This window comes from Rhodococcus sp. NPDC056960, assembly GCF_042674125.1.
Taxonomy (GTDB): Bacteria; Actinomycetota; Actinomycetes; order Mycobacteriales; family Mycobacteriaceae; genus Rhodococcus_F.
The window spans coordinates 1-96,324 of sequence record NZ_JBHURF010000010.1 but is presented as its reverse complement, the minus strand read 5'-3'; the positions used below and the strand labels follow the sequence as shown (position 1 = coordinate 96,324).

Below are 96,324 nucleotides of genomic sequence, written 5' to 3'. Positions count from 1 at the left end.
CGCCGGGCGGGGGGGGGGCGGGGGGGGCCGCCCCGGCCCCGCCCCCGCCCCCCCCCCCCCCCACCCCCCACCCCCCCCCCCCCCCCCCGGGGGGGGGGGGGGGGGGCCCCCCCCCCCCCCCCCCGCGACGGGGTCAACGTCTCTCGGCCGTGCTCGCGTCAGGACCGCGAATACTCGGAGGCTCGGCGGATCTCGTCGGGGGACGGGCGCACGCCGGTGTAGAGGACGAACTGTTCCGCGGCCTGCAGTGCGATGACCTCGGCACCGGTGATGACCGTCTTGTGGCGCTCCGCCGCGGCGCGGATCAGCGGCGTTGCGGCGGGCATCGCGACCACGTCGAACACCGCCTCCGCCGCGTCGATCGCGTCGAGTGCGAACGCCAGGTCCTCCTCCTCGGGACCGCCCGCCATGCCCACCGGAGTGGCATTGATCAGCAGGCCCGGCCGCGCCGCACCGAGCTCGGGTTGCCACCCGAATCCGTACTGCTGCGCGACCGCCCGGCCCGTGTTCTCGTTGCGCGCGATCACGGTGACGTCGGTGAATCCGTAGTCGCGCACGGCGGCGGCCACGGCTTTGGCCATGCCGCCGCTCCCGGCCACGGCTACCGACAGCGAGTGCGGTAACGCGTTGTCACGCAACAGGTTCGCGATCGCCTGGTAATCGGTGTTGTAGGCGTGCAGCACGCCGTCCTCGTTGACCACCGTGTTGACGGACTCGATCACCGACGCCGACTCATGCATCACGTCGACGTACTCGATGATCTGTTCCTTGAACGGCATCGACACACCGGCGCCGCGAATTCCGAGCGCGCGGATACCGCCGACCGCGGCCTCGAGGTCGGTGGTGGTGAACGCTTTGTAGACGTAATTGAGGCCCAGCTCGCTGTACAGGAAATTGTGAAATCGGGTGCCGATGTTGCTCGGCCGGCCGGAGAGCGAGATGCAGAGAAGGGTGTCTTTGTCGAGCTGGTTCATCCGTTGAATACTAGTGGTGGGCTCCCATCCGTGCGCGTTCTCAGCTTCGAATACACGGTGACGACGGCAAAGGAGCAGGGCTGCGATGACAACGACGATCGATGACCGGCACGACGCGGCGCGGACGCCCAGGAGGCGGCGGCACCTGTTTTCCCGTGCGCTCGCCGGAGTGATCGCCGCCGGCGTGGTGCTCGGGGTGGGCGAACTGCTGTCGGCGCTGATCGACCCGAACTCGTCGCCGTTCTACGCGGTCGGATCGACGACGGTGGACCGCAGTCCCGCCTGGGCCCGCGAGTTCGCGATCCACACGTTCGGCACCAACGACAAACCCGCTCTGTTCGTCGGCATGACGACCCTCATCGTGCTCCTCGCCGCGATCGCGGGCATCGTCGAGCGTCCCCGCGCCCCGTTCGGCAGCGCGATTCTGGCGGCCCTCGGTCTGGTGGGGGTCTTCGCCGCGACGCAGCGGCCGAGCGCCACGTGGCTGTACGCCCTGCCGACCGTGGTGGGTGTGGTCGCCGGGATCGCCGTTCTGCGGGTGCTGACCGCCACCGCGCAGGCGCCCGAGGATTCCGACGCCGAGGATTCGTGGTTGCCGCGCCGCACGTTCCTGCTGATTGCCGCCGCCGCGGCCGCAGCCGCCGCGGCGGCGGGAGCGGCCGGGCGATACCTCGGGCAGCAGGCGGCGGAGGCCCTGGACAACCGTCGCGCGTTCGCGGTTCCCGACGTCACCGACAAGGCGACCCCGATCGCGGCGGGCACCGACATCGCGGTGCCGGGAGCCACCCCCTTCATCACGTCGAACGACGACTTCTACCGGATCGACACCGCACTGCGGGTTCCGCGGTTGACCACCGGCGACTGGCAACTGCGCATCCACGGCATGGTGGACCGCGAGCTCACGCTGAACTGGAATGACCTGATCGCGAGGACGCCGATCGAACGGGTGATCACGATGACGTGCGTGTCCAACGAGGTCGGCGGAAACCTCGCCGGAAACGCCACGTGGATCGGCTACCCGATCAAGGACATTCTCGACGAAATCGGGGTCCACCCCGACGCCGACATGCTGCTGTCCACGAGCAGCGACGGCTTCACGGCAGGCACCCCGGTCGAGGTCCTGCGGGACGGCCGCGACGCGATTCTCGCGGTGGCGATGAACGGTCAGCCGTTGCCGTTCGAGCACGGCTACCCGGTGCGGCAGGTCGTCCCGGGTCTGTACGGCTATGTGTCGGCCACCAAGTGGGTGGTCGATTGGGAATTCACACGATTCGACAAGGCGGAGGCCTACTGGACGAAGCGGGGATGGTCCGCGCGGGGGCCGATCAAGACGGCCTCCCGGATCGACGTGCCCGCCCCGTTCGCGCCGACCGCCCCCGGGTCCGTCCTCGTCGCGGGAACCGCCTGGGCGCAGCATCGTGGAATCGGGAAGGTGGAGGTGCGGGCCGACAACGGGCAGTGGCAGATCGCGACCCTCGCCCCGCAGTACACCGTCGACACCTGGCGGCAGTGGACCTGGGAGTGGCAGGCCACGTCCGGTCTGCACACCCTCCAGGTGCGGGCCACGGATCTGGACGGCAACGTGCAGGTCGAGGAGCGGACGCCGCCGATCCCGGGCGGCGCCACCGGCTGGCACACCCGTTCCTTCACCGTCGCCTGACGCAGTCATGGACACCGCTCCGCCACCTCGGCGAGCGCGTCGCGGTCGGCGAGCGTCACCGGAAGTTCGTACTCCACCGCCACCGACAGGTACTTGCCCGCGTAGAAGCAGTGGTACGCGCGATTCGGTGGCAGCCAGTCCTGCGGGGTCTGGTCGCCCTTGTCCTGATTGTCGGCACCGTTGACGGCCAGCAGATTGAACGTGACGTCGTTGGCGAACCGGAGACGGCGAGCGGCCGGCCACGTCGACGCGCCCATGTCCCACGCCGCCGCCAGCGGGTAGACGTGGTCGATCTGAACGGCTTTCGCATCGGCCCGGTCAAACGGGAGCACGTCGCCGGAGTACGGGTCGGCGAGGACCCCGCTCAGCACCACACAGTCGCGGGTGCCCTCGCGGAATGCCACCGAACGGAGATCGAGCGCGAGGACGTTGTTGCGGGTGTCGCACCCGTCGCGGCCGCCCGCCGCGTCCTGATCATCGGTCCAGGCCGGACCGAACACACACGACTCGCTGCCGGAGCACCCGCGCTCGTACCCGCCGGGGTGCGGCCGGGATGCGACCGTCGCGACCCGGCCGAGCAACTCCTCGACGACCGCGCGGGACGGGCTTCCCGGCGCCGGACCGGGGCCGCTCAGGTCGAGCAGCGACACCCCGCAACCGCAGAGCGACAACACCGTGGCCAGCACCACGGTCACGTTCAGAATTCTCATGCGTCCCCCCCGGGCGCCCGGCAACTCGTCCCCCTACCGCGACGAGTATGCACCGCGACCCCGACAGGTCAGCTGAACGGCAGCCGGACCGCGGCGATCGACGACACGTGCGTGCCGTCGTGGCCGATGACCCAGGAGCCTCCGCTCTGCCTGCATTCCGCGAGCAGGTCGAGGGTGCGGAGGAGGAAGAAGATGGCCTCGCTGGCGACGGGGGTGACCGCAAGCCGGTGTGCCTCACCGTGTTTCATCCCGTCGAGCCACACACCCGACTGGCCGTCGAGTCGTATGGTGACGATGTGCGTGGCATCGACGAAGGCGTACTTCCGTTGCTCCCACGGGGTGGTGAGCGCGTACCCCTGTTCGAGAACCTGGATGAGGATGCTCATGACCGACTCCCGACTCTTCCGGCGGCAGCTACGTCTTTCCAGCATCTACCTCGGAACGGGTGAAATCCAGACCCGCTAACCGATCTCGATCACGACCTTGCCGCTCGTGTGACCCGACTCGACCATGGCGAGGGCGTCGGCGGCGTGCGCGAACGGGAACCGGTGGGCCACCCGCGGGTCGAGGGTCCCGTCGGCCACCAGTGCGGCCACCTGCGTGAACACCGCCGTCGTCCGGCGGCGCTCCACTCCCGAGCCGCCGAGGTCCCGTGCGGCGAGCGGGTCGCCGACGCTGATGATCGCCGCCGGGTCGGTGACCACCCGCGCCGCATCGGCCAGTGCGTCGCCGCCGACGAGATCGAAGACGGCGTCGACGGGGCCGGGTACCCGGTCGACCAGCCCGGGGCCGGACGCCACCCAGGTGGCGCCGAGGGCTTCGACGACCTCCCGTTTGCTGTCGCTCGCGACGCCGATCACCGCGACGTTCCGCGCCGCGGCCAACTGCAGTGCCGCCACCCCGACGCCGCCGCCCGCGCCGACGACGAGCAATCGGCTGCCGGGAGGCAGGTCCAGCGTGGTCAGCGCGTCGTACGCCGTGCCCGCCGCGACGGGCAGCGTGGCCGCGTCGGCGAACGAGACGGCGTCCGGCTTGTGCGCTGCGGAGGCCGCGTTGACCAGGGTGTGCCCGGTGTAGCCGCCGAACCCGGTCGCCGTGGCGCCGAACACCGCATCGCCGACCGCGAAATCGGTCACCCGGGGCCCGACCTCCGCGACCACACCGGACACCTCCCGGCCGAGGACCGCGGGCAGGGTGACGGGCACGGTGTCCTTGCGCGTTCCGGCGCGCACCTTCCAGTCGGCGGGATTGACGCCCGCCGCGTGGACGGCGACGAGCAGCTGTCCGGGGCCGGGGGAGGGGACGGGGACGTCGAAGAACTGCTGCGTCTCGGGGCCGCCGTATTCGCTGAAGCCGTATGCCATGCTCACGCCCACAGTCCTATCACGGACGGCACCGGGATTCGGGCACGAAGAAGGCCCGCCGAACCGGTGTCGGCGGGCCTTCTTCGTGCGAACTCAGGAGCCGAACAGGCTGCCCAGGGAGCCTGTGCCGCCGCCGCCTCCGCCGCCACCCATCAACGGTCCGAGAACCTGGATGAGTTGAACGAGAACCTGCAACATCTGTGTCGCGTCCATTTTGTCTTCCTCCGATCACTGCGATCAACTTCGGCAGCGATCCCGGTGAGTACCGGCGTGGACAGCCGCCACCTCGTTCATCGGCGGAATATCGTCGAGGGTTACAGTCTCGAGCAGGGATTTCCCGGACTGTCGGTCGAGCCTGATTGGATGGGTGGATGCTGCACGGCCTCTGGACACCCGGTTCGGGTCTCATGCTGTGGGTCGACGACCGCAATCCGGCCGAACCGGAGCCGACGGATGCGGTCGGGCGGGTGCTGGCGCGGAGGTTCCGGCACCACGTCAAGGTCCCGATGCCGACGCCGTCGGGGCCGGAGATGCTCGAGTGGGCCGCGGTCGCGCTCGCGCCGCCGGACGCGACCGACTTCCTGCTGTCGGTGTCGGCCCGCGACCCGCGGATCGCCGGCGACCTGCGCTACCTCGCGCACGTGGCGCGGGGAATCGAGCGGTGGGCTCGTGCGGGACGGGTGGTCCCGGAGGTGCACCGGGCGGAGGGCAGTTGGTGGCCGCGGTGGCGGCTCCTCGGCGGCGAACGACAGCGTGCGTGGCTGACGGAACTGTCGGTCGCGATGCCGCCGGTCCAGCGTCACGGCTCGGCTCCCCGCGCCGTGCTCGACGACATGGTCACCGAGCTGACCGACCCGGTGGTCCGGCGGGTCCTCGACGGCAGGCACCCCGACGATTCCGGTGCCGGCGCCGAGCACCCGCTGATCGATGCGCTGGTTCGCGGTGAACACTTCGCCGAGGGCACCGCCCAGCTGGCCGGCGCGCTCGACGGGTGGCGGGACAGCCTCAAGGTGGACGAGCCCGAACTGGTGCTGAGACTCCTCGAACCCGAAGACGTGGACGTCGAGGGGGAGTGGGACCCGGACACGGTGCTGTGGCGGCTGCAGGTGTGCCTCCGTCCGGAAGGCGAAGCGCCGGTGCCGATTCCGCTGCACCGCACGGAGGCGAGCCGGCTGCAGACCGGTGTGCGCAAGCTGACCGAGGCCGTCGCCGCCTACCCGCGACTGCAGGACGTCCCCGGTGATCCCGACAGTCTGGACCTGATGCTGCCCACCGCGGTGGTCATCGACCTCGTCGGGCACGGTGCGGCCGCGTTGAAGGAGAAGGGCATCAGCCTGCTGCTGCCGCGGGCGTGGAGTGTGGCGTCGCCGTCGATGCGGCTGCGGGTGAGCTCGCCGAGCACCCCGGCGAGCGCGGAGAACCGGGCTGTCGGCAAAGACCAGTTGGTGCAGTACAACTGGGAACTGGCCCTCGGCGACACGGTTCTCACCGCCGCGGAAATGAATCGACTGGTCAATGCCAAGAGCGACCTCGTGCGCCTGCGCGGCGAGTGGGTCCGGGCGGATCAGGAGGTGCTCTCCCGCGCCGCGCGCTACGTGGCGGAACGGCACGGCAGCGGCGACCGCGCGATCGTGGACCTGCTGAAAGACCTCATAGCGGACGATCTGTCCGATCTCCCCGTCGAGGAGGTGACCGCGACCGGGTGGGCGGCCGCGCTGCTGGACGGCGACACGAAACCGGAGGACGTGCCGACGCCGGAGGGGCTGGACGCCACGCTGCGGCCGTATCAGAAGCGTGGGCTCGACTGGCTGGTGTTCATGAGCCGCCTCGGCCTCGGGGCTGTCCTGGCCGACGACATGGGCCTCGGCAAGACGCTGCAGTTGCTCGCGCTGCTGGCGCACGAGAAGTCGGCCTCGCCCACACTGCTGGTGTGCCCGATGTCCGTGGTCGGGAACTGGCAGCGGGAGGCGGCCCGCTTCGTTCCCACCCTGCGGGTCCTCGTCCATCACGGACCGCAGCGGCGCAGCGGTGACGACCTGACTTCCGCTGTGCAGCAGAGTGATCTGGTGATCACCACGTACGCACTGCTCGCGCGCGACGTCGCACACCTGAAGGAGCAGGACTGGCGGCGGGTCGTTCTGGACGAGGCGCAGCACATCAAGAACGCGAAGACCGGGCAGGCGAGGGCGGCCCGCAGCATTCCGGCGGCGCACCGCGTCGCGCTGACGGGAACGCCGGTCGAGAACCGCTTGGACGAGCTGCGCTCGATCCTCGATTTCGCGAACTCGGGAATCCTGGGCTCGGAGGCGATGTTCCGCAAGCGTTTCGTGGTGCCGATCGAACGGGAGCAGGACGAGACTGCGGTGGCCCGGCTCCGCGCCGTCACCTCCCCGTTCGTGTTGCGCCGCGTCAAGACCGATCCGGCGGTCATCGCCGATCTCCCGGACAAGTTCGAGATGACGGTCCGCGCCAACCTCACGGCGGAACAGGCCGCGCTGTACCGGGCGGTGGTCGACGACATGATGGCGCAGATCAAGGACAAGAAGGGCATGAAACGTAAGGGCGCCGTGCTCGCGGCGCTGACGAAACTCAAGCAGGTGTGCAACCATCCGGCGCACTTCCTGCGGGACGGTTCGGCGGTGATGCGGCGCGGGCAGCACCGCTCCGGCAAGCTGGGGCTGGTCGAGGACATCCTGGACTCCGTGGTCGCGGACGGCGAGAAAGCGTTGCTGTTCACCCAGTTCCGTGAATTCGGCGACCTCGTCACGCCGTACCTCGCAGAGCGTTTCGGTACCCCCGTACCTTTCCTGCACGGGGGCGTGTCCAAGCAGAAGCGCGACGACATGGTGGCGTCGTTCCAGGGCGACGACGGGCCACCGATCATGATGCTCTCGCTGAAGGCAGGCGGAACCGGGCTGAACCTCACCGCGGCCAATCACGTCGTCCACCTCGATCGGTGGTGGAACCCGGCGGTCGAGAACCAGGCCACGGACCGCGCCTTTCGGATCGGTCAGCGGCGTGACGTGCAGGTGCGCAAACTCGTGTGCGTCGGCACGCTGGAGGAGCGGATCGACGCGATGATCGCCACCAAGCAGGAACTCGCCGACCTCGCGGTGGGAACGGGCGAGAACTGGGTGACGGAGATGAGCACCGAACAACTCGGCGAACTGCTGCGGCTCGGCGACGAGGCGGTGGGCGAATGACGAATCGGCGACCCGGGCCGTACTTCGGTCAGTACGGCAAGCGCCGGCCGGTGGCCGGCGGGCTCGAGGCGCGGTCCCAGCGGGGATCGTTCGGGCGCACGTGGTGGGGCCGTGAATTCGTCGAGATCATCGAGTTCGTCGCAGAGAAGGGGCGGATGAGCCGTGGGCGGAGCTACGCACGCAGCGGTCAGGTGATCTCGCTCGAAATCGCCGGTGGAATGGTGACGGGGGAGGTCCAGGGAAGTCAGCTGCAGCCGTTCGTCGCGACGGTGTCGATCGATCGTCTCGACGAGACGGAGATCGGCGAACTCGTCGCCCTGGTGCGGCGACAACCCGGCAGCCTCGCGATGCTGGCGGGCGGTGGAGTGCCCGAGATCCTGGGCCCGCTGCTGCTGCCGGCCGGGGCGTCCGCGATGAATTACGACTGCACCTGCCCGGACGACGGCTGGCCGTGCAAGCATGCGGCGGCGGTCGCGTACCTCACCGCCGAACGCATCGACGAGAACCCTCTCGAGATCCTGACGCTGCGCGGCGTCGACCTGGACATGCTGATCGACGGTGTCGGCGGCGACTCCTCCGACGCGGATGTCGACGACTGGTTCGGTGACGAGGCACAGCTTCCCGCTCTGCCCGACGCCGACTTCCGGTCGGCGGTCGACGACCTCGACCCGCTGCAGCTGCGGAAGGCGATCCGATCGGTCAGTGCGGACGAGCGCGACGTGGACGCGGCGATCCGGGAGCTGAAAGCGCTCTACCAGCACTTCCGCTGACCGTGCGAAGATGAGGAAGCGGGCGCTCACCTCGTCCCGCGACCGGGAGCTGGTCAGTCATGTTGACGGTCTACCTGCTCGGCGAACAGCGCGTGTCGGACCCGGCGGATACCCGGGGCGGTCCGATCTCGTCACGGGCGATCGCGCTGCTGGCCTATCTCGTGCTGCACGCCGGACTCGCGCAGTCCCGGACGCGCCTCGCCGGGCTGTTCTGGCCCGAATCGAGCGAGCAGCAGGCCCGCACCAACCTGAGGCGGGAACTCCACAATCTACGCGGCGTACTCGGGGCGGACGGGGCGCTCGCCGCCGAGGGACCGACGCTGACGTGGACCGGCTCGCCGTCGTGCCGGGTGGACGTCGACACCTTCCGGAACGAGCGATCGGCCGCGCTCGCGGCGCTCGCCGATTCGGACCCCCGCACGTTTCTCGATCACGCGGACCGTGCGATCGACGTGTACCGCGGAGAGCTCATGCCCGGAACGTACGAGGACTGGGTTCTCGAGCACCGCGACGTGCTGCGCCGGCAGTGCGTCGAACTCTGCGAGACCACGGTCCGGGTGCTGCGGGAATCGGGGGATGTCGAGACGGCGACGGCGTGCGCGCGCCGACGCATCCAACTCGACCCCCTCGAGGAGGTGGGCTACCGGACACTGATGGAACTGCAGGCCGCATCGGGCGACCGGGCCGCGGCGATGACCACCTACCACCGGTGTGCGGCGGTGCTCGAAGCCGAGCTCGGGGTCGCGCCGAGCCCCGCGACCGCCGGGCTCTTCGACCACCTGGTGGGGGACCGTCCGACGGTGGGGGCCGCCGGGGCCGGCCGGCCCGAACGGGTGCGGAACGCGGTGCCCGCGCTGATCGGGCGGGAGCGCGAACGCGCGGAGCTGCACCGGCGGTGGCGGCAGGCGCAGGGCGGCAAGCAGGGACTGCTGCTCGTCTCGGGTGACGCCGGGGTCGGCAAGACCCGGCTGACCACGGAACTCGCGGAGATCGCCCGCGCGGACGGCGCGGTCGTCGCCACCGCCCGCTGTTTCGGACTGCCGGGGCGCGTTGCGCTGGCTCCCGTCGCCGAATGGCTCCGCAGCCCGGAACTGCAGTCCGCGGTCGCGTCCCTGAACCCGTTGTGGCGGGTGGAGGTGGAACGGCTGGTGCCGAGCGCCGAGTCCTGGCCGCGGCCGACGACGTCCCGGGCGATGGTCGACGCCTGGCAGCGGCACCGCTTCTTCGAAGGAACGGCGCGAGCGGTGCTGGCGTCCGGCAGGCCCGTGCTGCTCGTCCTCGACGATCTGCAGTGGTGCGACACGGACACGACCGCATGGCTGGCCTTCCTCCTCTCCCTCCAGACGCACATGCGGGTTCTGGTGGCGGCGACCGCCCGCACGGACGAGGCGCAGTCACGCCACGACGTGCGGGAGGCGCTGCGGGCCCTCCGATCGGCGCGGCTGGTGACGGACGTCGAGGTCGACCCCCTGACGGCGGACGGGATGGCGGAACTGGCACGGTCCCTGGGTGGCCGGACGCTGGACCCCTCGGAGGAGGCCGTTCTGTACGCCGCCACCGGGGGCTACCCGCTGTACGTCGTCGAGGCTGCCCGGATGGTGCCGGACCCGGACGCGACCGGGTTCGGCGGAGGCGCCGACGACCTCGGGGCGGTGCTGCAGCGGCGGCTCGAACAGTGCTCGGAACCCGCGCGGGAGGTCGCCGGCCTGGCCGCGGCGCTCGGCACCGATTTCGACCTGGACCTGCTCAGCGAGGCGAGCGACCTGGATGCCGATCCTCTCGTGCAGGCGGTCGACGAACTGTGGCGGCGGAGAATCGTCCGGCCGGCGGGCACCGGCTACGATTTCGTGCACGATCTGGTGCGGGAGGCCGCGTACCGCTCGGTGGGTCCGCCGCGGCGCTGGCTCCTGCATCGCCGCCTGGCGCAGGGCCTCGAACTCCTCCACACCGGCCGCACCGACGACGTGGCGCTGCAGCTCGCCGAGCAGTACCGGCGGGGCGGGCGCCCCGACCGCGCGCTCCACTATCTGCAGCGCGCCGCCGAGGGGGCGGCAGGAGTGTTCGCGAACGCGGAGGCCCTGCGACACTTCCGGCACTGCCTGGACCTCCTCGAGGCGATGCCCGCCGGGCGCAACCGTGATGCTCACGAGGTGGAGGTGCGGCAGGCCATGTCTGCGCCGCTGACCACGCTGTACGGGTACTCCTCGGCCGAGCTCGAGCAGACGCTGGACCGCACCGCGGAGCTGGGGCAGCAACTGCGTCGGCCGACGGTGGTACTCGCGGCCCTGATCGGGTTGTTCGCCGTGCACTTCGTGCAGGGGCACACCGCGCAGGCGCACGGCATCGGTGTGCGCGCCCTCGAACTGTCCGCGGCCGAACCCCAATTCGAGGGTCAGGCGCAGTTCTCCGTGGCGGGCGCTGCTCTGGGCCTGGGCCGCCCGGCGGAGGCGATCGAACATTTCGACCTGGCGCGGGCTGCGTTCTCCGACGACTATTCGTTCATCCTCGGTACCCGGCTCGAGGTTCATGCCCGCGCGTGGGAGTCGCACGCGTACTGGATGATCGGCGACGACGAGGCGGCCGTGCAGTCGTGTGCGGAGGCTCTCGCGCTGGGCCGGACCTGTGGTCATCCCTACAGTCTCGCGGTCGCGTTGGGATACGCGTCGGTGCTCGATCAGATACGCGGCGACGACGTCGCGCTGCTCGCCTCGCTCACCGAGTTGCGGGAGCTGTGTGAGCGCTACCGCTTCGCGTACTACAGCCAGTGGGCGCAGATCCTCGAAGGCAGGCTCCTCGGCGGCGAACCGGGAATCGCGAAGATCCGCGAGGGACTCGACCTGTTGCGGCGACAGCGGGCGTTCGCGCGCATGCCGTACTGGCTCTCGCTGCTGGCGGAGGTACAGATCGAGGTCGGGGACACGGACTCGGCACGCGCGACCCTCGACGCCGCCCGGATCGCCGCCGAGCAACGCGACGACCGCTGGTGGTTGCCGCAGGTGCTGCGACTCCGCGCGGATCTCGGAGCGTTCGCGGGAGGTGTTCCGGCGCGAACGGTACGCGAACGCCGACTTCCTACGGTGTGAATTACCAGGTACGGCCCGTTTCGGGGCCCGCCGATTCGAGGAGAAGGTCATGAGCACCACCATCACGAATTCGACCCCGTCGACGACGACACCGCCGCCCTTCGCGGAACTGGCGGCGTCTCTGCGCGGCCAGCTGATCACTCCCGACGACGCCGGTTACGACGACGCGCGTGCGGTGTACAACGCGATGATCGACCGTCGACCGGCGGCCATTGCGCGATGCACCAACGCCGCGGATGTCGTCGCATGTGTGCGGTTCGCGCGGGAGCAGGGCGTCGAACTCGCGGTGCGCGGCGGGGGACACAACGCGGGCGGTCTCGGGGTGTGGGACGACGCCCTCGTGATCGATCTGTCGGGGATGCGCGCCACCACCGTCTCGCCCGCCGACCGGACCGTCCGGGTCGACGGCGGATGCACCTGGAGCGACGTCGACCACGCCACCGTGCCGTTCGGCATGGCCACCCCGTCCGGGTTCATCGCCTCCACCGGTGTCGGCGGACTGACGCTGGGCGGCGGAATCGGCTATCTGACCCGCCGTTTCGGGCTCACCGTGGACAACCTGCTCAGCGCCGACGTCGTCCTCGCGGACGGCACACTGGTGACGGCGAGCGAACGATCGCACCCGGACCTGTTCTGGGCGCTGCGGGGCGGAGGCGGCAACTTCGGCGTGGTCACGTCGTTCCAGTTCGCGTGCCACGACATCGGCGACCACGGCACCGTCGTCGGCGGTCCGGTGCTGTACGACCTGGAAGACACCCCCGACGTGATGCGGTGGTATCGCGAACTGTTGCCGTCGCTGCCCGAGGAACTCAACGGCTGGATCGGTCTCCTCACCATCCCGCCGGCGCCGCCGTTCCCCGAAGAACTGTGGGGACGGAAGGCGTGCGGGGTCGTCTGGTGCTACACCGGCCACCCGGACAAGGCCGACGCGGTCTTCGAACCGATCCGGAGCTTCGGAAATCCGCTGCTGGTCGGTCTCGGCGAAATGCCCTTCACGGCATTGCAATCCGCTTTCGACGGACTGTACCCGGCCGGGTTGCAGTGGTACTGGCGCGCGGACTTCGTCCGGGAGATCTCCGACGACGCCATCGACATCCATCTGGAGTTCGGCCGTCAGCTGCCGACCGGGCATTCGACGATGCACATGTATCCCATCGACGGCTCGGCGACGCGGGTCGCCGAGGACGCCACGGCGTTCGCGTACCGGGACGGCGGCTGGGCCGCGGTGATCGTCGGTGTCGACCCCGATCCGGCGAACGCCGAGGTCATCACGGATTGGGCCAAGGGGTACTGGGAGGCCCTCCACCCGACGACCGCGGGCGGGGCGTACGTCAACTTCATGATGTCCGAAGGCGAGGACCGCGTGCGTGCCTCCTACCTCGGCAACTACGACCGGCTCGCGCAGGTCAAGGCGAAGTACGATCCCGACAACCTCTTCCACGTGAACCAGAACATCCGTCCCGCGGTCCGGTCGGAGCAGTAGGCGCCGCCGGATGGATACGGGGCAGGTGTGGGCGGCGGCGGGGCCCGTCCTGATCGGTGCAGCAGCGGGTCTGTCGGCCGTCTGGGTCGTGCTGGCGCTCGTGCTGTGGCGTTCGTCCCCTGACAGCACCCGGATCGGGGAGGCGATCCGGGTGCTGCCGGACCTGCTTCGGCTCCTGCGCCGACTGGCAGCCGACCGGGACCTGCCCCGGGGCGTGCGCATCCGGCTCGTGCTGCTGCTGGTGTACCTCGCGGTTCCGGTCGATCTGATCCCCGATTTCGTCCCGGTCATCGGATACGCCGACGACGTGATCATCATCGGCCTCACGCTTCGCTCGGTGATTCGCCGGGCGGGTCCGGAGGTCGTGGCTCGGCACTGGCCGGGAACGCCTGAAGGCCTCGAGACGGTGCGCGGGGTAACGTGCTTCCCACCTGCTCGTGACGCCCGGACCGAGAGGATCGACCGCCATCAGTAATTCCCGAGAAGACCTGCCCGCGTTCACGTACCCGGAGGTGGGCGCGAGCCGCGACGGCCACTTCCCCGCGGGGTACCACCATGTGCGCGAGCAGAAGGTGATCGGTTACGGGGCAGAGGCATTCGATGCCGTGGCCGTCCACCTCTGCTCCTGGGGGATGCATCGCGACGCCGGGCTGGACGTGCGGGCCGACTCGCCGACGGCCGTGCCCGGAGCGTCGGTCGAACTCGGCTGGGGCATCGGGCGGCTGCGGCTGCGGTTCTCCTGCCGGGTGGTCTACGTGGTCGACGAGCCGCATCGCAGGGGATTCGCCTACGGGACGTTGCCGGGGCATCCGGAGCGCGGCGAGGAGAGTTTCGTCGTCGAACAGAAGGCCGACGGCAGAGTGGTCGCGACCATCGCGGCGTTCTCGAACCCGGGTCGGTGGTTCACCCGGCTCGGCGGACCCGCGGGCCGGGTCGTCCAGCGGGTGATGACGCGCAGGTATCTCGAGGCGCTGGAGGGGGCAACACGGTAGGCCGGAGCGTCCGGATCACGTATTCTCGGGTTTGGACCGGACCGGACGGGACCTTTGGGTACGACTGACTGATCCGATGTGTCCCACCCCTGACTGAGCTGGAGCCGCCGGAATGATGCCCGTACATCTACGCGACAGCGTGATTCCGAAGCACGAACAACTCCGTGCCATCCTCCTGCACAAGTGCACGAAGGAACTCCAGCCCGGCGATCTGATGACGAGCGAACGAAAACTGATGCAGGACTACGGCGTCAGCCGCATCACGGTTCGTGAGGCGATCGGGCAACTCGTCAACGAGGGTCACCTGGTCCGGGTGCGCGGCAAGGGGACCTTCGTGGCGCACCGGCCGGTGCAGTCGAAACTCCACCTCGCCTCGTTCACGGAGGAGATGCGGGCTCAGGGGCACAAGCCGACGACGGTGGTGCTGCAGAGCGAGGAGGACGCGGCGCCGGAGGCCACCGCGAAAGCCCTGCGGATCGCACCCGACACCAGCGCGTATCACATCAAGCGGCTGCGCCTGGCTGATGGCGAACCGGTGAGCGTCGACGACGGCTGGTTCAACGCGGCACTGTTTCCCGGCCTGCTGGATCTCGACCTCACCGGCTCGATCTACCGGGCCACCGCCGACACGTACGGCATGCCGATCGACCGGGCGGAGCAAACCGTGAGCGCCGACGGGGCGAGTCAGGAGATCGCGATCCTCCTCGGTATCAAGAAGGGTGCCCCGGTGATGTACTTCGACCGGGTGTCGTTCAGCGGCCCCACTCCGGTCGAGCACACCCGCAGCTGGTACCGGTCCGATCGCTACCAACTGCAGATGGAAGTTCAAGGGGAGCGGGCTCAGCGCAGCGGCTGAACCCGGCCGCCCCCTGTCTACGGTGCCGTCCAGCCGAACAGGGCGTCGCCGGTGCTCACGTCGGAACCGATGCTGTTGGTGGACACCGAATCCGGCTTGGAGTCCATCACCACCACGGGGCACACGGCGGAGTACCCGGTGCCGTCGATCTCGGTCGGATCGAATCGCACCACGGGGTTCCCCGCGTCGACGTCGTCGCCTTCGGTCGCCAGCAGGGTGAATCCCTCGCCCTTCAACTTCACGGTGTCGATTCCCAGGTGGACCAACACTCCCGCACCGGTGGAGCCGAGGATGACGAACGCGTGCGGGTGCAGTTTGAGGATCTTGCCCGAGATCGGGGCGAGCACGTCGAGGGCGCCCCGGTCGCGCGCCGGGTCGATCGCGACCCCCGAACCCACCATCTGTCCGGCGAACACGGGGTCGGGCACGTCGGCCAGGGCGAGCACGCGCCCGGGGAGCGGGGCCTGTACGGTCACGCTCACAGGATGTCCTCGATGTCCTCGGCCAGCGTGTCCGCCTCGGGGCCGACGATGACCTGGACGACGCTGCCCGCCTTCAGGACGCCGTGGGCGCCCGCGGCCTTGAGCGCGGCCTCGTCGACCTTGGCGCCGTCCTTCACCTCGGTGCGTAGCCGGGTGATGCAGGCCTCGATCTCGACGATGTTGTCGGCGCCGCCGAGGCCGCTGATGATTGCGTCCGCTTTGGACATCGGTTCTCCCTCGTAGTTCGTGTTCGAGCCGCAGGTGATGGTGCCGAATGGGTTAGCTGGATCACATTTACCTGTTGACATCCTGTGCTCACCTGGTCAAACTGGCAACTGGTTATGACCGGACAGTACCCGTTGGGGGTGCGGGTCCACAATAGTTTTCCCGAAGCCGGACGACGCGCTCGCCGCCGCCGGATTCGGGACTCACCAGACGCCGATTCGGCGACCGACGCGCACAGAGAAGGCCGATATGACTGTCGTAGACAGCCCGAAAAAGGAATCAGCGGTGTTTGCCGGGTTACAGCGCCTCGGGCGAAGCCTGATGCTGCCGATCGCGGTGCTCCCTGCGGCCGGCATCCTGCTGCGACTCGGCCAGGACGACCTCCTCGGCCGATTCGACTCGATGCACACCGCCGCGTCCGTCATCTCCGCGGCCGGCCAGGCCGTGTTCACCTGGCTGCCCCTCATCTTCGCGGTGGGCATCGCCATCGGCTGGGCCAAGAAGGCGGACGGTTCCACCGCGCTGGCCGCGGTGGTCGGGTACATGGTCATCAACGGCGTGTTCGAGGCCATGTCACCGGTCGTCCTCGAAGGCAAGACCGATCCGAACGGCGACCAGGCACTGATCAACTACGGTGTGCTCGCGGGCATCGTGATGGGTCTGCTGTCCGCCATCCTGTGGCAGCGGTTCTACCGCACGAAACTGCCCGACTATCTCGGATTCTTCAACGGACGCAGGCTCGTTCCCATCCTCACCGCGGTCACCGGTCTCCTCGTCGGCGTCCTCATGGCGTTCCTGTACCCGGCCTTCAACTCCGCCCTCACGTGGGTCGGCGAGACCGTTGCCGAGAACTCGGTGATCGGCGGCGGCGTCTACGGCATGGCCAACCGCCTGCTCATCCCGACCGGTCTGCACCACATCCTGAACTCCACCGTCTGGTTCCTCGTCGGCGACTATCAGAACGCGAGCGGAGAACTCGTCCGCGGCGACCTCAACCGGTTCTTCGCCGGCGACCCGAGCGCCGGCATCTTCATGACCGGCTTCTTCCCGATCATGATGTTCGCCCTTCCCGCTGCCGCACTGGCGATCTGGCGCAACGCCCGGCCGTCGCAGAAGAAGGTCGTGGGCGGCATCATGCTCTCCACCGCACTCACGGCGTTCCTCACCGGCATCACCGAGCCCCTCGAATTCGCGTTCATGTTCGTGGCCTGGCCGCTGTACCTGATCCACGCGTTCCTCACCGGAACGTCGATGGCACTCGTCAACGCACTCGGCATCCACGATGGATTCACTTTCTCCGCAGGCTTTTTCGACTACGTGCTCAACTTCGGCAAGGCCACCAACGCGTGGATGCTGATCCCGATCGGGCTCGGGTACGCCGTCATCTACTACGTCCTGTTCAGCTTCGTCATCAAGAAGTGGAACCTGCGCACTCCCGGCCGGGAGGACGACCCGGAAACGGAAACGAACGCAGACACGGAAAAGGCAGGTCGGTGACCATGACAGCACGAACAGTTCTCATCGGCTCGAAGGTGGGGTTGCACGCCCGCCCCGCCGCGAAGTTCACCCAGGCCGCCGCATCGGAACCGGTCGCGGTACGGATCGCGGTGGGCGAGTCCGCCCCGGTGGACGCCGGCAGCATGCTCGCGGTGATGACCCTCGGCGCCGAATTCGGTACCGAGGTGACGATCTCCGCGGAAGGGGAGGGCAGCGAGGAGGCCCTCGACCGTCTCGCCGACCTGCTCGCCGCCGACCTCGACGTCGCCTGATGCCGACGACGACGGAACAGTTTGTCCACGGCCTCGGTGTGAGTCCGGGGCTGGTCTGCGCACCCTGGCTCGCGTTCGGGACGCCGGTCACGACGTCGGCCGAAGACCCGGTCGGCGAATCGGTCACCGCGGAGGCCGCCCGGGTGAAGGACGCCCTCGCGACCGTGGCCGCCGACCTCGGGACCCGCGCCGCGCAGGTCGACGGAGTCGCGTCCGAGATCCCGCTCGTGTCGGCCGCCCTGGCCCGCGATCCGGGAATCCTCTCCGCCGCCGAGGAGAACCTCGTCGCCGGGATGCCGACGGCACACGCTGTGGGCGTCGCGTTCGACGGCTACTGCGCCACACTCGCGGCCCTCGGTGGGTACCTGGCCGAGCGGGTCGCGGACCTGCGCGACCTGCGGAACCGCACGGTCGCGGTGCTGCTCGGCGTGCCGATGCCCGGCACACCCGATCCCGGATACCCGTTCGTGCTCGTCGCCCGGGACCTGCCACCCGCGGACACCGCGATGCTCGGCGGCAGCGACGTGGTCGGCCTGCTCACCGCGGAGGGCGGACCGACGAGCCATACCGCCATCCTGGCGAAGTCGCTCGGCCTGCCCGCGGTCGTGAACTGCGCCGACGTCGACCGGTTGGTCGAGGGACGGCCGGTGGTGCTCGACGGCTCCACGGGCGCGGTCGTCGTCGAAGCCGTGCGTACGGCCACCGCGGACTCGGAGGGCGTCGGGCTGTTCCGCACCGAATTCCTGTACCTCGGCAGGCGGGTCGCGCCCACACTCGACGAGCAGACCGCCACCTACACCGCCGTCTACCCGCACGTCCTGGCCACCCAGCTGGAGGCACTCGCCGCCGCCGCGGCCGCCACCGGCGCGGACCTGTGGGTGATGGCACCGATGGTCGCCACCGCCGAGGAGGCGGCGCAATTCGCCGCGCTCGCCCGTTCCCGCGGAATCGCAACGGTCGGGGCGATGATCGAGATCCCCTCTGCCGGACTGTGCGCCCGCGACCTGCTCGAACACGTCGATTTCGTCAGAATCGGCACCAACGACCTGAGCCAGTACACCTGCGCCGCGGACCGGATGGCCGGCGGTCTCGCCACCCTGCTCGACCCGTGGCAGCCCGCGGTGCTCGACCTGATCGGCGCCGTCGGTGCCGCCGGTGCGGAGGCGGGCACCCCCGTCGGCATCTGCGGTGAGGCCGCGTCCGATCCCGCGCTCGCGCCCGTCCTCGTCGGACTGGGCGTCACGAGCCTGTCCATGGTGGCGCCCTCCCTCGGCGCCGTGCGTGCCGGTCTCGCGGCCACCGACCTCGACCGGTGCCGGGAGATGGCGATCGCCGCGCGCGGCGCGCCGTCTCCGCAGGCCGCACGATCGGCCGTCGCGGCTCTCGCGTCCGGAGCACCCCGATGATCCTGCGCGGCACGGTCGTCGCGGACGACGGCGTCATCGACGACGGCGTGGTGGTCACCGACGACGACCGAATCTCCTGGGTCGGACCGGCCCCGGAGTACCGCGGGCAGGCGCCCCTGCCCGAACCCGATTCGTCGATACTGCTGCCCGGTCTGATCGACCTGCACTGCCACGGCGGCGCCGGCGCGGGATTCCCCAACACCGACGCCGACGGCGCGAGGCGGGCCGCGGATCATCACCGCCGGCACGGCACCACCGGACTGCTCGGCAGCCTCGTCTCGGCAGGGGAGCAGGATCTGCTCCGGCAGGCCGAGATCCTCGCAGGCCTGGTGGAACGCGGTGAGCTCCTCGGAATCCACCTGGAGGGCCCGTTCATCTCCGGTGCCCGGTGCGGTGCGCAGGATCCCGCCTCCGTGATCCCCGGAGATCCCGGCCTGTTCGAGAGGATCTGCGACGCCGCGCGCGGCACCGTCCGGTCGATGACCCTCGCGCCGGAGACGGCGCACTTCGGGGAACTCCTCGACGCGATGCACCGGCGGGGTGTGCTGCCGAGCCTCGGCCACACCGACACCGACGCGGCAACCACGGCGGCGCGGATCGCCGACGCCGCCGGCCGGCCGCTGACCGCCACCCACCTGTTCAACGCGATGCCGCCGCTGCACCACCGCGCACCGGGACCGGTGGCCGCGTTCCTGGCCGCGGCCGGTCGAGGAGACATCGTCGTCGAATTGATCGCGGACGGAGTGCATCTCGCGCCCGAGACCGTATCGATGGTGTTCGACACCGTCGGGCCCGAGCAGATCGTCCTCGTCAGTGACGCCATGGCCGCCGCCGGCGTCTCGGACGGCAACTACCAGCTCGGACCCCTGGACGTCCGGGTCTCGCAGGGTGTGGCCCGGCTCGCGACCGCCGACGGGTCCGCGGGTGCCATCGCCGGCGGCACCGCACGACTGCTGGACGTGGTGCGCACCGCCGTCGTCGACAGCGGCATCGGTCTCGCCGACGCCGTCACGTCTGCCACCAGGACCCCGGCCCGGCTGCTCGGTCTGGAGTCCGAACGCGGCAGCCTGGCCCCGGGTCGCCGCGCCGACATCGTCGTCACCGATCACCACCTGCGCCCCCGCGGCGTGTTCGTCGGCGGAATCCCCGCCGGACCGAAAGGATTGGCATGGAAATCGTAATCCGGCAGACGCCGTCGGAGGTCAGCACGACCGTCGCGGACATCGTCGAGGGGTACGTACGGCGCGGTTCGGCGACACTGGGCCTCGCCACCGGATCGTCCCCGCTCGGCAGCTACCGGGAACTCGCACGACGACACCGCGAGTCGGGACTCGACTTCTCCGATGCCCGCGCCTTCCTGCTGGACGAGTACGTGGGACTCCCGAAAAGTCATGATCAGTCGTACTTCTCGGTGATCCGGTCGGAATTCGTCGACCACGTGAACCTCGACCCGGGGCACGTGCTCAGCCCCGACGGAGAATCGTCCGACATCGCCGAGGAGGGGGCGCGATACGACGCCGCCATCGCCGCTGCAGGTGGCGTCGACGTGCAACTTCTCGGCATCGGAACCGACGGCCACATCGGATTCAACGAGCCGGGTTCCGCGTTGACCTCACGCACCCGGGTCAAGACGCTCACCGAGCAGACCCGCCTCGACAACGCGCGGTTCTTCGACAGTGTGGACGACGTACCGCACCACGTCCTGACCCAGGGGCTCGGCACCATCAGCGAAGCCCGGCACCTCGTGATGATCGCGTTCGGCAAGGGCAAGGCGGAGGCGATCGCCGCCGCCGCGGAGGGACCGCTGTCCGCGTTCTGTCCGGCGTCGGTGATGCAGCTGCACCCGCACGTCACGGTCGTGATCGACGAGGCTGCGGCCGGCAAGCTGCAACTTGCCGACTACTACCGGTATGCGCTGGAACACAAGCCTTCCTGGCAGTCGTTCTAGATGACGCCCGTACTCGAATTGGCGGTCCAGGACGTCGCGGGTGCCCGGATCGCGCGACGCGCCGGTGCGTCGCGCGTCGAGTTGTGCACCGCACTCGGCGCGACCGGCGGGTTGACGCCGAGCGTCGGCACGATCGAAGCGGTCGCGGCCCAGGGGATCGCGGTGCACCCCCTGATCCGGTGCCGACCCGGCGGATTCGTCTACGACGCCGACGAGATCGCGGTGATGGCGCGGGACATCCGGGCCGCGCTGGGGGCGGGTGCCTCCGGCGTCGTGCTCGGTGCGCTGACCCCTGACCGAAGCGTTGACCGTTCCGCCCTCGCGCGTCTGCTCGACGGTATCGACGTGACCTCCGTCGACGTGACCTTCCACCGTGCGATGGACGTCGTGGACGACCGGGCGACCGCACTCGACACCCTCGCCGACGCCGGCATCACCCGAGTCCTCACCTCGGGCGGAGTGCCACGCTGCATCGACGGACTGAACGCTCTGACGGCCATGGTCGCCCACCCATGCGGGCGGATCCAGGTGATGGCAGGAGGCGGAATCCGCGTCGACGACATCGCTGCCGTCGCGGGCACCGGTGTCGACGCGATACACCTCTCCGCCCGCCGCACCGTCGCCGACAGCGGCGGCCCCGGTGGCGGGTCGGGCGGATATGACGCGGTCGACGAAACCCTCGCCCTCGCAGCGGCTGCGGCACTGGGGATCTGAATTTCTCGGCCATTGCGTGTGATCCAGTCCGCCTGCTAGGGTCGAACAAAGTTTCGAATGACCTTGGGGGAGGTTGGTCGTGGGGGAAGTAGCGCCACCGGATCTGGAGGAGTTGCGGGCGTTCACCACGCGGTTGCGGTGTGTCGAGCCGTGTGGGGATGCCGGGTTGGGGATCGAGTGGATCGACGCGGTGGAATCGTTGAAGTCGGTGGGGTGTGCGGTGCAGGCGGTGGTCACCGACGATGTCGCCACCTGCATGCGAGAGGACCGCAAGGTCCGTCGGTTGCCGCGGGCGGAGTGGGACCGCGGTATCGCAGCACAGATTACGTTGGCGCGCAGGGAGTCTCCGAATCGTGGTCGCCGGCATCTGGGTTTCGCGCGGGCGGTGGTGCACGAGATGCCGCACACCCTGGCGTTGTTGCGGTCGGGCCGGTTGAACGAGTGGCGCGCCACCCTGTTGGTGCGGGAGACGGCGTGTCTGTCGGCGGCGGACCGGAAGATCGTCGACCACCGGTTGTGTTCGGACCCGGACATTCTCGACGGGGTCGGCGACCGTGGCCTGGTCGCGAAGGCGAAGGCGAAGGCGCTGGCGGTGGAACTCGACGCCGCCGCGGTCGTCGCGCGGTATCGCAAGGCGGTGTCGGAGCGGCGGGTGACGACGCGTCCGGCACCGGATTCGATGGCGTACCTGAGTGTGCTGATGCCGATGGAACAGGCGGTCTGTTTGCGGGCCACGCTCGGTCGGGATGCGGACAGCCTGATCGCGACCGGGGACAGTGGTGGCCGAACACGGAATCAGTTGATGGCGGATCTGTTGTTCGAGCGTGGTTCCGGGGCATCGGTGGCCTCGGGTGTGCCGGTGGCGGTGAACTTGGTGCTCTCCGACGAAACGCTCCTGGCAGGTGGGGATGAGGCGGCGGACCTGGCGGGGTTCGGGCCCGTGCCGGCGGCGATAGCACGGCAGTTGGTGGCGGACGCCCTCGATGGTGACACCGCGGTGACCCTGCGAAACGTCTACTCGTGTCCGCTGTCGGGTTCGTTGACCGCGATGGAGTCGCAGGCGAGGGCATTCCCGAAAGGCTTACGGAAGCTGATCGACCTCCGGGACCGTACCTGCCGCACGCCGTGGTGTGATGCGCCGATCCGCCATCACGATCACATTCGCTCCCGTCGAAAAGAGGGTGCCACCACGGCGCGCAACGGGGCCGGTTTGTGCGAGGCCTGCAACTACGCCAAAGAAGGCGACGGCTGGACCGCCCGTCCCGTGAGCAGGCCCGGCCGCACCCACCTCTTCGATCTCGGTACCCCGACCGGGCACCACTACCGGTCGGCTGCCCCACGATTGCCTTCTGCGGCGCGATGGTCGGAAGTCGAGGCCATTCTGATCGCACATTTGTGTGCATCTTGATCATTCGGCCGCGGTATCCGTCGTAGGGTCGTGTGCATGGTCGGCTGGAATGAGTTCGCCGAAGCTGCACCGCGGATTGCCGCTATCTTCTCGCGCAGGCATGCGGCGACCGGAAACCTGTGCATGCTCGGCACGCTCCGCTCCGACGGTTTTCCGCGGATCAGTCCGGTCGAGCCGAGATTCTTCGAAAACCAGCTGTGGATCGCCGGAATGCCGAACACCACGAAGTTCCGGGACCTGGCACGCGATCCGCGATTCTGCCTGCACACGGCGACCGTCGACACCGAGGTGAAGGAGGGCGACGCGAAACTGTGGGGAGTCGTCGACGATGTCCAGGACAAGGCCCTGCATCAGCGCTTCGCGCAGGCACTGTTCGACGAGACCGGGTTCGATATCCGCGGCCAGGAATTCGATCACTGCTACCGAGCCGACCTGACCGGCGGCTCGGCTGTCGAGGTCGGCGACGGCCACATGGACATCACCATCTGGAAACCGGGGGAGCCCGAGCGCGTCGTACGAAAACACTGACTGCTCACTCGGACCACGGTGTACCGAGCGTCGGACTTTCCTCCACCCTGGACATACATGGACATCCAACTATAGGATGAGCTACATATTCGGAACTCCCTCATCATCGAGTAAGGAACGGGTTCGCACAATGGTTCAAGAGCTATCCCACTTCGTCGGCGGCAAGCGCGTCCCCGGTGCCTCCAACAAGTTCGGCGACGTCTACGACCCCAACACCGGTGAGGTTCAATCGCGCGTGCCGCTCGCCGACAAGGCCGAGACCGAGGCGATCATCGCGAACGCGGTGGAGGCTCAGCGGGAATGGGCGCTGTTCAACCCGCAGAAGCGCGCTCGCGTCCTGATGAAGTTCCTCCAGCTCGTGCAGGAGGAAATGGATTCGCTGGCGCGGCTGCTGTCGTCGGAGCACGGCAAGACGATCCCCGATGCGAAGGGCGACATCCAGCGCGGCCTCGAGGTCATCGAATTCGCCCTCGGTGCGCCCCACCTGCTCAAGGGTGAGTACACGGAATCCGCCGGTACCGGCATCGACGTCTACTCGATGCGGCAGCCGCTCGGTGTCGTCGCCGGCATCACGCCCTTCAACTTCCCGGCCATGATTCCGCTGTGGAAGGCCGGCCCCGCGCTGGCCGCCGGTAACGCGTTCATCCTGAAGCCGTCCGAGCGCGACCCGTCGGTGCCGCTGCGTCTGGCCGAGTTGTTCCTCGAGGCCGGTCTGCCCGCGGGTGTGTTCAACGTGGTCAACGGCGACAAGGAAGTGGTGGACGTCCTGCTCACCGACGACCGCGTCAAGGCTGTCGGGTTCGTCGGGTCCACACCGATCGCGCAGTACATCTACGAGACCGCCGCGGCCCACGGCAAGCGCGCGCAGTGCTTCGGCGGCGCGAAGAACCACGCGATCGTCATGCCCGACGCCGACCTCGACGAGGTCGCGGACGCACTCATCGGCGCAGGGTACGGCTCCGCGGGCGAACGCTGCATGGCGATCTCGGTGGCCGTCCCGGTGGGCGAGGAGACCGCGGACGCCCTCGTCGCGAAGCTGACCGAACGGGTCGGCAAGCTGAAGATCGGGCGCAGCGACGACGAAGGCGCCGATTTCGGCCCGCTGGTCGGTAAGGACGCCCTCGAGCGCGTGAACAACTACATCCAGATCGGCCTCGACGAGGGCGCCGAGGCAGTGGTCGACGGCCGCGGATTCACCCTCGAAGGCCACGAGGGCGGCTTCTTCACCGGTGCGACCCTGTTCGACAAGGTCACCACCGATATGCGCATCTACAAGGAGGAAATCTTCGGACCGGTCCTGCTCGTCGCCCGCGCCGCGGACTACGAGGAGGCGCTGCGGCTGCCCACCGAGCACGAGTACGGCAACGGCGTCGCGATCTTCACCCGCGACGGCGACACCGCCCGCGACTTCACCAACCGCGTCAACGTCGGCATGGTCGGCGTCAACGTCCCGATCCCGGTGCCGATCGCGTACCACACGTTCGGCGGCTGGAAGCGCTCCGGATTCGGTGACCTCAACCAGCACGGTCCCGACTCCTTCCGCTTCTACACCAAGACGAAGACCGTGACGCAGCGCTGGCCCTCCGGCAAGAAGGAAGAGACCAACCACTTCGTCATCCCCACGATGAACTGATCGGGACCCGTATGTTCACGTTGTCCGATGACGAGCGGGCGATTCGCGATACTGCCCGTGATTTCGCGGTCGAGCATCTCGCGCCGCATGCGGTGGAGTGGGATCAGAAGAAGCATTTCCCGGTGGATGTGTTGCGGAAGGCGGCGTCGCTGGGGATGGGTGGGATCTACATCCGGGAGGATGTGGGTGGGTCGGAGCTGACCCGGGTCGATGCGGCCCGCATCTTCGAGCAGTTGGCGACGGGGTGCCCGTCGATCGCGGCGTACATTTCCATCCACAACATGGTGACGTGGATGATCGACCGGTTCGGCACCGACGAGCAACGGCATGCCTGGGTGCCGGGGTTGTGTGCGATGGATCAGCTGGGCAGTTACTGCCTGACCGAACCGGGGGCGGGGTCGGATGCGGCGGCGCTGAGCACGAAGGCGGTCCGCGACGGCGATCACTTCGTGCTGACCGGGGTCAAGCAGTTCATCTCCGGGGCCGGCACCTCGGATGTGTATGTGGTGATGGCCCGCACCGGCGAGGGTGGTCCGCGGGGGATCTCGGCGTTCATCGTGCCGAAGGACTCGGCGGGGCTCTCGTTCGGGCCGAACGAGGTGAAGATGGGCTGGAACGCCCAACCGACTAGGCAGGTGATCTTCGACGGTGTCCGGGTGCCGGCGGCGAACCTGCTCGGCACCGAGGGTGGCGGGTTCCGGATCGCGATGGCCGGCCTGAACGGGGGCCGGCTGAACATCGCGGCGTGCTCGGTCGGCGGCGGGCAGGCGGCGCTGGACAAGGCGGTCGGGTATCTGGCGGACCGGAAGGCGTTCGGGGCGCCGCTGCTCGAGTCGCAGGCGTTGCAGTTCCAGCTGGCGGACATGCGCACCGAGCTCGAGGCCGCGCGGACGTTGTTGTGGCGGGCGGCGGCGGCGCTGGAGGAGGGCGCCCCGGATGTGGTGGAGTTGTGTGCGATGGCGAAGCGGTTCGCCACCGACACCGGGTTCGAGGTCGCGAACCGGGCGCTGCAGCTGCACGGCGGGTACGGCTATCTTGCCGAGTACGGAATCGAGAAGATCGTCCGGGACCTGCGGGTGCACCAGATCCTCGAAGGCAGCAACGAGATCATGCGGGTGGTCATCGCCCGCAGCGTCGTCGCCGGACATGGAAAGGGAGCGGCATGACCGACACCACCACCACCACCACCGACACCACCACCACCACCACCGCGCAGCCGGAGGTGCTGATCGAACGCCACGGCGGGCTGGGCCGGATCGTGTTGAACCGGCCGAGGGCGATCAACGCCCTCAACCATGCGATGGTCCGGCAGATCGCGGCGGCGCTGGATCGGTGGGCCGGCGATGACGGGGTGCGGGCGGTGCTGATCACCGGCGCCGGGGACCGCGGGTTGTGCGCGGGCGGGGACATCGTGTCGATCTACCACGACGCGAGGGAGGGCGGCACCGGGTCGCGGGAGTTCTGGCGGGACGAGTACGTCCTCAACGCGGTGATCGCGAACTATCCGAAACCGTATGTGGCGATCATGGACGGCATCGTGATGGGCGGCGGGGTCGGGGTGTCGGCGCACGGCAGCGTCCGGGTCGTCACCGAGCGGTCGATGATCGGGATGCCGGAGACCGGGATCGGGTTCGTCCCCGACGTCGGCGGCACCTTCCTGCTGGCCCGCACCCCCGGTGAGCTGGGCACCCATATCGCGTTGACGACGGCGCGGCTGAGCGCCGGGGACGCGATCGCGTGCGGGTTCGCCGACCACTTCATGCCCTCCGGGAAGATCGACCAGTTCATCGCAGCCCTAGAGACCATGTCGGTGGACGAGGCGCTGACCGCGCACGCCGAACCGGCACCGGCGTCGGAGTTGCTGGGCCAGCAGGGCTGGATCGACGCCGCCTACTCCGCCGACACGGTTGCGGAGATCGTCGCCCGGCTCGAGGACAGTGGGGTGCCGGAGGCGGTGAAGGCGGCCGGGCAGGTGCGGTCGAAGTCGCCGACCGCGTGCGCGGTGACCCTGACGTCGTTGCGGCGGGCCCGTGCCGCGGGCAGCCTCGAGGAGGTCCTCAACGACGAGTTCCGGGTGTCGGTGGCCTGCCTGAACTCCCCCGACCTGGTCGAGGGTATCCGGGCGCAGGTCGTCGACAAGGACCGCAACCCGCAGTGGTCACCCCCGTCGATCGACGACGTCCACGACGACGACGTCGCACGGTTCTTCACACCCCTCGGAGATCTCGAACTCGGCCTGACGGCTCCGCAGCCGCAGCACTGACCAACAGCACACGCGTCCAGGAGGGACTGCTATGAGCACTACCGTCGGATTTCTGGGACTCGGTCACATGGGTGGTCCCATGGCGGCCAATCTCGTCAAGGCGGGGCACACGGTGGTCGGCTTCGACCTCGCGCCCGCCGCGCTCGAGCAGGCGGTGAAAGACGGTGTCACCGTCGCTGATTCGGCCGTCGAGGCCGTACGCGAGGTGGAGGTCGTCATCACGATGCTGCCGAGCGGCAAGCATGTTCTCGGGCTCTATGCGGAGATCCTGCCGGCCGCGAAGCCGGGCACTCTGTTCATCGATTCGTCGACCATCGACGTCGCGGATGCCCGCGCGGCGCACGACGAGGCCGTCAAGGCGGGTCACCGTTCGGTGGACGCACCCGTTTCCGGTGGCGTCGTGGGCGCCACCGCGGGAACGTTGGCGTTCATGGTCGGTGGCACGGCGGAGGACTTCGAGTCCGCGAAGCCGCTGCTCGACGTGATGGGCAAGAAGGTCGTCCACTGCGGCGACCCGGGCAACGGGCAGGCCGCGAAGATCTGCAACAACATGATTCTCGGCGTGTCGATGATCGCGGTCAGCGAGGCGTTCGTCCTCGGCGAGAAGTTGGGGCTGAGCAACCAGGCGCTGTTCGACGTCGCATCCAACGCGTCGGGTCAGTGCTGGGCGCTCACCACCAACTGTCCTGTGCCCGGACCGGTTCCGACGAGCCCCGCCAACAACGACTACCAGCCGGGCTTCGCGGCGGCGTTGATGGACAAGGATCTCGGTCTCGCCGCGAATGCGCTGAAGACCAACGGCGTCGAGGCGGAACTCGGACTGCGCGCGGCCGAGCTGTACAGCAGGTTCCATGCCGCCGGTGGTGGTGGCCAGGACTTCTCGGCCATCATCAACGACATCCGTGAGCGTTCCGGAGGAGACAAGTGACCGACTTCGAGACCATTCTGCTCGACCGCAAGGGGCGGGTCGGGATCATCACGCTCAACCGCCCGAAGGCCCTCAACGCATTGAACTCCCAGCTGATGCGCGAGGTCGTATCGGCGGTGGACGAGTTGGAGAACGATTCTGAGATCGGCGCCATCCTGATCACCGGTTCCGACCGGGCATTCGCGGCTGGCGCCGACATCAAGGAGATGCAACCCAAGTCGTACATGGACGTGTACCTGGACGACTTCTTCTCGGCGTGGGACCGCCTCGCCGCGGCGCGTAAGCCGACCATCGCCGCGGTCGCCGGGTACGCCCTCGGCGGCGGATGCGAACTGGCGATGCTCTGCGACATCCTGATCGCCGCCGACACCGCCAAGTTCGGTCAGCCGGAGATCAAGCTCGGTGTCATCCCCGGTATCGGTGGGTCGCAGCGGCTGACCCGCGCCGTCGGCAAGGCGAAGGCCATGGAATTGTGCCTGACCGGCCGGAACATGGACGCCGAGGAAGCCGAACGCGCCGGACTGGTGTCGCGGATCGTACCCGCCGCCGACTTGCTCGACGACGCGCTACAGACGGCCACCACCATCGCCGAGATGTCTCTTCCGGTCGCGATGATGGCGAAGGAAGCGGTGAACCGCTCCTTCGAGACCACGCTCACCGAGGGCGTCCGGTTCGAGCGGCGGGTGTTCCATTCGACGTTCGCCACCGAGGACCAGAAGGAGGGGATGGCGGCGTTCGTCGAGAAGCGCGCGCCGGTGTTCAGGCACCGCTAGAGCGCGTGTTTCTCACCACTTGGTGGGCGCGTCCCCGGTGTCGAAATCGCCCGCCTCGCGGCGCAGTTCGGCGAGGATGGTGACGAGCTGCTCCAGCTTGTCACCCGACACTCCGGGGCGCGAGAACACCTGGGCGTTGAGCCGTTCGGTGGACTCGACGGCCAGTTTCCTTCCCGCTTCGGTGATTTCGATCAGGGTGGCACGACGGTCGCTCGGATGCGGAACGCGCCGGACGAGGTTCGCGGTCTCGAGCCGATCCACGGCGTTGGTGACGCTGGTGGGGTGAACCTGCAGGCGGGCGCTGGCCTTCGCCATCGGGAGGGCGCCCGTCCGGGTGAACGTCAGCAGGGTCAGCAATTCGTACCGGGCGAACGTGAGTCCCGACGGCTTGAGCACCTCTTCCACTCGCGCGATCATGATCTGATGGGCGCGCATCACCGACGTCACCGCGGCCATGCCGTCGGCGACGTCACCCCAGCCGTGCTTGGTCCACTGCCGGTGGGCCTCTTCGATGGGGTCGAGATGAAGTGGTGACGGTGGTGGCATGCGTCGATCATCCCATGTCGGGTGTTGCGCCGCGAAAGTCCGGCCAGCGTGTCCCTATCGCGCTTCGGCACGCGCGGCGGCCGCCAGCGCCACCAACCCGAATCCCACGCACGCCGTCATCGTCACCGCGAGGGCGACGCCGGTGTTGCCGAGCACGCCCACGAGGGGAGCGATCAGGGCGCCGACACCGAATTGCAGGGCGCCGAGCAGCGCGGCTGCGGTGCCGGCGGCCTCCCCGTGCCTGCCGAGTGCCAGTGCGGGGGCGTTGGGCAGGACGAAGCCGACACCACCGAGAAGGAACCACAGCGGAACGACGAACCCGGCGAGCCCGCCGAACTCGAAATGCGCTGTGGTGATCAGCGCGAGCCCGGCCACCGTGGCGAATCCGAGGGCCGCCACCGTGATCTGCAGCGGCGACCACCGTGCGAGGGCGCGCACATTGAGCTGTGATGCGCCGATCAGGGCGATCGCGCCGGAGCTGAACAGCAGCGCGAACTGCTGCTCGTCGAGGCCGTACTGGTCCTGGAACACGAACGACGCGCCGGAGACGTACGAGAACAACGATCCCATCGCCACGCTCGACACCAGGGCGAGCACCATGAACGCTCGGTCGCCGAGCAGACCGGTGTAGGTGGCCAGTACCGCACGCAAGTTGCTCCTGCGACGCCGCTCCGCGGGCAGCGTCTCCGTCAGACCCCACACCCCGATCAACGCCGTCAGCGTGCCGATGACGGCGAGGACGACGAAGATCCCACGCCAGTCGACGGCGATGAGGAGCGCGCCACCGATGCTCGGCGCGAGCACGGGGGCGACGCCGAGCACGAGCATCAGCCGGGACATCACGACGGCCACGGTGTTCCCGGAGAACAGGTCGCGGACCACGGCGAGTGCGACCACTGCGGCGGCGGCGGCCCCGATGCCCTGGAACACCCGGAGCACGCCCAGTACGGCCACGGTCGGGGCGAACACCGCGAGCACGGATGCCACGACGTGGACACCGATACCGGCGATGAGGGGGCGCCTCCGTCCGAGGCTGTCCGACAGCGGTCCGACGATCAACTGCCCGAGCGCGAGGCCGAGCAGGGTGCCGGTGATGGTCAGCTGCACCGCGGACGACGACGCGCCGAGGTCGGTTCCGATGTCCGGAAGTGCCGGAAGATACATGTCGATGGTGAAGGGGCCGAGGGCCACCATCGCGCCGAGTACCAGGATCACCCGAAGGCTGGGACGAGTAGTTGTCCGGTCGGGGGTCACTACGGCGCGTTCGTCGGTGTCGGTCATGAAGCAACACAGCAACGAGGGCACGTGGTTTGTTCCCGCTCCGGCGGGTCGCCTCAGAATCACCGTGAGCACAACTCTCGCGCCGTCGGCCCCCGCCGGGCACAGTAGTCATCGATGCGGGTGTGACTGAGTGGTTGAGGTACCGGCCTGCAAAGCCGTTCACACGGGTTCGAATCCCGTCACTCGCTCGACGAGAACCGGCAGGTGATGCACCTGCCGGTTCTCTGCGTGTGTCCACCGTGTCGGTGGAACTATCCGGTGTAGCCGGTCAGGTCGTACACGGTGGTCCCGCCCACCGTGACGGCCGTGAAGTGGGCGGCCACCCAGTCCTGGATCGCCCCGGACGTGCCGTCGCCGCCGCGACCGCCTCCGCCGCCACCTCCCGGGATGTAGTAGTGCACCTGGCCGTTCTCGACGTACGAGATGAACTGGTCGAGGGTCGGGGCGGGGTCGGAACTCCATCCACCGATGGCCATCACTGCGGTGTCGGTGGCCAGTTCGTAGGTGGCCGCGCTCTGCGAACCGTTCGTCGCGGCAGACCACGTGGTGCCTGCTTCGGCGAGCAACGTGGTGAGTTCGGAATTCGTCCCACCCTCGCTGCCGCCCATCCCGCCGCCAGGTGCCTGACCGGCGCCGGGTGCCTGATCGCCGGGCGCCTCGCCGCCGGGTGCCTGACCGTCCGGACCGCCCCGCATGCCGCCGGCGCCTCCCATGCCGGAATCGGTCACCGCCCCGGACGGTCCGGCGGAGGGGATCGACCCGTTGTGAGCCGTGGCTGCAGTGGCGATGGCATAGGACGCGGAGCCCCCGATCCCGGCAAGTGCGCCCAGCAGCAGTCCGGTCACGGCAAGCTTCCGGAAGCGGTCCTCCCCACCGAGCACGATCAGGGCCGCGCCGAGTACGCTCCCGGCGAGCAGGACCCACTTCAGGTCGGGCATCCACTCGGTGTTGCGGTGCAACAGCACCCAGCTCCACGCTCCTGCGGCCACCATCACGAGCGCGAGTCCGGACCGCCCGAGGACGCTGCTGCGCTGCTGCCACAGCGCGTACCCACCGGTGCCGATCATTCCGGCGATCGCGGGGGCGAGCGCCACCGTGTAATACGGGTGAATGGTGCCGGACATGTAGCTGAAGATCAGGCCGGTGACGAGAAACCATCCGCCCCACACGATCAGCGATGCACGCACGCCGTCCGTGCGGGGCGCGCGTCCGCGGGCGAGCAGTCCGAAGACCAGGGCGACAAGCGCCGCCGGGATCAGCCAGGAGATCTCGATGCTCATCTCGCTGCCGAACAGGCGATCCAGCCCGGTACTCCCACCGAAGCTCGATCCGGCACTGCCGCCGGTCATTCCTCCGCCGCCCCCACCGGTGTTCCCGAAGATCCGGCCGAGTCCGTTATAGCCGAGCACCAGATCCATGACGCTGTTGTCGGTCGAGCCACCGATGTAGGGGCGAGAATCCGCGGGCCACAGCCGCACGGCGAGCACCCACCACCCGGCCGCGGCCACGACGGCGGCGACGCCACCGGCCAGGTGCAGCAGGCGAGCCCGCAATCGAGCATGTCCGGCAATCAGATACGCCAGGCCGAACGCGGGCAGCACCATCAGGCCCTGCAGCATCTTGGTGAGAAACGCGAAGCCGAGCGCGATTCCGGTGAGGGCGATCCACATCGCGGCGCGGCGGCCGGTCTCCGTCTCGATCGCCCGGACCACGAAGTATCCGGCGGCGGTCATCAGGAGGACGAGAAGCGCGTCGGGGTTGTCGAAGCGAAACATCAGGGCGGCCGCCGGGGTTGCGGCGAGAACCGCGCCGGCGAGCAGTCCGGCACCCCTGTTCGTGACACGGGTGACGGCTGCGTAGACCAACGCGACCGAGCCGACCCCCATCAGCGCCTGCGGGACGAGCAGACTGGCGCTGGAGAACCCGAAGATCCGTCCCGACAGTCCCATTACCCACAGCGACGCGGGCGGTTTGTCGACCGTGATGAAGTTGGAGGCATCGAGTGAGCCGAAGAACCACGCTTTCCAGCTCTGCGAACCGGCTTGTGCCGCAGCAGCATAGAAACTGTTGGCGTAGCTGTTGGCGGTGAGATCCCACAGGTACAGCGTCGCGGTGGCGGCGAGGAGTGCGGCGAGAGCGAGTGCGGAACCGCGTCGGCGGATCCACGAATCCGTCTCGGCGCGGTGGCCGTGCGGTCCTGTTCGCCGTGGCGGCGCCGGAGTGAGGACGGAAGTCATCAGGTGGTCCCTTCGCGAGTTGCTGTCCTGACCACGTTCTCGCGCGGGGGCGTCACCGGGCTGGGAGGCGGCTGGAAGGTTCCTGTGAACCCGGCCCCCTCCAGTTCAGCGTGTCGTCTCGAGTGCCCCGACGTCGACACCCGCGGCGGGAAGGAGATGGTAGAAGGCGCGTTCGCAGAGGTCGATCATCTCGGTGCGGTCCATGGTCGGCTCGTCGAGCCACGACAGCACGATCTCCTCCATGAATGCCTGCCAGCCCGAGATCGCGGCCTCGAGTGCGGGTGTCGCCGGAACGCCGAACTCGGCCAGTGACGTGCCGATCCAGTGGGTGAACGTTCGTCGCATGCCGCGGTAGATCTGCCGCATCCTCTCGTCACCGCTACCGGCCATCCGCATGACCGCCAGGTAGATGGTGGGGTGCTCGATCACCGCGTCCGCGAATGTCTCGACGCCGGCCCGGAGTTGTCCGGGCAGCGGGAGTGCGGCGTCGGGCGTCATTCGGCGCTCGAGTTCCGAGGCCGAGGCCTCGAGTACCGCGGTGCGAAAACCCTGCTTGTTCTTGAAGTAGTGGAACAGCAGTGGCGACGAGACGCCTGCCTCGGCGGCCACCTGGTCCATCGACAGGTCGTCGAACGGCACGGTCTGCAGGAGCCGGACGGCCACGTCGAGGATCTGCGCGCGCCGATCTTCGGGAGAGCGGGGTGCGGCGGCCACCCCTGCACTCTAGGGAGGAACCTTCGAGCCGTCCATTGACTTCTACTCAACGGAAAACGTAACCTCGGGTAACACGTACCGAGTGTGAGGAGTGCAACAATGTCGGATTTCGATGTGGTCGTCAGCGGTGGGCTGTGGTTCGACGGAACCGGATCCGCGCCGCAGCGCCGCAATCTCGGTATCCGCGACGGGGTCGTCGTCACGACATCGAGTAGTCCGCTGCCCGCCGGGCCGGACACCGAGATCATCGACGCCGCGGGCAAATGGGTGCTCCCCGGTTTCGTGGACGTCCACACCCACTACGACGCCGAAGTGCTCGTCAGCCCCGGTCTGCCCGAGTCGGTGCGACACGGCGTGACCACCGTGGTTCTCGGAAACTGCTCCCTGTCCACCGTCTACTCGACACCCCGCGAGTGCGCCGACCTGTTCAGCCGGGTCGAGGCCGTGCCGCACGACTCCGTGCTCCGGATCCTGGAGGAGAACAAGACCTGGCAGAGCCCGGCGGAGTACGTCGAGGCACTCGAGTCGTTGCCGCTCGGTCCCAACGTCGCCGGCTTCCTCGGACACTCCGACATCCGCACCCACGTGCTCGGCCTCGGCCGCGGCACCGACAGGCGGACGAAGCCGAGCACACGTGAGCTCGAGCGGATGGGCGAGATGCTCACCGAGGCCGTCGACGCCGGTTTCCTCGGTCTCTCCTCGATGACCAACGCGCTCGACAAGATCGACGGCGACGAATACCGTTCGCGCTCCCTGCCGTCCACGTATGCGCGGTGGAAGGAGTTCCGCTTCCTCAACCGCATCCTGCGCGAGCGCGGCAGAATCCTGCAGAGCGCGCCGACGATCAACCTGCATCCCAACATCGCGGGATTCTTCGCGGAGAGTTCGGGTTTGGGGCGGCGCAAACCCCTCAAGACGTCGCTGCTGTCGGCTGCGGACTCGAAGGCGTACCCGGCGATCGTGTACTTCATGCTCGCCGCGGCGCCGCTGCTGAACCGGTTCGCGAAGACCGATTTCAAGTGGCAGCACCTGCCGGTGCCGTTCACCGTCTACGCGGACGGTATCGACCTCGTGGTGTTCGAGGAGTTCGGTGCCGGCGCCGCCGCCCTGCATCTCGAGGATCAGGTGGAGCGAAACGCGTTGTTGCAGGACGAGTCCTACCGACGCCGGTTCCGCAAGGACTATGACAACAAGTTCAGCCCCCGCATCTGGCACCGCAACTTCTACGACGCCGTGATCGTCGGGTGCCCCGACGAGACGCTGATCGGCAGGACGTTCGGCGCCGTCGGCGATCTGCGGGGTGTGCACCCGGTCGACGCGTACCTCGATCTCGTCGTGCAGTACGGCACGGACCTGCGGTGGCGGACCACCATCGCGAATCATCGCCCCAAGTTCGCGAAGAAGCTCGCCGCCAGCTCCGGGGTGCAGATGGGTTTCGGCGACGCCGGTGCGCACCTGCGGAACATGGCGTTCTACAACTATCCGATCCGGCTGCTGAAGAAGGTCAAGGATGCGCAGTTCGACCGCAAGCCGTTCCTCACCGTCGAGCGGGCCGTCCACCGGCTGACGGGCGAGCTGGCCGACTGGTACGGCATCGACGCCGGGCACCTGCGTGAAGGCGACCGCGCCGACCTCGTCGTCGTCGATCCGGCGGGTCTCGACGCCACCGTGGACGGATTGTTCGAGGCCGAGGTCCCCGAGTACGGCGGCCTGCGCCGGATGGTGAACCGCAGCGACGGAGCCGCGGTCGCGACGGTGATCAACGGCCGGCTCGTCTACCGGGACGGCGAATTCACCGGCGGTTTCGGTGCCGGCAGGACCGGGCGGTTCCTCCGCGCGGGGGCCGCCGTCGCGGACCGCAGCGACTCCGTGACCGCGGCCCGATGAGTAGGACCGAACGGATCGGCACGTTCAGCCGTGCCGGGCTGGTGTTCGACGTCCGCGACGAGGGCCCGATCGACGGGGTGCCGGTGGTGCTGCTGCACGGCTTTCCGCAGGACTCGCGGTCGTGGGACGCGCTGGCGCCACTGCTGCACCGGCGGGGCTTCCGCACCCTCGCGCTGGACCAGCGCGGGTGTTCGCCCGGCGCCCGGCCCCGCGCCCGCTGGGCGTACCGCAGCTCGGAACTGGTGGCGGACGTCGTGGCACTCATCGATCAGGCCGGCCTCGGTCCGGCGCATGTCGTCGGACACGACTGGGGAGCGGCGGTGGCGTGGGGGATCGCGGCGGAACGACCCGACCGGGTCCGCACGCTCACCGCGCTGTCGGTGCCGCACCCGGCGGCGTTCGTGCGGGCGATGCTCACCAGCCGGCAGATCCTGAAGTCGTGGTACATGTTCGTGTTCCAGCTGCCGTGGCTTCCGGAGCGGGTGATCACCCCGGACGGGTACGGCTACCGGGCGCTGCTCGCCAGCGGGCAGACCGCGGACCGGGCGAGGCGTGACCTCGAGCCCATGCGCGACCGGACACGCGCCCGGGGCGCCCTGAACTGGTATCGGGCAATGCCTTTCACCGCGCCCCGATCTGCCTCCCGAAAGGTGAAGGTGCCGACGCTCTTCGTGTGGAGCGACGGCGACACGGCGATCGGACCCGTTGGGCCGGAATTGACGTCGCGATTCGTCGACGCCCCGTACGCCTACGAGATTCTCCGCGGAGTGAGTCACTGGATCCCGGACGAGGCCGCCGCGCGCGTCGACGCCCTACTGGGCGAGCACCTGCTCGATCGGCCGTGACGCCGTTGTCCGCTGTCGGCGAACTGTGCGGTGCCGGCTCCGTGGTTCTGGAATACTCCGGAGTATGGACGCGCAGCGCAGACTGACGCTGGTGGCAGCGGCTCCCGAGGACTCGGGGGAGGAGCCGCTGGTGCGTGAGCTCTACGGACGGGTGCTCCGCGACGCGCGCCTCGACCAGGACCGCAGCCTCGAAGACGTCGCCGGCGCCGTCGGAATGTCGAAGCAGTACCTCTCCGAGATCGAGCGCGGCAAGAAGGAGCCGTCCTCGGAGATGCTCCGCGCGGTGTGCGGTGCACTCGGTATGTCGGTGGAACATTTGCTGTTCCGGTCCGGACGCCGGCTCGGTGCAGCGCATCGCACGTCGGTGACCCGGACCGTGAACCGGCAGGTGCCCACCCTGCTCGCCGCCTGACGTCGCGGTCAGTCCACGACGAGCGTGTCGGCGAGGCCGTAGTCGATGGCCTCCTGGGCGGTGAAGATGCGGTCCCGGTCGGTGTCCCGGCGCAGACGTTCGACGGTCTGCCCGGTGTGTTTGCTCAGGATCGCCTCGGTCTGCGAACGGATCCGCATGATCTCCGCCGCCTGCAGCGCCAGGTCGGAAATCGTGCCGTTGCCCTGAGTAGACGGCTGGTGCAGCAGAACTCGGGAATGCGCCAACACGTGGCGGTGTCCTTTCGTTCCCGCGGACAGGAGGACGGCGGCGGCGGAAGCGGCCTGACCCATGCAGTACGTGGCGATGGTCGGTCGGAGGAACTGCATCGTGTCGTAGATGGCGAGCATCGCGGTGGTGGAACCGCCGGGGGAGTTGATGTACAGCCCGATCTCCTGGTCGGAGCTGTCCGCCTGCAGGTGGAGCAACTGCGCCATCACGACATTGGCGACTCCGTCGTCGATCTCCGTGCCGAGGAACACGATCCGCTCGTTCAGTAGGCGACTGAAGATGTCGAACGACCGCTCGCCTGCCGGGGTGCGCTCGATGACGTGGGGAATGGTGTACGAAGACATGGCGTCACAGTCCAATTCTCGGGGCAGTGGTGTGCGGGGCGATCTCGGCGAACGAGGACACGACACGATCGACGATCCCGTAGTCGCGGGCCTCGTCGGCCGTGAACCAGCGGTCCCGGTCGCTGTCCTCGGCGATCTCCTCGACCGGATGACCCGTCTCGGCCGCGAGGATTTCCTGCGACTGGCGCTTCATCCGTTCGAGGCTCTCGGCCTGAATGGCGATGTCGACGGCGGTGCCACCGATGCCTGCCGACGGCTGGTGCATCATGATGCGGCTGTGCGCCAGGCTGATCCGCTTGCCGGGGGTTCCCGAGCACAGCAGCACCTGTCCCATGCTGGCGGCGAAACCCATCGCGACGGTCACCACGTCGTTGGGTACCAGTTTCATCGTGTCGTAGATGGCGAGGCCGGCGAAGACGGAGCCGCCCGGAGAATTGATGTAGAGCACGATGTCGCGTTTGGGGTCGGCGGCCGCGAGCAGCACCAGTTCGGAGCAGACCCGCTCGGCCATGGCGTCGTCCACCTCGCCGGTGAGGAGGATCGTGCGCTGGCGAAACAGTCTGTCCGCCAACAGGTCGCGGTAGTTCAGGTCGGGGAGTGCGGCAGTGGTCATGTCTCAGTACTACCGCCGGACCGGCGCCGAACCCGCGATTGTCTGCTGTGGGCAGACGACGACACCGGATGTCCCGCGGGGCGGACCGGAGTGTGACGCAGATCGCGTGGGCGGCGAACCTGCGCGCCGGCGGCCGTGAACTGGGGGTTCGCGAGGGGAAATGACCGGGAGAAGTCCGAGAAGTGAATGTCCTGCCACTATTGGGTGAACGGGAAAAACAGACCGCTCGGACAGTGGAATCGACCGCGCGCGAGGGGGACCTTGCTGTTTAGGGTGCCCTCATGCACGTTCTGTTCGTCTGTAGCGGGAACGTCTGCCGCTCACCGATCGCAGAGCGGCTGACGCGCGCATACGCGGCGGTCCACGATCTGCCGCACCTCACCGCCGAGAGCGCGGGGGTGCGGGCCCTCGTGGGCTTTCCGATCGAACCGGTTGCCGCGCGCGTCATCGAAGGTCTCGGTGCGAGCGCCGACGGTTTCCGGGCCCGTCGCCTGCGGCCCGAGATGATCAAACGCGCCGACCTCGTCCTCGCGATGACCGAGCAGATCCGGGACCGTTCGCTGGAACTGCTTCTCGGGACGAGCCACTGCACGTTCACACTTCCGGAGGCCCGCCGGATCGTCGTCGACACCGGGGCCCGCACCGTCCCCGAACTCGCCGTCGCCCGCCGCGACTACGGGGAGGTCGACGAGCCGAACATCAGCGACCCGGTGGGGCTGGCCGAATCGGCGTTCACGGCAGTAGGCGATCGGATCGCGGCCGAACTGATTCCCCTGCTCGACGCTCTGGATCTCGAGAGCGGCGAGAAGAGGGAACCGGAACGCGAACCCGAGCCAGGGCCCCAACCTCGGGTTGAGGCCGAACCCCAGGCAGCCCCGGTCCTGCACCTGCCGTTGTCGCCGCGGCCGTTGATCGCGGCGCGGGCGGCGTCGTCGATTCTCGACTATCCCCTCAGCTGGTCGCGCTGAACTGGTAGTTCGCGAATCTCTCGTCCACCTGCTCGGCGGTCAGCCCGAATTCCTCGAGCGTGTACTTGTGCGCGGGGCGGCGGTCGCCGCGGCGACTGTCGGCGTGCATCGCCTCCATCGCGCCCTGGGCCGGCGCCGTGAGGTCGAGGCCGAAATGCGTGTAGATCCCTTCCACAGTGCCGAGTGGGTCGGCCACGAAGTCGTGGTAGTCGACGTCGACGAACTGGGCAGGATCGTGTGCGGCGCGCGCCGCGGTGAACTGTTCGAGGCCGCGGGCCCACAGTTCGAGCTGACTCTCGCCGATGACGCCGCCCCGGAATTTCTCCGACCATCCTTCCGTCGCCTGTTCCGCCAGGCTGCACACCGACGGAACGATCGTGCGCGGCGGCCGATGGGTCTGGATGATCAGTGCGTCCGGATAGACCGCCAGTAGTTCGTCGAGCGCGAACAGGTGGCTGGGGTTCTTCAGCACCCAGCGGCGATCCCGATCGGGCAGCCCGATCAGTTGCAGATTCTTCCTGTGCCGTCGATATGCGTTCGTCCAGTCCTGCCGTTCGAGCCAGCGCGAGTACGTCGGCAAAGACGCCAGGCATTCGTAGGAGATCGATTTGAAGGTCTGCCGCAGCAACTGCCAGCACTCCTCGACCTCACCGGCCGACATGTAGTGCACGCCCATGAATTCGGGGCGCTCGACGTGGTGACGGCTGAACGACTCCTCGATCTTCTGGAACACGGGATTCGATTCCCAGGTGTCGCGCGGCGGCCGCGGTTGCGGCATCTCGGTCAGCCACATCTCCAGGCCCTGATGCGACGGGTCCGCGGTGAGCAGCCGGTGCAGCGCCGTCGTCCCCGTGCGGGGAAGCCCGGTGACGAAGATCGGCCGCTCGATCCGCACGTCCGCGTGCTCGGGATATTGCTTCCACGCCGCCTCGCTCAGCAGGCGCGCCACCAGGGCGCCGCGGAGAAACACCCGGGACACCTTGCTGCCGAGCGGGGTCAGCTGCTCGTCGGTGTGATACGAGTCCAGCAGGACGCCGAGGGCCTCGGTGTAGTCGTCCACGCCGAAATCGGTGAGACCGGTCAGGCGCGTGGCCGAGGCGTGCAGGTCCTCGACGGTGCCGACGGTGGTGCGCTCGCTCATGATGCTCCGGTTCTGCTCGCTAGTGATGGAATTCGCCGCAGTTGACGTCGAGGCACTGGCCCGTCACGCCACTTGCCAACGGGGAGGCCAGGAAGATCACGGCGTCGGCCACCTCGTCGGTGGTGGGAAGCCTCTTCAGGTCGGTGTTGGCGGCGGTGTGTTCGTAGATCTGCTCGACTGTCGTCCCGTATTTCTCGGCCTGGTGCGTGAAGTACTGTTTCAGCGTGTCACCCCAGATGTATCCGGGAGCAACGGAATTGACGCGGATCCCCTGCGGCCCCAATTCGGTGGCGAGGGACTGCGACGTGGCGAGCAGGGCGGACTTGGCCATCTTGTAGCTGCCGTACCGCTCCTGGGAGTGCCGGAGCACCATCGAATTGATGTTCACCACCGCCCCGTTCGCCTCGGCGAGGGCGGGCGTGAACAGTTGGGTGAGGCGCAGGGCACCGAGAACGGTCAGCTCGAAGCTGCTGCGGATGTGGTCGAAATCCGTGCGGGCCAGCGGTTTCATGGACGGAACCGTGAACGCGTTGTTGATCAGGACATCGACCGTGCCGTACGCGTCGGTTGCGGCGGACACCAGGTTCTCCGCCGAGGCCTGATCGGTGATGTCGGTCGGCACCGTCACCGCGCGACGCCCCGCGGCGATGATCTCCTTCGCCACCTCGTCGAGGCGCGACGCGGTGCGGGCCGCCAGCACCACGTCCGCGCCCGCACCTGCGCAGCGGACGGCGAGCGTGCGCCCCAGGGCGGGTCCGACGCCGGAGATGACGACCACCTTGTCCTGCAACAGTTGTGGAGCGCTCACGGCGGTCACCCCAGCATCCGGTCGGCCACCGCGGCCTGGCGTGCGGCGATGCGGTCGGCGAAGTCCTCGGGCGAGATCTTGTTGGAATCGTAATAGGGCAGCGACCGATGGATCTCGTCGAACTTCACGACCTCGATCCGGGGTCCGTCGTCCGGGGTCAGTTCGCGGGAGACGCGCTGCCAGCGGAATTGCAGGTACCCGCGGAGGTGTCCGACGGTGGCGATCCAGTTGGCGACTCCGGGATTGTGCTCGGTGACGACGAGACGGATGTGGTCGTCGGGATCCACCTGGGACTGGGAGACGTTCAGCGAGGTCTGGTGGTTGACGTAGTCGAGGGAGATGTACCACATGCTGCCCAGCTGAAAACCCTGATAGGGCACATCGGCTTTCGGGACGGTGATGACGATCGCTTCGTTCTCGGCGAGTTCGTAATGTCCCACGGAGGAGTACTGCGTGGCGAGACCGCCCGGTGTCAGCCGGGGTTCGGTCATCGTGTTCACCGGCAGGTTCAGGTAGAACCACTCCGGGAACTGCAGCCAGGTCTTGACCCGTGACACCAGTGCTGTGCCGGCGCGGGCGTAGCGCTTCTCGACGCTCTCGCGGGTGAGGGGCGCGGGGGTGGTGCCGATCGTGTCCGCCCGGGCGATGCGGATGGTGCCGCGCCGCTGACTCCAGTCGCTGTACACCTCCCGGACCACCAGTTGCGACGAACCGGGCGCGAGGGTGAAGTAGTTGCGCCGGCCCGCGCTCTCGTCCGGGCCGAACCGCACCTCGAACGAACCGTCGTCCGCGATGTCGATCTCCCGGTCGTCGAACGCGGTTACGCTGCCGGGAACGTGTGCGGCCGAGTAGTTTCCGTTCAATATCTGGAAACTCAGGTCGGCGGTGGTGCCGCGCCGCCCGGTGACCACGTATTCGACGTCGTCGTCGATCCGCGCGCCGAAATAGAGCGTGTCGGGGTTGTCGAGGCCCATCTTCATGTGGGGGCCGGTGCCCGAGATGAACGTCGGGTGCGACCGTTCGGTGGCCCACGCGGCGTGCGTCGTCGCGAGAATGCCGCCGGCGAGGTACTGGTAGCCCTCCAGCAGGTCCTGTTCGGTGCGGATGTGAGGGGCGCTCTCGATCAGTTTCTCGGCCTCGGCCATGGCGTCGGCGAATGGGTCGGTCAGCACACCGTGCTCCTCACGAAGGGGTGGTACAAATATGTACCTGTGTGGTAGAACGTTGATATCCGACAATAGAACGTGTTCTAGGGAGTGGTCAATGGGGCACGAGGACGAGGCGACCGACCGGGCCCAGGGCCGGCGGTCGCCGCCCACCGAGCGGGTGGTGCAGGTGCTCGACTTCCTGGTGGCGCGCAAGGAGCACCGCTTCGGGTTGTCGGAACTCGCCCGGCAACTCGACATCAGCAAGCCGACGTGCCTGGGGATACTCACCGAACTCGCCCGCGGCGGCTACCTCGTCCGGGACCCCGCAACCAAGACGTACGGCCTGGGCCCGGCGCTCATCGCGGCCGGGCGCGCCGCTCAGCAGGGGTTCGCGGCCGGGCCGGTCGCGCGCAGGCATCTCGCCGCGCTCAGCGACGAGTTCCGGACCACGTGTACAGCGTCGGCGGCGGTCGGCGACCGCATCGCCGTTCTCGAACTGCCCAGCCCACCGGGCGTCCGGGCCGCCGCCAAGGTGGGGGAGATGTACCCGTTCGCACCGCCGGTCGGGCTGATGTACGTGCTGTGGGACGGCGACGACGCGCTGCAGTCGTGGCTGCGGCGGGAGCCGACGTTGCCGGTGCGTCTCGATCGGGCCCGCTTGCGAATCGTGGTGGAGGAGTGCGCCCGCACCGGGTATCTGGTGGAGACGCTCACTCCGGTCGGTCAGCGCCTGCACACGCTCATGGCCGGCGTCGCCGCGCACGACCTGCCGCCGGAGTTGCGCGACGTGCTCGGCGACATGGTGTCCAGTCTGGGCGAGCGGGTGTACCTGGACGCCGAACATGCGGACCCCGCCGCGCCGCACCCCGTCAGTCTCATCGCCGCGCCGACGTACGACGCCGAGGGGCACCAGGCCATGGTCCTGACGCTCTACGTGGGGGCCGAACTCGCGCCGTCCGACATCGCGCGACGAGGGAAGGCCCTCGCCGCGGCCGCCGACGCGATCACGGCGGAGGTGGGCGGTCGCCGGCCCGGGTGACGATCGGGCATTGACCGCAATCTGGAACACGTTCTATTCTCGGAGGTGCATTCGTTTTCGACCGGCCTGGTCCAAATATGAACCACCGGTATGGCACTCGCGACGAGGAGTCGCCCATGACCGCACCGCCCGTGTACGAGTTGTCCCACCTCGGCGCGCTGGAAGCAGAGGCCGTGCACATCTTCCGGGAAGTGGCCGCCACGTTCGAGCGTCCGGTGTTGCTGTTCTCCGGTGGCAAGGACTCGGTGGTGATGCTGCACGTGGCCGCCAAGGCATTCTGGCCCGCACCGCTGCCGTTCGCCGTCATGCACGTGGACACCGGCCACAACTTCGACGAGGTCATCGAGTTCCGCGACCGAACCGTCGCCCGCCTCGACCTGCGGATGGTGGTGTCGAGCGTGCAGGACGACATCGACGCGGGGCGGGTCAGCGAGGAGACCGGGCCGCGGGCGAGCCGCAACAGGCTCCAGACCACCGCACTGCTCCGCGGCATCCGCGACAACGGCTTCGACGCCATCTTCGGCGGCGCCCGCCGCGACGAGGAGAAGGCCCGCGCGAAGGAGCGGGTCTTCAGTTTCCGGGACGAGTCCGGGCAATGGGACCCGCGGGCGCAGCGTCCGGAATTGTGGAGCCTCTACAACGGCAGACACCGCAAGGGCGAGCACATCCGGGTGTTCCCGCTGTCCAACTGGACCGAACTCGACATCTGGCAGTACATCGGCGCGGAGCGGATCGAGCTGCCGCCCCTGTACTACGCGCACCGGCGGGAGGTGGTCCCGCGCGACGGAATGCTGTTGGCGCACACACGGTTCCTGACCCTGCTTCCCGGGGACGAGCCGTACGAGGCCCTCGTCCGATTCCGGACCGTCGGCGACGCCACCTGTACGGGCTGCGTCGAATCCTCGGCCACCACCGCCGCGGCCGTCGTCACGGAGGTCGCCGCGAGCAGGCTGACCGAGCGCGGGGCCACCCGGGCGGACGACCGGATCTCCGAGGCCGGCATGGAAGACCGCAAGAAGGAAGGGTACTTCTGATGCCGCAACTACTTCGGGTCGCGACCGCGGGCAGCGTCGACGACGGCAAGTCCACCCTCATCGGCCGGTTGCTCTACGACTCGAAGGCGATCTTCGAGGATCAGCTCGAGGCGGTCGAACGGACCAGTCGCGAACGCGGCGACGAGCACGCCGATCTGGCACTGCTCACCGACGGTCTGCGCGCCGAACGCGAGCAGGGCATCACCATCGACGTCGCACACCGCTACTTCGCCACACCGCACCGCAAGTTCATCATCGCGGACACACCGGGCCACGAGCAGTACACCCGGAACATGGTGACCGGGGCGTCGACCGCCGACCTCGCCCTGATCCTCGTCGACGCCCGCAAGGGAATCCTGGAGCAGACGCGGCGGCACGCCTTCATCGCCAGCCTCCTCGGGATTCCCCACCTCGTGCTGTGCGTCAACAAGATGGACCTCGTCGGGTGGTCCGAGGAGCGGTTCGAGGAGATCAAAGAGGAGTTCCGGCAGTTCGCGATCAAACTGGAGGTCCACGACCTCACGTTCGTCCCGGTGTCGGCGCTGCGCGGCGACAACATCGCACAACGCACGGTCAACATGCCGTGGTACGAGGGCGCATCGCTGCTGCACTACCTCGAGCAGGTGCACGTGGCGTCCGACCGCAACCTCATCGACGCGCGGTTCCCGGTGCAGTACGTGGTTCGGCCGCAGCGCCAGACCGATTCGGAGTTGCACGATTTCCGCGGCTACGCAGGCACGGTCGCGAGCGGCGTGTTCAAACCGGGCGACGAGGTGGTGGCGCTGCCTTCGGGTTTCACAACGACGATCAGTGCCATCTGGGGTCCCGGGGGAACCCGCCTCGACGAGGCGTTCGCGCCGTCGGCGGTGTGCATACAGCTGGCCGACCAGTTGGACGTGAGCCGCGGAGACGTCCTGTGCCGCCCCAACAACCGTCCCCTCGTCGGGCAGGAACTCGACGCGATGGTCTGCTGGTTCAGCGAACACTCCGCGCTCACACCGGACGCGCGGTACACGCTGCTGCACACCACCCGCGCGACGAGGGCGTCCGTCGAGCGGCTCGACTACCGGCTCGACGTCAACACCCTGCACCGGGACGAGTCCGCACAATCGCTCTCGCTCAACGAGATCGGCCGCATTCAGTTGAAGACGGCGCAGCCGCTGATGTTCGATCCCTACCGCCGCAACCACGTGACGGGCAGTTTCATCCTCGTCGACGAGTCGACCCACAACACGGTGGCGGCGGGGATGATCACCGGGCCGACGCTGTCGCGCACGAAGGTGGTGTGGCATGCCGCAGCCGTGTCGCGGGAGGAGCGGGCCTCCCGGGGGCGCACAGTGTGGCTGACCGGACTGTCGGCGTCGGGGAAGTCGACGGTCGCCGTGGAACTGGAGCGACGACTGGTCGCGTCCGGAGTGCCCGCATACCGCCTCGACGGCGACAATCTGCGCCACGGACTCAACGCCGACCTCGGTTTCAGTGCGGCGGACCGCGCCGAGAACGTCCGCCGCGTCGGCGCCGTGGCGGGTCTGCTCGCCGACTCGGGGGTGGTCGCGATCGCCTCGCTGATCAGCCCCTACCGCGCCGACCGGGACCGGGTCCGGGAACAGCACCGGGCTGCTGGGATCGACTTCGTCGAGGTGTTCGTCGACACGCCGGTGGAACAGTGCGAGGCGCGGGATCCCAAGGGCATGTACGCGAAAGCGCGCGCGGGGGAGATCTCCGGTTTCACCGGGGTCGACGATCCGTACGAGGCCCCCGAGAACGCCGAACTCGTCCTCCGGCCCGAGGACGGCACGCCGGCCGAACAAGCCGAGAGAATTATGGAATTGTTGAGACGTGACCACTGACGCGCGACTCGCGGCCGACATCGCCTCCGGTGCCGGCGCCCTGCTGTTGGACATCCGCACCGCGGGACTCGGATCGGCGGACGGTCGTGAACTGGGCAGGCGCGGCGACGTCGCCGCCGACGCGTTCATCCTCGGCAAGCTCTCCGCGGAGCGACCGGACGACGCGGTCCTCTCGGAGGAGTCGGCCGACGACCGGTCGCGGCTGGAGAGCGCGAGAGTGTGGATCATCGATCCGCTCGACGGTTCCAAGGAGTACGGCCTGCCGGGGCATTCGGATTGGGCCGTGCACGTCGCGCTGTGGGAACGCGGTCGCGGCATCACGGCGGCCGCGGTCGCGCAACCGGCGCTGGGAGCCGTGTATGCCAGCGACGACGACAGTCATGCGGTGCACGCCGAGCAGCTCCCGGCACGCCCGCGCATCGTGGTGAGCGCCAGCAGGCCGCCGGCCTTCGTCGACGCCGTCGCGACGGAGATCGGTGCCGAGGTCTCCACCATGGGTTCGGCGGGCGCGAAGGCGATGGCCGTGCTCCGCGGAGACGTGGACGCCTACATCCACGCGGGCGGTCAATGGGAATGGGACTCGGCCGCACCGGTCGGCGTCGCGATGGCGGCCGGTCTGCGCTGCTCGCGGATCGACGGAACGCCGTTGGACTACAACGAATCCCACCCCTATCTGCCCGACCTCCTGATCTGCCGGCCGGAGTTGGCGCAGCCGCTGCTGGCCGCGATCGCGAAGCACGCCACCGACACCGCCGACAGCGGTCGGGTCGCGATGGCCCGCGCCTACATCGACGCCCTGGTCAGTCACGACGCCACGAAGGTGCGTCTGGCGGACACCGCGTGGCGGGTGGAGAACGGTCAGCGCACCGGCGAATCAGGGGCCTTCATCCGGGACGAACTCGAGAACGGCCCGCAGTACCAGGCCATCCAGGCCGTCCGCGAACTGTCCTTCCACGAATGGGGCGACAACGTCGTGGCCCGGTTCCTGCTCGATCTCGGGGCCACCCCCACCGAGGTGACGTCCGTTCGGATCACCGAGCACTTCGACATCCCGGCGGGGGCGATCCAATCCGTCATGGCCATCATCGAACCGTCCTCCGTCGAAAGGGAGAACCGATGACCCCGGATGAGTTGGTCACCCAATTCTGCGCCGAATGGATCGAGCCCGATCCGGCGAAGATCGCCGGATATTTCGCGGAGGACGCCATTTATCACAATATTCCGATGGAGCCGGTGATCGGGCGCGACGCGATTCGTGAGTTCATCGCCGGTTTCATCGTGGCCTTCGGTGGCATCGATTTCCGGGTACACCGGCAGGTCACCGACGGAGGGCAGAGCCCCAACGCCGACGAGTCGAGCGGCGTGGTGATGAACGAACGGATCGATGTGTTCACCCTCAACGGCACCGTCGTCGAGTTGCCCGTCGTCGGCGTCTTCGAGATCACCGGCGGCAAGATCACCACGTGGCGCGACTACTTCGACATGGCGCCGATCCAGGCCGCGGCCGGTGGCGGATAGCGGCCCCAGGACTCACCGGCAATCCACTTCCACGGTTTGTCCCAGTGTCCGGGCGGTGGCACGAACGGCAGCTGTCCCAACTGCCCGGGCGGTGGGACGAACGGCAGCTGACCCAGCTGTCCGGGCGGTGGAACCACATCGGGGACCGAGATGCCGGGAATCGGCGGTGGCCATGGGTCGGCATTTGCCGTACCGGTGCCAAGCCCCAGTACGCTGAAGCCCAGCGCACCGGCGATCACGGCCCCCGTCGCAGTCTTCTTCAGGTTCATCGTGAACTCCTCTTGCGTCTGCTCTACCACTGGCTGTGGATGGGCACGCCGGTATACACGCTTACAGTGTGCGCGTGTGCGCACTGCTGTGGGTTACGCATGGGAATCGTGTGGGAAGTCGGAGCGTCGCGTTGACGTGTCGCGTCCTGGATTGGGTTGCCTGTCGCGGGGACGACCCACCGCGAAGTAAATGTTGACGTCAGATTCAAGTTAGTTCTACGCTGATCCGGGGGTATGACGACCGTCACATCCGGAGAGGGCGAGCCTGCATGAGTCAGATCAACACGGTCCGCGGACCGATCGACAGCGCCGAACTCGGACGCACCTACATGCACGAGCACGTGTTCGTGCTGACCCCCGACGTGCAGCAGAACTACCCCGAGGAATGGGGGAGCGAGGACGAGCGGGTCGCCGACGCCGTCGCCAAACTGCGGGCGCTGGCCGAGCAGGGTGTGCGAACCATCGTCGACCCCACCGTCGTCGGACTCGGGCGGTACATCCCGCGCATCCAGCGGGTCGCCGAACAGCTTCCCGAGCTGAACATCGTTGCCGCGACAGGGCTCTACACCTACGACGACGTGCCGTTCTTCTTCCACTACCGGGGTCCGGCGCTCGACGCGATGGTGGGGGCCGCGGTCCCGGACCCTATGGTCGACATGTTCGTCGAGGACATAGAGGAGGGGATCGCCGGCACCGGGGTCCGTGCGGGCCTGCTCAAGTGCGCGATCGATCATCAGGGGCTCACGCCGGGGGTCGAGCGGGTGATGCGGGCGGTCGCGAAGGCGCACCGTCGCACCGGTGTCCCCGTCACCGTGCACACCCACCCCGGCAGCGAGGCCGGGTGGCACGTCAAGCGGGTGATGTGCGACGAAGAGGGGATGCGGCCCGACCGCATCGTGCTCGGCCACAGCGGTGACAGCACCGACGTCGAGCACCTGACCAGCCTCGCCGAGGCGGGCTTCGTCCTCGGAATGGACCGGTTCGGCATCAACCTCGAGACCACGTTCGAAGCGCGCGCCGACACGCTCGTCGAGATGTGCCGGCGCGGATTCGCGGGGCAGATGGTCCTGTCGCAGGACGCCTCCTGCTACATCGACTGGATCGACCCCGCCCTGATGTCCGCCCTGCCGCAGTGGCACTACCTGCACATCGAGAACGACGTGCTTCCCTACGTCCGGGAGCGGGGTGTCACCGAGAAGATGATCACCGAGATGCTCGTCGAGGTGCCCCGTCGATACTTCGAGAACGTCGAAGCCTACTGACATGTCGCGCCCGCGAATCGCACCGACGGCACCCGTCACGGCCCGGGGTGTCCGCACCCGCGACCGCCTCGTCGCCGCGGCCCGGGTGGTATTCGAGCGGGACGGATACCTCGACGCCCGCCTGGTCGACATCAGCAAGGAAGCCGGACTGTCGACCGGATCCTTCTACACCTACTTCACCGGCAAAGAGGAGGTGTTCGCGGCGGTCGTGGAGGTGACGCAGAACGACCTGCTGCATCCCGGGATGGAGCGGGTCGAGGACGAGGGCGACGTGCACGCGGTGGTGGAGGCGAGTATCCGGGCATACCTGCACGCGTGCCGCCGGAATGCACGACTGCTGGCGCTGCTCGAACAGGTCGCACACGTCGACCCCGCCTTCCGCGATCTGGAGCGCTCGCGGGACGAGACCTTCTTCCTGCGTAACGCGCGAGCGATCGCCGATCTGCAGGACCGCGGTCTCGCCGACGCGTCGCTCGATCCGATGCTGACGTCGAAGGCGTTGTCCGCCATGGTCGGAAGGACGGCCTACGGCTACTTCGTCGGGCCGCCGAGCGAGCGGAGAGCGCTCACGTTCGAGCAGTTGACCGCCGGGCTCGCGCGGATGTGGACGAACGCGCTGCGCGTCCCGGACCGCGTCCGAGATGCCCCTCAGTAACCGGGCGCGTGGAGGATGCGCAGGACGAGATCGGCGTTGATGTCGCCCAGCTCCGCGGGCGTGAACTCGCCGTCGGGGCTGTACCACCGGCAGATGTCCACCGCGAGCGACATGATCGCCAGGACCGCGACGCGGGGGTCGGGGATCAGGAACACCCCCTGATCGATCCCGTTCTGCACCTCGCGAATCGCCGCGACCCGGATCTGGAGGCGGGTCTCGGCCACCACCTCATGGTGTTCGGGGCTGAGATGCCTGCTCTCGTATTGCGCTATCCGTGCGCGCCGGAAATTCCGGGCGTGCATGACGCTGAACTCCCGAACCAGTGCCCGGACGCGATCGATCGGGTCGGTGAACGGTGCGACGGCGCTGAGCACCAGGGCGAGTGCGCGCTCGTTCGATCGGCGGACCAGTTGGAAGAGCAGATCTTCCTTGGACGGGAAGTGCACGTACATCGCGGAGGGGCTCATCCCTGCCATCGTGGAGATGTCCCTGGTGCGGGTGGCTTCGAAACCCTTGTCGGAGAACAGCGTCGTCGCCGCGCGGAGCAGGCGTTCCTCGGACGTCGGCGGACCGGGGCTCGGTTCGTCGGTCGCGGACACGTCGTCGTGCAGTTCGGTCATGGGTGGTCCTCTCCGCCGCATCGAGCTTCGTCCGTACCCTCACGATTCGGCAAGATCAACCCTCCCGAGTGATTGACATCACATAGCATGTCCCACACACTAAGCAAGCGCTCACTGAGTTGAAGTTGGCGTCATGTTCTGAAATTCGCAATCGCCACATCCACACGTAGACCTATCTCGAGGAGTGATCGGATGACTACATCCGCGGTGCAGCCGAGTAAGGACGCGGCCGGCGGTCAGGCCGTGCAGCGCAAGCGCGCTCATCGGAAACTGCTTGCGGCGGGACTCGTCGGCAGCTCGATCGAGTGGTACGACTTCTTCCTGTACGGAACCGCTGCGGCACTGGTCTTTCCCCACGTCTTCTTCCCCGACTCGTCGGCATTGACGGGCACCCTGCTCTCGTTCAGCACCTTCTGGGCGGGCTTCGTCGCCCGTCCGCTGGGCGGCCTCGTCGCCGGTCACTTCGGCGACAAGTACGGCCGCAAACCGGCCGTCGTCACGTGCCTGCTGTTCATGGGACTCGCGACGTTCCTTATCGGGTGCCTTCCCGGCGCCGCGACCATCGGGGTGGCGGCACCGATCCTGCTGGTCGTCCTGCGGTTCGTCCAGGGCATCGCCTGCGGTGGTCAATGGGGTGGGATCGTCCTGCTGCTCACGGAGTCGGCGAGCCCCAAACGCCGGGGATTCTCCGGCACCTTCGGCCAGATGGGTGTCTCGTTCGGCGTCCTGCTCGGCAACCTCGTGTTCCTGGGCGCCACCGCGGCCATCTCGAACGAGGCGTTCCTCAGCTGGGGGTGGCGCATCCCGTTCTTCGCCAGCGCACTCCTGTTCCCGGTCGTGCTCTACATCCAGACCAAGGTCGAGGACACACCCGAATTCCGCGAACTGCAGGAGGAGGCGCAGAAGAACAACGAGACCGTCGTCCGGGCACCGCTCACGCACGCGATCAAGGAGCACTGGCGCAAGATCCTGCTCGGATGCGGACTGCTCGCGGCCACCAACTCCCTGTTCTACATCTCCATCGCCGGCGTGCTGAGTTACGGCACCGCCGAACTGGGGATGAAGCGCAACGACCTCCTCACGATCTCCCTGCTCAGCGCCGCACTCACCGTCGGTGTCGTGCTGTGGTCCGGGCACATGTCCGACAAGGTCGGACGCCGTCCGATGATCCTGATCGGTGCGGCGATGATCATCGTGTGGGCGTTCCCCTACTTCTGGCTGATCAACACCCGGAACCTGCTGCTGTTCTTCGTGGCCGTCACGGTCGGCAGCGTCTTCCAGTCCATGACGTACGGGCCGATCGCCGCGTACATGGGTGAACTGTTCGCGCCCAACGTGCGGTACTCGGCGGCGTCGCTGGCATACCAACTGGCGGCGATCACGGTGAGCGGCGGCACCCCGTTCATCATGACCGCGCTGATCGCCCGGACCGGCACCACCACGTTCGTCGCCGTCTTCGTCGCGGTGATGGGGCTGGTCACGCTCCTCTGCGCGTGGAAGCTTCGCGAGACCAACCCCGCCGAGGTCCGGAACGATCCCACGGCCGTTCCCGGCGCCCAGTTCTACTAGACATTCCGGGAGGAGCACCTGACACAAGTGTGCCGTCACGTGCCTGCCGTCGCAGCGCCTCCAGATTCTGCCGCATCTGCGGCCGCATGTCCTGGTGCTGCGGCTGCAGGTGTGAGTAGAGCGAGAGCAGCGGGCGGTACGGCAGGATGTCGATCCGATACGAATGCGTGACCCGGGTCCCGTCGCCGTCTGCCCGGAACGTGTACGACCAGGTGGTCGAGTCGTGGTACAGCGGGTTTCGCCGGTCCGACACCGTGTGGAATTCGAACCTTTCGCCCGGCTCGGCGGCGATCACCTCGCAGACCCGGGACCAGCGCGCGTGGCGTGCGCGGTTGTGCCCTCGGAATCGGGCCCCCACGGTGCCCGGCGATGGTCCCGGCAGCCACGCGCAGCTGCGGCACTCGGGGCTACGTTCGCTGATACGGGTGACGTCGGCAACCGCGTCGTACAGCTGCCGGGCCGGGACACCGATCCACAATTCCGCCGACCCCTCGGTGCGCAGCGGCCGGTGAAGCCGTGGGCTCACGTCGAGATCGGCGCCCCACCGGGCGGCGCACGCCCGCCGATACGGCCGTTCGAACACATGGAGCAACATGAACCGGGTGGCGGGACCGACTTTGCGAACGGTGACGTCGTAGTCCACCCGATCGACACCGTCGACGATCCAGTGAGCTTCGACCCCCAACTCTCGCTTGGTCTTCGAGGCGACGAACACCCGCTGTTCCACGTCGTCCCACTGACGGCGAGTCAGGGTTCGGGCGACGACCGGCATCATCTCGTCCTCCTCACGCTGCAGATGCGGCAGCAGAACCTGTTCGAGAGCGGTGAGGGCATGCGAAAGATCTTCTCGAGCAGCCGGATGCACACGATATCCGATCGCCGCGGCGGTAACCCGCTCCATCTCGCGATCGATTCGCGCATGGTCGGCCTCCATCGCGTCGAGAAGTGCCCGGGCGCCCGGGTTCCCCTCACGGACCAGCGGCCACAGCCCGCGGTCCTCACCGCTGTGATGCAGGTGCAGGAAATGCATCATCCACACAAGATGATCGGCGAGGGCGACCCGTTGAGGCTGCGCGGGCGGAGGTGCTGTGCGCAAAACCTGTGCAGCCCGAGCGAGATCACGGCGCAGCGCGTTGTGCACGATGCGCATGATGCGCGTGTCGGCGGGAGGGAGAGTGTCGGTTGTCATTGACCTACTCCAGACAAGAGTGCCCCGGTGTCACACCGGGCGTTCGAGGATTTCTTCGATTCGGTCGATCAGCCAGGACCGGTAGCGGACCCGACTCCACCGGCATTCGTCCACGAGCAGGGCGTATACCTGGTCACCGGTCTGGACCCACAGTTCGTCGATCTGACCAGGATCTGGATGAGTGCCCATGATCAGGCTTGCGACGTCGGCGAGCGAGCGCCTGCGCTGCCCCTCCAACTCGGCAACGACCGCTGCGAGCGTGTCATCCGTCGTCGCACCCTGGCGAATTGCCCTCGCCAGGCGACAGCTGCGCTCGTTGATACCGGCAATCAGGCGCGCACTCATCTCGATGCGGTCGCCGGTGGTGCGCCCCGTTCCGATGGCCGTGTAGACCGGCCGGTCGGCCATCGGCACCTGCTCGTCATCGCCGGCGACGGCAATCTCCAGCGCCGACTTCAACAGGCCGGCCTTCGATCCGAACGTCGCGTAGACGGTTTCGACGGACACCGCCGCGGCTCGCGCAACATCCCTCATGCCGGTGCCGGCCCAACCGCGTTCGGCGAACAATCGGCTGGCGGCATCGAGTACGTCCGCCCGCGTCTGAGCTGCCTGCATCCGGCGCAGCGGAGATCGGTACCGGCGGGTTCCGGATCCGCCCGGCGCCGTCGAATCGGACTCGACCTTTGCCACACCCCAAGCCTAGAACGCATAAGTTTTCAATACAACACCGTTCAACCGATTCTGGCCCGCACACGGATGCGGCCGCCACCGGGGTACGGTGACGGCCGCGACGCGCCTTTCGAGCGTGCGGTCAGCTGATCTTCAGCACGAGCTTTCCGGTGTTGGCGCCGTCGAACAGCAGATTGAGAGTGCGGCCGAACGCCTCGACGCCCCCGGTCTCCACCTGCTCCCGGGTCACGATCTCCCCGGCGCGGATCCACTCCGACATCACCTCCATGCCCTCGGGGAACCGGTCGAGGTAGTCGAACACGATGAATCCCGTCATCGACGCCCGATTGACCAGCAGCGACAGGTACCGGGAGGGTCCGGGCTGGGGGTCGGTGGCGTTGTATCCGGAAATCGCACCGCACAGCGCGACCCGGGCGTTCTTGCGGAGCCGGGCCAGTGCGGCGTCGAGAATCTCGCCGCCGACGTTGTCGAAGTAGAGGTCGATGCCGTCCGGCGCGGCGGCGCGCAGGGCCTTCCCGACCGATTCGGACTTGTAGTCGATCGCCGCGTCGAAACCCAGTTCGCCGGTCAGCCACGCGCATTTCTCGGGGCCACCGGCGATGCCGATCACGGTAGCGCCCTTCAGCCTGGCGATCTGCCCGGCAATGCTCCCGACCGCTCCCGCGGCCCCGGAGATGAGCACGGTGTCACCCTTCTCCAGCCTGCCGACGTCGGTGAGGCCGAAATAGGCGGTCATGCCGGGGAAACCGAGGGCACCCAGCCACGTCGGTGCCGGGGCGAGCGACTCATCGACGGCGAGAGCGCCGCGGCCGTCGGAGAGCGCGAACTCCTGCACACCGAACTGTCCGGAGACCAGCTGCCCCTCCGCGAACTTCGCGTTCTTCGACGCGACCACCCGGCCGACGGCGTGCGTGCGCATCACCTCACCGATCGCCACCGGAGGCACGTACGACTTCACGTCGTCGAGCCATCCGCGCATCGCGGGGTCGAGGGACACGTAGTCCACCTTCACGGTGAACTCGCCGTCCGCGGGTTCGGGGACGGGTTCGGACGTGATCTCCCAGGTGGAGTCGTCGGGACGGCCGACCGGACGCTTCGCCAGCCGGACCTGCCTGTTCACGGATGTCACGATGTTCACCTTTCGGGTACTTCTGCGGTCAGTGCGTCATTTCTCAGAGCAGTCCTGTCGATCGACCGCTTGAGGATCTTTCCGGTCGACCCCTTCGGGAGGGAATCGACGATTGCGACGATCCGAGGAATCTTGTACGCGGACAGTCGTTTCCGCGCCCAGCTCGTCAACTCGCCGCCGTCCAGGCCGGACCCGGGGACGGTGGCCACCACGGCGGCCACCTCCTCGCCGTAGTGGTCGTCGGGAACGCCCACCACGGCGGCCTCGAGAATGTCGGGGTGCGTGTACAGGACCTCCTCGACCTCGCTCGGGTACACGTTGTAGCCGCCGCGGATGATGAGGTCCTTCACCCGGTCGACGATGCGCAGATCCCCGTCCGCGTCGATCTCGCCGAGGTCCCCGGTGCGCAGCCAGCCGTCCGGGGACAGCGCGGCCGCGGTGTCGGAGGGCCGGTTCCAGTAGCCCTTCATCACGGTCGCGCCCTTCACGAACACCTCTCCGACGGTTCCGGGCGGGCACGCGACGTCGTCGTGATCCCGCACCTCGACCTGCATCCGGGGCACCGCCCGTCCCGTGTAGCCGATCTTTGCGCCCCGGTCGATGTCGTTGAACGTGCCGAACGCGGTCGTCTCCGTGAGTCCGTACCCCTCCAGGATGGTGCACCCGAAGCGCGACTCGAATTCGCGGGCCACCTCGCCGGGCAGCGACGCGCCGCCGGAGATGGCGATGCGGAGCTGCGTGAAGTCCTGCGAGTCCGCACCGCCCGCGGCATGGAGCAGTGCATTCCACATCGTCGGAACACCGGCCATGATCGTGAGCCGGTCCCGGCGCAGCATGGCGAGCATCGCGGCCGGATCGAACCGGGCCAGCAGCGACAGCGACCCGCCACCGGTGAAGGTGGCCATCATGACCGAGGCCTGCCCGAAGACGTGGAACAGGGGAAGTCCCGTGCCGGTGCGGTCGTCGCTCGACCCGCGACTGCATTCGGCGCCGATCTCGCCGCCGGACAACAGGTTCCCGACTGTCAGCTCCGCGCCCTTGGGTCGCCCGGTGGTGCCGGACGTGTAGAGAATGGCGGCGGTGTCGTTCCCGCTCCGCTCGGCCGGGGTGACGGGCTCGGCGTCCGGAAGCGTGCCGGGTGCGAGCGTCCAGACGGGGATGTCCAGGGCGGCCGCGGCGTCGCCGATCGCGGGCCCGAGTTCGTGCCACCCGATGACGAGCGCGACGCCGGCGTCGGTGAGGACGTACTCGGTCTCGGGCCGGGTCGACATCGTGTTCACCGGGACCACCACGCATCCGGCCGCCTGAATTCCCAGATACGCCACCACGAACTCGGGTACGGAGGGTGCGGCCAGCAGAACCCGGTCGCCGGGGGACAGGCCGGCGTCCCTGAGTGCTCCTGCATACCGGGTGCTCGCGTCGCGCAGCTGTCCGTACGTCAGGGTGCTGTCCGCGCCGCGCAGTGCGATGTTGCCGGGAGTGGCGTCCGCGTGCCGGGACACCGGATCGAGCACATTCACCCGTGAGTACTTGTTAACCGCGGGCGGTTGATAAGTACTCACGGCTACTGTCCGGCCTCGACGACGCGGGCGACGGACTCGGACACGACCACCGGCTTGTCGGAGCCCTCACGCTCGACGACCTGGCTCATGGTCACCTGGATGCCGCCGCCGACCTGTTCGGCGGACTGGACGGTGGCACGCATCCGGATGCGAGAACCCACCGGCACCGGCGCGGGAAAACGGACCTTGTTGTAGCCGTAGTTCAGGCTGTGCGCGAAGCCGTCGAATCGCAGCAGGGTCGCCGACAGTGCCGGTCCGAGGGACAGGCTGTAGAGGCCGTGCGCGATGGTGCCGCCGAGCGGGCTGGCCGCGGCGCGCTCGGGATCGATGTGGATCCACTGGTGGTCGCCGGTCGCGTCGGCGAAGGCGTTGACGCGTTCCTGAGTGACGTCGTGCCATTCGGTGGGGCCCAGCTCCTTGCCGATCAGCGCGGTGAGCTCGTCGAAGCTCGCCGGACGAACGGGCAGTGCAGTGGTGTCGGTCATCTGTCTCCCTCAATTCCGAGTGGTGCAGGGCCTGGATGTGTCACGTTGGCTGGGTCGGAATTCGAGGTGTGATCTGAACCCCGACACTTGAACTTGACGACGGATTCAACTATACAAAAGAGAGACGCGAGTCACAATGCACGGCGCAGGAGAGGACACCTCGTGAAGGTTGCACAGAAGGTCGCCATCGTGACCGGCGGCGGGGGCGGTATCGGCGGGGCCATCGCCGACCGTCTCGCGGACCGGGGCGCCACGGTGCTCGTCGCCGATCTCGACCCGACCGCCGCGGCGGCGGTTGCGGACCGGATCAACGAACGCCTCCCCGGGTCCGCCCTCGCCGAAGGTGCCGATGTCGCCGACACCGAGCAGATCCGGCGCATCATCGAGCGCGCGGAGACCGAGCTCGGCCCGGTCGATCTCTACTTCGCCAACGCGGGCGTCGCGGGAGCACCCGGCCTCGATGCCGACGAGCCCGACTGGGATCTCGCGTTCGACGTCAACATTCGTGCCCACATCCGCGCCGCCAGGCAACTCGTGCCGAAGTGGGTCGAGCGCGGCGAGGGGTACTTCGTGTCGACCGCCTCCGCCGCGGGCCTGCTGACCCAGATCGGCTCGGCCACGTACGCCGTCACCAAGCACGCTGCGGTCGCGTTCTCCGAATGGCTGTCGGTCACATACGGAGACAAGGGAATCAGGGTCAGCTGCCTCTGCCCGATGGGGGTCGAGACCACGCTGATGCGCTCCGGCGAGAACTCGGGTGATCCACTCGGTGCCGCCGCCACCCGGGCCGTCGTCTCGGCGGGCGACGTGCTGCAGCCCGAGCAGGTCGCCGACATCGTGCTCGGTGCCGTGGACCGCGAGACGTTCCTGATCCTGCCCCACGAGAGCGTCCTCACCATGTATCGGCAGAAGGGGTCCGATTACGACCGCTGGCTGCGCGGGATGCGCCGCTACCAGAATTCGCTGCTGGAGCACTGTGACCCCCGGTAACGACACGCACACACCCATGTTTCCCTCACTACCCGTCAGGAGTTCCCATGTCCCTGTTTGACATCTCGGATCGCGCCCAGCAGCTGCAGGTTGATTTGCTGGAGTTCATGGATTCGCACGTGTATCCGGCCGAGGCGGTGTACGAGGAGCAGATGCGGGAGTCGGGGGATCCGCATTTCCAGCCGCCGGTGTTGGAGGAGTTGAAGGCGGAGGCGCGGCGCCGGGGGTTGTGGAATCTGTTTCATCCGCACCCGGGGACGGGTGCGGGGCTGACGAACCTCGAGTACGCGCCGTTGGCGGAGATCATGGGGCGCAGTCATATTGCGTCGGAGGCGTGCAACTGCAATGCGCCGGACACGGGCAACATGGAGGTCCTCGAGTTGTTCGGCACGGCCGAGCACAAGGAGAAGTACCTGAAGCCGCTGCTCGACGGGACGATGGCCTCGGCGTTCGCGATGACCGAGCCCGCGGTGGCGAGTTCGGATGCGACGAACGTGGAGCTGTCGATGGTCCGGGACGGCGACGAGTACGTGCTCAACGGCCGGAAGTGGTTCGCATCGAACGCACTGCACCGCAACTGCAAAGTCCTCATCGTGATGGGGAAGACGGATCCGTCGGCGGCGCCGCACCGGCAGCAATCGATGATGGTGGTGCCGATCGATGCGCCGGGGGTGACGGTAATGCGCGGGTTGCCCGTGTTCGGATACCAGGACCGGGAGGGACACGCGGAGATCGACTTCGCGGATGTGCGGGTGCCGGTGACGGACGTGCTGAAGGGGGAGGGCGAGGGTTTCGCGATCTCGCAGGCCCGGTTGGGTCCGGGTCGGATCCACCATTGCATGCGGGCGATCGGGATGGCGGAGCGGGCACTCGAGCTGATGTGCCGCCGGGCGTCGTCGCGGGTGACGTTCGGAAAACCGGTCAGCGAGAACGCGAACATCCAGGACTGGATCGCGGAGGCGCGCATCGACATCGAGATGATCCGGCTGCTGACGCTGAAGGCGGCGTATCTGATGGATACGGTCGGCAACAAGGAGGCGCGGACGGAGATCGCCGCGATCAAGGTGGCGGCCCCCAATATTGCGTTGAAGATCGTGGACCGGGCCATCCAGGTGCACGGCGGTGCGGGCGTCACCGACGACTTCCCCCTCGCCATGGCCTGGGCGCATCTGCGCACCCTGCGACTGGCCGACGGTCCCGACGAGGTCCACAAGCGCGCCATCGCGCGTCAGGAACTGCGTCAGTACCGCGACACCGCCGCCGCCTCCACCAACGGACACAAGGTTGCGGTGAGCTGACATGGCCGGACTCGACCTCACCGGACGCACCGCGATCGTCACCGGCGCCTCGCGGGGCATCGGCCTGGCCGTCGCCCAGGCCATCGCGGCCGCAGGCGGCAACGTGGTGCTCACCTCCCGGTCGCAGGAATCCGCCGACGCCGCCGCGGCCCAGGTCGGCGGCACCGCGATCGGTGTCGCCGCCCACGCCGTCGACGAGGACGCCGCCCGGGGCTGCATCGACCGCACCCTCGAACGGTTCGGCAGCCTCGACATCCTGGTCAACAACGCCGGAACGAACCCCTCCTACGGGCCGGTCATCGACCAGGACCACGCCCGATTCGCCAAGACCTTCGACGTGAACCTGTGGGCGCCGGTGATGTGGACCGGGCTCGCCACGAGGGCGTGGATGGGCGAACACGGCGGCGCCGTCGTCAACACCGCCTCCATCGGCGGCATGGCGTTCGAGGCCAACATCGGCGTGTACAACGCGTCCAAGGCCGCGCTGATCCACCTCACCAAGCAACTGGCACTGGAACTGTCGCCGCAGGTCCGGGTCAACGCCGTCGCACCCGGTGTGGTGCGCACCAAGCTGGCCGAAGCCCTCTGGAAGGAACACGAGCAGGCCGTGTCGGCGTCGACCGCACTCGGCCGGATCGGCGAACCCACGGACATCGCGTCCGCGGTCGCGTTCCTCGTCTCCGACGCCGCGAGCTGGATCACCGGCGAAACGATGGTGGTCGACGGAGGCCAGTTGCTCGGCGACGCGCTTCCGTTCCGGCAGGGGGCCCAGCTCGGTGTCTAGCGTGGACGTCGTCGGCATCGACACCGAAGCCGTCAGCCGCTGGTTGGGCGCGCTCGGCATCGAATGCGCCGAACCGCTGACGTTCGACCGGATCGGACTCGGCCAGTCGAACCTCACCTACCTCGTGCAGGACCGGGCGGGTCGCAGATGGGTGCTGCGGCGCCCACCCCTCGGACACCTCCTGGCGTCCGCGCACGACGTCGCCCGCGAAGCGCGGATCCTGTCCGCCCTCGAAGACACCCCGGTGCCCACTCCCCGGGTCTTCGGTCTCACCGACGACCCGGACGTGACGGACGTACCGCTGCTGCTGATGGAATTCGTCGACGGACAGGTGGTCGATCGCATGTCGATCGCCGAGGGGCTGACGCCGCAGCGTCGCCGGGCGATCGGCCTGTCGCTGCCGCGGACCCTGGCGAAGATCCACGCGGTGGACCTCGACCGGACCGGGCTGACCGATCTGGCCAGTCACAAGCCGTACGCGCAGCGTCAGCTCAAGCGGTGGTCGGGTCAGTGGGAGAAGTCGAAGACCCGCGAACTGCCCGCCGTCGACGACCTCACCCGGCGGCTCGGCGACGCGGTCCCCGAGCAGCGGGAACTGACGCTCGTGCACGGCGACTTCCATCTGCGCAACGTCATCACTTCCTTCGACAGCGGAGAGGTGACCGCAGCCCTCGACTGGGAGCTGTGCACCCTGGGCGACCCGCTCGCCGATGTCGGCAGCCTGCTCGCGTACTGGCCGGAGCCGGGCGAGACCACCGGCGGCGACTTCCCGGCGTCCACCCTCGACGGCTTCCCGGACCGGGTGGAGATCGCCGCGGTGTATCTCGAGGAGACCGGGCGCGACCCGGACGCGCTGGCCTTCTGGCACGTCCTCGGCCTGTGGAAGGTCGCGGTCATCGCCGAGGGCGTCATGCGACGCGCGCGGGACGAACCGCAGAACAAGGCGGCCGCGGGCACGCCGACGGTCGAGCGCATCGACGCCCTCGTGGCCAAGGCGTGCGACATCGCCGCCCGGGCCGGAATCTGAACCGACAACGATGGAGAACTTCATGAAGAGAACGGCAATCGTCACCGGCGCGGCGCGGGGCATCGGTGCCGCGGTGGCGAAGAAGCTGGCACGCGACGGACACGCGGTCGCCGTCCTCGACCTCGACGAGGCCGCCTGCGCGGCAACGGTGGACGCCATCACGTCCGCCGGCGGCCAGGCGCTGGCGGTGGGCGCGAACGTGGCCGACGAGGCGTCCGTCGCCGCGGCGGTCGAGCGGGTCGCGACCGAACTGGGCGCCCCGACGATCCTGATCAACAATGCCGGGATCACCCGCGACAACCTGCTGTTCAAGATGACCGTCGACGATTGGGACGCCGTGATGAACGTGCACCTGCGCGGCGCGTTCCTGATGTCGCGGGCCGTGCAGCAGCACATGGTCGACGCCGGGTTCGGCCGCATCGTGAACCTGTCGAGCACCTCGGCGCTCGGCAACCGCGGGCAGGTCAACTACTCCGCGGCCAAGGCCGGCATGCAGGGTTTCACCAAGACCCTCGCCATCGAACTGGGCAAATTCGGCGTCACCGCGAACGCGATCGCGCCCGGATTCATCGAGACCGAGATGACCGCCGCCACCGCCGAACGGGTGGGCGTCGGCTTCGAGGACTTCAAGAAGGCAGCGGCATCGCAGATCCCGGTGAACCGGGTCGGGCAGCCCGAGGACATCGCCAACACGGCGTCGTTCCTGGCCAGTGAGGGTGCCGGATTCGTGTCCGGGCAAGTGATCTACGTGGCCGGCGGACCGAAGGACTGAGGAACATGACCACTGACGAACAGGCGATCGCACGCGATCTCCGCGATCGCGTCGCGACTCTCGTCGAGCAGAACGACCTGTCGGATCCGGCCGGGTTCCTCGGGGCCCGATTCGACGCGGGCCTCGCGTGGGTCCACTTCCCGCCCGGGCGCGGCGGTCTCGGTCTGCCGCAGCGCTTCCAGGCGCAGGTCGACGCCGCACTCGAGGCGGCGGGTGCGCCCGGTCCGGCGAAGGGCCGCAACGGAATCGGATTGGGCATGGCCGCGCCGACCATCGCCGCGTTCGGCACCGAGGAACAGCAGCAGAAATACCTTCGGCCGATCTTCACCGGCGAGCACATCTATTGCCAGTTGTTCAGCGAACCGGGGGCGGGCTCCGACCTCGCCGCGGTCGCGACGCGAGCCGTCCGTGGGGGTGACGGCTGGACGGTCAACGGGCAGAAGGTGTGGACGTCGGGGGCGCAGAACGCGCAGATGGCCATCCTCGTGGCCCGGACCGATCCGACGGTCCCGAAGCATGCCGGGCTCACCTACTTCCTGTGCCACATGAGCGACCCCGGCATCGACGTCCGGCCGCTGCGGCAGATCACCGGTGAGGCCGAATTCAACGAGGTGTTCCTCACCGACGTCCTCATCCCCGACGCCGACCGGCTCGGCGACGAGGGACAGGGCTGGCGGGTGGCCACCGCGACCCTCAACAACGAGCGGGTGGCGATCGGCGGTTCCGCGGCCGCCCGCGAGAGCGGCATGATCGGACCCGTCGCCGCGGCCTGGCGGGAGCACCCCGACCTCCGCGACCCCGCGATGCACGACGAACTGCTCCGGTTGTGGGTCGAGGCGGAGGTCGCCCGGCTGACCGGGGAACGCCTGCGGCAGCAACTCGAAGCCGGTCAGCCCGGCCCGGAGGGATCCGGGCTGAAGCTGGCCTTTGCCCGGCTCGCGCAGACCATTTCGGGCTTCGACATCGAACTCCACGGCGAGGCCGGGTTGCGGTACGACGACTGGACCATGCGCCGCCCCGACAAGGTCGACTTCACCGGCCGCGAACCCGGCTACCGGTACCTGCGCGCGAAAGGCAACTCGATCGAGGGCGGCACGTCCGAGATCCTGCGCAACGTCATCGCAGAACGCGTCCTCGGCCTCCCGCCGGAGCACCGCGTCGACAAGCACATCGCCTGGAAGGACCTGCCCCGATGAGCACCGCAGATCTGCTGTACTCCGACACGGAGGACGCCCTGCGCGACTCCGTCCGCCGCCTCCTCGCCGACCGCTGTCCACCGGAACTGGTGGTCGGGGCGTACGACCGGGCGCCCGCCGACTTCTCCGGAGTGTGGAAATCCCTCGCCGTCGAACTCGGACTCGCGGGACTGCTCGTCCCCGAGGACCTGGGCGGTGCCGGAGCGAGCGCCCGCGAGGCCGCGGTGGTCATGGAGGAGATCGGACGCGCCGTCGCACCCGTCCCATACCTGTCCAGCGCCGTCCTCGCGACGGTCGCACTGCTGAAGTCGGGCGACACGCGCACCGTCGCCGCGCTCGCCGACGGGACGACCACCGGTGCCCTCACGGTCGGGCTCGCGACCGCACCGCGCCGGTTCACCCCGACCGTGCGCCGGGACGGCGACCGTCTGACCGGCACCGTCACCAGTGTCGCGGGTGTGTCGGAGGCCGACGTCCTGATCGTGCCCGCCGTGGGCCCCGGCGGACTCGAACTGCACACGGTGCCCGCGGGCACCGTCGGCGTCACCGTCACGCCCGTACTCGCGCTCGACATGACCCGGCCCCTCTCGGATGTCGCGTTCGACGGCGCCGCGTCCACCCGCATCGACGACGGCGACGCCGCGGCAGCGGTCCGTGAGGCCCTCGTCGTCGGCGCCGCCCTGCTCGCATCCGAGCAACTCGGACTCGCGCAGTGGTGCTTCGAGACGACCCTCGCGTACGTCAAGGACCGCACGCAGTTCGGCCGCGCCGTCGGGTCGTTCCAGGCGATCAAGCACCGACTCGCCGACCTGTGGCTCGAGGTCACCTCCGCGGCGGCCGCCGCCCGCTACGCCGCGGACACCGCCGCCCGCGGCGACGCGGACGCCGAGGTCGCCGCTGCCGTCGCGCAGGCCTACTGCAGCGACGTCGCGGTCCACGCCGCCGAGGAGTGCGTCCAGTTGCACGGGGGAATCGGGATGACCTGGGAGTACCCGGCCCATCTGTATCTGAAGAGAGCGAAGAGCGATCAACTCGCGCTGGGCACCGCGTACCGGCACCGCGCGCACCTCGCCGAACTGATCGACCTGCCCGCGTAATCGAAGCCGCACCACCGACAGTCAGGAAGCAATACATGAAGGCATGGCGTGTCCACGAACTCGGCGAACCACGCAGCGCGCTGCAACTCGAGGAGGTCCCTGACCCGACCGCCGGTCCCGGCCAGGTACTGGTCCGGGTGCTGGCCGCGCCGGCCAACTTCCCCGACGTCCTACTGTGCCGGGGCGAGTACCAGATCACGCCGCCGCTGCCGTTCACACCCGGCGTCGAACTGTGCGGCGAGGTGGTGGCGGTCGGCGACGGCGTCACCCGTTTCGCCGTCGGCGACCGGGTGATCGGCAACCCGAACCTGCCCGGCGGCGGATTCGCCGAGATGGCCGTGATGGACGAGGTCAATACGTTCGCGGCCCCGGCCGCACTCGACGACGCCGAGGCGTCGGCGCTGAGCATCGGCTACCAGACGAGCTGGTTCGCCCTTCACCGCCGCACCCGGCTGCAGCCCGGCGAGACGCTGCTCGTGCACGCCGCCGCGGGCGGAGTGGGCAGCGCCGCAGTGCAATTGGGCAAGGCCGCGGGCGCGAAAGTGATCGGCGTGGTCGGTGGTCCCGACAAGGTCGAGTACTGCCGCCGGCTGGGAGCGGATCTGGTGATCGACCGGCGCACCGACGATTTCGTTCCACTGGTGAAGGAATTCACCGGCGGACGCGGAGCGGACGTCGTCTACGACCCGGTCGGCGGCGACGCCTACACCAAGTCCACCAAATGCATCGCCTTCGAGGGCCGGATCCTGATCATCGGCTTCGCGGGCGGCACCATCCCGACCCCCGGGCTCAATCACGCCCTGATCAAGAACTACTCGATCATCGGACTGCACTGGGGCCTGTACAAGCAGTACAACCAGCAGGCGATCGACGACTGCCACGAGGAACTCACGCGCCTCGCCGACTCCGGTGCCATCAGGCCGCTCGTCAGCGAACGACTGTCGCTCGCGGACGTGGCCGACGGACTCGGCCGACTCGGGGACGGCAGCACCGTCGGCCGCCTCGTCTTCCAACCCTGAAAGGAACGCACATGGATGCCGGTTCACTGTTCGACGTCACAGGCAAGACCGTGGTGGTCACCGGGGGTTCGCGGGGCATCGGCCGGATGATCGCGGAGGGATTCGTCCAGGCCGGCGCCACGGTCGTCATCTCCGCCCGCAAAGCCGAGGCATGCGAGAAGGCCGCCGCCGAACTGTCGGCCCAGGGGCCGGGGACGTGCCATGCGCACCCCGCCGACCTGTCGACCGAGGAGGGGATCGCCGGTCTCGTCGCACGGGTCGGCGAGCTGTCGTCCCGGCTCGACGTCCTCGTCAACAACGCCGGCGCGACGTGGGGTGCGCCGATCGACGAGTTCCCCGCGAGCGGATTCGACAAGATCTTCGACATCAACGTCAAGGGCGTGTTCCTGCTCACCCAGGCGCTGCTGCCGAATCTGCGGGCCGCGGCGACGGACGGCGACCCGGCCCGGGTGATCAACATCGGATCGATCGACGGACTCGTCGTGTCCGGCACCGACAACTTCTCCTACGGGGCGAGCAAGGCCGCGGTCCACCTGCTCACCCGCAAGCTCGCCGCGACACTCGCCGCCGAGCGAATCACCGTCAACGCCATTGCGCCGGGGCCGTTCCCGAGCAAGATGATGGCCTTCATCCTGGACGACCCGGAGCGGAAGGACGCGATCGAGGGATCCGTTCCGCTCGGCCGGGTCGGCACACCGGAGGACGCCGCGGGCACCGCGATCTTCCTGTCCTCACGCGCCGGGGCGTACGTCACCGGCACCGTGATCCCCGTGGACGGCGGGATGTCGGGAACACGCTGAACAACCGGTCGACCAGTCGGAACACGGAAGCGAGCGAGAGGCGGTACGGCGGCGATGAGCTGGTACGACGACAGGCCCTGGATGGACCGGTACGACGAGAGAACGCGTGCGGTCGGTGGGATTCCCGCACGGACGGCGCTCGACGTGTTCGCCGCCGCGGTCGGGGCTGCCCCGGACGGGTCCGCCATCCGGTATCTCGGCGGCACTCTGAGTTACCGCGAGGTCGACGAACTCAGCGACGGTCTGGCCGCCTACCTCGTGGAGAACGGATTCGGGGCAGGGGATCGGCTGGCGATCTACCTGCAGAACGTCCCGCAGTTCGTGCTGGCGTTGATCGGGACGTGGAAGGCCGGGGGTGCCGTCGTCCCGCTGAACCCGATGTACCGGGACGAACTCTCCCACATCCTCACCGACGCCGGAGTCACCGCGATCGTGTGCAGTGAGAACGCGTGGGCCGACCGGGTCGCGGAGCGGGCCACCGCCGCGGGCGTGCGGATCGCGTTGACCGCCTGCGAACTCGACATCCAGACCTCCGACGACGAGCGCATCTTCGGGGGCGTGACGCGGGTCCGCAGCGCGGGCGTGCCCGACCTGCTGGAGGTGGCCCGGACACGCGCCGGCGTCGGTGTGCCCGATCCCGGTCTGGTTCCGGACGACATCGCGCTCGTGTCCTACACGTCCGGAACGAGTGGAGTTCCCAAGGGGGCGACCAACACCCACCGGAATCTCACCGTCAACAGCGCAATCCTGCGCCTGTACGAGGACAAACCCGCCGGCTCGCCGATCTTCGCCCTCGCGCCGCTGTTCCACATCACCGGCATGGTGTGCCAGCTGCTCACCGCGATCGATCTGGCATCACCGCTGATCCTCGCGTACCGGTTCGAGGCCGGAGTCGTGCTCGATGCGCTCGAGCGGGAGCGGCCGGTATTCATGGTCGGTCCGTCCACCGCCTACATGGCGCTGATGGCCCACCCCGATTTCTCCGGTGAACGCTTCGCGTCCCTGGAGGCGGTGATGTCCGGCGGCGCCCCGCTGCCACCCGCCATCGTCGAACGCTTCCGCGAGCTGACCGGCAAATACATCCGCAACGGCTACGGACTCACCGAGACCAGCGCACCGTGTGTCGTCGTCCCGCCCGGCCTCGAGGCCCCGGTCGATCCGACCTCCGGCACCCTGGCGATCGGCCTTCCCCTGCCGTCCGCCGTGATCCGGATCGTCGGGGAGGACGGCGACGACCTCGCGCCCCTCGCGGTGGGGGAGATCGCCGTCGACGGACCGATGGTCGTGCCCGCGTACTGGAACAAACCCGACGCGACGGCGCAGTCGCTGCCCGGCGGCCGGTTGCTCACCGGTGACGTGGGATTCATGGACGCCGACGGCTGGGTGTACGTCGTCGACCGCAAGAAGGACATGATCAACGCGTCCGGGTTCAAGGTGTGGCCCCGCGAGGTCGAGGACGTTCTCTACCGGCATCCCGCGGTCCGGGAGGCGGCCGTCGTCGGCGAACCGGACAGCTACCGGGGCGAAACCGTCGCCGCCTTCGTCAGCCTCCGTCCCGGGCAGTCGGTGGAGCCGGACGAACTCGTCGAGTACTGCCGGGAGCGGCTGGCCGGCTACAAGGCACCGCGGCGGGTCGAGATCCTCGCCGAACTACCCAAGACGGCCAGCGGGAAAATCCTCCGACGCGAAATGCGCCGCAGCACCCCGGCCTGAACCCGCCGCCGTCCCGTTCGTCCCACGAAAAAAGCTGCACCGCGTGAGCGGTGCAGCTTTTTCGTGTGCCCCCGGCAGGATTCGAACCTGCGGCCTTTCGCTCCGGAGGCGAACGCTCTATCCCCTGAGCTACGGGGGCGCACCGGAAAACCGGTGTGCCGATTGGGCTGGCCAATGGTAGCGCATGGGTAGGGGGATCGACCAAATCGGGCCCCTACTTCGTGGACTCGCCCCGGTAGAGGCCCGAACCGGCCTAGTGTCGGAGGAACGTGGACGCTCGCGAACTCTCGGGGAGGGGTCGAGAATGACCGAAGTGCGGCAGGTCGACCCGCAGGATGCGGGCGGGCAGTATTCCGATTCCGAACTCGACCTGGACCTGCGGTGGTGGGCGGCCGCGAACTATCTGACGGTCGCGCAGATCTATCTGCAGGACAACACGCTTCTGCGGGAGCCGCTGCGGCCGGAGCACATCAAACCGCGGCTGCTCGGGCACTGGGGGACGAGTCCGGGGCTGTCGATGATCTACGCGCTGCTGAACCGTCTCATCCGCCGGACCGACACCGACTGCCTCTATGTGACGGGTCCCGGGCACGGGGGTCCCGCGCTCGTCGCCGCCACTTACCTGGAGGGGACGTACTCGGAGGTGTATCCGGGTGTGTCCCGCGATGCCGCGGGCATCCATCGGCTCTGCCGGCAGTTCTCGACGCCGGGCGGGATCCCCAGCCACGTCAGCGTGCAGACGCCGGGCAGCATCCACGAGGGTGGCGAACTCGGCTACGCGCTCGCCCATGCCGCGGGTGCGGCGTTCGATCATCCGAATCTGTTGGTGGCGTGCGTGATCGGGGACGGGGAGGCGGAGACGGGACCACTGTCCGGTTCGTGGAAACTCCCGGCGTTCCTCAATCCGGAACGCGACGGAGCGGTGTTGCCGATCCTCCATGTGAACGGCGCGAAGATCGCCGGGCCCACCGTCTACGGTCGCAGCAGCGACGAGGACGTCGAAGCATTCCTCAGCGGTCAGGGGTGGGCGCCGACCGTCGTCGCCGGCGACGACCCGCGTCAGGTCTTCCCGGCGCTACACCGAGCCCTGACCGACGCGCACACCGCGATCACCGGCTTCCAGCAGCAGGCGCGGGCAGGCAGGCCCGGCCCCGCCCGATGGCCGGCGATCGTGCTGCGGACCCCGAAGGGCTGGACCGGGCCGCACACCGTGGACGGTGTGCTCGTCGAGGGCACTCACCGGGCGCACCAGGTTCCGCTGTCGGGGGTGCGGACCGACGAGGCACACCTGCGCAAGCTCGAGGAGTGGATGCGGTCGTATTCGCCGGAGGAACTCTTCGACTCGTCGGGGGCGCTGGTGCGGGACCTGCAGCGGCTCGCGCCGCAGGGCGACAAACGCATGGGTTCGTCCCCGTACGCGAACGGTGGGCGCCTGCGAGCGGACCTTCCCGTCCCGCCGCTCGAGATGTACGCCCTCGCGATCGAAGGGCCGGGCACCACACATCACGAGACGACCCGGGTGCTCGGCGAACTGCTCCGCGACCTCTACGCCGCGACCACCACCGCGGACGGCGGCGGATCGTTCCGGCTGTTCTGCCCCGACGAGACGTCGAGCAACCGGCTGGGTGCGGTGTTCGAGCAGACCGACCGCTGCTGGCAGTTGCCCGTCACCGAGCACGACGACGCACTGTCGGCCCGCGGCCGGGTGATGGAGGTGCTCAGCGAACATCTCTGCGAAGGGTGGCTCGAGGGGTACCTGCTGTCGGGGCGGCACGGACTGTTCGCCAGCTACGAGGCGTTCGCCATGGTGAGCGTGTCGATGCTCATCCAGCACACGAAGTGGCTGCAGCACGCGGTCGACCTCCCGTGGCGGGCGCCGGTGGCGTCGCTGAACGTCCTGCTGACCAGCACCTGCTGGCGCAACGACCACAACGGTTTCTCCCATCAGGGCCCGGGCATGATCGACGCGGTCATCCCGCTGGCACCGGACGTGGTCCGGATCTGGCTGCCACCGGATTCGAACACCCTGCTCTCGATCTCCGACCACTGTCTCCGCAGCACCGATCACGTCAACCTCATCGTGGTCGACAAGCAGCCGCATCTGCAGTACCTGACGCTCGAGGCAGCGCATGCCCACTGCGCGGCCGGGGCGTCGGTGTGGGAGTGGGCGGGCACCGAATCCGGTGCGGGCACCGACCCGGATGTCGTGCTCGCGGCCGCCGGAGACGTTCCGACCCAGGAGATCCTCGCCGCGGCGCAATTGCTGCGCGAGCACACCCCGGACCTGGTGACCCGGGTGGTCAACGTCGTCGATCTGATGGGGCTGCTCACGCCCACCGAGCATCCGCACGGATTCGACGCGCAGACGTTCCTCGACCTGTTCACCGCGGACACCGACGTGGTGTTCGCCTTCCACGGGTACTCGCGCGCCGTCCACGAACTGATCCACGGACGCCCTGCGGCGGGCCGCTTCCACGTCCGCGGCTTCAGCGAGCAAGGCACCACGACCACACCGTTCGACATGGTCGTGCTCAACCGGATGAGCCGCTACCACCTGGCGCTCGCAGCGCTGCGACGCACGCGGCGGGAACCGGCCGGCGCGTCCGAACTGGCCGACTTCTGCCTCAGGCAACTCGAACGGCACGGCGAATACGTCGTCGCGCACCTCGAGGACATGCCCGAGGTGCGCGACTGGACGTGGTCGTGAGCGTGCCGGTCAGTTCATCGGGAGGGGCGCCGCACCCTTCGCGGTGAGCATGTTCGTCATCACCGTCGCCTCGCTCTGCTGCGTGTCGACCATCGTCTGCGCTAGACCGCGCACCGCGTCCTCCGACGCATGCTGCGCGGCGTACTCCATCATCGGAAGCCCGCCCTGGTGGTGTCGCAACATCAGCTGGAGGTACAGGACGTCGACGGCGGGGCCGGTGGCCTGACGCAGCGCCGCCATGTCCTCCGACGACGCCATGCCCGGCATCTTCGTCATCGAACCCATGTGCGCGCTCTCGGTGGACCCGTGGTCGTGCCCATCCGAATGCTCGGATTCCATCCAGCCCATGTAACCGCCCGACGGCAGCGCCGGCTGATCCCACAGTGTGAGCCAGCCCTGCATCTGCCCGAGCTGGTTCTGCTGCGTGGTGAGGATGTCGTACGCGAGGCTCCGGACCGCCGGGTCGGTGGCGTTCGTCAGTGCGATCGCCGACATCTCCACCGCCTGGCTGTGGTGCACGCTCATGTCCTGCGAGAATCCGACGTCGACGGACCCGGCCTCGGGTACCGCGGTGCCGGTATCGAGCGGAAGCCGGGCGAGGAACCCGAGCGCGAATCCGAGGGCGATGGCACCGATCAACCCGATGACCAGGAGCGCCGTGCGCTGACCGGGCCGGGCCGGGGCCGGATCGCCTTCGTTGTCGGCGTCGGCGTCGGGTTCGTGCCGGGAATCGGCAGAACTAACCATTGCCGCCCTCGGCCGGCGCCTGCTGCAGGTCGGACGGCAGCTGCAGGTCGCTCGGGAGCTGCATCCCGCTCGGCAGCTGCGCGCCCGCGCCGCCCGACTCCGACTGGTCGGGGTTGATTCCGCCACCGTCCATCGGAACCGCGTCCGCGCCCGGCGTGGACGGGTCGAACGGCGGCGGGTTGTCGGGGTCGAATCCGGAACCCGGGATGGACGAGCAGCTCGCGCCGACCTCGGGGTAGGTGTTCTTGTTGATCCGCAGCGCCGTGATGAACTGGTCGATGCGCGGGTCGTCGACGCTGTCCACCTTCAGCTGATGGCCCCACGACTGCACGGAGACGGGGCTGTCGAGGCCCGGGTACGGCGACAGCAGCGTGTACGTCTGGCCGTCCACCTTGTTCTTCAGCGTCTCCACCTGGTCGCCGGACACCTCGTCCGGGTTGTAGGCGATCCACACGGCGCCGTGCTCGAGCGAGTGGACGGCGTTCTCGGTGCGGATCGCGTTCGGGTAGACCGTTCCGGTGCACGTCGCCCAGATCGCGTCGTGCGGCCCGCCGAACGGGGGCGACTGGTCGTATGCGACGCGCTGCGTCGGCTGAATGTGGATGCCGGCCGGGTAGTCGACCTTGACGACGCCGTCGATGTTGACCGACGGGTCGGGATTCTCGGCACTCGGCGCGTACTTCGCGGCCTCTTCCTTGGCCTGATACTTGGGGACCAGGTTGATCGCGAGGACGGCCACGAGTGCGAGAACGGCCGCTCCGGCGCCGATCGTCAGCCACGGGATGTTCCGGGGAGCGGACGCGCCGCCCTTGGCTTTCGCGCCGCCGCTCTTCTTCTTGGCAGCCTTGATGGCCTTCGCCGACTTCGCGCCCGAGTTCTTATCGGGACCGCGACTTTCCGAACCGCTTGGCATCGATTGTGATCTTTCGGTGTGTGGGTTACGGGCGCTCGACCCCCGGCAACCGGAAGCTGAGGGCGACCCCACTGTACTTTCCCACCCTGAGGGCAACCTGGGAGAGTGGCCGCCGCCACGCGCCGCGGGCGGTCGCGACGCCGTCCGCGGGACTCGCGGGAAGGCGGATCACCGCTCGCGACGCGTTGGCCATAGGATAGATACCTGTGACTCCAGCTGACCTTGCCGAACTGCTCCGCGGAACCGCCGCGAAAGTGCTCGCCGAACGCGGACTCGACGTGTCCGTGCTCCCCGAAACTCTCACGGTCGAGCGTCCGCGCAACCCCGAGCACGGCGACTACGCCACCAACGTGGCGATGCAGGTGGCCAAGAATGTCGGTACCAACCCGCGGGAGCTGGCCACCTGGCTCGCCGAGGCCCTCACCGCGGCCGAGGGCATCGATTCCGCCGACATCGCGGGCCCCGGCTTCCTCAACATCCGTCTCGCCGCCGACGCGCAGGGCGCGATCGTCGCGAAGATTCTCGCGGAGGGGGCCGCGTTCGGGGCCGGCCACACGCTCGACGGCAAGAAGATCAACCTCGAGTTCGTGTCCGCCAACCCGACCGGACCCATCCACCTCGGTGGAACGCGCTGGGCGGCCGTCGGGGATGCGCTCGGCCGGATTCTCTCCACCCAGGGCGCGGCGGTCACCCGCGAGTACTACTTCAACGACCACGGCGCGCAGATCGACCGGTTCTCCCGCTCCCTGATCGCGGCCGCCAAGGGCGAGCCCGCCCCCGAGGACGGATACGCGGGCGCCTACATCGCCGACATCGCCGACCAGGTGCAGCAGCAGCGCCCGGACGCGCTGGACCTGCCCTCCGACGAGCAACAGGAAGTGTTTCGGTCCATCGGCGTCGACCTGATGTTCGCGCACATCAAGCGGACCCTGCACGAGTTCGGGGTCGACTTCGACGTCTACTTCCACGAGAACTCGCTGTTCGAGTCGGGCGCCGTGGAGAAGGCCGTCGAGACGCTGAAGGACTCCGGCAACCTCTTTCCGGAGGACGGCGCCTGGTGGCTCAAGAGCACCGATTTCGGCGACGACAAGGACCGTGTCGTCATCAAGAGCGACGGCAATGCGGCGTACATCGCCGGTGACATCGCCTACTTCCAGGACAAGCGCTCCCGCGGCTTCGACCTGTGCATCTACATGCTCGGCGCCGATCACCACGGGTACATCGGCCGGCTCAAGGCTGCCGCTGCCGCGTTCGGCGACGACCCCGACACCGTCGAGGTGCTCATCGGCCAGATGGTGAACCTGGTCCGTGACGGCGTGGCCGTGAAGATGAGCAAGCGGGCCGGAACCGTCATCACCCTCGACGATCTGGTCGAGGCGATCGGCGTCGACGCGTCTCGGTACGCGATGATCCGGTCCTCGGTGGATTCGAGCATCGACATCGACCTCGAACTGTGGACGAGCACCGGCAACGAGAACCCGGTGTACTACGTGCAGTACGCGCACGCCCGGCTGTCGGCCATCGCCCGCAACGCCCGCGACCTCGGCATCGCCGTCGCGGATCCCGACTTTGCGCTGCTGGTCTCGGAGCAGGAGGGCGACCTCATCCGCACCCTCGGCGAGTACCCGCGCGTCGTCACCAGCGCCGCGAATCTGCGTGAGCCGCACCGTATCGCGCGGTATCTGGAGGAGCTGGCCGGTGCCTACCACCGGTTCTATGGAGCCTGCCGGATCCTGCCCCAGGGCGACGAGGAGGTCGGTCCGCTGCACGTCGCGCGACTGGCGCTGTGCGACGCGTCCCGTCAGGTGCTGGCGAACGGTCTCGCACTGCTCGGCGTCAGCGCACCGGAGCAGATGTGAACGCGCACCCCGCAGGTCCCAAGCACGCCGAGCAGGTGCACGCACCCGGTCTGCCCGAACGTCCCTCCGACGCTGCCGCTTTCGCCGCCCTGTCGCCGGAGGTATGGCCCCGCAACGCCCATCGCGGCGCCGACGGAGTCGTGAGTCTGGCCGGCATCCCGGTCACCGAACTCGCCGAGAAGTACGGCACTCCACTGTTCGTCGTCGACGAGGACGATTTCCGGTCGCGCTGCCGTGACATGGCCCGCGCATTCGGGCCGACGGCCAAGGTGCACTACGCGTCCAAGGCTTTTCTCTGCGGCGAGATCGCCCGCTGGGTGGCCGACGAGGGCCTGTCGCTGGACATCGCGTCGGGCGGTGAACTTGCGGTCGCTCTGCATGCCGGATTCCCGGCGGAGCGAATTGCCATGCACGGCAACAACAAATCGGTGGCGGAGCTGAGTGCCGCCGTCGCCGCCGGGGTCGGGCACGTGGTGCTCGACTCGGCCATGGAGATCGACCGCCTCGACAAGGTGGCCGCCGAAGCCGGTGTGGTGCAGGACGTCCTGATCCGCGTGACCGTCGGCGTCGAGGCGCACACCCACGAATTCATCTCCACCGCACACGAGGACCAGAAGTTCGGGTTCTCGCTCGCGGGCGGAAAGGCGATCGACGCGGTCCGGCGGGTGTTCGCGGCCGACAACCTGCGACTGGTGGGTCTGCACAGCCACATCGGCTCGCAGATCTTCGACGTCGACGGTTTCGAGTTGGCTGCGCACCGCGTCATCGGGCTCCTCCGGGACGTCGTCGCGGAGTTCGGCGTGGACAAGACCGCGCAGATCTCGATCATCGACCTCGGTGGCGGCATGGGAATCTCCTACGTCCCCACCGACGACCCGCCGCCCGTCGATCAGCTCGCCGCCAAGCTCGGCGACATCGTGCGCAACGAGTCGGCACTCGCCGGACTGCCCGAGCCGACGCTGGCCGTCGAACCCGGGCGCGCGATCGCCGGACCCGGAACGGTGACGCTGTACGAGGTCGGCACCATCAAGGACGTCACCGTCGGCAGCAACCTCACCCGCCGGTACGTCAGCGTCGACGGCGGCATGAGCGACAACATCCGCACCGCGCTGTACCAGGCGGAGTACGAGGCGAAGCTGGTCTCCCGGGTCAGCGAGGCCGAACCCGTGGTGTCCCGCGTCGTCGGCAAACACTGCGAGTCGGGTGACGTCGTGATCCGCGACACCTGGATGCCCGAGGACATCGACGCCGGCGATTTGCTCGCCGTCGCGGCCACCGGTGCATACTGCTATTCGATGTCGAGCAGGTACAACCTGCTCGCCCGCCCTGCCGTGGTGGCGGTGCGTGACGGACAGTCGCGCACGATCCTCCGGAGGGAAACCGTAGAAGACCTGCTGAGCTTGGAGGTACAAGAGTGACGAGCGAATCGGCGCATCGCGCTATCGGTGTGGCCGTCCTCGGCCTCGGCAACGTCGGGAGCGAGGTGGTGCGCATCCTGCGGGAGCACAGCGAAGACCTCGAGGCTCGCGTCGGTGCCCCCCTGGAACTGCGGGGTGTGGCCGTCCGCCGCCCCGGCAAGGACCGCGGAGTTCCCGAGGAGTTGCAGACCACCGACGCGGAGTCCCTCGTGGCCCGCGACGACGTCGACCTCGTCGTCGAGGTCATCGGCGGCATGGATCTGCCCCGCAAGCTGATTCTCTCGGCGCTCAATTCCGGCAAGTCCGTCGTCACCGCCAACAAGGCGCTGCTCGCCGATCACACCGGTGAACTGGCCGAGGCCGCCGAGCTGCACAATGTCGACCTCTACTTCGAGGCCGCCGTGGCCGGTGCGATCCCCGTGATCCGTCCGCTCACCCAGTCGCTCGCCGGTGACCGGGTGAACAAGGTCGCCGGAATCGTGAACGGGACCACCAACTTCATCCTGTCGGCGATGGACGAGACCGGCGCGGACTACGCCGCGACCCTCGCCGAGGCCGGACGTCTGGGCTACGCCGAGGCCGATCCGACCGCCGACGTGGAGGGCTACGACGCCGCGGCGAAGGCGGCCATCCTCGCGTCGATCGCCTTCCACACCCGGGTCACCGCCGCGGACGTGTACCGCGAGGGCATCTCCAAGATCACCGCCGCCGACCTGACGTCGGCGCGCGCACTCAACTGCACGATCAAGCTGCTGTCCATCTGCGAGCGGATCACTACACCCAAGGGCAAGGAACGGATCTCAGCGCGGGTCTACCCGGCGCTCGTGCCGCTGGAACACCCGCTGGCGTCGGTCAACGGCGCATTCAACGCCGTCGTCGTCGAGGCCGAGAACGCCGGGCGACTCATGTTCTACGGTCAGGGTGCGGGTGGCGCCCCCACCGCGTCGGCCGTGATGGGCGACCTGGTGATGGCAGCGCGGAACAAGGTCAACGGTGGCCGTGGACCCCGCGAGTCCAAGTACGCCAAGCTGAAGGTCGCGCCGATCGGTGACATCCCCACGCGCTACTACGTCAACATGCAGGTGGCGGACAAGGCCGGTGTGCTGTCCGCAGTGGCTGCCGAATTCTCGCAGCACGGCGTCAGCATCTCCACCGTCCGGCAGGAAGGCGCCGGCGACGGTGCCCGCCTCGTTGTCGTGACCCACGTCGCGACGGATTCCGCCCTGTCGGAAACCGTTGAGGCACTGAGCAAACTCGAATTCGTCACCGCTGTGACCAGCGTGCTGCGACTGGAAGGCACCGAACAATGACCGGCACCCGTAACCCCGTTCACACCCCCTGGCCGGGGCTGATCGAGGCTTACCGCGACCGCCTCGCCATCGGACCGAACTGGAAGACGGTCACCCTGCGCGAGGGTGGCACCCCGCTGCTGCCGGCCGGGCACCTGTCGGAGATCACCGGGTGCGACGTCTACCTGAAGGTCGAGGGGCTCAACCCGACCGGATCGTTCAAGGACCGCGGCATGACGATGGCCGTCACCGACGCGCTGGCCCGCGGCCAGCAGGCCGTCCTGTGCGCCTCCACCGGCAACACGTCCGCCTCCGCCGCCGCGTACGCCGCCAAGGCGAAGATGACCTGCGCGGTGCTGGTGCCGCAGGGCAAGATCGCGATGGGCAAGCTCGCGCAGGCCGTCATGCACGGTGCGCGGATCATTCAGGTGCAGGGCAACTTCGACGACTGCCTCGAACTGGCCCGCAAGACCACCGCCGAGTTCCCCACCATCGGGCTGGTGAACTCGGTCAACCCGGTCCGCATCGAGGGCCAGAAGACCGCGGCGTTCGAGATCTGCGACGCGCTGGGCAAGGCCCCCGACGTGCACGCGCTCCCGGTCGGCAACGCCGGCAACATCACCGCGTACTGGCGCGGGTACTCCGAGTACTACGCGGACGGCCTCACCAGCGTGAAGCCCCGCATGCTCGGCGTGCAGGCCGCGGGCGCCGCGCCGCTCGTCCACGGCGCACCGGTGAAGGATCCGGAGACGATCGCCACCGCGATCCGCATCGGCTCACCGGCATCGTGGAACGGCGCCGTGACCGCCAAGGAAGAGTCGCACGGCGCCTTCCGGGCCGCCACCGACGACGAGATCCTCGAGGCGTACCGCCTGATCGCCAGGACCGAAGGCGTATTCGTCGAGCCGGCGTCCGCGGCGAGCGTCGCGGGTCTGCTCGCCGCCCGCAAGGAGGGCTGGCTGGACTCCGGGCTGACCGTCGTCTGCACGGTCACCGGCAACGGCCTGAAGGACCCGGACACCGCCCTGGCGGGCATGCCTGAGGTCCAACCGATTCCGGTCGACCCTGTCGCTGTCGCCTCGGCCCTCGAGCTGGCGTAGTGGTGGCGCCCACGCCTACCACTCCGCAGGACCAGACCGCTGATATGACACAGACCCTCCCCACGGGACTCACCGTGACCGCCCGCGTGCCTGCGTCGAGCGCCAACCTCGGCCCGGGATTCGACACGCTGGGCATCGCGCTCGGTCTGTACGACGAGATCACCGTGACCACGACGGGTTCGGGGCTGAAGATCCGGGTCGAGGGCGAGGGTGCCGACGACGTGCCGTGGGGTCCGTCCCATCTCGTGGTCCGGGCGATCGAACGCGGCCTGGAATCGGCCGGGGTGTGGGCCGAGGGCCTGGATGTGGTGTGCCGCAATGCGATACCCCATTCGCGCGGTCTGGGTTCCTCCGCGTCCGCCGTCGTCGGGGGTCTGGCGGCCGCCAACGGGCTGGCGACCAAGCTGGACCCGGAACTGGCGCTGTCGCTCGATCAGCTCGTCCAGCTGTCGTCGGAATTCGAGGGTCACCCCGACAACGCCTCCGCCAGCGTGCTCGGCGGCGCCGTCGTATCGTGGAGCTGTGCCGGCGAGCAGGCCGACGGAACGACGGCTGCCACCGACATCTACTCTGCCGTCGCGCTGACGGTGCACCCCTCGATCCGCGTCGTCGCACTGGTGCCGGGGGAGCGCTCGTCAACCGCTCACACGCGGGGTCTGTTGCCGGAGACCGTTCCCCACCGGGACGCCGCGTTCAACGTCAGTCGAGGCGCCCTCGCTGTGGTGGCGCTCACAGAGCGTCCCGACCTCCTGATGGCGGCCACCGAGGACCGGCTGCACCAGACGCAGCGCGCTCCCGCTCTTCCGTTGACGACGCGATGGATCGCGATCCTCCGGAAGGCGGGGATCGCCGCCACCGTCTCGGGAGCGGGACCGACAGTGCTCGCATTGACCACGGACCCTTTCCCCGTGGATCTTCGAGCGCAGGCGGAGGCCGAGGGGTTGCAGGTGCTCGAACTGGCCGTCGCGGACGGCGTCCGGACCAGCTGACACGCCGTAGGGGCGTCTCCTTGCCCCTACGGGCGTTCACAGCTATCCTGGGCATTGTCCGTACATCGTGCGCATCAGACGCCGGTGCTTCACCAGGGCAATTACTCCAGGTCAATCGGGGTTGACGGCTCCTGGCACGATCCTCCGCACTTTCTGTCGTGTAGGGATTGCGAGTACGCGCCTGTTTCAAAGGTGATGTGATGGCGGGCAAGCCGGCAGTTCTTCACATGCAACTACGTACGGCACATCCGAATTCGGTATCGACACCGGATTACGGGACGAACCCTCGACTCAGCGCAGCGCGAGTGAGGGAAGGAAAGGACCTCCGTGACCGATACGGACCTCATCGCCGCTCCTGTGCGCGCCTCCTCGGTGGATACCGTTGGCGCGCAGGCAGGCGACTCTTCACAGGCGTCATCGACCGGTGCCGTGACGGCCTCCACCAAGCGCGCCGAGGCGCGCCGGGGTGCCGGGCTGTCCGGAATGGTGCTCACCGAGCTCCGCACCCTCGCTGGTGAGCTGGGCATCAAGGGCATCTCGGGGATGCGCAAGGGCGACCTGATCGCCGCGATCAAGGAGCGTCAGGGCGGCTCCGCGGCCCCGGCTGCCACCGCGACCGAAGCCGCTCCCCGCACCCGGGCAACGCGCGCGAAGCGCGAACAGTCGGCGCAGACCGAACTCGAAGTGACCCCGCAGCCGGAGACCACCGAGAAGGCCGCCGAGCCCAAGACGACCGAAACCGCGACGGCCGACGGCGCAGCCGCCGACGCCGACACCGCAGAGGGCGGGCGCCGTGGGCGTCAGCGCCGCGGATCCGCACGTCGTGCAGGCGCACCCGAGCAGGGTGACCAGGGCGGCAACGCCCAGGACACTGCACCGGCGACGGCCACCGACACGCAGCAGACCGAAGACCGCCAGGATTCCGCCGAAAAGCCCGTCAAGCAGCAGGACGGCGCCGGCGAACAGGGCGGTGACCGCACTCGACGCGAGCGCGGCGGCGACCGCGACAACCGTGGTGACCGCGGCGACAACCGTGGTGACCGCAGCGAACGCGGCGACCGTGGTGATCGCGGCGACACCCGCGGTGAGCGTGGCCAGGGCGGCAACGGCCCGCGGAACAACGACAACCGTCCCGGCGACGACGAGGAAGGCGGTCGCGGACGCCGCGGACGCCGCTTCCGCGAGCGCCGACGTGGACGTGACCGCGGCGAAGGCGGAGGCGGTGACGCCCGCGAGACCGAGATCCGCGAGGACGACGTCCTGCAGCCGGTCGCGGGCATCCTGGACGTCCTCGACAACTACGCGTTCGTGCGGACCTCCGGCTACCTGGCCGGACCGAACGACGTCTACGTGTCGATGAACCTGATCCGCAAGAACGGTCTCCGTCGCGGCGACGCCATCACCGGCGCCGTCCGGGTGGGACGTGAGGGTGACCAGGGCAACCAGCGGCAGAAGTTCAATCCGCTGGTCCGCATCGACACCGTCAACGGTGGCGACGTGGAAGCGGCCAAGAAGCGCCCCGAGTTCGGCAAGCTCACGCCGCTGTACCCGAATCAGCGGCTGCGCCTGGAGACGACGCCGAACATCCTGACCACGCGTGTCATCGACCTGGTGATGCCGATCGGCAAGGGCCAGCGCGCGCTGATCGTGAGCCCGCCGAAGGCCGGTAAGACCAGCGTTCTGCAGGCCATCGCCAACGCGATCGCGACGAACAACCCCGAGTGCTACCTCATGGTCGTCCTCGTCGACGAGCGTCCCGAAGAGGTCACCGACATGCAGCGGTCGGTGAAGGGCGAGGTCATCTCCTCGACCTTCGACCGCCCGCCGGGAGACCACACCTCGGTCGCCGAGCTCGCCATCGAGCGTGCGAAGCGGCTGGTGGAGGCGGGTAAGGACGTCGTCGTCCTCCTCGACTCGATCACCCGCCTCGGCCGCGCGTACAACAACTCGTCGCCGGCGTCGGGACGCATCCTGTCCGGTGGTGTCGACTCGACCGCGCTCTACCCGCCGAAGCGTTTCCTCGGTGCAGCGCGCAACATCGAGAACGGCGGTTCACTCACGATCATCGCGACGGCCATGGTCGAGACCGGTTCCACCGGCGACACCGTGATCTTCGAGGAGTTCAAGGGCACCGGTAACGCCGAGCTGAAGCTCGACCGCAAGATCGCGGAGCGGCGCGTGTTCCCGGCCGTGGACGTGAACCCGTCGGGTACCCGTAAGGACGAGCTGCTGCTCAGCCCGGACGAGGCCGCGGTACTGCACAAGCTGCGCCGCGTGCTGTCGGGTCTCGATTCGCACCAGGCCATCGATCTGCTGATCGACCGGCTCAAGAAGAGCAAGAGCAACCTCGAATTCCTCATGCAGGTATCGAAGACTGCTCCGGGCGCGATCGACGACTGATTCGACCCTGAACGGGGCCCGGCGACCACGGTCGCCGGGCCCCGTTGTCTTTCCCGAGAAATGCTCCCGAGAAATCCCGTGGAACAAAACGCGGACCGCCCGCGTTGACCACACCGCAAGCAGAAATGCCGATTGGGATCACGAACACGCGATCTGGCATACTGAGCGGCTGAGTCCGGTTCCGGTTCACGTCTTCGAACGGCGAAGGCGACCCGGCGACCATTGAAAGGGACACCATGAAGTCAGGTATTCACCCCAATTACGTGGCCACCACCGTGGTTTGTGGTTGCGGAAACACTTTCGAGACCCACAGCACCAAGGAGACCGGGCGTATCAACGTCGAGGTCTGCTCGCAGTGCCACCCGTTCTACACCGGCAAGCAGAAGATCCTCGACACCGGTGGACGTGTCGCCCGCTTCGAGGCTCGCTACGGCAAGCGCGCCGGCAAGGGCGCAGCCAAGGAATCTGCAGAGTCCTAGCTGTTCCGCCGACGCCCGTCCTGCGATAATTGCAGGCCGGGCGTCGGCTTTTTTGTGCCCATTCCCGAACGAACGCAGAGCGGAGCGAATCATGGCAGGGACCACCCAGCCTTCGGCCATCGACGACATCCTGGCCGAACACGCCGGCCTGGAGCAGCAGTTGGCGGACCCGGCCCTGCACAACGACGCTTCCGCGGCCCGCAGGGCGGGTAAGCGATTCGCCGAGCTCGCGCCCATCATGGCGACGTACACCAAGCTGAAGTCGGCGCAGGACGATCTCGACGCGGCCCGCGAACTCGCCGCCGACGACTCCAGCTTCGCCGCCGAGGTGCCCGACCTCGAGGCTCAGGTGCTCGAGCTCGACAAGACCCTCACCGATCTGCTCGCACCCCGCGACCCCCACGACGGTGACGACGTGGTGCTCGAGGTGAAGTCGGGGGAGGGCGGCGAGGAATCCGCACTCTTCGCGTCCGACCTGGCCCGGATGTATGTGCGCTACGCCGAACGTCACGGCTGGCGGGTCGAGATCCTCGACGCGACCGTGTCCGACCTCGGTGGATACAAGGATGCGACGCTGTCGATCAAGTCGAAGGGCGATGTGCGTGACGGGGTCTGGGCGCGACTGAAGTTCGAGGGCGGCGTCCACCGGGTGCAGCGGGTGCCCGTCACGGAATCGCAGGGACGCGTCCACACTTCCGCGGCCGGTGTCCTCATCTACCCCGAGCCGGAGGAGGTGGAGGAGGTACAGATCGACGAGACCGATCTGCGCATCGACGTCTACCGCTCGTCGGGCAAGGGCGGTCAGGGTGTCAACACCACCGACTCCGCGGTCCGCATCACGCATCTGCCCACCGGCATCGTCGTGACCTGTCAGAACGAACGCTCACAGCTGCAGAACAAGGCCCGCGCCATGCAGGTCCTCGCTGCCCGCCTGCAGGCCGCGGCCGAGGAGGCGGCGGATGCCGAGGCGTCGGCCGGGCGGCAGAGCCAGGTGCGCACCGTCGACCGCTCCGAGCGCATCCGCACCTACAACTTCCCGGAGAACCGGATCACGGATCACCGGATCGGCTTCAAGTCCCACAACCTCGACGCCGTCCTCGACGGCGAACTCGACGCCCTGCTCGACGCCCTGGGCAAGTCGGACCGTGAGGCGAGGCTCGCCGCGGAGTAACCGCAGGGCCGGGGCTGCGCGCCGGCCGCCGGGTCGCGTGGCACTCTGTACCTGTGAGTCGCCTTCCTCTTCGCCTGGCCCTGATCGACGCAACCGCGCAACTCGACGAGGCCGGGGTGCGCAGCTCCCGTGCGGATGCCGAATTGCTCGCAGCACACCTGCTGGGGGTCGAGCGCACCCGGCTCGGTCTGGTCCCGCTCGTCGACGAGTCGGTGATCGACGCCTACAAGAAGATGGTCGACCAGCGCGCCAAGCGGATTCCGTTGCAGTACATCCTCGGTACCGCCGCGATGGGTGACATCGACATCGAGGTCGGCCCCGGCGTGTTCGTGCCCCGTCCCGAGACGGAACTGCTGCTCGGATGGGCGCTGGCGTTCCTCGGAAGTTGTGATCAGCACCCACCTGTCGTCCTCGACCTGTGCACCGGGTCGGGTGCTCTGGCGCTCGCGATCGCCAATGCCCGCCCCGACGCGGTCGTCCACGCGGTCGAGCTCGAACCGCATGCCCTCGCGTGGGCCCGGCGCAACGCCGACGCCCGCGAACAGGCCGGCGACACGCCGATCCGGTTGTACCAGGGTGACGTCACCGACCGCACGCTGCTGGCCGCGTTGGAGGGCGGCGTCGACCTGATCGTGTCGAACCCGCCGTACATCCCGGAAGGCGTCGAACTCGAGCCCGAGGTGGCCGATCACGATCCGCACAGCGCACTGTTCGCCGGACCGGACGGGCTGTCCGTGATCAAGCCGATGATCTCGAACGTCGCGCGCTGGCTGCGGATCGGGGGAGCGGTCGGAATCGAACACGACGACACCAACGGGTCCGATGTGGCGGCCCTGTTCGCATCCCGCCGCGTGTTCGGTGAGGTGGCCGAGCACCCCGACCTCGCAGGCAAGCCGCGCTTCGTCGTCGCCCGGCGCGTCGCCACCGATATCGAGGCGCAGCGTGCAGGCGCCGTCGGCGAGGGTGAAAGAATGGGCGGGTGAGTACCGTTTACGACTGTGGCCTCCCCGATTCCCGCTTCGCCGGAATGAGTGCGGCCAAGAATGCACTGAAGGCCGGACGGCTCGTCGTTCTCCCCACCGACACGCTGTACGGAATCGGCGCGGACGCGTTCGACGGCGAGGCCGTCGCCGCCCTGCTGCGTGCCAAGGGGCGCGGTCGCGACATGCCGGTTCCGGTGCTCGTCGGCTCGTGGAACACGATCGACGGCCTCGTGTACAGCGTGCGGCCGCAGGCACGTGACCTCATCCGCGCATTCTGGCCCGGTGGCCTGAGTCTCGTTGTGGAACAAGCACCTTCGCTGGCCTGGGATCTCGGCGACACCCGCGGGACGGTGATGCTGCGGATGCCGCTGCACCCGGTCGCGCTCGAACTGCTGCGTGAAGTCGGACCGCTTGCGGTATCGAGTGCAAACGTCTCCGGGCGCCCGCCCGCCACGACGGTCGAGGAAGCGCGCGAGCAACTCGGCGGATCTGCCAGCGTGTACCTCGACGGCGGTCGGGCGGAGCAGGGTCAGGCCTCGACGATCGTCGACCTCACCGGCGTGGCTCCCCGGATCCTGCGTGCGGGCGCGGTGCCCACCGGCGACGTCGCCGACGTGCTCGGAGTGACGGCGGAGAGCCTGTCCGCCCAGTGATTGCTGCCGAATCGGCCGGCGTGGCGCTGGCTCAAGCAGGCGGCGGCGCGGGTGTCCCGCTGCGCGAACTCCTGCTCGTGCTGTTCACCGCGGCGGTGGTCACCTATTTGGCCACCGGTGCGGTCCGCCTCTTCGCGCTCAGATTCGGCGCGGTCGCGGTGCCGCGGGACCGCGACGTCCACGTCACGCCGACGCCCCGGCTCGGCGGCGTCGGCATGTATCTCGGCATGCTCGTCGCACTGCTGTTCGCGCAACAGCTTCCGGCGCTCACCAGGGGATTCGAGTTCACCTCCGACATTCCCGCGGCAGTGGTCTCCGGGTTCGTGATCGTGCTGGTGGGGGTGGTCGACGACCGGTGGGGCCTGGACGCGCTCACGAAGTTCGTCGGCCAGGTCACGGCAGCGGGCATCCTCGTCGTGATGGGCGTGAGCTGGTTCATCATCTACATGCCGTTCGGCGACGGCAGCACCGTCATCCTCGATCAGCTTCAGGCCGGTCTCGTCACCGTGGGTGTCGCGGTCGTGATGGTGAACGCCATGAACTTCGTCGACGGCCTCGACGGTCTCGCCGCCGGCCTCGGCCTGATCTCCTCGCTCGCCATCTGCGTCTTCTCGGTCGGACTTCTGCACGATCAGGGCGGCGACGTGAGCGCCTATCCGCCCGCACTGATCGCGGCGGCGCTGGCAGGTGCGTGCCTCGGATTCCTGCCGCACAATTTCCAGCCCGCCAAGATCTTCATGGGCGACTCCGGTTCGATGCTGATCGGGCTGATGCTGGCGGCCATCTCCACCAGCGCGTCCGGACGCATCCCGCTCACCGCGTACGGCACGCGCGACCTGCTCGGTCTGCTGTCGCCGCTGCTCCTCGTCGGCGCCGTCATGTTCATTCCGATCCTCGATCTGCTGCTCGCCGTGGTCCGGCGTACCCGTGCGGGGGTGAGCCCGTTCAGCCCCGACAAGATGCACCTTCATCACCGACTCCTGCAGATCGGCCACTCGCATCGTCGCGTCGTGCTGCTCATCTACTTGTGGGTTGGTGTCCTGGCGTTCGGGGCGGTCGGATCGGCGCTGTTCGATCGTCGTGTCGTGGTGCTCCTGGTGGCGGGAGGCCTCGTGTTCGCCCTGGTCGTCACGGCCGTCCCGTCGATCCGCGGGCAGCAGCACGACCGTCGGGGCTGACCGGAGGGTTGCGATGGACCGATGACGATCCACTACCCTTGGCGACCGTGACGTTCACCCCTGCCTCCGTCCCCGATCACACTGCGTCGTTGCGGGCTGCCGTCCGCTACGGAGTTCTCGGTCTGGTCGTGCTGGCGGTGGTCGGCTCGATCGTCGCGTATCTCGTCGCGGGCAAGCCCGGTCTCTACGGCGCGCTGCTGGGAGCTGCCGTCGGGGGAGGGTTCATCCTGTGTACCGCACTGGGTGTGCTGTTCACCGCGAAGCTTCCGGCCCTGACGGCGGGAGCGGTACTGCTCGGTACGTGGTTGTTGAAGATGATCCTCGCGATCACGGTCCTGGCCGTCCTCAAGCCGCTCGACTTCTACGACAAGACCGCATTGGTGCTGGTCATGGTGCTGTCGCTGGTGATCGTGCTGGGAGCGGAGACGTTCGGGGTGCTGGGAGTCAAGGCTCCGTACGTCGAGCCGACGCCGTCGAACGATCCCGGCTCACCGGATTCGGACGATAAGTAGTACTACGAGATGTAGTAAAATTGAATCGACCCCGACCCCGTCTACACAACGTCGTAGATGACTTGCTAAGGTCTGGGTCAAGCGAGAGCAATGAGAGTGCGAGTCAGTTACTCGCCGGTATTGCATGCTTGTAGGTGGCCGCACTTTCAGGGCCGCCGAGTCGACGGGAGTCGCCGACACCGACAGACGCTGGACCCGAACAGTCCACAGCAGCTGACGAATACGCGAGTCGCGCTTGTCGACTTGTTTGATCGTCAATGTCCGATCGAACCGCAGTCAACGAAGGCTGCGGACCGACTACGGGAGAGAACGCTGAGCGTCATCAACGTGGCCGCGGAAGAATTCCACGCGCCTTCCCTGAACGACTTCTTCCCGCCCGCGGTCCTGTTCGAAGGGACTCCGTTCGAACTCGACCGCCTGATGCTGGTTCGCATCCTGCTGTCCGCACTGATGATGCTCTTCTTCGTCATCGCGATGCGCAGCCCGAAGCTCATTCCGCGCGGTGTCCAGAACATCGGCGAGATCGCGCTCGACTTCGTCCGGATCAACATCGCGGAAGAGATTCTCGGCAAGGAGCAGGGCAAGCGCTTCCTGCCGGTCATCACCACAATCTTCTTCCTGGTGCTCGCCAGCAACCTCGGCAGCATCATTCCCTTCATCAACATCTCGCCGAACGCGCGTATCGGCATGCCGCTCGTGCTCGCCGCCCTCGCGTACATCGTGTTCAACTACGTCGGCATCAAGAAGTACGGCTTCTTCAAGTACGTGAAGAGCAGCATCGTGGTCCCGGGTGTTCCGCTTCCGCTGCACTTCCTGCTCGTGCCGATCGAGTTCATCTCGACGTTCGTCCTCCGGCCGTTCACGCTCATGGTTCGTCTCATGGCCAACATGCTGGCCGGCCACATCCTGCTGGTGCTGTTCTTCAGCGCCACCCAGTACTTCTTCTTCATCTCAGGTGGCTTCCAGGCAGTGTTCGGTGTGGCCTCGCTTGCCGCCGGCATCGCATTCACCTTCTTCGAACTGCTGGTGATCTTCCTGCAGGCCTACGTCTTCGCGCTGCTCACGTCGGTGTACATCGATCTGGCGCTGCACGCGGATTCGCACTAGCACCACAAGTTTCACGACCAGCTACACCAGAACTGAGCCTCCCGCCGAATCCGGCGGAGGTCAACAGAAAGGGAACGGAACACCATGAGCCTCGCGTACCTCGCACAGGGAGCGGTCGAGACCACCACCACGGCCAAGGGCTTCGGAGCCATCGGCTACGGCCTCGCCGCGATCGGCCCGGGCATCGGCGTGGGCATCGTTGTGGGCAAGGCGATCGAGGGCATGGTTCGCCAGCCCGAGATGGCCGGCCAGGTTCGTACCACGATGTTCCTCGGTATCGCCTTCACCGAAGCCCTCGCGCTGATCGGCCTCGTCGCCGGCTTCATTTTCTAAGACCGTCACATGGCAGCCAACATCGCATTGCTCGCGGCAGAGGAAGAGAGCCACAACCCTCTCCTCCCCGCGACGTATGACATCGTTTGGTCGATCGTCTGCCTGGTCATCGTTGGTTTCGTCTTCTGGAAGTACGTCCTTCCGATGTTCCAGAAGGTCCTTGCCGAGCGAACCGAGCAGATCGACGGCGGCATCAAGCGGGCCGAAGAGGCCCAGGCCGAGGCGAAGGCGGCGCTCGAGCAGTACCGCGCCCAGCTCGCCGAAGCCCGCACCGAGGCTGCGCAGATCCGTGAGGACGCGCGCACCCAGGGGCAGCAGATCATTGCCGAAATGAAGGCACAGGCTCAGGAAGAAAGCGACCGCATCGTGGCCGCCGGCAACAACCAGCTGGTTGCGCAGCGCCAGCAGATCGTCACCGAACTGCGCGGCGATCTCGGCCGCACCGCGGTCGACCTCGCCGAGAAGCTCATCGGTGAGTCCCTCGCCGATGACGTGAAGCGGGCAGGCACGGTCGATCGATTCCTGAACGAGCTCGACTCCATCGGCGCAAATTCCGCAGCAGGGAAGTGAGCACCATGTACGCAGCGAGCCGTGAGGCCTTGACGCAGACCCGTGCTGCGTTGTCTTCGGCCTTGGGATCCGTCTCTGCCGGAGCAGCCACAGCGGCCGCGGCCCAGATCGGGGCCGAGCTGTTCTCGGTCGTCGAGATCCTGGACGAACAGCGCACTCTCCGGAGTGCCCTGTCGGACACCTCGACGCCCGGGAGCGTTCGCGAAGGTCTGGCCGAGCGCGTGTTCGGCAACAAGGTCTCCGCCGACACCCTCGCCGTCCTGAAGGTGGCGGTGGGCCAGGACTGGTCCGCTACCTCCGATCTGCTCAACTCGCTGGTGCTCCTCGGTCGGGAATCGCTGCTCCAGGCAGCGGCCGATCAGCAGCAGCTCGACGCCGTCGAGGACGAACTCTTCCGCCTCGGCCGCATCGTGGCCGGTGACCCGGAGCTCGAGCAGGCACTGTCCGACCGTTCCGTATCGGCGAAGGGCAAGCGTGAACTGCTGTCCAAGCTGCTGTACGGCAAGGTCACGGCCGTCGCCGAAGCACTGGCGACCCAGACAGTGGGCCGGTTGAAGAACTCCGCACCCGCGGACGCTTTCGACGAACTGTCGAATCTGGCAGCAGCACAGCGAAAGGCCGTTGTCGCCAAGGTGCGCAGCGCTGCCCCGCTGTCCAGTGAGCAGTCGGATCGGCTGACCGCCACCCTCACCCGTACCTACGGGAAGCCGGTGACGGTTCACGTGGAGGTCGATCCTGAACTCCTCAGCGGCTTGGTCGTCCGGGTGGGCGACGAGGTGATCGACGGCAGCGGAGCGGGACGTCTCGCAGCGCTGCGGAAGTCCCTCAAGTAGTCCGCAACCGAACCCCATACCCCAGATCTTTTCGAAGACCAGACACCGAGAGCAGGAAAAACATGGCGGAGCTGACGATCTCCTCCGACGAGATCCGTAGCGCGATCGAGAACTACACCGCGAGCTACTCCCCGGAGGCCTCCCGCGAAGAGGTCGGTGTCGTGACCGACACCAGCGACGGCATCGCGCACGTCAGTGGCCTGCCTTCGGCGATGGCCAACGAACTGCTGGAGTTCCCCGGCGGAATTCTGGGCGTCGCGCTCAACTTGGATGCCACCGAGATCGGTGCCGTCATCCTGGGCGATTACGAGAACATCCAGGAAGGCCAGGAAGTCAAGCGGACCGGCGACGTGCTGTCGGTTCCCGTCGGCGACGCCTTCCTCGGCCGCGTCATCAACCCGCTCGGCCAGCCGATCGACGGCCTGGGCGAGATCGAGAGCAGCGAGACCCGCGCCCTCGAGCTGCAGGCTGCCTCGGTGCTCGAGCGTCAGCCCGTCGAGGAGCCGCTGCAGACCGGCATCAAGGCCATCGACGCGATGACCCCGATCGGCCGCGGACAGCGTCAGCTCGTCATCGGCGACCGCAAGACGGGCAAGACCGCCGTCTGCATCGACGCGATCCTCAACCAGAAGGCCAACTGGGAGACCGGCGACGAGAAGCAGCAGGTTCGCTGCATCTACGTCGCGATCGGCCAGAAGGGTTCCACCATCGCGGGTGTCAAGGCTGCCCTCGAGGAGCAGGGCGCGATGGAGTACACCACCATCGTCGCCGCCCCGGCCTCCGACTCCGCCGGTTTCAAGTGGCTCGCGCCCTACACCGGCTCCGCCATCGGTCAGCACTGGATGTACCAGGGCAAGCACGTCCTGGTCGTGTTCGACGACCTGACCAAGCAGGCCGAGGCCTACCGCGCCATCTCGCTGCTGCTGCGTCGCCCGCCGGGACGCGAGGCGTACCCCGGTGACGTCTTCTACCTGCACTCCCGTCTGCTGGAGCGTTCGGCCAAGCTGTCCGACGCCCTGGGTGGAGGCTCGCTGACCGCGCTGCCGATCATCGAGACGAAGGCCAACGACGTCTCGGCCTACATCCCGACCAACGTCATCTCCATCACCGACGGTCAGGTGTTCCTCGAGTCGGACCTGTTCAACAAGGGTGTCCGCCCCGCCATCAACGTCGGTATCTCGGTGTCCCGTGTCGGTGGCGCCGCGCAGACCAAGGGCATGAAGAAGGTGTCCGGTTCGCTGCGTCTGGAGCTGGCCCAGTTCCGTGAGCTCGAAGCGTTCTCGGCCTTCGCCTCCGACCTCGACGCCGCCTCCAAGGCTCAGCTCGAGCGTGGTGCCCGCCTGGTGGAGCTGCTCAAGCAGGATCAGTACAGCCCGATCCCCGTCGAGGACCAGATCGTGTCGATCTACCTCGCCGGTGAAGGCGTCTTCGACAGCGTGCCCGTCGGTGACGTCCGCCGCTTCGAGGCCGAGCTGCTCGACGAGCTGCACCGCACCGCTTCCGGCGTGTACGAGAGCATCAAGGGCGGCAAGGCCCTCGACGCCGACAACGCCAAGGCGCTGGTCGAGGCCACCGACAAGTTCAAGGAAACCTTCCTCGCGTCCGACGGAAGCCGGGTCGTGAACGAGGCGGAGGCCGAGGCTCTCGACGCCGGCGAGGTCGGCCACGAGCAGATCAACGTCAAGCGCACCACCGTCAGCAAGTGAGCGGCCGGCCCATGATGCTGCGAAACATGAAGGGAGAGTGATCGATCGATGGCAAGCATTCTCGAACTGAGGTCTCGCATCAAGTCGGTCAACTCGACCAAGAAGATCACCAAGGCCCAGGAGCTGATCGCGACTTCGCGCATCACCAAGGCACAGTCGCGGGTCGCCGCGGCGAAGCCGTACGCCGAGGAAATCACGAAGGTTCTGTCGGAGCTGGCAAGCGCGTCCGCCTCGCTGGACCATCCGCTGCTCAACGAGCGCACCGATCCCAAGCGTGCTGCCGTCCTGGTCGTCACCAGCGACCGCGGTATGTGCGGTGGATACAACTCCAACGTCCTCAAGGAGGCCGAGGAGCTGTTCCAGCTGCTGCGCAGCGAGGGCAAGGATCCGGTCATCTACGTGCTCGGATCCAAGGGTCTGGGGTACTACACGTTCCGTGGCCGCGACTTGGGTGGCGCGTGGACCGGGTTCTCCCAGGATCCGGGCTACTCCGACGCCGCCAAGGCGAGCCGGCACCTGGTCGACCTGTTCATGGCCGGATCCGGCTCCGAGGTTCCCGCGCCCAACGGCGAGGGCACCATCGAAGGCGTCGACGAGCTGCACATCGTCTACACCCGTTTCGTGTCGATGCTGACCCAGTCACCCGAGGTGCGTCGCATGGCTCCCCTCGAGGTGATGGTCTCCGAGGAGCACGTCGAACTCGGCGAGGACATGCTGTCGAACGGCCACGGGTCGAGCAACTCGGAACCGGTCGCCGGATACAACTTCGAGCCGGAACCTGACAAGTTGCTCGGTGCCCTGCTGCCGAAGTACGTCAGCACCCGCATCTACTCCTCGCTGCTGGATGCTGCGGCGTCGGAGTCGGCTGCCCGTCGTACCGCCATGAAGGCGGCGACGGACAACGCAAACGAACTGGTGAACACGTTGAGCCGTCAGGCAAACCAGGCTCGCCAGGCCCAGATCACCCAGGAAATCAGCGAGATCGTCGGCGGCGCGAATGCGCTCGCCTCGAGCGCAGGAAGTGACTAAGCAATGACCGCAGCAGTAACCGAAAACAACGGGGCAGGCTCGGACTCGTCCGTCGCCGGCCGCGTCGTGCGGGTCATCGGTCCCGTCGTGGACGTTGAATTCCCGCGTGGCGCTATTCCTGAACTGTTCAACGCCCTGCACGCCGAGATCACGCTCCCCTCGGTCGCCAAGACGCTGACCCTCGAGGTCGCGCAGCACCTCGGCGACAACCTGGTGCGCACCGTCTCGATGCAGCCCACCGACGGCCTGATCCGTGGCACCTCGGTGTCCGACACGGGCAAGCCGATCTCGGTTCCCGTCGGTGACGTCGTCAAGGGCCACGTGTTCAACGCACTGGGCGACTGCCTCGACGCACCCGGCACGGGTCGCGACGGCGAGCAGTGGGGCATCCACCGCAAGCCACCGGCCTTCGACCAGCTCGAGGGCAAGACGGAGATCCTCGAGACCGGTATCAAGGTCATCGACCTCCTCACCCCGTACGTCAAGGGTGGAAAGATCGGTCTGTTCGGTGGTGCCGGTGTCGGCAAGACCGTTCTGATCCAGGAAATGATCACCCGTATCGCCCGCGAGTTCTCCGGAACCTCGGTGTTCGCAGGCGTCGGTGAGCGCACCCGTGAGGGCACCGACCTTCACCTCGAGATGGAAGAGATGGGCGTCCTCCAGGACACCGCCCTTGTCTTCGGCCAGATGGACGAGCCGCCGGGAACGCGTATGCGCGTCGCCCTGTCCGCGCTGACCATGGCGGAGTACTTCCGCGATGTCCAGGGCCAGGACGTGCTGCTGTTCATCGACAACATCTTCCGTTTCACCCAGGCCGGTTCCGAGGTGTCGACCCTGCTCGGTCGTATGCCTTCGGCCGTGGGTTACCAGCCGACCCTGGCTGACGAGATGGGTGAGCTGCAGGAGCGCATCACCTCGACGCGAGGCCGCTCCATCACCTCGCTGCAGGCGATCTACGTGCCCGCCGACGACTACACCGACCCGGCGCCGGCCACGACGTTCGCGCACCTCGATGCCACCACCGAGCTGTCGCGTCCGATTTCGCAGATGGGTATCTACCCCGCTGTGGACCCGCTGACGTCCACCTCCCGCATCCTGGAGCCCGGCATCGTCGGTGCCGAGCACTTCCGGGTCGCCAACGAGGTCAAGCGGATCCTGCAGAAGTACAAGGAACTGCAGGACATCATCGCCATCCTCGGTATGGACGAGCTGCAGGAAGAGGACAAGGTGCTCGTCGGCCGTGCCCGTCGTCTGCAGAAGTTCCTCGGCCAGAACTTCATCGTCGCCGAGAAGTTCACCGGTGAGCCCGGCTCCGTGGTGCCGCTCCGCGACACCATCGAGGCGTTCGACCGCATCTGCAAGGGCGAGTTCGATCACCTGCCCGAGCAGGCGTTCAACAGCTGCGGTGGACTCGACGACGTCGAGGCTGCAGCCAAGAAGATCGCCGGGAAGTAGTCGACGATGGCTGAGATGACCGTGGAACTCGTCGCCGTGGAGCGACGGTTGTGGTCTGGTTCGGCGACTCTCGTCAGTGCGCAGACGACCGAAGGCGAGATCGGTGTCATGCCCGGGCATGAGCCGGTTCTCGGACAGCTGGTCGAGGGCGGCGTGGTTGCGATCACGACGGCCGACGGTGAGCGTATCGTCGCTGCTGTGCACGGCGGTTTCCTGTCCGTGACCGCGAAGACAGTCACCATCCTCGCCGAGTCCGCCGACTTGGCCGAGGACATCGATGTGGAAGCGGCCAAGGCCGTGCTCGCAGAGAGCGGAGACGACCTCGAGGCGATTGCTGTCGCCAAGGGCCGGATCCGTGCCGTAGAGCGCGCCTAGGCTGCTCGAGAAAGACCGCGACGGAGCCGACGAACAGTGACAATCGGAATGACTGTGTTGATCATTCTGGTTGTGCTGCTCGCGGCCTTCGTCGCGGTCTTTCTGTATCGGCTTGCAGTACTGCGCCGCGGTGGTACCGCGGCGATCCTCCGGGTGACGCCCGCCCCGGGGGACACCGGGTGGCGCCACGGTGTCATCCGCTACGGCGAGGGTTCGCTCGTCTTCTTCAAATTGTCGAGTTTGCGTCCGGGCCCGGATTCGCGCATCGAGCGCCAGGGCATCGAAGTCGCAGGTCGTCGTAGCCCGGAGGGCTCCGAATTCGACATCATGTCCGAGGAGATCATCATCCTGTCGGTCAAGGACCGCGGGAATTCGTACGAGATCGCACTGGACGGGGGAGCGCTGACCGCGTTCCTGTCCTGGGTCGAATCCCGACCGTCCGGCCGATCCGTTCGCGGCCGCCGACTCTGATCAGGCCTTGCCGGCTCCCGGTTTCCAGAGCACGTCGCCCTCGGGGTTCGCCAGCCTGCTCATGATGAACAGCAGATCCGACAGCCGGTTGAGATACTTCGCCGGCAGTGCGTTGGTGTTCTCGGGATTCGCATCGACGGCGGCCCACGCCGACCGTTCGGCGCGCCGGGTCACGGTCCGCGCCACATGCAGCAGAGCTCCCAGGGCGGTTCCGCCGGGAAGAATGAACGAGTTCAGCGGTTCCAGACGCTCGTTCAGTTGGTCGCACCACGCTTCGAGGCGATCGATGTACTCGGCGGTGATGCGCAGCGGCGGGTACTTCGGTTCGATCTCCACCGGGGTCGAGAGATCGGCGCCGGCGTCGAACAGGTCGTTCTGGATCTGCCGCAGGATCGATCGGATCTCCTCCGGAGGGGCGCCGAGCGCGACCGCGACACCGATCGAGGCGTTGGCTTCGTCGCAGTCGGCGTAGGCAATCAGCCGCGGATCGTTCTTCGACACACGGGAGAAATCGCTGAGTCCGGTGGTCCCGTCGTCGCCGGTCCGGGTGTAGATCTTGGTGAGGTGTACGGCCATAGCGTTACGGTACCGGCCTCCGGGTTCGGCCTCTCTGGCTCTAGGCTGTGCTCTGTGAGCGAACGCTTCCTTGTCACCGGCGGTAACCGCCTCGTAGGTGAAGTGTCTGTCGGGGGCGCGAAGAACAGCGTTCTCAAGCTGATGGCGGCGGCGCTGTTGGCCGAGGGCACCACAACCGTCACCAATTGTCCGGACATCCTGGACGTCCCCTTGATGGCCGACGTCCTGCGAGGCCTCGGGTGCGAGGTGGATCTCGACGACTCCGTCGTCCGGATCACCACACCCGCCGAGCCCAAACACCACGCCGATTTCGCGGCGGTCCGCCAGTTCCGCGCGTCGGTATGCGTGCTGGGACCGTTGGTCGCGCGCTGCAGGCGCGCGGTGGTGGCGCTGCCCGGTGGTGATGCCATCGGTTCGCGGCCCCTCGACATGCACCAGTCGGGGCTGCGGTTGCTCGGCGCGCACAGCACCATCGAACACGGGTGCGTCGTTGCCCAGGCCGACGATCTGCACGGTGCGAACATCCGGCTCGCCTTCCCGTCCGTGGGAGCCACCGAAAACATCTTGATGGCCGCCGTGCTCGCCAAGGGCGAGACGGTGATCGACAACGCGGCGCGGGAACCCGAGATCGTCGACCTGTGCAACATGCTGAATCAGATGGGCGCCAAGGTCCGGGGCGCGGGCACGTCCACCCTGACGATCCAGGGCGTCGCCAAACTCGAGCCGACGACGCACCGTGTCATCGGCGACCGGATCGTCGCAGCGACATGGGGGATCGCCGCGTCGATGACCCGCGGTGACGTGCGCGTTCGCGGGGTCAACCCGAAGCACCTCGCGCTGGTCCTCGACAAACTTCGCGTGGCCGGCGCCGAAGTCACGGCCGAATCCGACGGCTTCCGGGTAGTCCAGGAGGCACGGCCGACCGCCGTCAACTTCGCGACGCTGCCGTATCCCGGTTTCCCCACCGACCTGCAGCCGATGGCCATCGGCCTCGCCGCGGTCGCGGAGGGAACGTCGATGATCACCGAGAACGTCTTCGAGGCGCGGTTCCGCTTCGTCGAGGAGATGATCCGGTTGGGCGCCGATGCCCGGACGGACGGCCACCACGCGGTGATCCGGGGAATCGCGCAGTTGTCGAGCGCGCCGGTGTGGTCGTCGGACATCCGGGCCGGCGCAGGCCTCGTCCTCGCCGGGCTCGTCGCCGACGGGGTGACCGAAGTGCACGACGTGTTCCACATCGACCGCGGGTATCCCCGCTTCGTCGAGATCCTCCAGGACCTCGGCGGACAGATCGAAAGGGTCGACAGCGATCCCGGTTCGTAGCGATGAGTCCGGCGTCACAGTCGCCGGTTGATCGTTCCGGAAAGGAATCCGGGCCGGCTCACCGGTCGTGACCAGCGGTAACTCGGGACGTAATCGCCGCGACCTGGCGATTTGGCAAGCAGTTTCCCTTCGCGTAACTTATTCCAGGTCAGAGCGACACGGACACCGACCCCGGCCGGAAGGCGGGGGACACGAGGTTGGACGCAGGCGCCTGGT

General features: G+C 68.1%; 91 protein-coding genes and 2 tRNA genes. 67 read left to right on the top strand and 26 right to left on the bottom strand.

Going from position 1 to position 96,324, the window contains the following annotated elements; all coding sequences use genetic code 11:
- Positions 1–158: 158 nt before the first annotated feature.
- Positions 159–974, bottom strand: a complete 816-nt coding sequence (locus ACFTWF_RS17480) for a shikimate 5-dehydrogenase (protein ID WP_378462453.1) — start codon at positions 972–974, stop codon at positions 159–161.
- Between the two features lie 85 nt (positions 975–1,059).
- Between ACFTWF_RS17480 and ACFTWF_RS17475 the strand changes: the two genes are divergently transcribed.
- Positions 1,060–2,634 carry a molybdopterin-dependent oxidoreductase gene (locus ACFTWF_RS17475; RefSeq protein WP_378462452.1) on the top strand — a complete coding sequence of 525 codons (1,575 nt, stop codon included), beginning with the start codon at positions 1,060–1,062 and terminating at the stop codon, positions 2,632–2,634.
- A gap of 5 nt (positions 2,635–2,639) precedes the next feature.
- Here the strand turns inward: ACFTWF_RS17475 and ACFTWF_RS17470 are convergent, their stop codons facing one another.
- From ACFTWF_RS17470 to ACFTWF_RS17460, 3 genes are all read right to left on the bottom strand, one after another.
- Positions 2,640–3,344 (bottom strand): HNH endonuclease family protein, encoded by a 705-nt coding sequence (locus ACFTWF_RS17470; RefSeq protein WP_378462451.1) that lies wholly within the window; start codon positions 3,342–3,344, stop codon positions 2,640–2,642.
- 68 nt (positions 3,345–3,412) lie between these two features.
- Positions 3,413–3,730: a hypothetical protein gene (locus tag ACFTWF_RS17465; RefSeq protein WP_012688484.1), complete on the bottom strand. Its 318-nt coding sequence runs from the start codon at positions 3,728–3,730 to the stop codon at positions 3,413–3,415.
- Positions 3,731–3,805: 75 nt separating this feature from the next.
- Entirely contained in the window at positions 3,806–4,708 is a 903-nt protein-coding gene (locus ACFTWF_RS17460) for an NADP-dependent oxidoreductase (RefSeq protein WP_378462634.1), read from the bottom strand.
- Positions 4,709–5,079: 371 nt separating this feature from the next.
- Between ACFTWF_RS17460 and ACFTWF_RS17455 the strand changes: the two genes are divergently transcribed.
- The 7 genes from ACFTWF_RS17455 to ACFTWF_RS17425 all read left to right on the top strand — a co-directional run bounded on the left by ACFTWF_RS17455 (position 5,080) and on the right by ACFTWF_RS17425 (position 15,095).
- Complete coding sequence (locus tag ACFTWF_RS17455; protein ID WP_378462450.1) at positions 5,080–7,911, top strand: DEAD/DEAH box helicase; 2,832 nt, start codon at positions 5,080–5,082, stop codon at positions 7,909–7,911.
- Positions 7,908–8,681, top strand: coding sequence for an SWIM zinc finger family protein (locus tag ACFTWF_RS17450; RefSeq protein WP_378462449.1), 774 nt, complete (start codon positions 7,908–7,910; stop codon positions 8,679–8,681). The genes ACFTWF_RS17455 and ACFTWF_RS17450 overlap by 4 nt, the downstream gene beginning before the upstream one ends.
- Before the next feature lie 59 nt (positions 8,682–8,740).
- Positions 8,741–11,764: an ATP-binding protein gene (locus ACFTWF_RS17445; protein ID WP_378462448.1), complete on the top strand. Its 3,024-nt coding sequence runs from the start codon at positions 8,741–8,743 to the stop codon at positions 11,762–11,764.
- 49 nt (positions 11,765–11,813) lie between these two features.
- Positions 11,814–13,247: an FAD-binding oxidoreductase gene (locus ACFTWF_RS17440; protein WP_378462447.1), complete on the top strand. Its 1,434-nt coding sequence runs from the start codon at positions 11,814–11,816 to the stop codon at positions 13,245–13,247.
- Positions 13,248–13,257: 10 nt separating this feature from the next.
- On the top strand, positions 13,258–13,722 hold the full coding sequence (locus ACFTWF_RS17435; protein WP_378462446.1) for a YkvA family protein: 465 nt from the start codon (positions 13,258–13,260) through the stop codon (positions 13,720–13,722).
- Between the two features lie 37 nt (positions 13,723–13,759).
- Positions 13,760–14,239 carry a DUF1990 family protein gene (locus ACFTWF_RS17430; protein WP_378462445.1) on the top strand — a complete coding sequence of 160 codons (480 nt, stop codon included), beginning with the start codon at positions 13,760–13,762 and terminating at the stop codon, positions 14,237–14,239.
- Between the two features lie 112 nt (positions 14,240–14,351).
- Positions 14,352–15,095 carry a GntR family transcriptional regulator gene (locus ACFTWF_RS17425; RefSeq protein WP_378462444.1) on the top strand — a complete coding sequence of 248 codons (744 nt, stop codon included), beginning with the start codon at positions 14,352–14,354 and terminating at the stop codon, positions 15,093–15,095.
- A gap of 17 nt (positions 15,096–15,112) precedes the next feature.
- On the opposite strand, the gene ACFTWF_RS17420 is transcribed toward ACFTWF_RS17425, so the two are convergent.
- Positions 15,113–15,577: a PTS glucose transporter subunit IIA gene (locus ACFTWF_RS17420; RefSeq protein ID WP_378462443.1), complete on the bottom strand. Its 465-nt coding sequence runs from the start codon at positions 15,575–15,577 to the stop codon at positions 15,113–15,115.
- Positions 15,574–15,804 (bottom strand): glucose PTS transporter subunit EIIB, encoded by a 231-nt coding sequence (locus tag ACFTWF_RS17415; protein ID WP_005563039.1) that lies wholly within the window; start codon positions 15,802–15,804, stop codon positions 15,574–15,576. The genes ACFTWF_RS17420 and ACFTWF_RS17415 overlap by 4 nt, the downstream gene beginning before the upstream one ends.
- A gap of 247 nt (positions 15,805–16,051) precedes the next feature.
- Between ACFTWF_RS17415 and ACFTWF_RS17410 the strand changes: the two genes are divergently transcribed.
- The 13 genes from ACFTWF_RS17410 (at position 16,052) to ACFTWF_RS17350 (ending at position 29,172) form a co-directional block, all read left to right on the top strand.
- The gene (locus ACFTWF_RS17410) at positions 16,052–17,299 is read left to right on the top strand and encodes a PTS transporter subunit EIIC (protein WP_378462442.1); all 1,248 of its coding nucleotides are present in this window, start codon (positions 16,052–16,054) and stop codon (positions 17,297–17,299) included.
- A 2-nt stretch (positions 17,300–17,301) separates the two neighbouring features.
- Positions 17,302–17,571 carry an HPr family phosphocarrier protein gene (locus ACFTWF_RS17405; protein WP_378462441.1) on the top strand — a complete coding sequence of 90 codons (270 nt, stop codon included), beginning with the start codon at positions 17,302–17,304 and terminating at the stop codon, positions 17,569–17,571.
- On the top strand, positions 17,571–18,977 hold the full coding sequence (locus ACFTWF_RS17400) for a putative PEP-binding protein (protein WP_378462440.1): 1,407 nt from the start codon (positions 17,571–17,573) through the stop codon (positions 18,975–18,977). Before ACFTWF_RS17405 ends, ACFTWF_RS17400 begins: the two co-directional genes overlap by 1 nt.
- Positions 18,974–20,158: an N-acetylglucosamine-6-phosphate deacetylase gene (locus ACFTWF_RS17395; RefSeq protein ID WP_378462439.1), complete on the top strand. Its 1,185-nt coding sequence runs from the start codon at positions 18,974–18,976 to the stop codon at positions 20,156–20,158. The genes ACFTWF_RS17400 and ACFTWF_RS17395 overlap by 4 nt, the downstream gene beginning before the upstream one ends.
- Positions 20,146–20,925 (top strand): glucosamine-6-phosphate deaminase, encoded by a 780-nt coding sequence (nagB, locus tag ACFTWF_RS17390; protein WP_378462438.1) that lies wholly within the window; start codon positions 20,146–20,148, stop codon positions 20,923–20,925. The genes ACFTWF_RS17395 and nagB overlap by 13 nt, the downstream gene beginning before the upstream one ends.
- Positions 20,926–21,639 carry a copper homeostasis protein CutC gene (locus tag ACFTWF_RS17385; RefSeq protein WP_378462437.1) on the top strand — a complete coding sequence of 238 codons (714 nt, stop codon included), beginning with the start codon at positions 20,926–20,928 and terminating at the stop codon, positions 21,637–21,639.
- Between the two features lie 79 nt (positions 21,640–21,718).
- On the top strand, positions 21,719–23,047 hold the full coding sequence (locus ACFTWF_RS17380; protein WP_378462436.1) for an HNH endonuclease: 1,329 nt from the start codon (positions 21,719–21,721) through the stop codon (positions 23,045–23,047).
- A 36-nt stretch (positions 23,048–23,083) separates the two neighbouring features.
- Positions 23,084–23,575 carry a pyridoxamine 5'-phosphate oxidase family protein gene (locus tag ACFTWF_RS17375; RefSeq protein ID WP_378462435.1) on the top strand — a complete coding sequence of 164 codons (492 nt, stop codon included), beginning with the start codon at positions 23,084–23,086 and terminating at the stop codon, positions 23,573–23,575.
- A 130-nt stretch (positions 23,576–23,705) separates the two neighbouring features.
- Positions 23,706–25,208 (top strand): CoA-acylating methylmalonate-semialdehyde dehydrogenase, encoded by a 1,503-nt coding sequence (locus tag ACFTWF_RS17370; protein WP_378462434.1) that lies wholly within the window; start codon positions 23,706–23,708, stop codon positions 25,206–25,208.
- Between the two features lie 11 nt (positions 25,209–25,219).
- Entirely contained in the window at positions 25,220–26,374 is a 1,155-nt protein-coding gene (locus ACFTWF_RS17365) for an isobutyryl-CoA dehydrogenase (protein WP_378462433.1), read from the top strand.
- Positions 26,371–27,471, top strand: coding sequence for an enoyl-CoA hydratase/isomerase family protein (locus tag ACFTWF_RS17360; RefSeq protein WP_378462432.1), 1,101 nt, complete (start codon positions 26,371–26,373; stop codon positions 27,469–27,471). Before ACFTWF_RS17365 ends, ACFTWF_RS17360 begins: the two co-directional genes overlap by 4 nt.
- A 31-nt stretch (positions 27,472–27,502) precedes the next feature.
- On the top strand, positions 27,503–28,399 hold the full coding sequence (gene mmsB / locus ACFTWF_RS17355) for a 3-hydroxyisobutyrate dehydrogenase (protein WP_185724796.1): 897 nt from the start codon (positions 27,503–27,505) through the stop codon (positions 28,397–28,399).
- Positions 28,396–29,172 carry an enoyl-CoA hydratase gene (locus ACFTWF_RS17350; RefSeq protein ID WP_378462431.1) on the top strand — a complete coding sequence of 259 codons (777 nt, stop codon included), beginning with the start codon at positions 28,396–28,398 and terminating at the stop codon, positions 29,170–29,172. Before mmsB ends, ACFTWF_RS17350 begins: the two co-directional genes overlap by 4 nt.
- Before the next feature lie 12 nt (positions 29,173–29,184).
- Here the strand turns inward: ACFTWF_RS17350 and ACFTWF_RS17345 are convergent, their stop codons facing one another.
- Positions 29,185–29,718, bottom strand: a complete 534-nt coding sequence (locus ACFTWF_RS17345; RefSeq protein ID WP_378462430.1) for a MarR family winged helix-turn-helix transcriptional regulator — start codon at positions 29,716–29,718, stop codon at positions 29,185–29,187.
- Positions 29,719–29,772: 54 nt separating this feature from the next.
- Entirely contained in the window at positions 29,773–31,023 is a 1,251-nt protein-coding gene (locus ACFTWF_RS17340) for a multidrug effflux MFS transporter (RefSeq protein ID WP_378462429.1), read from the bottom strand.
- 92 nt (positions 31,024–31,115) lie between these two features.
- Here ACFTWF_RS17340 and ACFTWF_RS17335 point away from each other — a divergent pair.
- Positions 31,116–31,187, top strand: a tRNA-Cys gene (locus tag ACFTWF_RS17335).
- A gap of 63 nt (positions 31,188–31,250) precedes the next feature.
- On the opposite strand, the gene ACFTWF_RS17330 is transcribed toward ACFTWF_RS17335, so the two are convergent.
- Both ACFTWF_RS17330 and ACFTWF_RS17325 read right to left on the bottom strand, forming a co-directional pair.
- Complete coding sequence (locus ACFTWF_RS17330) at positions 31,251–33,236, bottom strand: glycosyltransferase family 39 protein (RefSeq protein ID WP_378462428.1); 1,986 nt, start codon at positions 33,234–33,236, stop codon at positions 31,251–31,253.
- A gap of 105 nt (positions 33,237–33,341) precedes the next feature.
- Complete coding sequence (locus ACFTWF_RS17325) at positions 33,342–33,950, bottom strand: TetR/AcrR family transcriptional regulator (protein WP_378462427.1); 609 nt, start codon at positions 33,948–33,950, stop codon at positions 33,342–33,344.
- Between the two features lie 99 nt (positions 33,951–34,049).
- Between ACFTWF_RS17325 and ACFTWF_RS17320 the strand changes: the two genes are divergently transcribed.
- The 3 genes from ACFTWF_RS17320 (at position 34,050) to ACFTWF_RS17310 (ending at position 37,094) form a co-directional block, all read left to right on the top strand.
- Positions 34,050–35,837, top strand: coding sequence for an amidohydrolase family protein (locus ACFTWF_RS17320; RefSeq protein ID WP_378462426.1), 1,788 nt, complete (start codon positions 34,050–34,052; stop codon positions 35,835–35,837).
- On the top strand, positions 35,834–36,682 hold the full coding sequence (locus ACFTWF_RS17315) for an alpha/beta fold hydrolase (RefSeq protein ID WP_378462425.1): 849 nt from the start codon (positions 35,834–35,836) through the stop codon (positions 36,680–36,682). Before ACFTWF_RS17320 ends, ACFTWF_RS17315 begins: the two co-directional genes overlap by 4 nt.
- A gap of 64 nt (positions 36,683–36,746) precedes the next feature.
- Entirely contained in the window at positions 36,747–37,094 is a 348-nt protein-coding gene (locus ACFTWF_RS17310) for a helix-turn-helix domain-containing protein (RefSeq protein ID WP_378462424.1), read from the top strand.
- A gap of 8 nt (positions 37,095–37,102) precedes the next feature.
- Here ACFTWF_RS17310 and ACFTWF_RS17305 read toward each other — a convergent pair whose 3' ends face one another.
- Both ACFTWF_RS17305 and ACFTWF_RS17300 read right to left on the bottom strand, forming a co-directional pair.
- Positions 37,103–37,687, bottom strand: a complete 585-nt coding sequence (locus ACFTWF_RS17305) for an ATP-dependent Clp protease proteolytic subunit (RefSeq protein ID WP_378462423.1) — start codon at positions 37,685–37,687, stop codon at positions 37,103–37,105.
- 4 nt (positions 37,688–37,691) lie between these two features.
- Entirely contained in the window at positions 37,692–38,300 is a 609-nt protein-coding gene (locus ACFTWF_RS17300) for a ClpP family protease (protein WP_378462422.1), read from the bottom strand.
- 281 nt (positions 38,301–38,581) lie between these two features.
- Between ACFTWF_RS17300 and ACFTWF_RS17295 the strand changes: the two genes are divergently transcribed.
- The gene (locus tag ACFTWF_RS17295) at positions 38,582–39,268 is read left to right on the top strand and encodes a low molecular weight phosphatase family protein (RefSeq protein WP_378462421.1); all 687 of its coding nucleotides are present in this window, start codon (positions 38,582–38,584) and stop codon (positions 39,266–39,268) included.
- Here ACFTWF_RS17295 and ACFTWF_RS17290 read toward each other — a convergent pair.
- The 3 genes from ACFTWF_RS17290 to ACFTWF_RS17280 are packed head-to-tail and all read right to left on the bottom strand — an operon-like array spanning position 39,252 to position 42,389.
- Positions 39,252–40,409: a sulfotransferase family protein gene (locus ACFTWF_RS17290; RefSeq protein ID WP_378462420.1), complete on the bottom strand. Its 1,158-nt coding sequence runs from the start codon at positions 40,407–40,409 to the stop codon at positions 39,252–39,254. The two genes, ACFTWF_RS17295 and ACFTWF_RS17290, sit on opposite strands and share 17 nt — an antisense overlap.
- Positions 40,410–40,428: 19 nt before the next feature.
- Positions 40,429–41,217, bottom strand: a complete 789-nt coding sequence (locus ACFTWF_RS17285; RefSeq protein WP_378462419.1) for an SDR family oxidoreductase — start codon at positions 41,215–41,217, stop codon at positions 40,429–40,431.
- Between the two features lie 5 nt (positions 41,218–41,222).
- Positions 41,223–42,389, bottom strand: a complete 1,167-nt coding sequence (locus ACFTWF_RS17280; protein WP_378462418.1) for a hypothetical protein — start codon at positions 42,387–42,389, stop codon at positions 41,223–41,225.
- A gap of 91 nt (positions 42,390–42,480) precedes the next feature.
- Between ACFTWF_RS17280 and ACFTWF_RS17275 the strand changes: the two genes are divergently transcribed.
- From ACFTWF_RS17275 to ACFTWF_RS17255, 5 genes are all read left to right on the top strand, one after another.
- Complete coding sequence (locus ACFTWF_RS17275; RefSeq protein ID WP_378462417.1) at positions 42,481–43,404, top strand: helix-turn-helix domain-containing protein; 924 nt, start codon at positions 42,481–42,483, stop codon at positions 43,402–43,404.
- 116 nt (positions 43,405–43,520) lie between these two features.
- Positions 43,521–44,438 (top strand): sulfate adenylyltransferase subunit CysD, encoded by a 918-nt coding sequence (gene cysD, locus ACFTWF_RS17270; protein ID WP_378462416.1) that lies wholly within the window; start codon positions 43,521–43,523, stop codon positions 44,436–44,438.
- Positions 44,438–46,288: an adenylyl-sulfate kinase gene (gene cysC, locus ACFTWF_RS17265; protein WP_378462415.1), complete on the top strand. Its 1,851-nt coding sequence runs from the start codon at positions 44,438–44,440 to the stop codon at positions 46,286–46,288. The genes cysD and cysC overlap by 1 nt, the downstream gene beginning before the upstream one ends.
- Positions 46,278–47,408 carry a 3'(2'),5'-bisphosphate nucleotidase CysQ gene (locus ACFTWF_RS17260; RefSeq protein ID WP_378462414.1) on the top strand — a complete coding sequence of 377 codons (1,131 nt, stop codon included), beginning with the start codon at positions 46,278–46,280 and terminating at the stop codon, positions 47,406–47,408. The genes cysC and ACFTWF_RS17260 overlap by 11 nt, the downstream gene beginning before the upstream one ends.
- Positions 47,405–47,806, top strand: coding sequence for a nuclear transport factor 2 family protein (locus ACFTWF_RS17255; protein ID WP_378462413.1), 402 nt, complete (start codon positions 47,405–47,407; stop codon positions 47,804–47,806). Before ACFTWF_RS17260 ends, ACFTWF_RS17255 begins: the two co-directional genes overlap by 4 nt.
- On the opposite strand, the gene ACFTWF_RS17250 is transcribed toward ACFTWF_RS17255, so the two are convergent.
- Positions 47,761–48,075, bottom strand: a complete 315-nt coding sequence (locus tag ACFTWF_RS17250; protein ID WP_378462412.1) for a hypothetical protein — start codon at positions 48,073–48,075, stop codon at positions 47,761–47,763. The genes ACFTWF_RS17255 and ACFTWF_RS17250 overlap by 46 nt on opposite strands.
- Positions 48,076–48,344: 269 nt before the next feature.
- Between ACFTWF_RS17250 and ACFTWF_RS17245 the strand changes: the two genes are divergently transcribed.
- Both ACFTWF_RS17245 and ACFTWF_RS17240 read left to right on the top strand, forming a co-directional pair.
- Positions 48,345–49,337: a phosphotriesterase gene (locus tag ACFTWF_RS17245; protein ID WP_378462411.1), complete on the top strand. Its 993-nt coding sequence runs from the start codon at positions 48,345–48,347 to the stop codon at positions 49,335–49,337.
- A 1-nt stretch (position 49,338) separates the two neighbouring features.
- Positions 49,339–49,992, top strand: a complete 654-nt coding sequence (locus ACFTWF_RS17240; protein WP_378462410.1) for a TetR/AcrR family transcriptional regulator — start codon at positions 49,339–49,341, stop codon at positions 49,990–49,992.
- Here ACFTWF_RS17240 and ACFTWF_RS17235 read toward each other — a convergent pair.
- Positions 49,986–50,612, bottom strand: a complete 627-nt coding sequence (locus ACFTWF_RS17235; RefSeq protein WP_378462409.1) for a TetR/AcrR family transcriptional regulator — start codon at positions 50,610–50,612, stop codon at positions 49,986–49,988. The two genes, ACFTWF_RS17240 and ACFTWF_RS17235, sit on opposite strands and share 7 nt — an antisense overlap.
- A gap of 192 nt (positions 50,613–50,804) precedes the next feature.
- Here ACFTWF_RS17235 and ACFTWF_RS17230 point away from each other — a divergent pair, with 192 nt between their 5' ends.
- Positions 50,805–52,181 (top strand): MFS transporter, encoded by a 1,377-nt coding sequence (locus ACFTWF_RS17230; RefSeq protein WP_378462408.1) that lies wholly within the window; start codon positions 50,805–50,807, stop codon positions 52,179–52,181.
- Here ACFTWF_RS17230 and ACFTWF_RS17225 read toward each other — a convergent pair.
- From ACFTWF_RS17225 to ACFTWF_RS17205, 5 genes are all read right to left on the bottom strand, one after another.
- Positions 52,090–53,370 carry a hemerythrin domain-containing protein gene (locus tag ACFTWF_RS17225; RefSeq protein ID WP_378462407.1) on the bottom strand — a complete coding sequence of 427 codons (1,281 nt, stop codon included), beginning with the start codon at positions 53,368–53,370 and terminating at the stop codon, positions 52,090–52,092. The genes ACFTWF_RS17230 and ACFTWF_RS17225 overlap by 92 nt on opposite strands.
- A gap of 30 nt (positions 53,371–53,400) precedes the next feature.
- The gene (locus ACFTWF_RS17220) at positions 53,401–54,060 is read right to left on the bottom strand and encodes a TetR/AcrR family transcriptional regulator (protein WP_378462406.1); all 660 of its coding nucleotides are present in this window, start codon (positions 54,058–54,060) and stop codon (positions 53,401–53,403) included.
- Positions 54,061–54,181: 121 nt separating this feature from the next.
- A complete protein-coding gene (locus tag ACFTWF_RS17215; protein ID WP_378462405.1) occupies positions 54,182–55,189 on the bottom strand; it encodes an NADP-dependent oxidoreductase in 1,008 nt (335 codons plus the stop codon).
- Between the two features lie 5 nt (positions 55,190–55,194).
- Positions 55,195–56,709, bottom strand: coding sequence for a class I adenylate-forming enzyme family protein (locus ACFTWF_RS17210; RefSeq protein WP_378462404.1), 1,515 nt, complete (start codon positions 56,707–56,709; stop codon positions 55,195–55,197).
- A 44-nt stretch (positions 56,710–56,753) separates the two neighbouring features.
- The gene (locus ACFTWF_RS17205) at positions 56,754–57,236 is read right to left on the bottom strand and encodes a MaoC family dehydratase (RefSeq protein WP_378462403.1); all 483 of its coding nucleotides are present in this window, start codon (positions 57,234–57,236) and stop codon (positions 56,754–56,756) included.
- 162 nt (positions 57,237–57,398) lie between these two features.
- On the opposite strand from ACFTWF_RS17205, the gene ACFTWF_RS17200 reads away from it, so the two are divergent.
- From ACFTWF_RS17200 to ACFTWF_RS17155, 10 genes are read left to right on the top strand one after another with little or no spacing between them, the layout of a single operon-like run.
- Positions 57,399–58,226, top strand: a complete 828-nt coding sequence (locus ACFTWF_RS17200; protein ID WP_378462402.1) for an SDR family oxidoreductase — start codon at positions 57,399–57,401, stop codon at positions 58,224–58,226.
- A gap of 47 nt (positions 58,227–58,273) precedes the next feature.
- A complete protein-coding gene (locus tag ACFTWF_RS17195) occupies positions 58,274–59,524 on the top strand; it encodes an acyl-CoA dehydrogenase family protein (protein ID WP_378462401.1) in 1,251 nt (416 codons plus the stop codon).
- Between the two features lies 1 nt (position 59,525).
- A complete protein-coding gene (locus ACFTWF_RS17190; RefSeq protein ID WP_378462400.1) occupies positions 59,526–60,308 on the top strand; it encodes an SDR family oxidoreductase in 783 nt (260 codons plus the stop codon).
- Positions 60,301–61,335 (top strand): phosphotransferase family protein, encoded by a 1,035-nt coding sequence (locus ACFTWF_RS17185; RefSeq protein ID WP_378462399.1) that lies wholly within the window; start codon positions 60,301–60,303, stop codon positions 61,333–61,335. Before ACFTWF_RS17190 ends, ACFTWF_RS17185 begins: the two co-directional genes overlap by 8 nt.
- Positions 61,336–61,345: 10 nt before the next feature.
- Positions 61,346–62,107 carry a 3-oxoacyl-ACP reductase FabG gene (gene fabG / locus ACFTWF_RS17180; RefSeq protein WP_378462398.1) on the top strand — a complete coding sequence of 254 codons (762 nt, stop codon included), beginning with the start codon at positions 61,346–61,348 and terminating at the stop codon, positions 62,105–62,107.
- A 5-nt stretch (positions 62,108–62,112) separates the two neighbouring features.
- Entirely contained in the window at positions 62,113–63,303 is a 1,191-nt protein-coding gene (locus ACFTWF_RS17175; RefSeq protein WP_378462397.1) for an acyl-CoA dehydrogenase family protein, read from the top strand.
- Positions 63,300–64,400, top strand: coding sequence for an acyl-CoA dehydrogenase family protein (locus tag ACFTWF_RS17170; protein WP_378462396.1), 1,101 nt, complete (start codon positions 63,300–63,302; stop codon positions 64,398–64,400). The genes ACFTWF_RS17175 and ACFTWF_RS17170 overlap by 4 nt, the downstream gene beginning before the upstream one ends.
- Positions 64,401–64,435: 35 nt before the next feature.
- Positions 64,436–65,419 (top strand): NADPH:quinone oxidoreductase family protein, encoded by a 984-nt coding sequence (locus tag ACFTWF_RS17165; protein ID WP_378462395.1) that lies wholly within the window; start codon positions 64,436–64,438, stop codon positions 65,417–65,419.
- Between the two features lie 11 nt (positions 65,420–65,430).
- A complete protein-coding gene (locus ACFTWF_RS17160) occupies positions 65,431–66,219 on the top strand; it encodes an SDR family oxidoreductase (RefSeq protein ID WP_378462394.1) in 789 nt (262 codons plus the stop codon).
- 54 nt (positions 66,220–66,273) lie between these two features.
- The gene (locus ACFTWF_RS17155; RefSeq protein WP_378462393.1) at positions 66,274–67,932 is read left to right on the top strand and encodes an AMP-binding protein; all 1,659 of its coding nucleotides are present in this window, start codon (positions 66,274–66,276) and stop codon (positions 67,930–67,932) included.
- Between the two features lie 66 nt (positions 67,933–67,998).
- On the opposite strand, the gene ACFTWF_RS17150 is transcribed toward ACFTWF_RS17155, so the two are convergent.
- Positions 67,999–68,071, bottom strand: a tRNA-Arg gene (locus ACFTWF_RS17150).
- Positions 68,072–68,236: 165 nt separating this feature from the next.
- On the opposite strand from ACFTWF_RS17150, the gene ACFTWF_RS17145 reads away from it, so the two are divergent.
- Positions 68,237–70,639: a phosphoketolase gene (locus ACFTWF_RS17145; protein WP_378462392.1), complete on the top strand. Its 2,403-nt coding sequence runs from the start codon at positions 68,237–68,239 to the stop codon at positions 70,637–70,639.
- Positions 70,640–70,648: 9 nt separating this feature from the next.
- Here the strand turns inward: ACFTWF_RS17145 and ACFTWF_RS17140 are convergent, their stop codons facing one another.
- Together ACFTWF_RS17140 and ACFTWF_RS17135 are read right to left on the bottom strand one after the other, a co-directional pair.
- Complete coding sequence (locus ACFTWF_RS17140; RefSeq protein ID WP_378462391.1) at positions 70,649–71,386, bottom strand: DUF305 domain-containing protein; 738 nt, start codon at positions 71,384–71,386, stop codon at positions 70,649–70,651.
- A complete protein-coding gene (locus ACFTWF_RS17135) occupies positions 71,379–72,299 on the bottom strand; it encodes a DUF3105 domain-containing protein (protein ID WP_378462390.1) in 921 nt (306 codons plus the stop codon). Before ACFTWF_RS17135 ends, ACFTWF_RS17140 begins: the two co-directional genes overlap by 8 nt.
- A 206-nt stretch (positions 72,300–72,505) precedes the next feature.
- On the opposite strand from ACFTWF_RS17135, the gene argS reads away from it, so the two are divergent.
- From argS to ACFTWF_RS17030, 21 genes are all read left to right on the top strand, one after another.
- Positions 72,506–74,158, top strand: a complete 1,653-nt coding sequence (gene argS / locus ACFTWF_RS17130) for an arginine--tRNA ligase (RefSeq protein WP_378462389.1) — start codon at positions 72,506–72,508, stop codon at positions 74,156–74,158.
- A complete protein-coding gene (lysA, locus tag ACFTWF_RS17125; protein WP_378462388.1) occupies positions 74,155–75,576 on the top strand; it encodes a diaminopimelate decarboxylase in 1,422 nt (473 codons plus the stop codon). Before argS ends, lysA begins: the two co-directional genes overlap by 4 nt.
- On the top strand, positions 75,573–76,886 hold the full coding sequence (locus tag ACFTWF_RS17120) for a homoserine dehydrogenase (protein WP_378462387.1): 1,314 nt from the start codon (positions 75,573–75,575) through the stop codon (positions 76,884–76,886). Before lysA ends, ACFTWF_RS17120 begins: the two co-directional genes overlap by 4 nt.
- Entirely contained in the window at positions 76,883–77,965 is a 1,083-nt protein-coding gene (gene thrC, locus ACFTWF_RS17115) for a threonine synthase (RefSeq protein WP_072946109.1), read from the top strand. Before ACFTWF_RS17120 ends, thrC begins: the two co-directional genes overlap by 4 nt.
- Positions 77,966–78,009: 44 nt before the next feature.
- Positions 78,010–78,954 (top strand): homoserine kinase, encoded by a 945-nt coding sequence (gene thrB, locus ACFTWF_RS17110; RefSeq protein WP_378462386.1) that lies wholly within the window; start codon positions 78,010–78,012, stop codon positions 78,952–78,954.
- A gap of 327 nt (positions 78,955–79,281) precedes the next feature.
- The gene (gene rho / locus ACFTWF_RS17105) at positions 79,282–81,354 is read left to right on the top strand and encodes a transcription termination factor Rho (RefSeq protein WP_378462385.1); all 2,073 of its coding nucleotides are present in this window, start codon (positions 79,282–79,284) and stop codon (positions 81,352–81,354) included.
- Positions 81,355–81,590: 236 nt separating this feature from the next.
- Positions 81,591–81,833 (top strand): 50S ribosomal protein L31, encoded by a 243-nt coding sequence (gene rpmE / locus ACFTWF_RS17100; RefSeq protein ID WP_005252948.1) that lies wholly within the window; start codon positions 81,591–81,593, stop codon positions 81,831–81,833.
- 91 nt (positions 81,834–81,924) lie between these two features.
- Positions 81,925–83,004, top strand: coding sequence for a peptide chain release factor 1 (gene prfA, locus ACFTWF_RS17095; RefSeq protein WP_378462384.1), 1,080 nt, complete (start codon positions 81,925–81,927; stop codon positions 83,002–83,004).
- A 53-nt stretch (positions 83,005–83,057) separates the two neighbouring features.
- Positions 83,058–83,987, top strand: coding sequence for a peptide chain release factor N(5)-glutamine methyltransferase (gene prmC, locus ACFTWF_RS17090; protein WP_378462383.1), 930 nt, complete (start codon positions 83,058–83,060; stop codon positions 83,985–83,987).
- On the top strand, positions 83,984–84,640 hold the full coding sequence (locus ACFTWF_RS17085) for an L-threonylcarbamoyladenylate synthase (protein ID WP_378462382.1): 657 nt from the start codon (positions 83,984–83,986) through the stop codon (positions 84,638–84,640). The genes prmC and ACFTWF_RS17085 overlap by 4 nt, the downstream gene beginning before the upstream one ends.
- Positions 84,637–85,818, top strand: coding sequence for a glycosyltransferase family 4 protein (locus tag ACFTWF_RS17080; RefSeq protein ID WP_185724746.1), 1,182 nt, complete (start codon positions 84,637–84,639; stop codon positions 85,816–85,818). Before ACFTWF_RS17085 ends, ACFTWF_RS17080 begins: the two co-directional genes overlap by 4 nt.
- A 38-nt stretch (positions 85,819–85,856) precedes the next feature.
- Positions 85,857–86,330, top strand: coding sequence for a hypothetical protein (locus ACFTWF_RS17075; protein ID WP_378462381.1), 474 nt, complete (start codon positions 85,857–85,859; stop codon positions 86,328–86,330).
- Between the two features lie 321 nt (positions 86,331–86,651).
- Positions 86,652–87,437, top strand: coding sequence for a F0F1 ATP synthase subunit A (gene atpB / locus ACFTWF_RS17070; protein WP_378462633.1), 786 nt, complete (start codon positions 86,652–86,654; stop codon positions 87,435–87,437).
- A gap of 84 nt (positions 87,438–87,521) precedes the next feature.
- Positions 87,522–87,770 carry an ATP synthase F0 subunit C gene (locus ACFTWF_RS17065; RefSeq protein WP_007300050.1) on the top strand — a complete coding sequence of 83 codons (249 nt, stop codon included), beginning with the start codon at positions 87,522–87,524 and terminating at the stop codon, positions 87,768–87,770.
- Positions 87,771–87,779: 9 nt separating this feature from the next.
- Positions 87,780–88,340: a F0F1 ATP synthase subunit B gene (locus ACFTWF_RS17060; RefSeq protein WP_072946127.1), complete on the top strand. Its 561-nt coding sequence runs from the start codon at positions 87,780–87,782 to the stop codon at positions 88,338–88,340.
- Positions 88,341–88,345: 5 nt separating this feature from the next.
- Positions 88,346–89,173 carry a F0F1 ATP synthase subunit delta gene (locus ACFTWF_RS17055; protein WP_378462380.1) on the top strand — a complete coding sequence of 276 codons (828 nt, stop codon included), beginning with the start codon at positions 88,346–88,348 and terminating at the stop codon, positions 89,171–89,173.
- A gap of 62 nt (positions 89,174–89,235) precedes the next feature.
- Entirely contained in the window at positions 89,236–90,879 is a 1,644-nt protein-coding gene (gene atpA, locus ACFTWF_RS17050; protein ID WP_185724741.1) for a F0F1 ATP synthase subunit alpha, read from the top strand.
- A 48-nt stretch (positions 90,880–90,927) separates the two neighbouring features.
- The gene (locus ACFTWF_RS17045) at positions 90,928–91,908 is read left to right on the top strand and encodes a F0F1 ATP synthase subunit gamma (protein WP_185724740.1); all 981 of its coding nucleotides are present in this window, start codon (positions 90,928–90,930) and stop codon (positions 91,906–91,908) included.
- A 3-nt stretch (positions 91,909–91,911) separates the two neighbouring features.
- Positions 91,912–93,363 (top strand): F0F1 ATP synthase subunit beta, encoded by a 1,452-nt coding sequence (gene atpD, locus ACFTWF_RS17040; RefSeq protein WP_012688407.1) that lies wholly within the window; start codon positions 91,912–91,914, stop codon positions 93,361–93,363.
- A gap of 6 nt (positions 93,364–93,369) precedes the next feature.
- The gene (locus tag ACFTWF_RS17035; RefSeq protein WP_378462379.1) at positions 93,370–93,738 is read left to right on the top strand and encodes a F0F1 ATP synthase subunit epsilon; all 369 of its coding nucleotides are present in this window, start codon (positions 93,370–93,372) and stop codon (positions 93,736–93,738) included.
- Between the two features lie 48 nt (positions 93,739–93,786).
- The gene (locus ACFTWF_RS17030; protein ID WP_185724739.1) at positions 93,787–94,209 is read left to right on the top strand and encodes a DUF2550 domain-containing protein; all 423 of its coding nucleotides are present in this window, start codon (positions 93,787–93,789) and stop codon (positions 94,207–94,209) included.
- Here the strand turns inward: ACFTWF_RS17030 and ACFTWF_RS17025 are convergent, their stop codons facing one another.
- Positions 94,210–94,785: a cob(I)yrinic acid a,c-diamide adenosyltransferase gene (locus tag ACFTWF_RS17025; RefSeq protein WP_378462378.1), complete on the bottom strand. Its 576-nt coding sequence runs from the start codon at positions 94,783–94,785 to the stop codon at positions 94,210–94,212. It lies immediately after the preceding gene.
- A gap of 54 nt (positions 94,786–94,839) precedes the next feature.
- On the opposite strand from ACFTWF_RS17025, the gene murA reads away from it, so the two are divergent.
- Entirely contained in the window at positions 94,840–96,108 is a 1,269-nt protein-coding gene (gene murA / locus ACFTWF_RS17020) for a UDP-N-acetylglucosamine 1-carboxyvinyltransferase (RefSeq protein ID WP_378462377.1), read from the top strand.
- Positions 96,109–96,324: the final 216 nt, after the last annotated feature.

Excerpts from the sequence above, each read along its gene's own strand:
- ACFTWF_RS17385 (WP_378462437.1), top strand. The coding sequence starts at position 20,926 with ATGACGCCCGTACTCGAATTGGCGGTCCAGGACGTCGCGGGTGCCCGG.
- ACFTWF_RS17195 (WP_378462401.1), top strand. The coding sequence starts at position 58,274 with ATGTCCCTGTTTGACATCTCGGATCGCGCCCAGCAGCTGCAGGTTGAT.
- ACFTWF_RS17295 (WP_378462421.1), top strand. The coding sequence starts at position 38,582 with ATGCACGTTCTGTTCGTCTGTAGCGGGAACGTCTGCCGCTCACCGATC.
- ACFTWF_RS17455 (WP_378462450.1), top strand. The coding sequence starts at position 5,080 with ATGCTGCACGGCCTCTGGACACCCGGTTCGGGTCTCATGCTGTGGGTC.
- ACFTWF_RS17360 (WP_378462432.1), top strand. The coding sequence starts at position 26,371 with ATGACCGACACCACCACCACCACCACCGACACCACCACCACCACCACC.
- fabG (WP_378462398.1), top strand. The coding sequence starts at position 61,346 with ATGGAGAACTTCATGAAGAGAACGGCAATCGTCACCGGCGCGGCGCGG.
- ACFTWF_RS17145 (WP_378462392.1), top strand. The coding sequence starts at position 68,237 with ATGACCGAAGTGCGGCAGGTCGACCCGCAGGATGCGGGCGGGCAGTAT.
- cysC (WP_378462415.1), top strand. The coding sequence starts at position 44,438 with ATGCCGCAACTACTTCGGGTCGCGACCGCGGGCAGCGTCGACGACGGC.
- ACFTWF_RS17140 (WP_378462391.1), bottom strand. The coding sequence starts at position 71,386 with ATGGTTAGTTCTGCCGATTCCCGGCACGAACCCGACGCCGACGCCGAC.
- ACFTWF_RS17175 (WP_378462397.1), top strand. The coding sequence starts at position 62,113 with ATGACCACTGACGAACAGGCGATCGCACGCGATCTCCGCGATCGCGTC.
- ACFTWF_RS17305 (WP_378462423.1), bottom strand. The coding sequence starts at position 37,687 with ATGTCTTCGTACACCATTCCCCACGTCATCGAGCGCACCCCGGCAGGC.
- ACFTWF_RS17440 (WP_378462447.1), top strand. The coding sequence starts at position 11,814 with ATGAGCACCACCATCACGAATTCGACCCCGTCGACGACGACACCGCCG.
- ACFTWF_RS17415 (WP_005563039.1), bottom strand. The coding sequence starts at position 15,804 with ATGTCCAAAGCGGACGCAATCATCAGCGGCCTCGGCGGCGCCGACAAC.
- ACFTWF_RS17160 (WP_378462394.1), top strand. The coding sequence starts at position 65,431 with ATGGATGCCGGTTCACTGTTCGACGTCACAGGCAAGACCGTGGTGGTC.
- ACFTWF_RS17320 (WP_378462426.1), top strand. The coding sequence starts at position 34,050 with ATGTCGGATTTCGATGTGGTCGTCAGCGGTGGGCTGTGGTTCGACGGA.
- ACFTWF_RS17445 (WP_378462448.1), top strand. The coding sequence starts at position 8,741 with ATGTTGACGGTCTACCTGCTCGGCGAACAGCGCGTGTCGGACCCGGCG.
- ACFTWF_RS17030 (WP_185724739.1), top strand. The coding sequence starts at position 93,787 with ATGACTGTGTTGATCATTCTGGTTGTGCTGCTCGCGGCCTTCGTCGCG.
- ACFTWF_RS17205 (WP_378462403.1), bottom strand. The coding sequence starts at position 57,236 with ATGACCGACACCACTGCACTGCCCGTTCGTCCGGCGAGCTTCGACGAG.
- ACFTWF_RS17460 (WP_378462634.1), bottom strand. The coding sequence starts at position 4,708 with ATGGCATACGGCTTCAGCGAATACGGCGGCCCCGAGACGCAGCAGTTC.
- ACFTWF_RS17135 (WP_378462390.1), bottom strand. The coding sequence starts at position 72,299 with ATGCCAAGCGGTTCGGAAAGTCGCGGTCCCGATAAGAACTCGGGCGCG.
- nagB (WP_378462438.1), top strand. The coding sequence starts at position 20,146 with ATGGAAATCGTAATCCGGCAGACGCCGTCGGAGGTCAGCACGACCGTC.
- thrB (WP_378462386.1), top strand. The coding sequence starts at position 78,010 with ATGACACAGACCCTCCCCACGGGACTCACCGTGACCGCCCGCGTGCCT.
- ACFTWF_RS17315 (WP_378462425.1), top strand. The coding sequence starts at position 35,834 with ATGAGTAGGACCGAACGGATCGGCACGTTCAGCCGTGCCGGGCTGGTG.
- ACFTWF_RS17235 (WP_378462409.1), bottom strand. The coding sequence starts at position 50,612 with ATGACCGAACTGCACGACGACGTGTCCGCGACCGACGAACCGAGCCCC.
- ACFTWF_RS17240 (WP_378462410.1), top strand. The coding sequence starts at position 49,339 with ATGTCGCGCCCGCGAATCGCACCGACGGCACCCGTCACGGCCCGGGGT.
- ACFTWF_RS17425 (WP_378462444.1), top strand. The coding sequence starts at position 14,352 with ATGATGCCCGTACATCTACGCGACAGCGTGATTCCGAAGCACGAACAA.
- ACFTWF_RS17375 (WP_378462435.1), top strand. The coding sequence starts at position 23,084 with ATGGTCGGCTGGAATGAGTTCGCCGAAGCTGCACCGCGGATTGCCGCT.
- ACFTWF_RS17345 (WP_378462430.1), bottom strand. The coding sequence starts at position 29,718 with ATGCCACCACCGTCACCACTTCATCTCGACCCCATCGAAGAGGCCCAC.
- ACFTWF_RS17275 (WP_378462417.1), top strand. The coding sequence starts at position 42,481 with ATGGGGCACGAGGACGAGGCGACCGACCGGGCCCAGGGCCGGCGGTCG.
- ACFTWF_RS17450 (WP_378462449.1), top strand. The coding sequence starts at position 7,908 with ATGACGAATCGGCGACCCGGGCCGTACTTCGGTCAGTACGGCAAGCGC.
- ACFTWF_RS17025 (WP_378462378.1), bottom strand. The coding sequence starts at position 94,785 with ATGGCCGTACACCTCACCAAGATCTACACCCGGACCGGCGACGACGGG.
- ACFTWF_RS17170 (WP_378462396.1), top strand. The coding sequence starts at position 63,300 with ATGAGCACCGCAGATCTGCTGTACTCCGACACGGAGGACGCCCTGCGC.
- ACFTWF_RS17365 (WP_378462433.1), top strand. The coding sequence starts at position 25,220 with ATGTTCACGTTGTCCGATGACGAGCGGGCGATTCGCGATACTGCCCGT.
- ACFTWF_RS17190 (WP_378462400.1), top strand. The coding sequence starts at position 59,526 with ATGGCCGGACTCGACCTCACCGGACGCACCGCGATCGTCACCGGCGCC.
- ACFTWF_RS17480 (WP_378462453.1), bottom strand. The coding sequence starts at position 974 with ATGAACCAGCTCGACAAAGACACCCTTCTCTGCATCTCGCTCTCCGGC.
- ACFTWF_RS17065 (WP_007300050.1), top strand. The coding sequence starts at position 87,522 with ATGAGCCTCGCGTACCTCGCACAGGGAGCGGTCGAGACCACCACCACG.
- thrC (WP_072946109.1), top strand. The coding sequence starts at position 76,883 with ATGACCGGCACCCGTAACCCCGTTCACACCCCCTGGCCGGGGCTGATC.
- ACFTWF_RS17410 (WP_378462442.1), top strand. The coding sequence starts at position 16,052 with ATGACTGTCGTAGACAGCCCGAAAAAGGAATCAGCGGTGTTTGCCGGG.
- ACFTWF_RS17310 (WP_378462424.1), top strand. The coding sequence starts at position 36,747 with ATGGACGCGCAGCGCAGACTGACGCTGGTGGCAGCGGCTCCCGAGGAC.
- ACFTWF_RS17035 (WP_378462379.1), top strand. The coding sequence starts at position 93,370 with ATGGCTGAGATGACCGTGGAACTCGTCGCCGTGGAGCGACGGTTGTGG.
- ACFTWF_RS17395 (WP_378462439.1), top strand. The coding sequence starts at position 18,974 with ATGATCCTGCGCGGCACGGTCGTCGCGGACGACGGCGTCATCGACGAC.
- rpmE (WP_005252948.1), top strand. The coding sequence starts at position 81,591 with ATGAAGTCAGGTATTCACCCCAATTACGTGGCCACCACCGTGGTTTGT.
- ACFTWF_RS17155 (WP_378462393.1), top strand. The coding sequence starts at position 66,274 with ATGAGCTGGTACGACGACAGGCCCTGGATGGACCGGTACGACGAGAGA.
- ACFTWF_RS17255 (WP_378462413.1), top strand. The coding sequence starts at position 47,405 with ATGACCCCGGATGAGTTGGTCACCCAATTCTGCGCCGAATGGATCGAG.
- ACFTWF_RS17165 (WP_378462395.1), top strand. The coding sequence starts at position 64,436 with ATGAAGGCATGGCGTGTCCACGAACTCGGCGAACCACGCAGCGCGCTG.
- ACFTWF_RS17250 (WP_378462412.1), bottom strand. The coding sequence starts at position 48,075 with ATGAACCTGAAGAAGACTGCGACGGGGGCCGTGATCGCCGGTGCGCTG.
- ACFTWF_RS17470 (WP_378462451.1), bottom strand. The coding sequence starts at position 3,344 with ATGAGAATTCTGAACGTGACCGTGGTGCTGGCCACGGTGTTGTCGCTC.
- ACFTWF_RS17400 (WP_378462440.1), top strand. The coding sequence starts at position 17,571 with ATGCCGACGACGACGGAACAGTTTGTCCACGGCCTCGGTGTGAGTCCG.
- ACFTWF_RS17405 (WP_378462441.1), top strand. The coding sequence starts at position 17,302 with ATGACAGCACGAACAGTTCTCATCGGCTCGAAGGTGGGGTTGCACGCC.
- mmsB (WP_185724796.1), top strand. The coding sequence starts at position 27,503 with ATGAGCACTACCGTCGGATTTCTGGGACTCGGTCACATGGGTGGTCCC.
- ACFTWF_RS17045 (WP_185724740.1), top strand. The coding sequence starts at position 90,928 with ATGGCAAGCATTCTCGAACTGAGGTCTCGCATCAAGTCGGTCAACTCG.
- ACFTWF_RS17290 (WP_378462420.1), bottom strand. The coding sequence starts at position 40,409 with ATGAGCGAGCGCACCACCGTCGGCACCGTCGAGGACCTGCACGCCTCG.
- ACFTWF_RS17225 (WP_378462407.1), bottom strand. The coding sequence starts at position 53,370 with ATGACAACCGACACTCTCCCTCCCGCCGACACGCGCATCATGCGCATC.
- ACFTWF_RS17475 (WP_378462452.1), top strand. The coding sequence starts at position 1,060 with ATGACAACGACGATCGATGACCGGCACGACGCGGCGCGGACGCCCAGG.
- ACFTWF_RS17245 (WP_378462411.1), top strand. The coding sequence starts at position 48,345 with ATGAGTCAGATCAACACGGTCCGCGGACCGATCGACAGCGCCGAACTC.
- ACFTWF_RS17370 (WP_378462434.1), top strand. The coding sequence starts at position 23,706 with ATGGTTCAAGAGCTATCCCACTTCGTCGGCGGCAAGCGCGTCCCCGGT.
- ACFTWF_RS17055 (WP_378462380.1), top strand. The coding sequence starts at position 88,346 with ATGTACGCAGCGAGCCGTGAGGCCTTGACGCAGACCCGTGCTGCGTTG.
- ACFTWF_RS17060 (WP_072946127.1), top strand. The coding sequence starts at position 87,780 with ATGGCAGCCAACATCGCATTGCTCGCGGCAGAGGAAGAGAGCCACAAC.
- ACFTWF_RS17465 (WP_012688484.1), bottom strand. The coding sequence starts at position 3,730 with ATGAGCATCCTCATCCAGGTTCTCGAACAGGGGTACGCGCTCACCACC.
- cysD (WP_378462416.1), top strand. The coding sequence starts at position 43,521 with ATGACCGCACCGCCCGTGTACGAGTTGTCCCACCTCGGCGCGCTGGAA.
- atpD (WP_012688407.1), top strand. The coding sequence starts at position 91,912 with ATGACCGCAGCAGTAACCGAAAACAACGGGGCAGGCTCGGACTCGTCC.
- ACFTWF_RS17230 (WP_378462408.1), top strand. The coding sequence starts at position 50,805 with ATGACTACATCCGCGGTGCAGCCGAGTAAGGACGCGGCCGGCGGTCAG.
- ACFTWF_RS17300 (WP_378462422.1), bottom strand. The coding sequence starts at position 38,300 with ATGACCACTGCCGCACTCCCCGACCTGAACTACCGCGACCTGTTGGCG.
- prfA (WP_378462384.1), top strand. The coding sequence starts at position 81,925 with ATGGCAGGGACCACCCAGCCTTCGGCCATCGACGACATCCTGGCCGAA.
- atpA (WP_185724741.1), top strand. The coding sequence starts at position 89,236 with ATGGCGGAGCTGACGATCTCCTCCGACGAGATCCGTAGCGCGATCGAG.
- ACFTWF_RS17330 (WP_378462428.1), bottom strand. The coding sequence starts at position 33,236 with ATGACTTCCGTCCTCACTCCGGCGCCGCCACGGCGAACAGGACCGCAC.
- ACFTWF_RS17435 (WP_378462446.1), top strand. The coding sequence starts at position 13,258 with ATGGATACGGGGCAGGTGTGGGCGGCGGCGGGGCCCGTCCTGATCGGT.